The sequence below is a fragment of the Allofournierella massiliensis genome (genome assembly GCF_004345265.1).
Taxonomy (GTDB): Bacteria; Bacillota; Clostridia; order Oscillospirales; family Ruminococcaceae; genus Allofournierella; species Allofournierella massiliensis.
Window position 1 is genome coordinate 1 of sequence record NZ_SLUM01000008.1, and the last position, 115343, is coordinate 115343.

The following is a 115343-nucleotide window of genomic DNA, read 5'->3' on the forward strand; positions in this document are numbered from 1 at the left end:
GTTTTTCGCTGCATAAAAAGTGGCCAGCAACCTACTGGCTGCTGGCCGGGAAAACTTTATATTTTTTCACTGTCCTCTTGACGGGTAGCAGTTCATTTGCCGAGGCAGGCTTTTTTCATGCGCAAACGTAAAACCGCTCATCAGGCGGATGGCCGTCTTTAACGGCGGTTTTCCAGCGGAATGTATTCCCGGCGGGGCTGCACCGCCATGTAGGCCGGGCGGATGATCTTGCCCATGTTGATCAGCTCCTCCATGCGGTGGGCGCTCCAGCCCGCCACACGGCCCATGGCAAACAGCGGGGTGAACAGCTCGGTGGGCAGGCCCAGCATCCGGTACACAAAGCCGCTGTAAAAGTCCACGTTGGCGGAAACGCCCTTGTAGATGCGGCGCTTCTCCGCAATGACCTGCGGCGCCAGCCGCTCCACGGCCGCATACAGCGCATATTCCCTGTGCAGGCCCTTTTCGTCGCTCAGCCGCTCCACAAAGCTGCGCAGAATCTGGGCGCGGGGATCGCTGACCGAATAGACCGCGTGCCCCATGCCGTAGATCAGGCCGCTTTTGTCGAACCGCTCGCCTGCCAGCAGACCGGCCAGATAGTCCTTGATGGCATCCTCGTCCTCCCAGTCGGTGAGGCTTGCCTCCATGTCCTCGAACATGCGCACCACCTTGATGTTTGCACCGCCGTGGCGGGGGCCCTTTAGGCTGGCCAGCGCCGCTGCCATGCAGCTGTAGGTATCGGTGCCGGAGCTGGTGACCACATGGGTGGTGAAGGTGGAGTTGTTGCCGCCACCGTGTTCGGCGTGCAGCACCAGGCACAGATCCAGAATCCGGGCCTCCAGCGGGGTGTACTGGCCGTCCGGCCGGAGAAGGGTGAGAATGTTCTCCGCGGTGGAAAGCTCGGGTCGGGGGGTATGGATGTAAAGGCTCTTGCCATTTAAATAGTAATTATAGGCCTGGTAGCCGTAGACCGCGATCAGCGGGAAGATGGCGATCATGTCGATGCACTGTCGGATCACGTTGGGCAGGCTGATGTCGTCCGGCCGCTCGTCGTAGCTGGCCATGGTGAGCACACAGCGGGCCAGGGTGTTCATCATGTCCGGGCTGGGGGCCTTCAGAATCACATCCCGCACAAAGTTGGTGGGCAGGCTGCGGTAAAAGGCCAGCTGGCGGTTGAACTGCTCCAGCTGGGCGGCGTCCGGCAGCTGGCCGAACATGAGCAGATAGGCAGTCTCCTCAAAGCCGAAGCGGCCGTCGGAAAGGAAGCCGTCGGTCAGCTCCTGGATGGAGTAGCCCCGGTAATACAGCTCGCCCGGGCAGGGCTGCTGTTCGCCATTCACCGTTTTGCTGCTGATGATCTCGCTGATCTCGGTGAGCCCGGCCAGCACGCCGGTACCGTCCAGATCGCGCAGGCCGCGCTTGACGTTGTAGCGGAGGTAGTCGTCCCGGTTGATCTGGCTGTTGGCCAGGCAGACCTGTGCCAGCCGTTCGATGGCGGGGGTAACCCGGGAGTATTCGGAAATTTCGGCCATTGTGGTATGCCTCCTTTGCGTGGGATGGGGGCCGCCGCCGGGGCGGGGGCAAAACCCTATTTATCTAGTATAGCATAAAAGTAGCGTGGTGAATAGACCGAAGCGGAAAGCTGAGGGAAGGGGAAAGCTGCGGGAAGGGGCTCGAAAAAAAGATAAAATTTTTTTCAAAAAGGGGTTGATTTTTCTGAAAACGCTTGGTATAATAATCAAGCACTCAGCGATGAGGCAAAACTGAATAACTGATATGTGGGAGTGTTCCCGAGCGGCCAATGGGGGCAGACTGTAAATCTGTTGCATTTTTGCTTCGGTGGTTCGAATCCACCCGCTCCCACCAACAAAAAGCCTTGCAGAATCTCGATTTTGCAAGGCTTTTTGCTTTCTGGACCACGTTTTGGACCACACTTCCGGTGGAATCCTTCATGGCGTCAGATAGCGCCCCAGAATCTGATCAACTTCATTTGCAATACGGGAGTCGTCATCGGTGAGTTTGTGCGCGTATACGCCGCGCGTGTCCATGCTGGCGGATTGACCGCACAATCGGCGCAGATCACCCTCACGAAGGTTTTGCGCCAGGGGAATGAAGGTGTGGCGCATTTCATAGCAGCTGATGGCTGTAATGCCGTTTGAACGTGCGTAGGACTTCCATTGATGATAGCGGCCCTGTTGATTCAAAGCGGGAAATAGAGGGCTGTCAGGCGTTGTGGGCATGCCCAGGGAATGGAGCAGGGACAGTTGCTGATCGATGAGGATTCGGGCGAATGTATTGAGACCAAAGGTGCGGCGCGCATTCTGATTTTTGCCCTTTGTCTTTTCTCCGTAGCGATTGATGGCCCGCTGAATATGAAGCTTATCGCCGTCGATATCGCCGATATGAAGGCCCATCAGTTCGCCGGGGCGCAGCCCGGTGACCACTGCAGACCGATAGGCATAAATCTGGTCATCAAAAACACTCTCACCACGCACAAGACGTGTATCCACACGAAAAAGGGTTTGAAGCTCTTCCGGTTGAAGAATTTCCTTTTCCTGCTTCTCAGCGCAGGTACGTACCTCCAGACCTTCCAGAACCAGATCGGTAAAGTCGTTGATACGGCACCACTTGACGAACTGCTGCTCGGTATTGCGAAGTCCTCGGAGCGTTTTCAGACTGAGTGGACCCTTGGGCGGGCGTGTGGGATGTGGCTGTAAACATCCTTTTTGTGCGGAGAGATTCAGGACCCGCTGCAGATGTCCTTCGTTCAGACGAGAAATTTTCAGGTTCCCGCAGACAGGAAGGATATAGTTTCTGCCGAACTTTCGGGTTTGCTCCAGTGTACTGGTGCCAACACGTTTTTCTTCCTGCAGGTACAAAAGGAAACTGTCCCACAATTCCGCTACCAGGGGATCACAATTTTCATAGGAAAGGCCGGCGCTTCGTTTTCAGCTGTCAGCTTTCCGTTCGGCTTCCTTTTTTCCTCGCAAGCCGGGAACGGTACTGTAGAAGGTTTTTCGTTCCCCATTCCGCTGTGCGTTTACCCGCCAGCGCTTTCGGCACGGTTCCCACCGGACCTCTACTTTTTTCGTTTGCATTGCAGTACTCCTCATTTGGAACAGGCACGGCCAGGAGTGCGGCTGGGATAGTTCTCCTGGGCAAAGAAGTACCGGTAGTAGTCCGATTCCTGAATGCTCAGGCGAGCGGCCATTCGATTGATTTCATTCACACGGAAGAAGCTGCGCCCGGCCATTCGATCTGTCATGGTGGCATCCGCAATACCGGCAATTTCAGCCAGTTCCTCTGGTTGATGTTCTCCCGGATCATCCGGCACCGCAATTCGGCAAAAGTTTTCTGCGTACGCATGATTGAATTTCCTTTCATTATCAAAAAAGTTAATTAAAATGTAGAGCATAATTAACGAAAAAGATAATGTCAATAGGGAGAGATTCACTTGAATGTTAATTTTCTGTTGCGGAATGGGGCAATATGCAATAGAATAGAAGAGAGACAACGAGAGAAGGGGGATAAGACGTGAACATTGGAGAAAAAATACGCAGGATTCGCTCTTTTCGCGGAATGACACAAAAAGAATTGGGTATTGCCCTGGGACTAAAAGGCGATCCTCAGACGCGAATTGCGCAATATGAGACAGGTTATCGGGTTCCCAAGCGGGATCTGATTCTGCGGATGGCAGAGGTGCTGGATGTTTGCGTGTATGCCCTGGATTCAGAGAACGAAGGCAGTTCGACGGTGATGATTGAAATGCTTTTCTGGGCAGACGTGGAGTCGCCGTCGATCTTAACGCTGGCAACGGCCAAGCGGAATGACAAAAAATATAATTCCGTGATGGGATATGAGATTGAATACACAGATAATGATGACTGGATGCCCCGAGAACCCACCATGCTGTGGTTCAATCATATCATTGTGAATGATGCGCTCAGGGAGTGGGCGATCCGTCAGCAGGAATTGCGGGATAAGATCATTACGCGGGACGAGTATTTTGAATGGAAGCTCCAGTGGCCCTATTCCTGCGATGACTGTGGCCGCGTGGAGCCGGTGAAGAAGTGGAGAGGAACAACGGGTCGGTTGTGGAGAAATAGTGATTCGATGAGATGAACATATAAAGTTAATATATTTTAGCTGGCACAGCTACTAGCTATAGTTCGCTATATGTGGATAATAGCATGGGATGATCAGAGTTGTGTATGCTGCTTTCTAGGAAAAATCCGAACTGTTTCTTTACAGAAATCAGTTCGGATTTTTATTTTAGCGAAAATTAAAGTGATGCGTTGTTTCAAAAAGTAACCTTCTGAATGTCACGGATTTGACATTTTTGACCTTTTTGTTGTTTATTCTGTTTAAAAATTTGGTTATGATGATATGCACATAAGGTGCGATGAAAAAGGTTAAAGAAGAAAGACCGGTATTGTCGCAGCAGCCAAACTAAAAACAATAAACAAACAAGGAGGAATGGCTTTGCAACGTCCATGTTTTATTGATGAAGATGCCAGCTTTGTAATGGAGTGCCCGGAGGAAATCAGTCAGCTATATTTTCCGTTGGCATCGGAGACCGGTCTGAAAAGTTGTGTGTCGCCAGATTTGGGCGGTGATGCAAAGCTGTGCCAGGAAACTTTTTTACTGGAACCGGTTAGCGTCGAAAATCTGCATAATAACCGTTCCACACGGAATTTTTGGATGGTTGATTCCGACGGTGTTGCGGTTTCTCTGACAGGAGCTTCAGCAATGCAGCAGGCAACTCGGTTTACGCCGAATCAGGATAGCAGCCGACTGACGGCAGGTCTGATGTGGCATACGCTGGAGCGTACGGTATGTAGTATAGGCGTTCATGCAAAGATGACCAGCTTTGTGCCGGTACAGGATAATGTGGAGATCCTGTCGGTGACGGTAAAGAACTATACGGAGAAGACTCGCCGGTATGTTCCGTATGCTGCGATCCCATTGTATGGGCGCAGTGCGGACAATCTTCGGGACCACAGGAATGTGACGTCGATGCTTCATCGAATCCACACAACAGAGCATGGTGTTCTGGTTTGCCCGACGATGTCGTTTGATGAACGGGGCCACAGACCGAATCATAAGGTCTATTATGTGTTGGGATATCAGGAGAATGGTCAGAAGCCGGAAGCGTTCTATCCCACGGTTGAGGAATTCATCGGAGAAGGTGGAACTTTTACCCGTCCCCGTGCTGTATGCGAGGCCTATCTGGGCGTTCCCGCGGGCACTTCCCGTGCAGGACGCGAGGCGATGGGCGCTTTCCGCTTCCCTGCAATCGAGCTGGCTCCTGGGGAAAGCTGCCGGTTTGTGCTGCTTCTTGGGGTAGAAGATAGTAGTGCAGATGTTGATGCGATTTTCACCCGGTATAATTCCGTTGCAAAAATCGATCAAGTGCTTGAGCAGACGAAGCGCTACTGGAAGCAAAAGGTTAATGTGGCCTTTTCTACCAATAATGCTGACAGAGACCGGCTGATGAAGTGGATCTGTTTCCAGCCCTATCTGCGGCGGCTATTTGGCTGTTCGTTTTTGCCGCATCACGATTATGGCCGCGGCGGCCGGGGCTGGCGCGACCTGTGGCAGGACTGTTTGTCACTTTTGCTGATGGAACCCGGTCAGGTAGGGCAGATGATCGAAGCCAATTACGGTGGTGTTCGTGTGGATGGTACGAATGCTACGATCATCGGTGCGGGCGATGGTAATTTTATTGCAGACCGCAACGGTATTGCCCGAGTATGGATGGACCATGCGCTGTGGCCTCAGATGACCACAAAGTTGTATATTGACCAAACCGGCGACAGCGGGATACTGGAACGTGTGGCCCCCTATTTCAAGGACCCTCAGGCAATGCGCGGGAATGGAATCGATGATACATGGACCCCGGATGAGGGCAATTGGCAACGTACAGCAGCGGGCGAGATCTACCAAGGGACAATTCTGGAGCATCTGCTGGTGGAGCAACTGACCGCGTTTTATGATGTGGGCGAGCATAATCTGTACCGTTTGCGCGGTGCGGACTGGAACGACGCACTGGATATGGCGGCGGAACGGGGCGAGAGCGTTGCGTTTACCTGTGCGTATGCGGGGAATCTGCGCGAGCTGGCGGAAATGATTCAGACAATGGATAAAGCATGCCCTGGGCGTGAGATTGAATTGCTGGAGGAGCTGGCGATCCTGCTGGGCGGAGAGAAGCAGGATTATGACGATATTCAGAGCAAGCAGGAGCGGCTGAAAGATTATCTGGATCGCTGCCGTTTCACAGTGAGCGGACAGAGAATGCGGGTCAAGCTATCCGATCTGGCGGAAGATCTGCAGCAGCGTGCAGATTGGCTGACGGAGCATTTACGCCGGCAGGAATGGATCGATCATGGAGAAGAGGGCTGGTTTAACAGCTACTATGATAACGACGGACAGGCTGTGGAGGGGATCTTCCCTTCGGGGGTCCGCATGATGTTCACTGGTCAGGTGTTTGCGATCATGGGAAAGGTTGCAGACGACGAGCAGATCAAGCAGATCACCCGGAGTGCAGATCATTACCTCTATCGTCCTGAGATCGGCGGATACCGGCTGAACACAGATTTTAACGAGTTGAAATTCAATTTGGGGCGTATGTTTGGATTTGCGTATGGCGAGAAGGAGAACGGGGCTGTTTTTTCGCATATGGCAGTTATGTATGCGAATGCGCTTTATCGCCGCGGTTTTGCGAAAGAGGGCTGGAAGGTTCTCAAAGCTCTGGCGGATGCAGCACTTCACTTTGAAAGCAGCCGGATTTACCCGGGCATTCCCGAATATTTTTCTGCAGATGGCCGGGGAATGTACAACTATCTGACCGGTGCGGCCAGCTGGTTCATGCTGACGATGATCACCCAGGTGTTTGGCGTAAGAGGCCAGGAGGGCAATCTGCTTCTGGAGCCGAGACTGACCGCCGAGCAGTTTGACCAGAACGGTACAGCGCAGGTGAGCCTGCAGTTCGCAGGATGCCCCTTGACGATTCGTTATCACAATGCGGAGGGCAAGGAATACGGCGAGTATGGGATCGCTTCGGCGTGCTGCGGCGAACAGATGTTGACGCAGGATATGCAGGGAAGGATCGTGGTGCCCCGGGAACAGTTCGAACGGCTTGGAGCAGCAGGCGGCGTGATCGATGTGAAACTTGTTTAAAAACGAAGGATGGGATTTCAGATGAAGTATGGATATTTTGATGATTTGCAGCGGGAATATGTAGTGCAGCGGCCGGATACGCCTGCGCCCTGGGTAAACTACCTTGGATCTCCGGAATACGGTGCGATCGTTTCCAATAATGCGGGTGGCTACAGCTTTGCAAAATCCGGCGCAAACGGGCGGATCCTGCGGTATGTGTTCAACCAGTTTGATCAGCCGGGCCGTTATCTCTATCTGCGAGATAATGCCAGCGGGGATTTCTGGTCTGCTTCGTGGCAGCCTGTGGGCAAAGACCTGAAGGAATACCGCTGCGAGTGCCGCCATGGCATGGGCTACACCCGGATGCTGGCCGAATACAGCGGGATTCAGTCAGAGGCGGTGTACTATGTGCCGAAGGACAGCGCGCATGAGGTGTGGGAGCTGACGGTGACCAATCGCTCGGCGGAACGGCGGGAGCTGACGCTGACCGGCTATGCGGAGTTCACCAACCACAGCAATTATGAACAGGATCAGGTTAACCTGCAGTACTCGCTGTTTATCAGCCGGACCTTGTTTGACACCGATCGGATCATGCAGCAGATTCATGGCAATCTGGATGCACAGGCGGCCGATGAGATGGTGGACGGAAAGACCGTTACCGAACGCTTTTTTGGCTTGGCGGGCGCTCAGGTTGCTTCCTACTGTGGAGATAAGGATGCGTTCCTTGGGCGTTATCACACATATGGAAACCCGAAGGGGGTTGCATCCGGAGACCTTGGAAATGTGCTCAGCTACAATGAAAATTCCTGTGGGGCGCTTTCCTGCGTTGTGGAACTGGAGCCTGGCGAAAGCCGCACGGTCGCCTTCCTGCTGGGGATGAAGCCCTCCGCAAAGGCGGCAGAGCTGCTGCAGGGTTACCGGAATGCCGCGGATCGCTGCGAGAAAGAGCTGAAAGAGCTGAAGGAGGAATGGTATGGTCGCCTGGACCATCTTCGGGTCGATACACCGGACCCGGCCTTCAACACGATGATCAACACATGGAATGCCTATAACTGCTTTATTACATTTGTGTGGTCTCGCGCGGCTTCCTTCATTTACTGCGGCCTGCGCAATGGTTACGGATATCGAGACACTGTGCAGGATATTCAGGGGATTATTCATCTGGAACCGGAGATGGCACGCGAGAAGATCCGCTTCATGCTGTCTGCCCAGGTGGATAACGGCGGCGGGCTGCCGCTGGTGAAGTTTACCCATAATCCTGGACATGAAGATACCCCGGACGATGCTTCGTATGTGGCAGAGACCGGGCATCCTGCCTATCGTGCGGACGACGCGCTGTGGCTGTTCCCCACGGTATACAAGTATGTGGCGGAAACTGGCGACAAGGAATTTCTGGATCAGGTGATCCCTTTTGCAAATCGAGATGAAGGCACCGTGTACGAGCATCTGAAGCGTGCGGTTCAGTTTTCCCTGGCTCATCTGGGGCCTCACGGTCTGCCGGCCGGATTGTATGCGGACTGGAACGATTGCTTGCGATTGGGAGCAAACGGTGAATCCACCTTTGTGGCGCTGCAGTTTTACTACGCACTGCGCATCCTGAAATACTTTGCGGAGGATCGTGGTCAGCAAGAGGATTGCCGTTGGCTGGAAAATGAACTGGAGGAAGCGGGCAAAAAAATTCAGGCGCTGTGCTGGGATGGTGACCGCTTCATTCGTGGCTTTACAGAAGAAGGTGAACGCATCGGTGCTGCTCAGGACCCGGAGGCGAACCTGTGGCTGAACCCCCAGAGCTGGGCGGTAATCAGTGGGCTGGCTAGTGAGGAACAGGCGGATGAAGCAATGCGTAAGGTGTTCGATCGACTGAATACTCCATACGGAGCGGTTCTGATGGATCCGCCTTATCATGCACATGCTTTTGATGGTGCGTTGGCGGTCATTTATAACCCTGGAACAAAAGAGAACGCGGGCATCTTCTCGCAGTCGCAGGGCTGGCTGATCTTGGCGGAGGCTCTGCTCGGGCACGGAGAACGTGCGTTCCGTTATTTCACGGAAAATGCGCCGGCGGCGCAAAATGACCGGGCAGAGATCCGTCGCTTGGAGCCTTATTGCTATGGTCAGTTTACGGAAGGGCCTGCCAGCAAGCATTTCGGACGTTCGCAAGTGCATTGGCTGACGGGTACCGCTTCCACGGTGATGGTTGGCTGTGTGGAAGGAATTCTGGGCCTTCGGCCGGATCTGAATGGCCTGCGCCTGGCACCTGCGGTGCCGAAGCAGTGGAAGTCGTTTACAATGGAGAAGGACTTCCGCGGTCGGAAGCTGCATATCCGTGTGGAAAATCCGAATGGGAAAGAATCCGGCTTTGCCGCTTTGCGTGTCAACGGGCAGGAGCTTGATTCCAATTACATTCCGGAGAAGCTGCTGACTGCAGAGAATGAGATCCTGCTGGTTCTTTAAGCGGATAGGATAAAAAATCCCGCCGGGCGGTCAGCCCGGCGGGATTTTTGCAGTTATCAAAAGTGTTAATCCTCCCAGGGGTTCAAGCGGCTTACATCCCGATATTTTTTGGGAGTCATTCCGGTAACTTCGCGGAATTGCTGGATAAAATGGCTTTGGGAGGAAAACGCCAGCTGGTTGGCAATGTCGATCATGGAGCTGTCGCTGAAGCGCAGCAGATTTTTGGCCATGTTGATTTTCTGTTGGCGAATATATCCGCTGACGGAAGTTCCGGTTTCTTTTTTAAAAAGGCGGGAAAGATAGCTGGGAGAAACCCCCAGTTCGTCGGCCAGGTCTTCAATGGTGATGCGCTCTTTGATGTGAGCGTAAATGTATTCTTTGCCCGCGTTGATATGCTTGGAATTGGTGTCGTTGCGCAGATGCTTACGCATCTTTTTGGTGAAATCCATCACCATATCATCGTGCAGCTGACAAACCGCATTCACGGAGTGAAGATCGTCCAGCTTTTGAATATAGAAATCGCTGAGTCGAAAAGCCTGCTCCAGCTCCATGCCGCTTTGAACACAAAGCCGGGTGATCATAGCGGTGGTTATGACAAGGTGATATTTCAGGTTGAGTACGGGATCGCGAGACAGCTGCCCTACCCCTTCCTCCTGGCTGAAACGGCCCGATTCGCAGTTGCGGCGCACATAATCTACATTGCCGCTGGCAACGGCATGATAAAACTGATATTCCTCACTGGGGTTTCGGTGTTCCATTTCATCGATCTCGTCAGTGGCTTCCAAAAGAAGCCACTCCTTCTGATAGCTCATAATTGCCCCCTTTTTGTGCTGGGAGGATGGTTAAATCTGTCCGGTGCAGAAAACTAGGTCGGAAGTTAATACAGAATATTTTATTTTATTATACTATGAAACTAGAGTGGTAGCAATGAAATCAGAGTGGCTGAAGCAGAGGAAGAAAAGTGGGAGATAAGATTTGAAAATGCATAATGGACAAAATCTAGTCATGAATTTGATATTATTTGTTTGATTATAATATATTGGATAAGAGCAGGACGGTATAATAATAGTACGATAACGGATTCGGTACTCCACGCAGGGGTATCAAAAAAATAGGAGGTTTTTAGCATGAACAAAAGAGTAGTTTCTCTGCTGGCAGCAACTGTGGTTGGTGCCAGTGTGCTGACCGGTTGCGGCGCCGGAGCAGGTGCATCCGGCAGTACTGTAAGCGACGGTACTTCGGCGGAAGGTGCGGTCATCAATATCTATAGCTGGAACGATGAATTCCGTACCCGTTTGGAGGCCATCTACCCGGAAGTAGAAAGCACTTCTTCTGATGGTACTGTTACCAAGCTCAAGGATGGAACGGAGATCCACTGGATCATCAATCCCAATCAGGATGGCGTATATCAGCAGAAGCTGGACGAGGCACTGCTGAATCAGGCATCGGCTGCAAACGATGATAAGGTGGATATTTTCCTTTCTGAAACCGATTATGTGTTCAAATACACCGATGCGGATGCAGATGTAGCTATGCCTCTGGAGGATCTGGGCATTGATCCTGCAACTGATTTGGCTGACCAGTATGAGTTTACCAAGACCACTGCTTCGGACCAGAATGGCGTACAGCGCGGTTCCACCTGGCAGTGCTGCCCGGGCCTGCTGGTGTATCGCCGTGATATTGCCAAGGATGTTTTCGGTACTGATGATCCCGTAGCAGTAGGCGAAAAGGTTAAGGACTGGGATACTTTGAAGGGAACTGCAGAAGAACTGAAGGCGAAGGGTTACTTTACGTTTGCCTCCTATGCGGATACCTTCCGACTGTATGGCAACAGCATCTCCGCTCCCTGGGTGGCTGCCGGTGAGACTGTGGTTAAGGTAGATCCGCAGATCATGAACTGGATCAATGATTCCAAGGAATGGCTGGATGCGGGATATTTCGATAAGACGGTTAAAGGGCAGTGGAATGATGACTGGAATAAGTCCATGAGCTCCTCCTCCAAGGTGTTTGCTTTCCTGCTGCCTGCATGGGGTATTGACTTTACTCTGAATCCCAACTGGGATGGCGAAAGCGGAATGTGGGGCGTGACCAATCCCCCGCAGGAATACAACTGGGGCGGTTCCTACATCCACGCAGCCACCGGCACTGACAACCCGGAGCATGTAAAGGACATCATTTTGGCTCTGACTGCCGATAAGGATAACCTGCTCAAGATCTCCCGCGATTACATGGACTTCACCAACACGGTCAGCGGCATGCAGGAGGCTGCCACGGATGCATCCTTTGCTTCTGAGTTCCTGGGTGGCCAGAACCCCTATGAGTACTTCGCTCCTGTGGCGGAGAACATCAAGATCGCGCCGCTCTCTTCCTACGATCAGGGCTGCGTTGAGCTGATCCAGAATGCGTTCAGCGATTACTTCCAGGATAATGTGGACTACGACCAGGCAAAAGCAAACTTTGAGACTGCGATCCGGGAGCGCTATCCTGACGTCACCGAGATCCAGTGGGCGGAGTAATATCCGCCGCGGATGACCCCGAATGAAAATAGCTGCCGCACCGGACGATGCCGTGCGGCAGCCTTTTCCAAAAAAGGAACGGTGAACTATGAAAAAGAAAAATAATCATCTCAGCTATGCCAAATGGGGCTATTTGTTTATCCTTCCGTTCTTTGCTGCGTTTTTCATCTTCTCGTTAATTCCGCTGGTGGATACAGTTCGCTACAGCTTTTATGAGTATTATCGTTCCGGCATCAAAGAGGTAGGCCCCACGTTTGTTGGGCTGGAGAATTATACTGCACTGCTTCAATCCGATATGATAGGCTATGCCGGAAATACCCTGATTCTGTGGCTCATTGGTTTTGTGCCTCAGATTGTCATTGCGTTGTTGCTGGCGAACTGGTTTACAGATATCCGCATTAAGATTCGCGGAATGCAGGTGTTTAAAATTATTATTTATCTGCCGAATCTGATTATGGCGTCGGCATTTGCCATGCTTTTCTTTGCGCTGTTTTCCACCAATGGCCCCATCAATTCGATTTTGCTGTCTATGGGAATGGTTTCTGAACCGATCGATTTTATGGGCACTGCGTTCGGTACCCGTTCGCTGATCGGCTTGATGAACTTCCTCATGTGGTTTGGCAACACGACCATTATGCTGATGGCTGCCATAATGAGCATCAGCCCGGACATTTTTGAGGCTTGCGAGTTGGATGGCTGCGGCAGTGTAAAGCGCTTTTTCTATATCACCTTGCCGCTGATCCGCCCGATTCTGGCGTACACACTGATTACCTCCATCATCGGTGGATTGCAGATGTTCGATGTGCCGCAGATTCTTACTAATGGTCAGGGCAATCCGAACCGCACCTCCATGACACTGATCATGTTCCTGAACAGCCATTTGAAGAGCCGTAACTATGGTATGGCTGGTGCGCTTTCGGTCTATCTGTTTATCGTCAGCGGCGTTCTGTGCTTCTTTGTCTATCGCATGACGAACGGCAAGGATAAAACAGGCACGGCGCGGGCCGCCAAGAAAGCAAAAGGAGGCAGCAAAGCATGAAACATAAAAAAGGTAATTTGGGCGAAACGATCCTCGCTTACTTTATTTTGATCGTGCTGTCCTTTCTGTGCCTGTTCTTCTTTTACATCTTAATCGTCAACGCCACTCGCTCTCATGCAGATTTGCAGAAAGGGTTCAGCTGGCTGCCCGGCAACTATTTTCTGGAAAATTTGAAAAGTGTGGCGAATGACGGGAGCTTCCCCATGTTCCGGGGAATCCTGAACAGCCTGATCGTCTCCACCTGTACGGCGGCATTGTGTACTTATTTTTCGGCGCTTACTGCTTATGGACTGTATGCCTATCAGTTTAAGCTGAAAAAAGTTGCGTTTACATTTATTATGGCGATTCTGGTAATGCCCACACAGGTCACAGCCATGGGCTTCTTGCGCTTGATGACAAACATTGGGCTGTATGATTCGCTGCTGCCGCTCATCCTGCCTTCGGTGGCGTCTCCGGCTGTGTTCTATTTTATGTACAGCTACCTGGAATCCTCACTGCCGCTTTCGTTGGTGGAAGCGGCGCGGATCGATGGTTCCGGCGAATTTATGACCTTCAACCGCATTGTGCTGCCGATTATGAAACCTGCGGTAGCGGTGCAGGCTATCTTTACCTTTGTGGGCTCCTGGAATAACTACTTTGTTCCTGCCCTGATTATTCAGTCGAAGGACAAGATGACCGTTCCCATCCTGATTGCCACATTGCGCGGCGCTGACTATATGAATTTTGACATGGGCAAGATTTATATGATGATTATGGTGGCGATCGTTCCGATCATTGTGGTTTATCTGCTGCTGTCCAAATACATTATCGCCGGCATCACGCTGGGCGGCGTGAAAGAATAATCCCCGGCAAAAAGACCGTCATAGTATACAACACTATGGCGGCCTTTTGTGTATTCATATTTGAGAGGAAGTTTGTTTTATGGTAATAACGCATAATTTTAGCGGCAGCCGGGATGCGGCTCCTGCTGCGCGAGAAATTTGTCACGCCGCACTGGCGAGAAAAGCAGCAGCATCTGGGATCGTACTGCTGAAAAATAATGGGATCTTGCCACTGGCGGCAACGGCGCCAATTGCGCTGTTCGGAAACGGTGCAGGGCATACGGTAAAGGGCGGAATCGGCTCCGGAGATGTGAACAATCGGGAGAATATCTCGATTTATGAGGGCCTTAAGGCGGTTGGAGTGCCTCTGACCAGTGAATCATGGATAGAAGACTATGAGAAACGGTATATGACGGCGCGCTTTCAGTGGAGAGACAAAATTCTGGAAGATGCAAAAAAGGTGGAAAATCCATTCGATGCCTATGCAGACAACCCTTTTGTGCTTCCGCAGGGGCGAGACATTGAACCGGAAGACTGGCGGGGGGCCGCTGCTGCGGTGTATGTGATCAGTCGCATTTCGGGAGAAGGAAAGGATCGAACCGCACAGGAAGGCGATTATCGGCTGAGCGAACAGGAGCGGGAAGACCTTCGCAGGTTAGATGCGGCAGAACTTCCGGTGATCCTGCTGATCAATGCGGGAGGTCCGGTGGAGCTGACCGACCTGATGGAGCAGATGCACCATCTGGCGGCGATTCTGCAGATTTCTCAGCTGGGTCAGCAGGGAGGAGCTGCCGTTGCAGATGTTCTGCTTGGGAAAGTGGTCCCGGAGGGGAAACTTACTGCCACCTGGGCACGTCGTTATACGGATTACCCCAGTGCAGATACATTCGGGGCGTGCAATGGCGATTTGGAGAAAGAAATTTACACAGAGGGAATCTATGTGGGCTATCGCTACTTTGATAGTTTTGATATACAGCCCTTATTCCCGTTTGGGTACGGACTGTCCTACACCGAGTTTTCAGTAGAGTTTGAAGGGCTGGAGGCTGATGCGCATGCTGTTCGGGTGGCAGTTAAGGTGAGCAATACCGGCAAACTTTATGCGGGGCGTGAAGTGGTTCAGGTTTATGCAGCTTGCCCGCAAAACGGGGGCGCAAAGGAATACCGGCGTTTGGTGGGCTTTGCAAAGACGCAGCAACTTGGACCGGGGGAGACTCAGTGTGTAACGATTGCGGTGAATGCGAAGCAGCTGGCTGCCTTTTCTCAGGAAAAGCAGGCGTGGATCCTGGAACAAGGCGTGTATACTCTTTTTGCAGGCAATAGCAGTGTGAACTGTAAGCCCTGCGCCCACCTGAAGGTGGAGACAGAAAAGGTGCTGGAGCGCACACATCCGATCTGCCCGGTGCAGCATCCCTTTGAAGAACTGAAATGTGCTGCGCCTGCAATGGAGAAGGCGGCGCTGGCCACACAGATGAAACTGCCGTGCGTTCGGTTCAACCCTGAACCGGAGGAGAAGGCGCAGGCCGCAATAGTCCCGCTGGCAGACGGCCCGGTGGAGGAGTTGATCCCTCTGCTTTACGGCAATATCACAAAAGGCGCCAGTACCTTGGGTTCCGCGGGAATCCGCGTGCCTGGTTCTGCGGGCGAGACGTCCGAGGCGCTGGAGACATCCCGTGGGGTTCGGTCGCTGATTATGGCGGATGGCCCTGCCGGTCTCCGGCTGCGCCAGAGCTATCAGGTTGATCGGGATACGGGTGAGGTGATTCCCACCGGAGTATTGGGGTCCTTGGACAACGGATTCCTGGATGAGCCGAAGCATCATGACAATGCGGACACCTACTATCAATTCTGTACGGCATTTCCGGTGGGCACGGCGCTGGCTCAAAGCTGGGATCTTGAACTTATGGATGAATTCGGGCGGGCGATTGCCGCGGAAATGGAGGAATTCCATATCGATCTGTGGTTGGCCCCGGGACTGAATATTCACCGGAATCCACTCTGCGGACGTAATTTTGAATATTATGCGGAGGACCCGCTGCTGTCCGGCATGATTGCGGCGGCGGTGACCCGCGGCGTGCAGCATGACGGCAGCCGAGGGGTGACCATCAAGCATTTTGCGTGCAACAACCAGGAGGATCACCGAATGGGCGTGGATGTGCGTGTTTCGGAACGAGCGTTGCGAGAGATTTATCTGCGAGGATTTGAAATTGTAGTCAAGGCGGCAGCTCCGGCAGCAATCATGACTTCGTATAATCGTATCAATGGTGTGCAGGCGGCGAACAGCAGAGATCTGTGTACGGTGGTAGCTCGTAAGGAGTGGGGATTCGACGGACTGATTATGTCTGATTGGAACACCACCGTTCCCGCAGATGGCAGTATTCCCTGGCAGTGTGCGGCAGCAGGGAATGATGTGATCATGCCAGGAAATCCGCAGGATGATGCAGATATCCGGAAAGCTTTGAGGGAAGGCGTCCTGAAAGAGGAAGAGGTGCGTGCTTGTGCAGGCCGTTTGATTGAGCTGTCCCAGCGGTTGAGTCAGGGAAGATAAATGGGAATCAATGCAGCAGAATATAGTGAATGCTCATAGCAGATAAGAGGGGTTATAGAGTATTATGCACCACAGTCCAAACCTGCTGCATGATCGCGGAAACCTGCTGAATTTGCGGATCATCCAGTCGACCGGTTGCATTGGCCAGACGGGTGATCTGGTTCAGATTGTTCCCGATGACGGACAGCTCTCTGGAAAGTTCCCGGTAGCTTTCCGCGGGGCGTGGTTTGATGGAACAGCCGGAAATCAACTGGCGTACAATGGCACTCTTGGATAGGCCGCTCACGGTTTGCAGGTGCTCCAGGTGCTGTGCCTCTTCTTTCGAGAGAAATGTTTCAAAGCGGATGGGTCTGTTTCGCATGATGCAGAATCCTTTCAGATGGAATGGGGTATCAGGGGTTTTCCCCTGACAAGTGGCGTTTGTGTGGACAAATGCCGTGCTTGCTGGAAGTTTACCGGCTGAATAGAGCGGTGTGCCGAAGAAGGCAGCGCAATGGGCTGCGGGAAGAAGCGCCGAGCTTTCGAGCCTGGAATTTTAAAATGAAAAGAAGGTGCTTTCCTCTTTTCAGATAGTAGGTTCCATATTTGGTTCTTTCTATATTTACTCTCTTCTATACTTGGTTGCATCGGAATCTCCGTATTTGGAAAATCCGATCATGGAAAAGCCGATTTCGGGCCAGGGATCGAATCAGGAAAAGGGCTGTTCAAAGATCTGATAATCGTAGTCGATGATATGGCCCTGTGCATCGCGCACCTTTTCGCGCTTTAAGTAATGGTGAGCTTCCAGTTCCTTCAGCCCGGTGCGGACGCTGTCCAGACCATCCCGGTTTTGGCTGGCAAGACCACGAATGCTGTAGTCCCAGTCATCTGGATTGGAGAGCATATAGGAGAGCAGTCCTTTGGCTTTCAGTGAAAGATTGGGATCCCGCAGATGGACATTGCTCATAACGGTGTAGTTGTTCCGTTTCGGAACACGAAAAACAGGCATGGATAAGCTCCTTTCAGTTTTGTGCAGCGATTTCGGACCCCGTTTTTTGGACCACACTTCATTGAAACGGGGCGAAATCAATGGTATTATGGAAAACAGAATCCGCAGAATTTAAGGAAAAAACCAGGGCAGGAAGCGGGGGAAAGAAGAAACGGGAGGTCTCCGGCCGTTCGAATCCACCCGCTCCCACCAAAAATCCCGGATGTGAAAACATCCGGGATTTTTCTTTTGCAAAATTCACGGCTCTGCAAAAATCAGAGCCCGGGCAAAAGAAAAAAATACGGATTTTGGCGGGGATGCAAAAGAGAAAGAAACACGGGAACTGAAAGAATTCTGAAATTCCTGCAAGACAAATGGAACGCAAAACGAAATCTCGGCAGAATGGTACAAGGGGCCGGGGCCGGTTTGGTGATTTTTGTCGATTGTTAAGGCGGCGACAGGCTGGTATGATGGCACTGTGAGAAAGACAACTGTGGCCACGGTTGCTCGAAGCTGTTTCAGCACGCAAAAGAGAAATCAATGAACCGGAGGAATTACAGATGAGTTATCCCGCCATAGTGGGATTTGTGATGATGATCCTCATCACAGTACTCCTGCTGAAAAAGACTGTCAGCCCGATTTTCGCCTTTACGGTGATCCCCATCGTGGGCGCGTTTCTGGTTGGTTCCAGCGTAGCCGAGGTTTGCAGCTATGTGGAGACCGGCTTGGGCAAAACGATGGAGCTGATGTTTATTATCTTCTTCTCGCTGCCCTATTTCGCCCTGATGAACGATGCGGGCCTGTTTAACCGGCTGGTGGAGATCCTGCTGAAAAAGACCAAGCTCAGCGTGGTTACCGTTTGTGTGATCACAGTGCTGGTCTCCCTGATCACCGAGATCGACGGCAGCGTGACCAGCACCTATCTGGTTACCGTGCCCATGATGCTGCCCCTCTACAAAAAGCTGAAGATTGACCCCAAGGTACTGCTGTTCCTGTGCTCGGCCACCATGTGCGCACTGTTCGTGCTGCCCTGGAACGCCCGCAACCTGCGTGCAGCCACCCTGCTGGAGGGCATCGATTCGCCCAACAACTACATCTTCTCCAAGATGCTGCCCCTGATGCTCATCTACATTGCCATGTGCATTGTGGCCGCCGTTCTGATGGCCAAATGGCAGATGAAGAAGGGCGCCGGTGTGGTGGACGGCGAAAGCACCAGCGAAGTGCACATGGAATACAGCGAGCTGGCCCGCCCCAAGCTGTTCTGGTTCAACCTGCTGCTCACCGTTGCCCTGATCGTGGGCCTGACTGTGGTACCCTGCCCGGATTACTTCATCTTTGCGGTGGGCCTGGTGATCGCCATGGCGGTGAACTACCCTGACCAGAAGCTCCAGGGCGAGCTGATGAAGAGCTACGGCAAGCAGATGTACTCCACCGCCTGTGCCATCTTCCTGTCCGGCGTGGTGGTCGGCGTGCTGAGCGAGAGCCCCATGATGGACGCCATGGTCGACTTCCTGATCGGCCTGATCCCCACTGCCATGGGCCCCTGGATGTACCTGATCATTGCGGTGTTCAGCTTCCCGCTGATGCTCATCTTTACCAACGATATCTGGCAGTTCTCCATCGTGCCCATCGTGGCTGCTCTGAGCACCCAGTACGGTGTGGCCAACGAGGTGGTTGTGATGGCTCTGCTGATGAACATGGGCGCCATGATCTCGCCTGTGGCGCAGCCTCAGCTGTATCTGGCCTGCGACCTGGGCGACAAGACCGAACTTGCGGATTATGTGAAGTTCAGCTTCAAGCCCCTGTGGGTGATGAACATCCTCTGGCTGGTATTCGGCTGGGCGCTGGGCATCTTCCGCTGAGTGTGCGGCGTGCGCTGTGCAATGGATTCTGTATGCGGCTCCGGCATTCTGCCGGGGCCGTTTTTTGTGGAACAAGGAAAGGAGCCGCTGACAATGGAAAAAAAGCTGTTTTACGCGCCGGTGGAGCATCCCTGGAAATACGCGGTGCCCGCCTACCGGGCGGCACCCCATGTGTGGCAGGTGGGCGGTCAGGACGACGTGTGCGCCTATCTGCTGGACTGCGGCGAGGAGCTGATGCTCATCGACACCGGTTACCGGGCCTCCTTTTATCTGATGCTGGATCGGATCTGGCAGCTGGGCTACGACCCGCGCAGGATCCGGAAGATCCTGCTCAGCCACTGGCACTGGGACCATGTGAACGGCGCGCGCTATCTGCAGGAACTGTCCGGGGCAGAGGTGTGGATTTCGGCCATTGACGAGGAACAGCACCAGCTGTGGAAGGAGCGCACCGACCCGTTGCCCATGGTGGATTACCGGGCAGACCACTTCTATGATGACTGTGCCACCATTGACCTGGGCCGCTTTTCGGTGCACACCCGCCTGACCCCCGGGCACACCCCCGGGGCCACCTCTTTCTGGTTTGACGACACCGACGAGACCACCGGCGAGACCTTCCGCTGCGCCATGCACGGCGGACTGGGCGTTGCCATGATGGCGCCGGAATATCTGGAGCGATACGATCTGCCCCGGCAGCTGCCCCGTGTTTTTGTGGAGGACTGCCTGGAGCTGGCCGACCGCTGGAAGGTGGACATCTGCCTGCCCAGCCACCTGAACCAGGGCAATGTGAAGCCCAATATCCCCGCGGATCGGACCGACTACCGGGTATGGATCGACCGGGCCCAGTGGGGCGAGACCATGCGGGGCCGGGCCGCGGCGGTGCGGGCCATGTATCCGAAGGGCCTTGGCACGGGTGATGAAACAATTTGAAATACAGATGAAAAGATTGCAACGGGTGAATGAAATCCCGTGCGAAGCGCACAATGTGCCCGCGGGATTTTAGGCGGCATTGCAGATTGCCGCCGCCGCCCGCCGCTGGTATGCTTATACCAGACGAAAGACCGAGCGCCGGGCGGCTGTTTGCGGCCCGCCCGATTCCGAACAATGCAAAGGAGCATCAATTATGAAAACACCCGTGATCACCAAGATGGAAGTGTACCCCGTTGCCGGGCGGGACTGCATGGAGCTGAACCTCTCCGGCGCGCATGCCCCCTACTTCACCCGCAACATCGTCATCCTCACCGACTCCACCGGCACCGAAGGTGTGGGCGAGGTGCCCGGCGGCCAGAAGATCACCAGCGCGCTGGAAAGCGTGAAGGATCTGGTGGTCGGCACCGCCATCGGCGATTACAAGGCCACCCTGAACAAGGTGCGCGCCTGGCTGGATGCCAACATCAAGGACGATGTGCGCGGCCAGCAGACCTTCGATCTGCGCACCGGCGTGCATGTGGTCACCGCCATTGAGGCCCCGCTGCTGGACCTGCTGGGCAAGTATCTGGATGTGCCCGCCGCCGCGCTGATGGGCGACGGTGTGCAGCGGGAGCGGGTGCGTTTCCTGAGCTACCTGTTCTATGTGGGCGACCGCAAAAAGACCGATCTGCCCTACGCTTCGGAGCCGGATTCCGACTGCGAATGGTACCGCCTGCGCCACGAGGAGGCCATGACCCCCGAAGCCATTGTGGCTCTGGCCAAGGCCACCCACGACAAATACGGCTTTGAGGACTTCAAGCTGAAGGGCGGCGTGCTGGAACCCAGGGAGGAGCTGAAGGCGGTGCAGGCCATCAAGGAGGCCTTCCCCAACGCCCGTGTGGATCTGGACCCCAACGGCTGCTGGAGCCTAGCCGAGGCGCTGGAAATCGCCCCCGAGCTGAAGAAGGTGCTGGCTTACTGCGAGGATCCCTGCGGCGCCGAGAACGGCTTCTCCGGCCGCGAGGTGATGGCCGAGTTCCGCAAGGCTACCATGATGCCCACCGCCACCAACATGATCAACACCGACTGGCGGCAGATGTGCCACTGCATCGCGCTGCAGAGCGTGGACATTCCTCTGGCCGATCCCCATTTCTGGACCATGAACGGCTCGGTTCGCGTGGGTCAGCTGTGCAATGACTTCGGCCTGATGTGGGGTTGCCATTCCAACAACCATTTCGACATCAGTCTGGCCATGGTGGTGCAGTGCGCCGCCGCCATTCCCGGTAAGATGAACGGCATCGACACCCACTGGATCTGGCAGGAGGGCCTGGAGCGGCTGACCAAGGAGCCGATGCAGATCGTGGACGGCTGCATCGACCTGCCCAAAAAGCCGGGCCTCGGCATCGAGGTGGATCGGGAGCAGGTGATGAAGGCACACCAGCTGTATGTGGACAACTGCCTGGGCGCCCGCGACGACGCCAAGGGCATGCAGTACCTGATCCCCGGCTGGAAGTTCGATCCCAAGCGCCCCTGCATGGTGCGCTGAGCCGCAAAAGCGATGTTTTTTCAGGGCGGGCCGGCAAGGCCCGCCCTTTTCCGCCTGCCGCTGGTGCGGCGGGGCGAAAGCTGGTATAATTGATTTCAGAATCCTTGCAAATTGATTGCAGGTGTATCACGCGGGCAGCGCCGCTGCCGGAAAGGGGCTGTTATGAGCCACATTGCGATTCTTCTGCCCAAGGACGATCTGGTCCTTCAGGCCAGAGAGCTGGCCAAGGGGCATTACTCCATTGCCGAGATCCGCCAGATCGAGACCGAGAACGCGGTGGAGGAGGCCCGCACCTCCATTCAGAACGGGGCGGGAATCCTGATCTGCCGTGGCCTGCAGGCGCTGCGCATCCGGGAAAATCTGAACGTGCCGGTGGTGAGCGTAAAGCTCACGGCGCAGGGCATCGGCCTGTTGCTGTGCAAGGCGAAGCGGCTCACGGTGGAGCCCCGGCCCCGGGTGGCGCTGGTGGCCGTGTGCGACATGCTGTGTGACACCAGCTGCTGCAGTATGCTGTTCGGGGTGGATCTGCAGATTTTTGCTTACCGCACCGAAGAGGAATACGAGGAGATGAACCGCAAGGCGCTGGCCAGCAAGCCGGACGTGATCATCGGCGGTGATCTGACCATGGACATGGCCCGGCAGGCGGGCTGCGCCAGCCTGTTTCTGGATTTCAGCGACGATTCCTTCAACGATGCCATCCAGAACGCCGAGACCGCCCTCATGGCCAACGAGATGAACCAGCGGGCCAACGCCCAGATCGACGCGCTTTTGAACAACACCACCAACGGCTACATTCAGGTGAACCGCACCGGCCGGGTGACCAAGAGCAACGACATCATGCTGGAAGCGCTGGAATGCAGCCGGGATGCCCTTGTCGGCCGCCCGCTGCAGGAGGTGATCCCCGGCCTGGAGAAGGACGTGATCGACAACGTGCTGGCCGGCGGCAACAGCTACTCCACCTTTCTGCACATCCGGTATCAGGCCATGGTGGCCATTCTGGCCCCCATCCGGCTGGAGGACGGCCAGGTGGACGGGGCAATCCTTTCCTGCCACAAGGTGCACCGTTCCATCCAGCTGGACCCCCGCGCCGAGGACGGCGAACTGCTGCAGGGCAACCTGACCCAGCGCACCTTCGACAATGTGCACCACCGCTCGGCCGCCATGGCAAAGGCGGTGGATCAGGCCCGGCTGTTCAGCCAGTCCAACGCGCCCATTCTGCTGGCGGGGCCCCAGGGGCTGGAGGTGAGCCTGCTGGCCCAGTGCATCCACAACAACAGCACCAACCGCACCGGCCCCTTCGTGCAGCTGAACTGCGCCAGTCTGGAGCCGGAGGATCAGATGACCGCCCTGTTCGGCACCGGCTACAAGAACAAGGACGGCGAGGTGGATCTGGGCGTATTGGGCATGGCGGAGAACGGCACCCTGCTGCTGCAGGAGGTGGACAAGCTCTCCCATACCGTGCAGTCCAACATCTATCAGGCGGTGCGTTACCACCGGGTAATCCAGCGCAATCTGGAGCGGCCGGTGCACGTGAATACCCGCATCATCGTTACCTCCGAGGGCGATCTGTACGCGCTGGCCTGCGAGGGCGCGTTCCGGATGGATCTGTACTATCTGCTGGCGGGGCTGCGCATCGATCTGCCTCCGCTGAAAAAGCGGCCGGAGGATCTGGAGGACATGCTGCAGGCCACCTTCCAGCGGCTGTGCGAGAACCTGCGCCGCTATCATGTGATCACAAACGGCGGCATGGAGCTGCTGAAAAGCCTGGACTGGCCGGGCAACATCATCCAGATCAACGCCTTTCTGGAGCGGCTGGTGCTCACCGCCCGCCACCGCAGCATCGACGAAACCGCCATCCGCAGCCTGTACGATGAGATGTTCCCCCCGCTGGCCCGCGAGGCAGGCCAGCCCGCCGCACCCCGGCAGAGCCGGGAAGGCCAGCGGATTCTGGAGGCGCTGGAGCGCAACGACGGAAACCGGGCCGTCACCGCGCAGGAGCTGGGCATCAGCACCACCACCCTGTGGCGCAAGATCAAAAAGCTGGGCATTGAGATCTGAAAAAAGCACCGCATTCCATTCACGGAGTGCGGTGCTTTTTGCTGGGAAAATGCAGGTTTCTGTTTCAGCATGAAAGAAAAATGAAACGCTTTTCGCACGCTTTTGAAAGACTGGCAAATTGCAATGAAATGCACCCCGGGGCTTTGGCTTATCCGTCAATTGTTTTGCCGGGGCGTTTTTTTATAATGGGAAGTGTCGAGAACGAAGGCGGCGCACAGGCGACGCCCATGTGTGAAAGAAAGGATGATAGACCGTGGCTTTTGTGCCCTATGGGATCACACCCCCCATTATCACCCCTTTCCGTGAGGACGGATCGGTGGATTACGAAACCCTGGCCATGATGAGCAAGCGGCTGGTGGAAAACGGCGTGCACGGGCTGTTCCCCATGGGAACCACCGGTGAATTTTATGCAGTGAACGACGAGGAGTTCGTAAAGATCCTGACCACCGTGAAGGATGCGGTGGCCGGCATGACCACCCGCAAGGGCCGGCCGATCCAGCTGTTCGCCGGCTGCAACCACATTACCACCCGTGGTGTGATCCATCTGATCCACCTGGTGGAGCAGGTGGGCGGTTACGACGCGGTGAGCGTGCTCACCCCCATGTTCATCAGCCAGACCCAGGATGAGCTGTACACCTACTACAAGACCATTGCCGACAGCACCGACATGCCGGTGATCCTCTACAACAACAAGCCCAAGACCAACGTGACCATTGCCCCTGAAACGGTGGCCCAGCTGGCCCGGGACTGCGCCAACATCGTGGCGGTGAAGGATTCCACCGGCGACATGACCAACAGCGAGGAGTACCTGCGCCTGACCCGTGACCAGCGGGATCACTTCAACGTGCTCATGGGCCGCGACACCCTGATCTTCGCCGCTCTGATGTACGGCGCCACCGGCGCCATTGCCAGCTGCGCCAACGTGGCGCCCCGCATCACCGCCGACATCTACGACAAGTGGGAGGATGGCGATCTGGCGGGCGCGCTGGAGGCCCAGTACAAGCTGGCCCCCCTGCGCATCGCCACCAACATGGGCACCTTCCCCCAGACCATCAAGGAGGCGCTGGTGATGCAGGGCCTGCCGGTGGGCAAGTGCCTGGATCCCATTCAGGAGCTGAATGCAGACCAGAAGGCGAAGCTGCGCAAGGTGCTGGAGGACATGGACCTGCTGTAATTTGGAAAGGAGCGAGGACCGATGGAATACCGCCGCTTTCAAAACAAGGTTTTTGTGCGCATCGACCGGGGCGAGGAGATTCTGGAGCAGCTGAAAAAGCTGTGCGAAGCCGAGAAGATCACTCTGGCTGAGGTGAAGGCGCTGGGTGCGCTGAGCGAGTTCACCGTGGGCCTGTTCAACCCCGATACCAAACAATACGACAGCCACACTTACCACGAGCTGACCGAGATCACCAGCCTGTGGGGCACCGTGACCACCAGGGAGGGTAAGCACTATGCCCACCTGCATCTGAGCGCCGCCGGGCTGGACAACCGGGCGCTGGGCGGCCACATGAGCCGCGCAGTGGTGGGCGGCACCTGCGAGATGGTGCTGGACGTGGTGGACGGCACCGTGGAACGCCAGATAAGCGATGAGATCGGGCTGAACCTGTTCAAATTCTTATGATTTCCCCTGAACATTCAGAGAAACACTATACAAAAGAAACGAGGTAATTTATCATGAAAATTGGTTTGATCGGACTGGGCATCATGGGCAAGCCCATGGCAAAGAATCTTTTGAAGGCCGGCTACGAGCTGGTTGTGAACGACCGCAACCAGGCCAGCATTGACGAGGTGGTCGCCGCCGGCGCCAGCTACGCCACCCAGGCTGAGATCGGTGAGAGCTGCGACGTTGTGCTGACCATGCTGCCCAACTCCCCCCAGGTGAAGGAAGTCATGCTGGGCGACGACGGTGTGGCTGCCCACATGAAGGCCGGTTCCACCTTCATCGACATGAGCTCCATCAACCCGGTTGCCAGCAAGGAGATTGCCGCCGTGCTGGAGGCCAAGGGCATCGATATGCTGGACGCTCCCGTTTCCGGCGGTGAGCCCAAGGCCATCGACGGCACCCTGTCCTTCATGGTGGGCGGCAAGCAGGAAGTGTTCGACAAGTTCAAGGATCTGCTGGGCGCCATGGGTGCTTCCGTTGTGCGCTGCGGCGACGTGGGCGCCGGCAACACCACCAAGCTGGCCAACCAGATCATTGTTGCCTGCAACATTCAGGCTCTGGCCGAGGCTCTGACCCTGGCCCAGAAGGCCGGCGTGGATCCCGAGCTGGTGTTCCAGGCCATACGCGGCGGTCTGGCCGGCAGCACCGTCATGGAAGCCAAGGCTCCCATGATGATCGCCGGCAACGACAAGCCCGGCTTCAAGATCGACCTGCACATCAAGGACCTGAACAACGCGCTGGACTGCGCCCACACCGTTGGCTCTCCGCTGCCCATGACTGCCGCTGTGCAGGAAGTGATGCAGTGGCTGCACAACAACGGCTGCGGCCAGAACGATCACAGCGCCATTGCCAAGTATTATGAGAAGCTGACCGGCATTCAGATCGGCCGCTGATCCCATCCAGACAAAAAGTGAGGAATGTGCCATGAACAGCAGCCTGCGCAGCGATGCGAATACCATCATTGAACGGTCCATTCAGGCCGTTCTGCCGGACGAGGCGGTGCGCCGCGCCCTGAGCGGCCGGAAGTTTTCCGGCCGGGTGCTGCTGGTGGCGGCGGGCAAGGCGGCCTGGCAGATGGCCAGCGCCGCTGCCGCCCAGCTGGGCGACGGGCTTTCCGCCGGCGTGGTGGTGACCAAATACGACCATGTGAAAGGGGACATTCCCCATTGCACCTGCTATGAAGCGGGCCATCCGGTGCCGGACGAAAACTCCTTCGCCGCCACCCAGGCCGCGCTGGATCTGGTCAAAGATGCGGGCGAGGGCGACACCGTGCTGTTCCTGCTTTCCGGCGGAGGCAGCGCCCTGTTTGAAAAACCGCTGGTGAGCGGCGAGGAGCTGCAGAACATCACCGGCCAGCTGCTGGCCTGCGGGGCGGACATCGTGGAGATGAACACCCTGCGCAAGCGGCTGAGTGCGGTGAAGGGCGGGCGCTTTGCTCAGCTGTGCGCCCCGGCGAAGGTGTTCGCGGTGGTGCTCAGCGACATTCTGGGCGACCCGCTGGACATGATCGCCTCCGGCCCGGCCTGCCCGGATTCCTCCACCTGCGCTCAGGCGCTGGCGGTGGTGGAAAAATATCATCTGACCCTGAGCGACGCTGCCATGGAGTGCCTGAAGCAGGAAACCCCCAAGCAGCTGGACAATGTGGAAACCCAGATCACCGGCAGCGTGCGCCAGCTGTGCGCCGCTGCGGCCCAGGTCTGCCGCCAGCTGGGCTATGAGCCGGTGATCCTCACCGACCAGCTGTGCTGTCAGGCAAAGGAGGCGGGGAGCTTTCTTGCCTCCATCGCAAAAACCCATGCCCGTCCGGAGCATCCCATGGCCTTTATCGCCGGGGGTGAAACGGTGGTGCAGCTTACCGGCAAAGGCAGGGGCGGCCGCAATCAGGAGCTTGCCCTGGCCGCCGCCGAGGGCATTGCCGGCATGGATAACGCCGCCGTGTTCAGTGTGGGCAGCGACGGCACCGACGGCCCCACCGATGCCGCCGGCGGCTATGTGGACGGAAGCACCCGGGCCGCACTGCTGGCCGCGGGGCTCACCGTGCACGGGGTACTGGCGGAGAACGACGCCTACCATGCCCTGCAAAAAACCGACGGACTGATTGTAACCGGCCCCACCGGCACCAATGTGAACGATGTGGCGCTGGCGCTGGTGCGCTGAGCCGGGCAGACAAACCCAAACTGTTACCGAACCTCTCATTTTAATATTCTCCTTATAAAGCAGACACCGCCCGAACGCTGGATCATGTCCCCTCAGCGCCGGGCGGTGTTTGCTTTGTGTGAAAAAATGAACGATGACGCACGCCCGGTGAAAGGAAGATGAAACGAATCTGAACGGTTTGCCAAAGCGCACAGCCCGATGGGGCATATCCCGGAAGGTTTGCCGCTTGTGGTCGAACGGGGCGTGGAACTACAATAAAGGCAGAAAGAGAACGCGGCACAACAGCCGCGCAACCAGTAAGAAACCGGAGGAAAACAAAATGAACGCAACATCACCCATCATCACCAAAATGCAGGTGATCCCGGTGGCGGGCTACGACAGCATGCTCATGACCCTGAGCGGAGCGCACGCCCCCTGCTTCACTCGAAATCTGGTCATCCTGACCGACAACGCCGGCCACACCGGCATCGGCGAGATCCACGGCGGCGACTACACCTGCGAATGCCTGAACGCGGTGAAGCCTCTGGTGGAGGGCCAGCCCGTGGCCTGCTACCGTCAGGTGCTGCAGCGCATCCACAAGCTGGCCCAGCGGGCCGAAGGCGACGACGGCGAGGGCATCCAGACGCTGGACATCTCCAAGCTGAAGTTTGTGGTCAAGAGCGAGTGGGCCATCGAGTGCGCCATGATGGATCTGATGGGCCAGTTCCTGGGCGTGCCCATGTGCCAGCTGCTGGGCGAGGGCCAACAGCGCACCGAGGTGGAGATGCTGGGCTACATGTTCTATGTGTCCGACAAGAACAAGTACACCGCCCCCGGCATTCAGTATCTGGACGAGAGCAACAGCAGCGACCCCTGGTTCCGCCTGCGCCGGGAGGAGATCCTGACCCCCGAGCGGATGGTGGAGGAAGCCCAGGTGCTGCACGAGAAGTACGGCTTCAACAACTTCAAGCTCAAGGGCGGCGTGCTGCGGGGCGAAGAGGAGATGGAGGCGCTGCGGGCCATCAAGAAGGCATTCCCGGAAGCCCGCATCAACATTGACCCCAACGGCGCCTGGAGCCTGGAGGAGGCCATCCGCCTGTGCAAGGACATGCACGATGTGATCACCTATGTGGAGGATCCCTGCGGCCCCGAGGCCGGTTACTCCGGCCGCGAGATCATGCGGGAATTCAAGAACGCCACCCAGTTCCAGGTGGCCACCAACATGATCGCCACCGACTGGCGGCAGTTCTACCACACCATCAGCCTGAACGCCTGCGACATCATTCTGGCCGACCCCCACTTCTGGGGCTTCGACGGCACCATCCGCATGGCCTAGCTGCTGGAGAAGTGGGGCCTGACCTGGGGCGTGCACTCCAACAACCATTTCGACATCACGCTGGCGGCCTTCGCTCAGGTGGGTGCGGCAGCGCCCGGCGAGCCCGCCCCGCTGGACACCCACTGGATCTGGCAGGATGGCCAGAACCTGCTGCTGGATACCCCGCAGATCGTGAACGGCAAGCTGCAGGTGCCGGATGCCCCGGGCCTGGGCGTGCACCTGAACATGGAGCGGGTGATGCAGGCCAACGCGCTGTACAACAGCCTGCCCAGCCACGACCGGGACGACGCCATGGCCATGCAGTACCTGATTCCGAACTGGAAGTACGACCACAAGAAACCCTGCCTGGTGCGCTGAAGCAGCAGACGGATTTTTCCTCTTTTCTCTCGAAATGCAAAGAACGCCCCGGCTCAAAGCCGGGGCGTTCTTTGGTTTGTACACGCTTTTGCCGGAGGGTGTGAGAAAGAGAAACCGGCGCAGCGCAAAAGAGAAAAGAGGAATGCTTATTTGAGATGACGGTCGAAGAAGTCGATCATCAGCTGTTTGACCGAGGGCTGGAAGAACTCGCGGGAGCCATGGCCGGCGTGATGCAGCACATACAGCTCGGCTTTTTCCTCCAGACCGGCGTCACAGATGGCCTGATAGAAGGGCTCGCTGCTCAGCCCCAGCGGAACAATGGGGTCGTTGTCGCCGTGAAGGATCTGGATGGGGCACATGCCCGGATTGATCTTGCCGGTCACGCTGGCGGCCACCGCACGCTGCTTCATGGTGGCGGGATCACCGCCCAGCAGTGCGCCGCCGTGGGTATCCTCCACCCGGTGCCAGCGGAAGGAAGGATCGGAAAAACGTTTTTCTTCGCTTTCCATCAGCGCCAGCACATCCACCGGGCCGAACATGTCGCAGCAGGCCTGCACTCTGGAGGACTGGTCCAGATGTTCCCCCACGTCGTCGCCATCCAGATTCATGGCGGCCATGGCAGCCAGGTGGCCGCCCGCCGACCGGCCGAACACGCCAATGTGTTCGGGGTCGATCTCAAATTTCGCGGCGTTGGCCCGAAGGAAGCGGATGGCTTCCTTCACATCCCGGATCTGATCCGGGTAATGGCCCTGAGCGCTGCTGCGGTAGTAGATGGACGCCACCACATAGCCTGCGTTGGCAAACTCGGTCATCTCGCCCAGCATCAGGTTTTTGTCTGCGCCGCGCCAGCCGCCGCCGGGAATCCACACCAGAGCGGGCTTTGGGGAATGATCCTCCCGGGGATCGTCTTCGCCGATGGCGAGCTTTTGTTCGCTGTTGCCGTTTTGCAGCAGCACCGAGAGCTTCAGCTCCAGAGGGTTGCCCTCCAGATCGGTGCGGGTGGCATAGACCACGTTGTCGATGAGATTCAGGGCCTTGCGCTTATGGCCCGGGTCGATGTACTGTTTCATGTTGTTGCCTCGTATGTTTGATAAGGTTTAATTGTAGATAGGGAAGAAGAGATTCACGCCGATAATCAGCGAGATCATGAGCAGCAATACCAGAGGCAGGGTGAATTTCATCACCTTGAAGGCATTGTGATTACCAATGCCAAAGGCCATCATGGCACCGGCACAGCCGGTGGGCATTGCAATGGCGAACCAGCTGGAAACAGCCGCCACCAGAACCACGGCCTTCACATTCATGCCACCAGCCTGTGCTGTGGCTGCGGCGATGGGGCACATGAGGGCCATGGTGCCCATGTTGGAAAGGAAGTTGGTGAGGATGGTGGTGACCACACAGAACACGATAGACACAAACAAGCCACTGGGATTGGAGCCCAGAATGTTCAGTACGGTGTTGCCGATCAAATCGCCCACGCCGGTGCTGCCCAGAACCGAGGACATCACAGTCATGCCGGCGATCATCCAGACCATGTCGCTGGTGAGGGTGGAAACGGCTTCCTTAACGCTGAGAACCTTGGTGAGGATCAGGATCAGTACGCCGGCGGCGGGCAGAACATTGGTGACATCGCTGCCCAGCTGATTGGAGAACATGAAACCACCCATAACAAGGAAGAATACCAAGAAGGTGATGATTTCATCCCGTCGACTGAGGGCTTCGGTTTCCTTCACGTCCTTTACCTGGGAGTTGTCGATCTTGCCACTGGGAATCAGTTTATAGCACAGGATGCAGTAAAGGGTGCCGACAATGGCGGGCAGAATGCCAGCTTTGAAGTAATCGGTGATAGCCAGCAGATCCTCAGGACCTACCATGCCCTGATAGAAAGAGTTGATGGTGCCGGGCATGGTGGCGCCCATGCCGATGGGAATTTTGGAAGTCCAGATGGTGTTGATGCAAGCTACCGCAAACAGCATGCGGGCGGGGGAGATGGAGCTCTTTTCGTCCAGCGTCTGCACAAACAGCAGCATGATGGACAGGCAGGCGATCTGGCCCATCAGCTGGGATAGGGCGATGGTGATCACATACAGCGCAACCACCAGGAAAATGCCCTGCTTGCCCTGCAGATTGGTCATCACACCGCGCAGGCGGTGTACCAGGCTGGTCTTGCCCAGGGCAGTTGCCACCACGATCATGGTTGCCACCATGATTGTGGTGCTGTTGGAAAGACCGGAAAAGGCAGTGGAAAGGTCGCAAACACCGGTAAGCACAAAGGCCACGCAGCAGATCATTGCGGTCACACCGTAAGGGATGATGCGGGTCAGCAGCATGACGACCATGAACGCAAGAATGGCCAGAACAATAATCATTTCTATGGTCATGATGATCCTCCTGATTGTTTGGTTGAAAAACAACAGGAAAAAATCGACGATTCCCCTGGGGTGCGGCCGCAAAATTGTGCGAAATGCCTGTTGTTTTTTCTCTATATCACTATATTACAGAGAAAATGACGGACACACAATCCAGCGAAGGCTATACAAATTATAAGCAAAAACTATGGATGTTCTTGCGCCTGACCATTCGCAGCGATACAATAAAGTCAGAACGGAAAACGGGAGGAAACGGGCGTGAACGTGCGAAGCATGGAGTATCTGCTGGCCATCGAAAAAACAGGCAGCCTTTCCGCCGCGGGTCGGCTGCTGAAGGTTTCGCAGCCGACCCTTACGGTGTTTGTGCAGGGGCTGGAGCAGCAGCTGGGCGCGGCGCTGTTCCGGCGGGAGGGTCGCTGCCTTGTGCCCACCGCGCAGGGCCGGGTGCTGCTGAATGCCGCCCGGGAGATCGTGGCGGTGAAGGAGCAGACCTATCAGACCATCCACCGGCTGACCCATCGTCAGAGCAGCCGCATTGTGATTGGCGCCACTCCGCTGCGGGGCTCGCTGATGGTGGCGCAGGTGTTCCCGGCCTTCAACCGGCGGTTCCCGGATGTGGAGCTGGTGATCCGGGAGGGCTACACCCGGGACATCAAGGACTGGGTGCGCCGGGGTCAGGTGGACTGTGCCCTGTCCAGCTACATCAGCGGCGAGGAAGGGTTCGAGATCATTGCAACCATGAAGGAGGAGATCGTGGCGGCGGTGCCCGGCTTTCATCCCATGGCGGCCATGGCCCGGGAGCGGGGCGACGCGCTGCCCTGTGTGGATATCCGCTGTTTTGCGGATTCGCCTTTTGTGCTCATGGCGGAAGGAAATACCGCCCGCGCGGTGTACGACCGGATCATGGAAAAGGAGGGGCTGCGGCCCACCGAGGTGTTCGAGACCAACAATCTGCTGGTGCTCTGCCGCATGGTGGGGCAGGGAATGGGCGTGGCGCTGATTCCCGCCAGCTCCATGCAGAAAAACAGGGAGGACACGGTGTATTTTTCCATCTATCCCCGGTACTACATGCACCTGGGCATGCTGCTGCCCCCCGGCCGCAACGAGCTGAGCGAAGCTGAGCGGTATCTGGCCTATCTGGTGATCCGCGGCGATATGGAGAATCCCGCCTATCAGCGGAGTCTGAATGTGAGAGCCCAGCAGATTTTAAATGAATTCGAGGGGGAGGATACGCCGTGAGCCTGCAAAGCATGGAATATGTGATTGCCATTTCCGAGGAAAAGAGCCTTTCCCGGGCGGCGGAGCGGCTGCTGATCAGCCAGGCCGCCCTGAGCCAGCATGTGAAAAAGCTGGAAACCGAGCTGGACGCCAGGCTGTTCCAGCGCCAGCACGGTCATCTGGTGCTCACCGATGCGGGCCGTGTGTATGTGAACGGGGCGCGCAGGGTGCTGGATATTTACAACCGGGCCCTGTATCAAATCTACCACATGTGAGGAAAACAAGCAAAGAGCCTGTGCGGTGCACAGGCTCTTTTTGCGTGCCGAATCAGTTCAGGCTCTGCAGGTATTCATCCATGGCGGCCGCCACGGTTTTGGAATACTTCACCGCTTCCACCACGGTGCGGGCGCCCAGCACCACGTCGCCGCTGGCAAAAATGCCCGGGCGGCTGGTGTGACCGGTCTCGTCGGTGGCCAGAAGGCCCCGTTCGGTGGTATTCAGGCCGGTGGTGGTGTTCACGATTTTGTCCTTGGGGCCCTGGCTCACTGCAATGATCACGCTGTCCGCCGGAAAGAGCGCCGGTTCGCTCAGCTGGGTTACCTGACCGTTTTCATCGAAGGATGCCTGCCGGTACTCCACGCCCTGATCGGTGATGCGCTCGCTGTGGATGCCGTAAAGAAATTCCACTCCGTCGGCCAGCGCGTAGTCCACCTCCCGCACGCTGGCGGCGGCCCTGTCGGACCGGCAGAGGATGGTCACATGTTTTGCCCCCTTGCGCAGGGCGGTGCGGGCCACGTCCATGGCCGAGTTGCCTGCGCCGATCACCGCCACATCATTGCCCAGATCATACACATCCGGATCCACCAGATAATCGATGGCAAAGTGCACGTGGCCCAGGCTCTCGCCGGGAATGCCCAGCTTTCTGGGCCGCCACACGCCGGTGCCGATGAAGATGGCCTGATAGCCGTCCCGCTGCAGATCGTCCACCGTGAGTGCCCCGCCGATGGAGGTGTTGGGCCGGATTTTCACCCCCAGCTTCACCAGCTGATCCTTGTACCGGTCCAGCACCGACTTGGGCAGCCGGAAGGCGGGAATGCCGTAACGCAGCACGCCGCCGATCTTTTCCCGGCTTTCAAACAGGGTCACATCGTAGCCCTTCTGGGCCAGCAGCACCGAGATGGTGATGCCCGCGGGCCCGCTGCCGATGATGGCGACCCGCTTGCCCCGGTTGCCTTCGCGCCGGATCTGCATCCGGTCCAGATAGGTGTCCGAGATGTAGTTCTCGATGCTGGAAATGTGCACCGGGGCGCTTTTGCGGCCCAGCACACAGTGCCCCTCGCACTGCTTTTCGTGGTCGCACACCAGCGAACAGACCACGCTCAGGGGGTTGTTCTCAAACAGCATCTCGCCGGCGGCGTCCAGCTGGCTGTTCAGAAACAGCTGGATTATGTCCGGAATGGGGGTGTTGATGGGGCAGCCGGTGCGACACTGGGGCACCTTGCAGTGCAAACAGCGCCGGGCTTCGTTTACCACATGAATGGCCATATTGCGTCTCCTCCTTGTTGATGATGAAAAACGGGCGGAAAAAGAACCCCGGCGGGCAGCCGGGGTGGGTGAGGGTTACACGATGTCCAGCGGGGTGCGGCGGGTGGGGGCCGGGAAGGCGGCATCCAGTGCGGCCAGCTCCTCGGCGCTCAGGCGCAGTTCCAGCGCGGCGGCGTTGTCCAGCGTGTGCTCGGCCCGGCTGCTGCGGGGAATGGGGTACACCCCCGGCCGGGTGAGCAGAAAGGCCAGCAACACCTGCCAGAGCGAAACTCCGTGTGCTGCGGCGGCGTTCTGCACCGCGGCGCAGCCCGCCAGATCCCGGCGCAGGCTGCCCGCCTGTGCCAGCGGGCAGTAGGCCATCATGGGCATGCCCTGCTTTTGCATCCAGGGCAGCAGATCAAATTCCACGCCCCGGCTGCCCAGATGATACAGCACCTGATCGGTGGAGCACCGGCTACCGCCGGTCACTTCCAGCAGCTCGTCCATGTCCAGCGCGTCAAAGTTGGAAACGCCCCAGGCCCGGATGCGCCCCTTTGCCTTCAGCTGCTCCATGCACTCCACCGTCTCGGCCAGAGGCACCGCGCCCCGCCAGTGCAGCAGATACAGATCCAGATAATCGGTGCCCAGCCGCCGCAAAGAGTTTTCGCAGCTCAGAAAAATGCTGCGCCGATCCGCGTGGAAGGGGTACACCTTGGACACCAGATACAGCGAGGCCCGATCCATGCCCCGGATGGCGCTGCCGATCAGATGCTCGGATGCGCCCTCGCCGTACATTTCGGCGGTGTCGATCAGGTTCATGCCTGCCTCCACGCCTGCCTGCAGCGCCTTGCGCTCCCGGGCGGCGGTGGCGGCATTCTCGCCCAGATACCAGGTGCCCTGACCGATGCGGCCCACCGCCCGGCCGTTTTCCGTAATAAATTCCATGTTTGTTGTCCTTTCGTGCAGTGAAAATAGGCTGCTTTCATTGTAGCCGCCGCCGGTTGGGGTGGGCAATGGATAAACTGCACATCCGGGCGGCGCAAAGTTGTGGAAGCTGCACAATCGTTTTGAAACCTTGCATCGGGTGTGGAAGATCCTGCAATGGGCTGAAAGAAGGCTGCGAAAGGGGTGAAACCGGTTGCAATTGCGGGGCGGATCCGCAGAAGGTGCACGGTTTTCGACAGATTGTGAATGAAATGTGGAAAAGTACTCCGTGTTTTGTATAATAAAGCCGGAAAACAGCCTGCAAAAGGAGGAAACACGGATGAAACAACGAATTGCCGCGCTGCTCTGTGCCTGCGGCCTGCTGCTGACCGGCTGCGGGGCACAGCAGGAGCAGCCTGCCCCCACAGCCCAGCCCTCGCCCACGGCCCAGCCCGTGATTCAGGATTATCCCTGGGAGTTTGCCTGGCAGGAGGGGGATATTGAAGCCCTCAAGACCCCCTGTGAGCGGCAGGGCACGGTGGTGACGGTGGAATACGACACTCCGGCCTATGCGGTGAACGACCTGCTGGGGAAGGACGAAACGCTGCACAAGCGGCTGCGGGTCTATCTGCCCTACGGCTACGACGAGAGCCGCCAGTACAACGTGCTGTATCTGCTCCACGGCACCAAGTATCCGGGCGACGGGGAGATGGAGGAGTACTGGCTGGACCAGTGGGGCGAGCAGACCCTGCCAGTGCTGGACAACATGATCGATCAGGGCCTGTGCGAGCCGGTGATCGTGGTCACGCCCACCTACTATTCCCGGGTGGAGGGCTGCCCGCTGGGCAGTGAGCAGGTGGAGAAGCTGGCCCGGCGGCTGGATGACCGGTACATCTCCGGCCAGGGCAAGGGCGACGACCGGGAGCAGAACATCTGGCCCCAGTATTTTGGTCAGGAGCTGCGGAACAACATCATCCCGGCGGTGGAGGGCAAATTCAGCACCTACGCCGGCGGTGACACCGGCGAGGAAAGCCTGATCGCCTCCCGGGAGCACCGGGCCTTCGCGGGCCTGTCCCGCGGGTCGATGACCGTCTGCCGCTCCGGCCTGACCCAGAACGCGGACATCATTGCCTGGTTCGGCTCCTATTCCGGGGCATGGCAGGAGTTCGATGCCATGAAGGAGGCGCTGGAGGGGGAGTTTGCCGCGTATCCCATCCGCTTCTGGTATAACGGCAACGGCGTGGGAGACTTTGCGCTGCCCAACCACGAGGAATTCCGGGACCTGACGCTGGAGCAGATGGGCGACCGCTTTGTGGACGGGGAGAACTACGCCTTTGTGACCCTCACCGACGGCGCCCACCGGTACGAGAGCTGGATTGCGGATCTGTATAACTCGCTGCTGGTCTTTTTCCGGTGAGGGGAGAATCTGTGGTATAATACAGAAAAACGGGCCCTGCCACACCGGCGAAAAGGAGCCCTTCGGAAAGGACGGGAGAGCCATGTATCCGGGACGGGTGGAGCTGCATCTTCACATGGACGGTGCGCTGACCGAGGCCTTCGCGCGGGAGTGCCTGAAACAGCAGGGAATCAAAGAGCCGGAGGATCTGGCCGCGGCGCTGGCCGCCCAGCCGCTGTGCGAAAATCTGGTGGATTATTTAAAATGCTTCGACATTCCGCTGCGCATTCTGCAATACGCCGAAACGCTGGAGCGCTGCGCCTTTGATCTGGTCTGCCGGCTGGCCGGGCAGGGCTATGTGTACGCCGAGCTGCGGTTTGCCCCCGCCAGCCACTGCGCAAAAAGCCTGACCCAGCAGCAGGCGGTGGAAGCGGTGCTGCGGGGAATCCGGGCCGCAAGGGTTCAGTACCCGGAAATCGGCATCGGGCTGCTGCTCTGCTTTATGGTGGGCGGTGACGCCGACCACGAGGCTACCCTGAACGCCGCCCGGCAGTATCTGGGGCAGGGCGTTGTGGGCGTGGACATGGCCGGGGCCGAGGGCATGGTGCCCATGGAGCATTACCGGCCCCTGTTTGCCCGGGCAAAGGCGGAGGGCATCCCCTTCACCATCCACGCCGGAGAGTGCGGCAGCTGGGAGAACATCCTCACCGCCCTTTCCTTCGGGGCAAGGCGCATCGGCCACAGCACCGCGGCCATCCGCTCGCCGCAGTGCATGGAACGGCTGCGGGAGAGCGGCGCGGCGCTGGAATGCTGCTTCACCAGCAATTTGCAGACCCGGGCGGTGGCCACCCCGGCGGAGCATCCCATCCGGGCATTCCAGCAGGCGGGGCTGCGGGTGACCGTGAACACCGACAACCCCACCGTCTCGGCCACCACGCTGGCCAACGAACACCGGGTGCTGGCGGATCAGTTCGGCTTTTCCGACGAGGAGTTTTACCGGATGGACCGCACTGCGCTGGAAGCCGCCTTTGTGGGCGAGGGGGAGAGGAAGGCCCTGCTGGCCCGGCTGGAAACACTGTGGGCTGAGGGGCAGAGCTGAGAAAAGAAAAAAAGGGGTGCGGGTCACAAGCGACCCGCACCCCTTTGTGCGTTTTGAAAACGATGCCGTTACCAGAAATTTTTCCGGCGGAAGTACCAGATGCTGCCCAGCAGAATTCCGGCGCTGACCAGAATCACCGCCGGATAGCCGTAGGCCCATTGCAGCTCCGGCATGTGGGCGAAGTTCATGCCGTACCAGCCGGCAATCAGCGAAAGGGGCAGGCAGAGGGTGGTCACCACCGTGAGCACCTTCATGATCCGGTTCTGCCCGATGTCGATCTGGGCCTGGTATTCGCTGGCGATCTGGCTTGCGTATTCCCGCAGCATCTGGCTTTCCGCCCGCAGGCTCTCCACCCGGCGGCCGAAGTGGCCCATGCGCTGGGCGCTTTCCGGCCCCAGAAGATCCCCGGCGTTTTCCAAGAGGGTGTCCGCCAGATCGTTCAGCTGAGCGTAGAACCGGTTGCACCGGTTCAGCTCCTTGCGCAGCGCGCTCATCCGGTGGATGAATCGGTCGGTGCGGCCGGCCAGAATTTCCTGCTCCAGCTGAGCGGCCCGTTCCTCCAGCTGCTGGATGTAGGGCAGGCCGTCCTGAATCAGGGCGGTGAGCAGATCCACCAGAAAATCCCCCGCGCCGCCCTGATCGTGGGGGCGCATGGCCAGCACCTGCGCCAGCAGGGCTGCGCCGGTTTCCTGCGGGGCAACAAGCAGCACGTTGGAGCCCTGCCACACAAAGGCAAGGCTTTTGGCCGGCTGTTTGGCCCGGGCGGGAATGTGCAGTGCGCCCAGAATGCGCCCGGCGTCAAATTCCACCCGGCAGTAGTGCAGCTGATCCGGCCGGGCCAGATGGGCAGGGGGCTTCAGTGCGTCGGGTATGGCTTCGGCGGCGGCTTCGTCCGGCGTGAGCACCGCCAGCACCCGGTCCCACGCGGCGGGCGGCGCGGGCAGAAGGGTCAGCGGGGCGGACAGTTGATAATAAGGCATAACACAGCGCCTCCTTTGCCGCCTATTATAGCACAGCGCGCCCGGCAGGGCAAAGAGCGGCGTTGACAGCGGCCCGCCCGGTGATTATCATGGAGATAATGATCCAATGGCGGCAAACGCACCGCCGCACAGGCAAGGAGGAAAAAACCATGGAAGAGGTTTGGAAGGCCCGCCGGGAGCGGGTGCTGGGCGCGATGGAAGCCCAGGGACTGGAGCAGATGATTGTGAGTGACCCCAAGAGCGTCTGGTATCTGACCGGGGTGGACGTGGAGCCCTTTGAGCGGCTGTTCGCGCTGTATCTGCGCAAGGAGGGCAGCGTGCTGTTTTTGAACCGGCTGTTCCATGTGCCGAATCCCCCCTGCGAGGCGGTGTGGATGACCGACACCGACGACGGCGTGGGCATGATCGCCGCCCGGGTGGACAAAACAAAGCCCCTGGGCATTGACAAGGAATGGCCCGCCCGGTTCCTGCTGCCCCTGATGGCCGCCTGCCCGGGCATGGAGTGCCGCCTTGCCTCGGACTGCGTGGACGACGCCCGCGCCCGCAAGGACGAGGCCGAGCGGGAGCTGATGCGGATGAACTCCCGCCTGAACGACGAGGTGATGCGCCGCACCGTGGCCTTTTTGAAGGAGGGCATGACCGAAAAGGAGGGCGAAGCCTTCGTTCTGGCCCAGTATAAGGAGCTGGGCTGTGAGGACGTGTCCTTTGCACCCATCGTCTCCTTCGGGGCCAACGCGGCGGACCCCCACCACATGCCGGACGACACCCGCCTGAAGGCCGGGGACTGCATTGTGATCGACATCGGCGGCCGCAAGCAGCGCTACTGCTCGGACATGACCCGCACTTACTTCTGCAAGCAGGCGGACCCGAAGTATGCCGCCATCCATGATCTGGTGCGCCGGGCAAACGAAGCCGCCGAGGCGCTGGTGAAGCCGGGCGTAAAGCTGAGCGAGCTGGACGCCGCCGCCCGCAACCTGATCGCCGCCGAAGGCTACGGCGAATACTTCACCCACCGGCTGGGCCATTTCATCGGCCAGACCGACCACGAGCAGGGCGACGTGAGCAGCGCAAGCCCGCTGGTGGCCGAGGAGGGGATGATCTTCTCCATCGAGCCGGGCGTCTACCTGCCGGGCGAATTCGGCGTGCGGGTGGAGGATCTGGTGCTGGTGACCGCCGACGGCTGCGAGGTGCTCAACCAGGTGGACAAGCACTGGAGCCTGATCGGCTGACCCTGAACCGGAACGGAACGCGAAAAAATCCCGGCGGCGCGCAAATTTCAAATTGACGCGCCGCCGGGATTTTGCTATAATAGACGATGCAAATCCAATCTGGAGAGTTGTCCGAGTGGTCGAAGGTGCGAAACTCGAAATCATGTTTTCACTTTGGAAGTCCGAACTGCCGAAAAGCCAGTAACCATGCGGGTTTGCGGGCAAGTTCAAATCGTGAATTGGGGTCTGTTCTATCCTGTTGTTCTTCCCGATTTCCACGGCTTGAATTTTGCGGGAAAATGGCTATAATGAGAGCAGCCATCTGACGGCCACTTTGAGAGGTGTGTTTTGGGGTTCCGTAGTTACCGCTATCGTCCCTGATTTACCGTCATCATCCAAGTTGGTGTAATGATTCGAAATCAGGTTTCCTATGCGGAGTGCCAAACGGCTGAAACCCTTGGAACCATGCGGGTTCCAGCCGAGTTCAAATTGAATAATGTTGCTTGTTCTATCCTGTTGTTCTTCCCGATTTCCACCGGCTGAATTGGTCGGCGGGGCGGGATCAGGGATATGACATAAATTTGGAGATGTACCCAAGCGGTTGAAGGGTCCGCACTCGAAATGCGGTAGGTCGGCTCAAAACCGGCGCGAGAGTTCGAATCTCTCCATCTCCGCCATGAGGTCTGCCAGCGAAAAGCTGGTAGACCTCTTTCCTTTTTATGGAGAAACCGCCGATAGGTTTTGTAGCATGGGCGCCACAATGTCCTGCTCAATGGCTGCGGCGGATTGTTTTTTCGTGGCATATTGCAGATGCCCGTAAATATCCACCGTTGTTGAGATCTCACTGTGTCCCAGCCACTCCTTTACCTGTTCCATCGGAACACCGTTGGCCAGCAAAAGCGAGGCACAGGTATGGCGAAGATCGTGGAACCGAATGTGCCGTAAATTGTTCTTGGCAAGCAACTTTCCAAAGGTCGAGGACACATAGTTGGGTTTAATAAGATTGCCGATCACATCGACACAGACATATCCCAGATATTCTTTGTTGTAGGAGCGCCCGCACAGCTTGCGATTTTCTTCCTGCTGTTTCTTGGTCTCCAACAACCGCTCTTTCAAAAAAGGAATCAATGGATAAGTCCGTAGACTGGATTTGTTTTTTGCCTTGTCCTTCCTGATCGTGACCCGTTCTCCCTTTACATTGCAAGTTGTTACCGTATGCCGAATGGAGAAGCAGTTATGGTTGAAATCAAAGGCACTCCATTTCAGACCGATAACCTCACTGCGGCGCAGGCCGTAAAAAGCAGTCAGAAGAACTACCAGTTCGATCTTATGCCCCTTGATGACTTCAAACAGATTCAGGACTTCCGAATCCAGGTAGTAGTCACCCTTGAAGGGTTCAGGCTTGGAAATGATAATCCGGTCAGCCGGATTGCTTGGGATCAGATTTTTGTCAACCGCATAATTCAACGCCCCATGAATCAGAGCGTGGTAATGTTTAACGGTGGTCGGCTTGACCCGTTCCAATTCTTTCTCGTAAAAAGCGAGAATATCTTGTTTGGTAAGGTCACAAAGGGCGACAGGATGCTCTCGGAAATACGGGGCGATGGGGCTGTTGAGCTGCTGTTCGTATCCCGAATAGGTCGAGAGTTCGATTGGCTTGCTGTCCATCACCCGTCCGGTAGCAGACTTATACTTGTACTCAAGCCACTGATACAGGAAATCCACAAAAGAAATCTTTGCGGATGACGGGTCAGACGGAGAAGCCGACTGCTGTGAGGCCATAGCCTCCTGAAGCAGCTTTTCCGTCCATTCCTTTCGGATGGTGGGAAGCATATTGTTTGCCCAGGTCTTGTTGCCCTTGGCTTTCTTGTGGGTGGGAATCCATTTGGGCTTTCTCTTGCCGTTCTCATCGGTAAGGTTCAGAACCCAATAGAGATAACCTTTTTTCTCGGCCACATGGCCGGAGATTAGTTTGCTGTTTCCTTGCAGGTGTACCGCTGGCATACTGATCTGTTCCTCCTTTTGCGGTATTGAGTTCACCTACCAATGACACCTTTATTGTATCATCGGACAGAACAAAACTCCAGGTAAATCCGCGTCAGAATTGTTAACTTTCTGCGTCTATCCGGTGAAGATCGACACCATATCCTGCTACTCCGCCAAAGTGGAGCAGGTGATTTTCAAATAGCGAAGAATGTGGGCTTTGGGAATACGGTAAGCCCGTCCAATTTTCAGGTACTCGATTTTTCCATCTTTAAGCAGCTTATACCCGGTTTTTGTGCTGACGCCAAGCGCCTCACACATTTGGCCAATGTCCATCACATCCGGGTAGTCTTTTAACATCAATCGGTAGGCATCTCTGGGAGAGAGTAGGCCGCCGTCATTTTCATACATTGTGAGTTCTCCTTTCGTTGGGGTATCCTATGCCGATGCTGATTGCTAGGGCTGCATCTACCTCCAGCATTTTTTCTTTGCTGATACGCCCAATGTAACCACGGAGCCGCTTCCGGTCTATTGTCCGCAGTTGTTCCAACAGAAGCAGAGAGGTAGGCGTAAGCCCCGGCACATTCTCCAGAAGAATATGGGTGGGCAGACTGTTCTTTGCTTTTCTGCTGGTGATGGCTGCCGCGACAACGGTAGGACTAAAGTGATTTCCTACATCATTTTGGATAACAAGGACAGGACGGATGCCGCCTTGCTCGGAGCCGACCACCGGGTTCAGATCTGCATAGAACAGATCACCACGCCGGATAGCCTTTCGCATAAGCTGACCTCCTGAATATTAAGTAAGCCAGAAACAGGGCAGGCCTTATGGCCTGCCCTGTTTCTGGCGAAATACAATATCCGATTTGTTTTCTTGTTATGTGCTATTTGTCCTTGACACCCCGCACATATTGGGAAGTCATCAGCGGCCAGTAGCGAACTGGCCCACGGGAATCTCACCCCTCCGAGGATCTCTCCGAGCTGCCCCCATTGCGTGATCCTGCAACCAGATGGTTTCCAAATGTATAGACTTCTCTGATCTTAAGCAGGGCTGTGGCTGGACAGGAGTACCATTGTACCCCTTGCCGGTCATGGCCGCGCCGGGTGCCACCCGGTTTGTACAGGCTGCCGTTACTCGCTCGTACAGGACATGATTGAATGCTAGACCAGTTAGTAATCAGGCGGGATCTGCTCATCGTGTCCGTACATCATGGCGCGGCCCCTGAATCGGCTTTTGCTTATCGCACTGACAAGGGGGAAGTTACTGATGAATGAGTATGCGGTTGTCAAGGAACAGGTGAAAGGAGAACATTTGTAAGAATGCCTTTCACCTATCGTCCTAAAACTACAGGGGTGTCAACCCTGTGCCGCAAAAAATTTTCTCAATTTTTTCAAGGCTAAGTTTATAGATTTTGCAACAGCTTGATGACTTATCCCTTCCATTTGACTGATCTTTCGAGTAGAACAACCATGAAAGGTATGAAGTATAAATCTTCGTTTTTGAACTTGTGTTATCCCTCCCACAGTAAAAAGTTGTTCCAATGCTTTCCATGCGAATTTGCGTTCTTCTACTTCAATAATTCGCTCCTCCCACTCTTCATCTAAGGGTTGTGTAGCACAATATATAGTATCTTCGAATCCGCAGATCGAAACATTTTTGCGAGTCTGAGCGCTTTCTGCTCGATCTTGCTCATAGTAGATTTGATCAGATAACCGCTTCAGTTGTACAAAATCATCGATTGTTTTATCAGGGTTTTCTTTTAAGTAATCATCTAGTGTAATTTCTATTATCTCGTTATGATAACAGTAAACAATGTTTGGACTATTTTTGTTTATCGCATAATCGCTTTTATTATAGTTATACAACTCTATTACCTCCGATTTGTTTTGTGAAAACAAATCGGAGATTGAGCTGCTTATATCTGAATCGCTGAATTAGAGAAACCCTATTTCGCAGCGAAATAAAAACGCGGGAGCTGAAAAAAGTGCTTAATGGGGCCAGCTAATTCTAATGCTAGGTTAGTTATGTGTGATATCGAGTTATGTAAAAAATAAGCAATGAAAACAGGCGGCTCATAGAATGAGCCGCCTGTTACAAGCAGTGTCGAATTTTAATACTTTTATGCAGCTAACCTTTATCTAGTATTCCTTTCTAGGATAGTCTTCTGGATATTAAAAATTCGGAGGCTATCTATGAAGCATTTACTGAGGAATGCTGCTCATAGTAGCTTCAGGATCATACCCAATCTGAAGGTCAGGGTTACCATCTACGGTTTTTGACAACATCTTTCCGTTTTTGAGGTCGTTCAGGTTCTGCTCATAAATCTTCATTTGAGCGTCTACATCCTCCTGGGACCAAACATATTCTCCACGACTGTCTGAGCATTTCTCGCCAATCATGTCTTCCATATTCCGCTTTTCATCTTCCATCCACAGCTTATATTCGTCATAAGTCCACCATTCAATGTCAGGTGTGTTGAACAGTTCAGCTTCCTCTTCCTCAGACAAAGCTACATAAGATTTCCCATTATCAAAAGTATAGAGAGTGTTCCCACTTTCCTTATCGTAATAGGAAGCCATCATGGTGGGGGAGGTCTGCTCCGGTGTGTTATCGGCGGAAGCATGCGAGGCCGATGTGGCGAACACAACGGTCATGGACAACACAAAAGCTACCGCAACAATAGCAGTAAAGGTGGATAACTTCTTGATCTTCATAATAGCTTCAATCCTTTCTTGCAACGAATTTTTGTTAAAATAGTTTGATAGTAGATAAGACGGACACTTCTGAGTTTCGAGCCTAAGCAAGGTTAGCGCATATGCTGATTGATTACAAGCTGAACTAGAAATCGAGAAATTTTTTACAACTATTTCATCACAATATAGTTCGATATCTTGTGTCGCTAAAAAATACATGATCCAAACAAATGGATTAAACCAGTAGATGCTTACAACAATAGCTAATATTATTTTCTTTATAGCATCACGGTGATGGATATGAGTTGACTCATGCGCAAGGATATAATGCAATGCCTCCTCGTCTTTTATATTCAAATCTATAGGAAGTAAGATAGTTGGATGAAAGACCCCGTATGTTAAAGGCGTTTTGACGTATTCATTTAGATAGATTCGAGGTTTTTTCTGGCAAGCGTAGCTGTTTAGCCAATTAGAAATAAATTCTGAATCAATAGGGATAGATTGATTGAACCTTCGCTTCCACCTGATGTATGCCATAATGAAATACATACCCAGACAGAAAACGCCCAAGAGCCATATTATATGAGCCAAAGATATGCTGCTAAAAATAGTATTGTGGGATGTTGATTGTTGCTCCAATAAATTTCTGGCCACCCCAAAAGTATTTGTGGATTTTATAGAAAGTGGCACTTCTGCTTGCTCGCTCTGTAAAATATGCTCTAATAATGTATAAATGCTGAAATGTGAAGGAATTCTAATGGGGAGCAGAAGCCTGAATACAATAACACCCCAGAAGAAAACAAACACCCTTTTAGGTAATTTGTATAGAGTGATTGACCTAATAACAATCACAACTAGAATTAGGATGCTTGCGGATATACTAACTTGAAGTATACTCATCATGTCTCACCGTCTGTTTCCTCTAGTTTGTTGATCAATTCTTTCAGATATTGGATATCTTTTTCTGAGAGTTCTCCCCCCCCTAAAAGAGAAGCAAAAAGTAAATTCTTTGATCCGTCAAATACTTTGTCTATTAGGTCTGAGATTTCTTGCTGTTGAACTTCTTCTTTAGAAACTAAAGGGTGGCACATAAAATGTGGCTCGTGTCTCTCAATAAATCCTTTTTGGATGCACCGCTTAATGAGAGTATAAGTTGTGTTCATATTCCAGCCAATTTCTTCTTTAAGAATATTTGATACTGCCTTTGCGGTAAGATCACCCTCTTTCCATAATACGGACATGACCTTTAATTCTGCATTTTGAAGTTTGTACTCCATAACGAACCCTCTCTTCCTGCAAACTACATTTGTAGTCTGAACATATAATAGCATACTGACTGGCTTTTGTCAACACTACACGAGTAGTTTGTCTCCGCTGCTTACAGGAAAGCTGGAATCAGGAGATCATTGCTCACCGTATAGACGATTTAGCAAAATGATTTTATCAGCAATTATCTCCTCTAGAATATTTGGGGTAATATTATATTGATGTTTGTAAAGACCTTCTGCGATAGTGAAAAAGACAGTGCTGGCTTGTAGATTTATTTCTATATCATATTTTTCATATTCCATTTCAATAATGAACAAGATATCGCTACGGATGTGCGCGTACAATTTATTTGTAAAAAAGGTATCTATATCTTTTTGGGGAACACAATAAAATTGGTGTGCAATATCATTTGTTTTGGGAGTAAGACAAATAGCCTCCAGGTCATATTTGTGCTTTAATACTTTGATGATTCTGGGTATGTGTTGTATTATTCTTTTGCTGGAAATTTTTATTATTAAAGGGCGTTCTGACTCATAAATGGGTGAACTGGAATATGAGGAATCACAATGAGGATATTTGTTTATCTTCATCAAAATACGAATAATGTCTGATGCGCTTAATGAAGAAAATTGAAAATAGCTGTTGATTATCTCCGCTGCAATGACTGGTACAGCAAAGCTGTTTGATGGAAGTGTGTCAACTCCTGTTAGTCTTGCTAACTCGCTTCTATTATAAGAAACAGAAAAATTAGTTCCTAAAAAATCCCTAGTGCAGACAGTGATGGGAGCATCATTGTTGTGGCGATATCTCACTGCAATTACGTTTTCAAATGAAGCTGGAAATGTAAACACGTTATCGTTGCTGGTAGCGGCTATAATTATTGTACCATCGCTTATTAAAGCTTCACACAATGGATATAAAAGTGAAGCATCCGATGGCATAGTTGATCCTATACTCATGATTACAATGTGTGGTCTTAAAATGGCGCATTCTCGAAGGGCTTTCAAAAGTGTATCAACGTCGAAACAGTGCTGATCGTTGAGAGCAACGATATAGTTGGTAATTGAGTAATGTATGAGTGGGTTTGTATAGGCTTGTAATATTTTGGTTACAACTGTTGAATGACTAATATGATTATTACAGTATCGGTCAGGAAAGTGATTAGTGGCAATGGAAACCTTTTCTACACGGCATCCCAGGCCAACAATATCAGACGCTATCTCATCATCTATAACTGCGATCCTTAATGAATTTTTAGTGTCCATCATATGTTGTCGTTTCATAGTTGTTTAGTGACTTCTTTCTGTATGGTATTAAAAGGGCATCTCCTATTATTTAAGATAGGACAATAGTAGGGAATGAAAACATCCTCTTGTTTTAGAAAGAGGCGGCCACTCAAATGAGTGGCCGCCTGGCGCAAAAGAGTAATTACTCAGTCAGATAGCCTTAGCGCTTGAACACGTTCGAATACGCCTCGGTGTCCCGGTTGTAAGCGTTGCTGTGGTTGCTGGCGCGCTTACGAGAATCGTTCTGGCAGGAGCAGTTACACTTGGGGCTGCAGAAGCAAGCAACGCGGAAGCTAAACTTCTCAACAGTGGAGCTGTTGTTAGCAAACTGCTTGTTAAGCTTTTTCACAAAATTACCTCCTTCCATCTAAAGTTATATATAATCATTGGCGCCGGCACCAACGACTATAACATAATGAAACTACAAGTCGAGAATTAACTCGCTTATTCTTTGAAGAGTGAATTCATTCGCACTCAGGCTTTTGAATATGTTGTGTACAGGGATGCCGGTTGAATCTTCGAAGTTGGAAAAAACATATAGAAAGCAGACTAAATCAATTGCCAGTCTATCACTTAAAAGGTTCTCTGTTATAGAGTCTACTTTCACATTCGAAATATGGTATATTTCTTTTTGCAATAGACGGATAATCTGATCTTGATTCATCATTATCTTTACACCTTAACAGATAGGATTGACGTTTGATTCAAGGACTTCTACAAGCTTTTGAAATGCCTTTTTTCTTCCTATGTGATCTGAATTGTAAAAAACATTATAAATGTTCTCTTGGCCAAATCCAGGCAGGGCTTCGACAAATTCGTTGCTAAGAAAATATGTATCATAGCCATCGCCCGTATCATTCTCTTGAATTTTGTTGTTGGATATACAGAAGGCGAAAATTTCGGTATCAAAGCGGTATCTACACAGCATTTTTAACTGAGAGAAGTAATCTTCGTTAATTACATCTAACAATCCACTGGTCAGTATGCTGAAGTCTGGATGAACTGCATTGCAGACTATGGAAGCAAACTCTCCAAAACTATTATGGATTTTTTGATTATAGGGGATGATCCCATCAGGAATTCCAATAATAATTACATCCGGTTGCTCATCCTTTACAAGTTTGTGTACATAATGGTTAAAACCGTATGTTTTCTTTGCTAATGAATGATCGGAAAACATAAAATCAGGGTAGATATGCATTCCCAAAAATTTTCCGAGAGAGTTAGATGAGATTACAGTGGCTTTATATCCTGCGTCCGAAAATGTTTTTCTCAATTCAACTTGAACATCGAATTTGCTTGAATTAGGCGCCAAGCCCATCACCGCAATTACGGGGACATTGATGGGATAAACTTTTGGCAACTGTTCGCCAAGACAAAACTCATCCAGGGAAATGGTGGAAATTTTAGATTGTGGAGGGAACCCATCAAGTAAACCGGATTGATGCAGTTGCGTGTACAAATATGGTGCAATCTCCACACTTAAGCCATGTTTAACCCCGTCATATATAACTTTTTGGAAAGCACCTAATGGATTGTTCAGAAGGTTATCGCAGACGATGATACTGTCAATACCGCGTTTCTCGAAAGTGGGCATATCAAAAGTGATTCCATCAACTTTTGGAGAAACGCTGTGCAGATCTTCTTTGAAGCAAAGAACGGAGTCAATATAGATTAGACTATCATCTCTGTTTTCAAAGAGGGTAATTGCGTCCGCTGTGTATGGAAAAATCGTTGCCTTCCTCATTATTCTTCCTCCAATGGGAGTTCAAAGCCGTTTTCACTAAGTGCAGTAATGTCAAAGAGATTTGATAATGCCACTTTCTTTCTTACGCCGCATCCGGACAACTTACTTTGACAGTCAATCGTACAATCATGGCACTCAATGTCATTAAGGCAGCTTGAGCATAACCGTAATGCCCAGCAGGATTTGCATTCCTTTTCAGATAGACGGCCGATATTCATGATTTGTTTAATTCTCTCGATATCGAAGCCATTGCTGATATTCCCAATACAAGCATAAGCAAGCTCGGGAACTCTTTCGCAAGGGAAAAACTCGCCGTTGACATTTACGAAGAGCCGCGCTATGCCAGGGATACAAGGGCCTTGCGGGTGCATGACATTAGCAATCGGTGCATGCAATCGCAACTCCTTGTAAAGGTCGTAATATGAGCGCTTGGAATCTATTACAAGGCGACTAACATAGCTCTCGTCTAGTTTTCCTGACATGGATATGAACAGTTTTAGAAATTCAAATTTCCGTTTGATTCGGTAATTTTCGCTAAACGAAACGAGAGAATCTTCCTTGACATTGGATGAAGCGACTTCGTTGAACATGATGTGCGTGTCTTGGAATACAGCCGAAACAGAGAAGAATTCATCAAAACATGATGGGTTTGTTTTGGGGTTTATTACTGTATTGAATTGCACTCGTTCTGCAACATATGAGGGATGCCTTGCTTTGAAGTTACGCACATTTTGCATTATAAGATCAAAAGAGCCTTTGCCAGATTTGAATACACGATTAGCATCATGAGATTCTCTATCGCCATCTAGGCTAATAAGAAGTTGAAAATTATTTTCTACAAGAAAATCCATGATTTCACTAGTAAATAATGTTCCGTTAGTTGTCATGTTAAAATGGAGTTCTTTTCCTTGTATGTTCTCTTTAGCATATGCGACACATTTTTTTATAAGGTCAAAGGCCAGAAGTGGTTCACCACCATAGAAGCTAACGACAAAATTCGAGGATTCCTGGCTGCGTTCCATGCCAAAATCTATTGCTTTTTTAGCGAGCTCAAAATCCATGGTCTTAGGACTATGGGTGCGATTTTTATAATTGCCCCCATATACACAGTACCCACACCGTAAGTTGCAATTTTGCGTTACTTGCAGAATCACATCACTAATTCTGTGCTGCAGCAGGTGACTTAAGAATGGGGTCGAGGGATGAAGAATATCTTCTACTTCACCGGGCAGGCAAATTCCTTTTTCTTGCAGTTCGTTAATGACATGATTGCTGGATGGATCTGCTAATCCAGCTTCGATTTTTACCAGTTCATCATATTGCTCTGTATTCACACGAATAACAGAGTTGGAATATCTATCATAAAGATAGCAACCTTTTGGTGTTTGAAAACATTTGAAAATAATTTGGTTATCCATACTCTAACTCCGATCCTGTTTGATTACTGTTAATTGCCCATTTTCCAATCTAAGTATCTTATCATAACGAGAAAGCTCTTCGTGATCGTGAGTAACAACAAATACAATATCAAAATCTATGGAGTTCAAAACTAGTTCCAGCATTTTCTGGTGGGATGCGGAATCCAAATTTGATGCAGCCTCATCTAATAGCAATATTTTGCGTTTGTGGCATAAAGCACGGGTGAGCGCAATTTTTTGCTTTTCGCCACCCGATAAAAAACTGCCTTCCGAGCCAGTTGTGTCATGCAAACGATTGATAATATTAGGCCCTAGCATATCGCTGTATCTGCCAATTGCTTTTGCTGGATCTTCTGGTTCTTCATCTTTATTGACAAATACATTTTCGATTATGGTAGTGTTAAACATATTGACTTTTTGCGACACAACACTAAATACTGAACGATAATCGTCAATATCATATTCTCGGATATTGTTTCCATTGAGACAGAGTTCTCCGCTGGAGAAATCTTGCATTCTCAGAAGAAGATTAATCAAAGTTGACTTTCCGCTGCCATTGTCGCCAATAATGGCTACTTTCTCTCCTTTGAAAATTTCAAATGAAATGTCTTTTAAGATTACACTATCATCAATTTGAAAGTTAAGGTTAGTTGCAGAAATTGACTTGACATCATCAGGCATGTGAGTGATGCCATCGCGATTTTCTCGCTCTAAAGAAAAGAACTGTCTTAAACTAGTAATAGATGGACGAATCTCGCTGATAGATAGCCTTAGCCCTAGAACAATATCTAAAGGAGAAACTATGTAGCTTGAATATGATATAAAGGCCATTAACCCTCCAAGGGTTAAATTTTGCGAGAGCATCATCAATACGCCAGTAAGGTAGAGTGCACAGGTAACCAAGTGATCCAATATTTGTGAACAGCTATTATTAGCTTGTTTGACAAGCAAAGATTTCCGAAGGAACCGATGTATTTCCGCCTCATACTGGATTCCTTCAAGTTCTTTTTTCTTCTTAAGATTCCATATTTTAATATCAGGAATGCAAAGAACAGTATTGTTGAACCAATGTGTGTATTTTTTGTGGGTTTCTAGAAGCGATTCACTCTGATGTGCCACTCTTTTTTTGGCAATATTATTTAATAGGATCTTCACTGGAATAAAACATAGTACGACTAATGTCAACTTCCAGCTAATAAGAAGTAAAGCGATAATCGCTCCGACAGCCTTTATGGCAATTCCTCCGATAATAAGGAAATTGTTTTCTACAATTTCCAAAACGTTATCGACGTCATATAAAGCGTCAGAGAGTATCTTTAAGAAACCATCTTTCTGATATTGAGAAGGCTTTAGTTGAAATGCGTGTTCAAAAATTTTCTGCTTTAGTTTGATTCCTACATCAGTCTGGATCTTATTCTGAATGCTCAGTTCTAAAAACTCTATTCCCTTACTGATTGAGATAACCAACAGAAAAAGCACACTGAATCTCAGGACTACATTTGTATCAAGCTTAATAAGGCCGTCATCAATGAGCTGCTGTTCAAGAAGTGGTACTATAACGCCTAAAGCTGTGCTTGCTGCGAAAAGCAAAACTAGCACTACTATTCTCAAAGTGTGTGATTTTAGATTAAAAATGTCATGTAAACTTCTTTTTTGTGGCATATCATCAAGCCTTTCCGCTAGCAAAGTGTTGTGGCCCTGAAGATCATTACCGCAATACTCTATATCTCGATAAAGGCAAAATACGCATATTGTATGTAGCAGTATAATACACTTGTAGTCTAACACAAGTATATTCGACTTGTTCAAGGAAGTCAATTCTGTTTAAAAAGTTACTATCAATGTGTAGTTTATTTGTGACATATTGCCAGTCTGTGCGCTTTTTGCCTTGATGATCTTTCGTTTTGTTTTCTATTTGTAGTCTGAGCGAAGCTGGTTGCGGTTAGCTGATTAACCTCACGCGCGTTTTCCTGAATTGTCATCAAACGGTTATATGTGATATAATAAGATAGTAAGAGAAAAGTTGAAGTCATGTGATACTGTTCTTTCGCTATTATCAACTATCATTTGAATTGATCATTGATATGCTGCAGAAAAAAAACGCCGGATTGAAATCCGGCGTCCGTTATTGTTAACTAGTAAAAACGAAATTTAATCTTTATAAAATTACACTAAAACACTCGAAAGGAATATAAAAATGTCGCAACGACAATCGTCATCAGAATTGAGAATCTTAGAAATATTATGGGAACATGGTGAAATGCCTGCAAAAGAAATTGCTAATATTCTCACAGAAGAAATAGGGTGGAATAAAAACACCACATATACTTTGATAAAGCGCTGTGTTAAAAAAGGGCTGATCCAAAGAAATGAACCAAACTTTGTTTGTTCCGCCCTAATTTCTAAAGATGAGGTAGTCCGCAATGAAACAACTGGACTAGCGGATCGCATATTTGGAGGCAATTTGAACCTTTTATTCGCCTCATTATTATCCCAAAAGGGATTAACTAAAGATGAGATTGACGCACTTATAGTGTTAATTAATCGTCATGAAGATGATGATAAAGATAAGGAAAAGTGATTATTTATTTGCTGGCTCATATTGAATAATATCTTCAACAGAACATTGCAAGACGTGTAACACACGAGCTAAGACATCTAGGTCTAGTCTGTAAATGTTTCCCGTGTATAAGCGATTGGCCACCTCAAAACGAATTCCCGCTAATCTCGCTAACATATTTCTGTTGATTCCCTTTTTGTCCATTATTTCCTTGACATTCAAAAGCACTCTTCCATAGTCTTTCTCTTCAATAACCGTATCATATATGTGTTCCATAGGATTCACCTTGTTACCCTTTCGTTACTTTTATTTAATTTTAATAAATCAGTAGCAAAAAATGTATATCTGTTTTAATAGTATTCGATTGTGCGTTACTTAAATTCGATTACCTAATAAAAATTACTATCTATATGTAGTTTTAGCTTGCGACATTCTCATCAAGATTGTTATTGTAATCGCATCCACCTCTTTCATTCTCTCCCGATAATAGACAATAAAACAAGAAGTCAACGGTAGCTATCAGATATTTCTCTTCCATTCCGGTTGGAACTTGATTTTTTTGCAGCGAGAAATCAATGTAGTGCCATTTCTTTCGTAATCATTGAGATGTTCGCAATGGCGCACTACCTATTTCTATTTTCATTCGTAAGTATCTGTTCACCTGTACGGTTCAAGGGGGTATAAAAATGGACTGCCCCCCAGTCCACATACGAATCGGGCGGCAATTCTGCCGCCCGATTTTTGTTTCAAAGCCATCTGCAAAGGAGTAGGAATCCGCTGTCGGCAAAGTGGCAGACTGCTCCCCAGGTGTGGGATCAGAGGCATTACAGGCATCCGCAGGGGCGCTTTCCGGCTGCACTGCCGGGGATTCATCAGACGCATCATCTTCCAGCACAGGGGCGTTTTCCGGCTCGTCAGGGCAGGGTAAGTCAGAGCATAAAGTATAGAGGTTGCTGGTCTGGCCGCCGTTCTTACGCTCGTCAAACCGGGCCTGTTTGACGATATATCCCGCCTTCACCAGCTCATCCAGCGCTCGCTTTACGGTGGACACCCCATAGCCACACTTGGCGGCTATGGTCTTGATAGAGGGGAAGCACTCGCCCTCTTTGTTGCAATGCAGAACCAGGACTTGCAGCACAAGCCGTGCTCTGGGCTTCAGTTCAGAAGAAAATGCCCGCTGCATATACTCAAACTTTGCCATATTCCAATCCTCCCAATCATGTCATACTGTTACAGGCGCTTTTCTCCTGCAATATACTTCTCCACAAGCGGCCGGTAGATCTGCCCATTGACCCGTTTCGCAAACAGGTCGTGGGATGCCGCCGCAATCTGCACATTTTCCCCAAAGAGTTCCATACAGTATTCCTGAATTTCCTGCGGCACACAGATCGCTACCGGGCGCACCTCCAATGAGCCGCACTCGGACAATGCCTTGTGGAACACCGGAATCTCATAGGGCAGGACACTCCCGCACAGGAGCCGGTGATCCGCGTCACGGAAAATAGAGGTGGGCGTCTGCATCACGCCGCAATCATAGATGATAAACTGATACGCCTTATCCGGCTCGTTGGTCAGGTAGCAGTCGATCCCATCAATGGTGTAATGCTCCCCATCCGGCGCCGCCTCGTAGATGTTCAGCAGGAGTTGCAGGTGGCGGTTCTGATTGACTTCGATATACGCCACCTCCGCACCTCTGGCCGCCAACCAGGACGCCAGGTTAAAGGCTGTCACCGTCACGCCGCTCCTGCGCTGCGAACCGGCCACGGCAATACGGATATTCCGGGCGTTCCAGCGGTACGGAATAATCTCATCCGGCTCCGGGGCTTTCTCACGCCGGGTAGCTGGCTGTTCGTAGACAGGGGCCTTTACCACATACCGCTGCATCCCATCTTCGGAAAGGGCCTCTGTCAGCTCGTCCAGGGCATCCTCCATCGTTTCTCCCGTAACCAGATTCACAACGCCGATGGACAGTAGCCGCTGTACCTCGCCGTTTACATCCTCGCAGCCGGAGAGGATGACGATGATCCGGGCGGAGAACATCATCTGAAAGGATTGCAGGGCAAGGGTGAAATCATTGCCGCTTTCCTCGATACACGCTGCATCCACCACAAAGAATTTGGCGTTGGCATAATTGCGCATATCTTTGGTCACGAAACTTTTCAGGCTGAACCGGCCGACCAGCTTCTTGGCGGGCAGAGTCATATTCCGCACAGCGGGGTCGATCAGGTTGCTTTTCTGGTTACTCGTCAAGTACAACAGCATAGGATTCACCTCCCATATTTTCAGCACTGGTTTTGTCATCCGCCCCACCGGTCAGCAAGAGGACGATGCCCACCACTACGATCACGATGTAGATAAACAGTTCAATCAGCTTGTTTCGGTTATTCATATCGCACCCCTTTAGTAGATCGCCCACAGGGGACCGCCTGCTGCGGCGCCCTTTCTGGCCTCATCCAGAATGATTGATATATCCCATTCCTGTTCGCTTCGTTTTTTACTGGCGGGATCGGCCACCAGGATTTTTCCTTCAGAGGTCACTCCACGCAGCACCATAAAGTGACCGCTGGATGTGAAGTGGCCTTTTGACATGAGTGCCACAATCAATTTCCCGGATGCCAAAGCATCCACCACAGCTTGCGGGTCATCGGTGCTGATGCTTTCCCATTGAAGCCCAAAGCCCTCCGCAGCCCCCGGTATCAACGAGTGATAGGACCCGTTGCCGGAACACCAATAGCCGTTCTGATACGCCCATTCTGCCATTGTGGGGGGATCAACGGTCTGGTCTGTCAGGCTGGATACCACAATCGCCATAGAGGTCGGGCCACATCCATAACCGCCGATATTATCGGTTCCATACGGAAGATCGGCCCAACGCTCATCCAACTGATTGTAGTAGACAACTTCGGTTGCCCCATCTGTAAAGATGACGCCCTCATAGCTCTGACCACTACCGTCTATATAGTCTTTCTCATAAATGCCGAGCTGCTGGTTGTAACCATATTGCTTCTGAAAATCCTCTACCACGTTTACCTCATCACCAATCAACCATTGGGACAGCACAGAAAAGGGGCTGGTAATGAGGTACAGGATGAAGGCAATCAAAAGCAAAAGCCCTATAACCGGGGCCAGGATCATAAACAGGATTCTTTTCCGGCTCTCGGAGTCGGTAGCCGCCTGCACAGCTACCTTTGCCAGAATTTTTGCAGTCAACGGATCAACAGCCAAAAAATCACCTCCATAATCAGTCCGGTTCCATACCGGGGGCTTCCATCATCTGCTCCATTTGCAGATTGAACGCCTCCCGCCGTTTACCGGCGCTGTCGTCGATTTCAAACACCTTTTCTCCTTTGTCATTTTCCCGGACAGATACCATGTAGTCCCCGTTAGCAATGAAGCAGGCCGTAAAGAGCGCCCGAATCGCCGGGGCAGGCATCCGCGAAATCTCAAAAGGAGTAGCAGCACACTTGCTGTTCCAGGAAAAGAGGTTGCGGGCGGCATCCGCCGTAATCTTCATCCAGTCATATTCAAACTCCTCTTTCCGCATCATCTTTGTAAAGTCGATTCCCTCCGGGCAGAGGTAGCGATCCATCTTCTGAAAAAGGGTCGGATGGGAAGCCATCAGGAAAAGGGCGGCATAGTAGGAAGCATCCAAATCACTGCCCCTCCAACGTATGGCAGCCATCTTGTTGACCAGGTATTCGTATCGTTCCGCATGATTCATCTGAAAACCTCCTGTGTGGAATAAGTAAGGCGACCGGGATTGCTCCCGGCCGCCACCGAATTACCGGCCGCCAGCTTTGCCCATATAGGAAAACTTGTAAGCCGGAATCTCAAAGTTTACATGAAGCCGCTTGGACCCAATGATAAAGAGCGCGTGTCCGCGCCGCTTGCTCTCCAACAATTCCTGCTCCGCGTCCGTCAGGTTGTAGAGGTCTTTGGTTTCCTGAAGGTTTTTGCCGTCGCAGCCCATCAGGATTTTATAGCACGGAATATCCAAAAGGGCCTGCCCGTACATTTTGACCTCCGGGGCCAGGAAATCCACCACGGAATGAGAAATGATTGCCAGTCCAGCTTCATACTTTCTTGCCCGCTTCTCCACATTGCGCAGAAACACCAGGGATTGCGGGACCTGCGGGTCGATCATCAGATATGCCTCGTCACATACCAGCAGGCAACGCTCATTCCGGTCGCGGCTCATTTCCTCCCAGCACCAGCTCAACAGGTTCAGATACTGCGTGCGCTTGACATTATCCGACGCATTTTGCAGGTCGTGGGTATCCAGGCAAATAAACCGGGAATTGGCCTCCAGCGTGGTGTGGCCGTTCCACAGAAAGCTGTCGCTGCCAGCTGCGGCGTCGTACAGCAGCATTGCCAGATCACGATATACCGGATTCTCCTTGTTGGCCTCTGCTTTCTTTTCAAGCAGGGCGTGAAGGTCGGACAGAATGGGAAAATCCGTGGCCTTGAGCTGCCGAATATCCGTTTCCCAGAAGATGCCGAACTGATTGTAGAGTTCAATGATCGTCTGCTTGAGGATCGCTTTCTGCATATCCGTCAGGCTGGGCAGATACAGGGAAAATTCAATCTCCAGCGTTTTCATGTGCAGCGCCATATCAGACATACCGTTTCCTTCATCGGTATAGAGTTTGTCAGTTTCATCGTCATCGTCACGGGGCGCCGGTCTGATCTGTAAAAGGTTGGAGCGGCCGTTTTTTCCGCCGCCAGCATTGAGCCAGCTTCCGTTCAGGTTCCGGCACATATCCTTATATTCGGATTCCGGGTCGATGCACAGGATTTTCGTCCCCTTCATGTATTCCGAAAGCATGATGTGCTTCACAACGGTACTCTTGCCGATACCGGCTACACCCATAATCACGAAGCTACTATTGGTGCGGTCGTTTCCGCGCTCCCAGGTATCCAGAATCACCAGGCCGCCGTTGCTGTCTTTTGCAAAATAATAGCCCCGGCCATCGTTGTAACCGGAGCTGGCAAACGGGAATCCGCCCACAAAGGTACTCATGGGAATAATGCGGGACACAATGCTGTCCACCGTGGAGTTGGCCGGATAGGTGGGAGAAATGCTCTGGAACCCTTCCTTTTGGAGATTGGCGAGGGTGCGCACCTTGCACTTCTGGATGTTGAAGGCGCTCTCCACACGGCGGCAGACCTTTGTGAAGTTGACCTCATCCTGTGCAATCGGCATCACGGTCAGCGACATCATGGCAACCGTTTCGCCCTCTTGGTCGATCCGCTGCATGATTTTCTCGCCGTCCTCGGCGGCTTTCTCGGCGCGCTGCCGGGTCAGCGGGTCTTTGGCACTGTCAGCGGCGCCGCGCTGTTGGACAATGCTTTTGGAGATTGCGGAAATGAGCGAACCATTGTCAATGGGGGTAATCCCCACCGAAACAATAGTGCTGGGGATGTTGGTGATCTTGGAAAGCCACCCCATATCCACCTTCTGCGGATAGCGGACGGCGCCGTACACCTTACCCAGATTTTCACCGATGACCAAACTGTTTCGCTTGATTTCCAGCCCCATCGGGGTAATGACATTTAACAGCGCTTCATTGACGGGAAACGCTTCTTCTTTTTTCTTAGAACCTAACAATGATCCACCTCCAACTGTTGATTGCGGTAAGGCACCCCAATGTAGTCCAGCACAGCGCCGCACCCCAATTTATTGATGCAGTAATCATACTGTTGGGGATGCGTCACCTGCATAAGCTGAAATCGGTTCGGCTCATGCTCCAGATGAACGCCGTACATACAATACATACACCCCGATCTGGAAACACCGGTGGTTTTCAGAATCGGGGTGCCGTTCTTCTTGCGGCTTTCAACAATGTCCCCATAGATGGGGGCATAGGGAATGCCGGTCATTTTCAGATACCGCAAAATATCTTCTTCCAGCCAGAACGCAAGGGGCTGGCTGAGAGGCCGCTGGCGCTCGAAGCCGTTGCAGCCAAACTTCATCCAGGATTGCTCCCGCAGTTTGCTTTCGCAGGCCAGGATGCCCGTAATCGGGTGTCGTCCTGACTGCCTTTCAAATTTGTTCAATGGCGCTTTTTTCATGTGGTAACAACACCTTGCCGAAATCTTGAAGGGAGCGTCCAGAAGATATTTGTAATTCTCGCAGTTGTAGATCGACTTCTTTCCGTTCTTGTCCAGCAGTTCTCCATTGAGTCGTGCCAGGCGGTAAGGTTGTCCCTTTCTTGCGCCGTTGATAACATCCGAAACCTCTTTGGAGATGATCGGATAGCCGTATTTCTCAATAATCTGAGTGAACGGATAGCGCGGGCGAAGCCAAATAACATTGTCCTTCGTTTTTACGAAATCGCGCAGTTCGGGGTATTCCAACCCCGTGTCAACATACACAGCAGGAATATCAGGGTAGACCCGCCGTGCCAGATCAAGCAGCACGGTGGAGTCTTTACCGCCCGAAAAGCTGATAAAGACCTGCCCATCGTACCGCATATACCATTCCATGATTCTCGTCTGCGTAACTCTGATTTTTCTTTCGAGGCTCCAACCCTGCATAATTTTCAAATCCTGCCGGGTGTGCTTCATACTTAGACAACACCTACACTTTCCAAAATCGGGATCGCAGCATTGATGCCGGAATCCTCCAAATGCACATAGGCGGGGTTGTTGACCAGGTTGCACAGCCGGACAATATCCTGCTGTTGCAGAATCTCGGTCTGAATGCCGCTGTCCGAAAAATATCCGCCGAGCAGTTTGAGCTTCTGAAGCAGATCGCGCTCAACGCCATCGCTTATCCTATCCCAAATCTTGATGTAGAATTGCCGTTCCACAACCTCGCCGGAAAGAGCAAAGGCCCCCATTTCCACGATTTCCTGCTTCAGCAGTTCCTTTTGCTTCACATCGGAAGAAGAAGTGAGTGTGGCAGACAGCTCCGACAACAGCGGAGAAATATCTACCGGTCGGGATACGGCAAGAAGCTGAAACGGGTACTGTGCGCTGGACAGGCTTACCGTAAGCTGCTTGGCAATCAGCCGCTTTTCGTTTTTGCTGAACAGTTCTGTGCTGATCGGGTAGATCTTCAGATACGCCAGAGCCAGATTGTCACGGGTATAGAGGAAGTTCCCCCGAATATCTTTCACATTCACAAACTCATTGGCGGTGATCTGGGCCAGTTCTTCCTTGTCCTTGTTCTTCGATTTTTTGTGTTTGGCCGACAACTTCAGAAAAATCAGCGTCCCACCGCCCAGCAGCGCACAGACGCAGATCATAATAATCGGCAAAAGCAATTTATCGACCTCGCTTTCTTTGCCATAAAAATAGGCCCTGCTTTTCAGCAGAGCCGTGTCTTATAGTTCCAAATCTTCTTCATCTTCGCTTTCTTCACCGTACCCAAAATCCAACTCGTCCGATTCAAAAGAAAAGCTGTGGTCTGAGATGCAGTCCAGGGCATCGCTGGCGTCCAGCTCGTCAAAATGCTCTCGGAAGAAAGCCAAATCCTCCTCGTCAGCCTGCACGGTTTCGCCATTTCCATAGAGATAGGTCTGAATTTTCGCTTCGATGGTATCTCCCAGGGGCCATTCGGCAAGAACCTCGGAGATTTCATCGCAGTCCAGCAGTTCATCCAGCCCATCAGGGCTACCGGGGACAAAATGCTCTGTCATCAGAGAGTGGGGGGCATCCAGAGTCACCACCGAAAACATTTTGCTCATCGGCCTGCCTCCATATCCTCTCCGGCTCCGGTGTCCATGTCCCATCCCTTGCCGAACATGAGGTTCATAAACTCTTTCAAGTCGGCGGCGGACCGTACTTCAAAGGATACCGCTGCGGGGACCGGCTGCGGAAAATACTCCTGATACATGGCAATCTGTTCATCGGTCAAAGAAACGCCCCGTCCTTCCGGGGTATCGCCATAGAGGAAAAAAGTTCCGTGAAGGGTATCCGGCCCGTACTGTCGGTTCTCCGGCAGACCTGTCAGTTTCCCGGACGCATTGCAGCAGAGAACCGTTTCACAGGGCAGAGGAATACACTCAATATCCCCGCCCACAAGTTCCTGCCGGTGTTCCAGAGAATCCTCCAGCATGGTCGTATAAGGCGCCCGTCCAGGTTCAAACACCATAATCCGAATCGTTCTGTTGTCGTTCATATCCATTCTCCTTTTTCTTACGGATTGCCCGGTGCGATATGCCAATCATCATAGAGGGAGCCGCTGATCGTTACATCATCGGTGAGATTCATGGCGAGCATCCCCGCAGGCGTCCAAATATCCATCACATGGGTATTGACGGTGTAGCTTCCGTCCGGGAACCAAACCGGCGAAAAATGCACCCGCTGGTTATAGGTGCTGTAAATGTTTTTGGCAAACTGGAACCGCGCCGTTGTTCCGCTGGTGAGCCGCTCCAACAGCCGCCAGTAGGTTCCATAGCCAAACTCCGGGAAGTAGGATACGGCTGTCTGCCCGTAGGTATAGTGCGACAGCGGGGCAGAGGTGCTGACGGTTGCCGTTACAGTGTTTGTTACGCCATAGCCTGATTTCATCAAATCGCCCGAAGCGGTGGGAACCTTTTCGTCCGGCTCAATTCGGGTAGTAGCTGTCATACTGGCCGAGTAATTGTTCCTAAAGAAATCATACCACCCTTCATCGCGCCAGAATCCCCGACCGTTTTTTCGGCTGTGCCAAACCCAATGTGGATGCCATTTGGCCCACCAGACACTCCAAGCGGCATAGGTCTTGGTTTCTCGGCTGGGAACGCTGCTGGCCAACCAGCTTCCCATTGTATCGGTGGCTTTCGGGTCGGGCGGGTCGTTGCCGGAGAGATCTACCACCTTTGCCCGAATGGTGCTTTGGCTCAATGAGCCTTTGTTCGTGCTGACATAGATGGTAATGTCCTGTGGCTTTGATGGTGTATGCCACTTTACCCAGGCAATCTGACTATCTCCCGATGGAATCACAATATTGTTCATCCGGTAGGTGCTACCGTTGATACTAAAGGATACCGTAGCTGGGCTATCTGGATTGATTTCTGAACCAGTATAGAGCGTTATAGGTGTAATAACATCCGTATCCACACGATACTCGTAGTCATAGTCCGTTGGCTCCGGCTGTTCGGGTGGTTCAGTGAACCATACGATACCCATACCCAGGTAGGTGATAATGGTATCGTTGGCGCATTTCTGGTCGGTTGCACCTGTATAGGCTGGGAATCCCATGTCCGCATATTCTAGGAACATAGCCAGTGGCAGGTTTTTATGGGTCAAACTTCCCATCGTTTTCCGCAGATTACCACTGCTTTGGTTATCGTAGAGCGCGGCTTCATGGGCAGTCATCGCCATCATAATACCGTTGTGCTTGAAATAGGCGATTGGCTCCAGAAACAGCTTATACTGTCCGCCAATCAGTTCCTCGTATATGATTCCGGTCTGCTGCGCCACCAATTTTACTGCATACTCGGAGCAGAAGTATTTCTTGATTGCTTCAATATTGGCGCTATAACTGCCGGTGCTTATGATACGAGGCAACGCAATATCCGGCTTCTTACAGGTATAGCCACTTGTGCTTGGTGAAATGCTGGCGCCGTTGGCATACTGAATTTTACTGACCTTACCAAAGTGAATCTTGATGGATGGTGTATTGCTGGACAGGTCAAATGGTGTAGACACCGGTTGGCCGGACTCCGCATCTACGACGGTAATCCGCACACCCTCCATACCAGGAGTCCAGGAGTTCTGCGAAGTTCCTTGCCCCATACCGCCGCCACCGCCATCCACGTTTCCGCTGCCTCCGGTATCTGCCAGGGCGCTCATAGGGCAGATACCCAGCAGCAGCACAACTGTGAGCAACATTACAAATATCCGCTTCAAAAACGCACCTCCAATCAAATTAGTTGAGGACAAAAAAAGAGTACGGTATCGCTACCGTACTCTCTGGGGTTGTTATCAGCCCATGTTGCCGACCTGTTTGTTTATATCTCCATCGGAATGAACATTCTCCTGCACAGTGCCGCCGCCCTCATCGGTGATCCAGCCAAAGCCCTCCAGATAGATGGAACCGCCCTGTGTGTCGCCGGTCTGGGGCTGGTTGCTGTCCGGCTCATGTACAATCGGCTCATCCTTTTCGCTGGCCGCCTGCTGTTCCTCTTGAGAAGGCGCCGGGGGCGGAGTGGTTTCGGGTTTCTTTTCGCTGTCGGTCAGGTTGACATCCACCTGATCTTCTTCCTCCACATTCAAAACGGCGTCTGTCTGGTTCTGGCTGTCAGTGGCTTCGGGCTTCGAGGCATCCGGCACCACCACCAGCGGTTCACTGGAGCTGCCGTCTGGGGTATTGCTGCTATCCACATCCTCGGTAGATACATCCGAGGGGGTGGATGCCGGATCAACGGTCGTGGTTTGCCCACCCTTGCCCAGCAGCACTGCGGCGATCACAATTACCACAACAGCGGCTACACCGAGAGCGGCCAGCAGCTTTTTGTTTTTAGAACTCATTTGCAAACCTCCTTGTACGGTAAATTTATATCAAAACAGCGGTAATATTTTCCGCCATCATTATACCATTTGCACAAATATGGCGTCCAGGTGTGATTCCTGCCAAATATTTTTTTGCGCTATGGAAAAGAGACAGGGCGAAATACACAAAATTAAAACCTGGGAACATATTTGGCGTTGAGTTTCATGGTGATCTGCATGGGCGGCAGATGCCCAAACCCAAAGGAAAGCGGCACATCAACAGTGATTGTTCCTGTGACATTGAGCTGCGTAATGCCATCCGGCACAGACGGCGCCAGTGGAGCGTTTTCCACTTCCAGGTGCAGGTCGTACAGTCGATACTCCAAATCCTCGCCGCTGTACTTTACATACTGTCCGTCCTTGTATTCAACGCCCAAAACATTTTGCAGGCGGGCATACACATTGCCGCTGGTAACATTCTGCGACCAGGACGAACCGGCAAGCTGGTAGCCACCAGAGTACCCCTCCCGTAAACCGGCATAGGCTTCATCCCAGTTCTCGGTAGCCACATCCACAATGGCGGACTGGACAGAATCGCGCACCCCCTGTGCAACAATCATCAGCCGCATATACTCAAAGGTCACACAGGCCAGAATCAGGCAGCAGAGGACAACCGCCAAAATCATCGGTACACCTTGACCGGATTTGCTTTTCAGGACTTCTCGAATCTTTTTCACTTCCAATACACCTCCGAAGTCCCGCTGGCCTTTGCTGTCAGAGTCACAGGAAAAGATGCAAACTCACCGAACAGTCCGATGTTGACGGTGGTTGTGAGGGTCACTTCCACCTCGTTGCCAAGCTGAATTTTCCCGGTGTCACTCCATGAGATATTGGGGTCGAGTCCGGTTTGCTCCCGTAAATCCGCCGCTTTTGCGCTGGTAGCAGAGCCAACCTGCCCATTGATTTCCGCTGTCCGAACCAATTCGTCCGCAAAAACATCAAGGTTCTGCTTTGCCACAAACACCGGCGCAATGCGAACCACCAAAGCCAGAACCATTGCAATCGCCAGGACCAGGACACACACATCCACAAAGCCCTCGCCCCGTTTGTCCTTCAGAAGTCGTTTCACGGTTTCACCACCTCCTTTAGAACAGATCGCCAAAGGCTTCCAACACCACATAGCCCAGGACACCCAGATACATCAGCAGGAAACAGCCCAGCAGCATGAAGGAATACTTACGCATTTTCCCCGGCTGCTTCATGGCCTCCAGTTTCAGTTTTTGAAGTTCCAACTGCTTGAAGGTCATAGAAAGCATCTGGAAATACATAATTCCGTTATCGCCGCGCTTGACCGAGATTAAGCCGCGCACCACATCGGACAGCATGGTACTTCCAATCCGGCTCTCCATTCGGGTAAGTGCGTTTTCCTCGTTGCCGGATGCCATATCTGCAATCGTGATTTCCAGTTCCCGCTTCATGGCATGACCGGCATTTCTCTGGTAGGATTTCAGGATGTTCAGCACATCACGAGATGCGCGTAGTTCCTGTTCAATGGTGTTTACAAATCTGGGCAGCTCGGCCTCGATTTCTTCCCGGCGCTGCTGAACGATCTCGTCCGCTCGTTTCTGCTCTTTGAAGTAAACTGCCACCGCCAGAAACACAATGACCGGCGCAAGGATCGGGAAAATCAGAAGGGCCGGGATAATCAGCAGAGCAATCAGCCCAGCCTTTACCCAAGCCGCCGCAATATAGGTTTCCGGGGACATTTTAATTTCAGCGGATTTTAACTGCGCCTCCAGTTTCTTCCGCTTATAGCTATCCAGATGTACCAGCGGAGAGAGCCGTGCCGCCATATCGAACAGGATAGCGTTGATGCTGCCTTTCTGTGACTTTCCACGGCTCGTTACGGTCAGAACCGCCTTAGTGCTTGCGGAAGTCGGCAGCCGGAGCAACCCGGCCAATAAAAAGAACGCTCCCAGGCCAAAGAGCGTCCCAAAGCATAGTAAAATGAGATACAAAACTCGCGTCACCTCAATTCTTTGTAATAGAGCCGTTTGGGGCCGGTGTTGCGGCTGTCGGTTCTGGGGCGCCCCGGCACATTCCAGTTCCCGCCGCCTCGCAGTCCCGGCGCACATTGCCAGCCGGAAGCCCGCAGGCTGGCTCCGTTTTCGCTTGCCAGGGTGTAGGTGATGATTTTCTGATAGCCCATCAGTTTTGCAATCCGGGCGCACCGGCTGTAAAGAAAGCTGCACCCATTGGCAATGCCATCGGTGCAAAGCCGGGTCACTTCCGCTGTTTTGCCATCATCCAGTCGGCGTGCAACGGGGCGCCCCACAATCGCAACTCCATGAACGGCCTCCAAATCATCTACGACAGCCACACAGAATTTACAGCCGCGCACCTGACCACTGTGCCGGTGATGCGCCAGAACAAACGCATTGGCGTCCCGCAGGGAGATCGGTAGCACTCTCGATGGTAACACCTCCTGACGGGATCAACGCTTGTATTCGACGGGCTTGGTGAGCCGGATCACCGCCGCAAACGAGATCAGGAGCACCAGCAGACACACCGCCAGAATTCCTTTGCCAAAGCCCGTATTCACAAGCACATCGTACCAGTCTTTATTCAGAAAGTATAACAATGGGATGTTGCCAATGAGCAGGAACGCCATTGTGATAAATTCCTTGAAAGGCTCATAAAGCAGGTAGTCCAGTTCCGCCGCAACAATCCGCATATCCGAGAGTTTACCGATGATCGGGGTGAGCGTGCTTTTTAGACTCTTATCGTCCTGACAGGCGATAGCTGCGTCCACCCATTCCCGAAACACATAGTTGTCCAGCTTGGGCTTCATGTTGGAGAGTGCCTGTTTCACATCGGCACTTATCATATTGGTTTCGGCCAAAAAGCCCCGGAACACATCTGCCACAGGCGGGTTCAGGTAATGGATGTTTTCTTCCACAGCGGTTATCATGCTCTCGCTGCGCAGATAGGAACTTGTGATGATGGACAGCCCGGTTTCGATCTCGTTGTTCATCAACTTTTTATAGCTGTGAGAGGTAAACAGGACATACCAAAACGGGAGCAATCCCATTCCGGCGGTCAAAACTGGCAGCATAAAGTAGTTCTGAATCACAATGCAGATCACAGCTCCCATTGCCGCCAAAAACAGCGAGAAAGCACAGACAGCAGCAAACTTCCCACCCTTTCCGGTGAGAATCAACATCTCCCGTGCTTCCTGCACGGTTTTACGGATGCCCTTCGGCTCTTTGGGGTGGTTGACCTGCTGGATTCGTTTGGAAATCGGCTGTCGCCGCCCGGAAAGCGGTTTGGTCAGTTCCTCCGCAAAGGTAAAGGGCGTCATGCCCAGAATCAAGAAGATGCCCGTCATCATACCGGCAAAGGCCAGCAAAATCAATACAATCATGCAGTTTCCTCCTTTCCAGTATCCGGTTTTACACCGCCTCCAGCGATACGCTCCAGCAGGCGGGGCGGCATACCGTTTTCCAAAAGCCGCTTTTGCAGGCTGGCCGAGATCGAGGATACCTTTTGAAACTCACCATGCACCTTTACCTTGCCATCTTCGATAGAGGTTTCCGACACATGATAGCGGTACAGGGTGTGAAGCTGCCTGGTGCCATCCTCCAGAATCTCACATTCGGTAATTTCCATGACACGGCGGCTGTTGTCCTCCAGCTTCTTCACAAACAGAACGATAGGAAACGCCTCTGTCACCAGGTTATACAGGGTTTTGTCGCCCATGTCATATTTCTGGGTACACAGCGTCACCATACGGTAATAGGTTGCTTTGCAGCTATTGGCATGGGTGGTAGTGATAACCGCATGGCCGGTACGGGCTGCCTCCTGTGCGGCGAAAGCCTCGGCTGATTTCATCTCACCGACACACACAATGTCCGGGTTACAGGTCAGGGCAAATTCCAAAAGGCGCTCTTGATCGTAGTTCTGCTTGGGATCGTCAGAAAAACGGGTAACGGTATGGACCACATTGTTGATGACATTTCCTTCAGCGTCCTCTTTCACAAGGTCAAATTCGCGGCACCCGTTTTCAATGGTGAAGATTCTCTTTTCATTGGGAATGGTAGAGAGAATCCAGCTCATCAGTGTGGTTTTTCCGCTGCCGGTGGAGCCGGTCACGCAGATGGACAAACCGAACCGGAGAACTTCGGTCAAAAAGTCCAGCATCTCGGCGGTAGCCGTCCCATAGCTGATAAAATCATCCCGGCTCAACTTCTTAGGATTCACGATACGAATGGATGCAGCCACACCTTTTTCTTTGTCCGTAAGCGGATTTCCCAGAACCGTGATACGGATTTTATTGGAGAGATGGCCCACCACTCCAGGCTGACTGTTATCCAAGATCATGCCGGACTTATGAAGGAGTCTGCGGATTACATCGACAGCGTGCTGTGGGGTCTGGAACCGATCTTTGGTGGGAACCACACGCCCGTCTGCATAAGTGATTTTCACATCTTTCCACGAATTGATGTTAATTTCCTCCACATCATTTGCGAAAAGATAGGGCGTCAAGAAGGAGAACTCGGCCATTTCCGTATAGAGTTTGTCGATCAGTTCCTCATGGCTCATACCCTCAACGCCCAGACTGTAATCGTTGAGATACTTTGCGATGTATGCGGTGATCTGCTGGTGCTGCTCCTCCGGGTTATCGGTAATCAGGGTCGAATACTTGCTGGCGAGATATTCCTGAATCTCTGCCAGCACTTCGGGAAATGTCCGCTTGTTCCTGCTGGTATTGAAGAACAGGTCAATATTACTTGCCATCTCCGAACACCTCCCCGGCAATAGCGGCAATGACCGGCTCATAGGTCTTGGCCTCTTTACCGGAAAGCGGTTCCAGCAGTTTCAGCGTCGCCGCCTGTTCCTCCAACGAAGGAAGATACGGCAGCCGGTATTTCACACCGCCAAAGGAGTTCTCGTATTCGCTGCCACCCTGATAAGGGCGCGTGTTGGACAGCACCTTGATGTGCTGTTCCGGTTTGAACTTTCTGTCAGCAACCAGCGACAGATAGGACGAGAAGTAGGAGATGGCCTTCAGGTCACAGCTGCACACCCGCAGCACATCATCCGCCACCTCCAGTGCGGTGGTCGCCAGCACATTGCCGGTCAAAAGGCTGGTGCAGTCCACAATCACATAGTCTGCGATGTGCCGCAGCAGAACCAGCATATCCACCGCCTTTTCCTTGCTGTACTCCGCATGGGTAAAGTCATTTTCACCGGCCTTGTAGCCCAGAAAGCTGATATAGGGATTTTTCTCACAGGGAACACAGGTCTTGAGAACCTGTTCCTGCGTCATTCCGGGAGCCGCCAGCAGTTCGCCTACGGACACATCCGGCAGTTTCTTCTCGCTGACCACAGCCGGAAGCGTGGGCGCCGTCACATCGGTAAACACCAGCACCACATTTTTCTTCCGCTTGGACAATTCCAGGGCCAGTTTGACCGCAGTTACGGTTTTCCCGCCCCCAGGGCTGCCCCACACAGCAAGCATCTGTTTCTGCTTATTCGCCATCGGTATTCTCAACCTCCTGTTCCTCTGCAGGTTTATTGCCGGCCACATTGTTATCATTGGATACCTCACCCTGTTTGCCATCCTGAACTGCGGTATCTTCCTCCGGCGCCACAAAGAACTGATCCTGAGCTGCCAGGAACTTCACGGCGTTCTCACGGGTTCCACGGTACACAAACGCCAGGTGCAGACTGTTGGATTCCTCCAAGTGTGCAAGGAGCTGTGCCTGCTCGGTGTTTACCAGCAAAGTAATGGTGGATGGAAGAGTTTCTTCCGGTTTTTCTTCCTTTTTATTCTGGGGTGCCTGATATTCCTTGTCGACGCCGGAACTCTGGGTTACAGCTAGGACCTCTACATACTTAAGTTCCGGGGGCTGGGTGGTTTCTCCGGTGTCTTTATCGGTTGCAAAGAGCATGATGATGTCGCCCGCTTCCACCTTGCCGGAACCACCTTTGGCAAAGGTGGGAATGGTAACGGAGATCGCCACTTTGGAACCGTCCAGTTTGGTCAGGTATTCGTACTGAGTCAGCGGTTCGGAAAAAAGCCAGCCGGTGTTTACATCCGTGTTTTTGCGAAGTTCTACATCGGTATATCGACCTACTACCTCGTCAAGCGATGTGGCAATGGCGTCAGACATACCAGACGCGCCTCTGGTGTAGACCTCGACCATATCCGCTGTGATATAGGTGCCACGGGGAATCACCCCGACTTTCACCCGTACCGCTTCGGTCTGGGCCTTCAAACCCGCATTGAAAAGGGGCGTGATGCCAAAGCAAACCAGGACGGCGAGCAGGATACAAACCGCACCGATGATAGTCCGGTTCCTGAAAATATTCTTGTTCAAGTTGATACCTCCATTTGTTCAGATTATAGCGGCCGCAGCCGCCAGCCAATAAGCAGTTACGCCGCCAATGCAGAAGAACGGGGCAAGTGGCAGTCGGATGGCAGAAAAGTCCTGTCTGCGTACTCCAAACAACATCACTCCTGTAAGCACGGCCAGGATCAGAGATAAAATGCTGTGCAGCAAACCAGGCCACACTCCCAGAACAAAGCCACAAGCCCCCATCAGCTTAATGTCCCCACCGCCAATGGCAAGGGGTTTCCCATGTGTCAGTAATGCAGCCAACAGGTACGGACCTCCCGTAACAAGAAGCCCCGCCACAGAAGCGGCGGGGCGCAGCTCTATCAAGCCACAAACTAAAATCATGGCCGGAATCAGATTGGGAATCTCTCGTTCTTTCATATCCCAGAGCGCAGCACAAGCCAACAGCAGCCCAAATACCACGCCTTTTACAATTAGAGGATTCATATTTCCATATCTCCAATCTGCTCGTCAATCATGCAAGTTGTTGATGCAACATGGCGATGGCGGTCATTACGACCGCCATGCCAATGATAATGGACCACGGGTTCCAATTTTTCTGAAGCATCTTATTCTCCATGTTCCAATGCCTTCTGTGCGGCAAGAATTTGTTTCCCAATGGCGTAGATTACAGGAACTGTCACGGAATTACCGGCCTGCCGGTATAGCTGATTGTCACTGTTGACTACCCGTGCCTTATCAAACATCTCGTCCGTAAAGCCTTGCAGCCGCCAGCACTCACGGGGCGTTAGCCTGCGGATCAGGCCGCACCCGGCAAAAGCCGTACCTTGATTGCAAGAGGTTTCCAGCGTCATGGCAAGGTCTTTACCAACTCGTCCGCGCCGCGTCTTGCTCTCCGGGAAAGAAAGGTTGATGCTGTCGCCGCAGCGGGCAACATCATATCCTTTCTTTGTCGCTTCTCGAATCCGCATACCGTAGGGACACTCATCGCAGTCTTGAAATAGCACTCCATGCCGATCCTGCGCCGTAATAGTGAAAGACGGCTCCCCACAGTTCTTGATTCTCCGTCCGTTTTGCCGTTTTTCTTCCCGATCTGGGGTCACGACAGCACGGCAACCATAGAACACCCCGGAACTGCCGCCCCAATTACTGATGGTGCGATTATAGGCGGAGAGGATGCAGCGGGATTCTCTGGTAAGTTTTGCTTTCCCAGTGCAAATGTCCACAAAGGACAGAACCGCCTCCTTGTCCATCCCTGCGGGAGAGATCAGAACGCCGGAATTGTCCCCACCGCGGTTGGTAATGCCGCTGTTATACTTGGCCTTGATGCAGCGGGCGTGATCGGTCAGCTTGGGATTACCATTGCAAAGGTCAACGAAATACAGGCCGGTCTTTCCTCCCCAACCACCAGACTGTGCAGCCATTGTTACGCTGATGCCTGCCGGGTCATAGACGCGCTGCCCCTGCATACCACCTATGAGTTGGATAAGAGCTTTGCCACTGCCTGCGGGGACAGGAAATATTTTGGGTCCGCATCCGGCTCCAGGATGTCGGCAAGCGACAATGAACACTCGCTCTCGATTTTGAGGGGGGCCGAAATACTTTGTATTGAGCAGTCCGTATTCGATATGGTAGCCGAGTGAGGCCAGCGTATCGAGAACGGTCGCAAAGTCCCATCCTCCATGAATGGATAGGAGATTCTTAACATTTTCAAGGACAATCCATGTGGGTCGATTTTCAGGACTTTGGCCTTTGACGAGTTGAGCAAGTGTAAAAAAGAGTCCACTTCTTGCTCCGTCAAGCCCTCGCTGGCGGCCAGCGACCGAAATATCCTGACACGGGAATCCTCCTGCCCACAGGTCTGCTCTGGGGAGATCTGCGGGGGCGACTTTTGTGATGTCGGCTGCATACCATTCATCCTCCTTTACATCGTGAATGGCTCTGTAACTGCGGTCGGCATACTTATCAATCTCACAATGCCCCACACAGCGCATCCCGCATAGCTCAAAGCCCTTGCGGAAACCGCCGATGCCTGCGAAGAAATCCAGAAATGTCATCTGCTCCATCGGCAGCCTCACAGTTCTGCCGTCATATCCTCGTCAAGCTCATCCTGCTCGATTTCATTCATGTAGTTGGTTTCTTCCTGTTCGTCCTCAAGCTCCATCAGCTTCACAAAGACGGCGTTAACAACGCACGGATCAATCTCCGTGACATATCGGGTGGTCGGGTCTACCCGATGTGCCTCCCTCGGCTCTCTTGTGTCAGGGAAGTCCGTTTTGCCCGCTCGGTCAAGCACAGCCTGATCGAACCGTGCGTCCCAATCGGAAAACTGGATAGTACGGGACAGCACATACATCGCCCGTTCTGTTCCATAACAGCGCACCAATTCTTCGATAAAGGCGTCCAGTTCACGGGTATTGAAGGCAGTCATGGCCTTATCCTGAATGAAGTTGCGGCAGGACATATTGATGTTGTAGCTGTCACACCAGAGAGCCGCTTCATCCTTTCGGGCGGCTTCCTCCAGCGAGGGGTAGTAGACCGGAATGGTTGCGTACATTATTCAAGCCCCCATTCATCCCCGTAACGATACGGGTAGATTTTCTGTCCGCGCAAAAAGCGAATCAGGTTTTGCACCTGATCTACCACGGACAAATTGCTCTGGTCTTTGGTGGTCATCATCACAGAGCCAAAGATACCGGCCAGGGCCAGGATAACGGTGGTTGTCACATTCCCGGTAAAGAGCCAGGCCAGCGCCGCTATGCCGCCCATCACCAGGGACCCCACAATGGATTGAAAAAGCTGTTTTTTCCCAAAGCCAGTAAACAGTTCGGCCTCCGGCTTCACGCCCAGAGGGATGTAGAGTTTCAAATCTTCGTCCATTTGCACCTCCTGTCAGGAATAGTAGTACAGAATCAGATCTTTGATTTGCCAGATGGATTCTGCAATGATGTAGAAGATCACTGTGTTACGGGCGCGCTTTTTATACTGCGCCGCCTGTTCCTCGGCTGCGGTCAAGCGCACCAGGCAGTAGACGAAACGGGCTACCGCACCAACGCGCACAAGCAGGATGATGGCATTTGAAATATCGTCCATTGTCACCATCAGCCATCACCTCACTTCCCCATGCCCTTGACCATCTGCACCAGCCGTACAGAATGGTATGCGTTGTTGACAATGGCGCCGCCGCCACCGCCACCGGTCGTAATGAGGAAGTCCTGAAGGAACTTCGGTGTCCGCACCGCAAGAATCATACAGGCCACGCCCCAGAAAATGTGCATATTCATCATCAGGCCAACCCCCAATTTCGCAAGAGAAACCTGAATTACCACAGAGAGCGCAGACTGGAAGAACTTACTCATGTAGGGCTTGAACACGCCTTTGTCATTGTCAATCAGACCTACGCAGGCCAACGGAATACCTACTCGCAAAATCAGGATTTCAAGCCCGCGCATCAGGAATTGGAAATATAGGATGAAATAGACGATGACAAATACCAAGCCAAAGATGGCTGTCACAAGCCCCATTGATGAAATGCCGGATACCCAGCCCGCCCAATCGTAAGCGGTGGCAAGGCCGATGGCCTCCAGCATTTTATTGCTCATTTCTTCTACAATCGTGGCAAGCCAGTCATACATGGTGGGAAAGCAGATTGCCACAGCCATAGCCTTGAAAAAGTTTGTGAGAATGGCAATAGGCTCCTCGTCGGCGTCCCCGTCTGACCACAGAACATAGGTTTCAAAGCCTTTTTTCAGGAACTTCAGCACAATCAGGGATACGCCAAAGCCGAATACAATGTCGAACAAGGACTGAAACAAATCGACCCCGGCCAAGGTGGACATATACTGCTCTGCGTACAGGGTAAGAGGGATAATCCCTTCCATCAGCCCATCAATATAGGCGATTGCTCCATTCAGCAGGGCCACGATCAGCAGCACTAAGATATATTCCAATCAGCAACCACCTCCTTTCTGGGGGCGGCGCTCGGCCGCCCCCGATAGGGATTGGAATATGGCGGGCGATCAGGACACGGCAGCTTCTTCGTTCTGTACGGCGGCCTCATACGCTTCCAGTACAGCGGCGGAGAGCTTTGCCCGCAGTTCCTTCGTCATGGGGAAGCAATGCTCCACCCACTCGCCCTTGACATTCCGGCGGCTGGGCAGGGACACAAACAGCCCCTTTTCGCCCTCAACGACCCGCACATTCTTCACCAGAAAGCAGTCGTCCAGGACCACGCTGCACACCGCCCGCAGCTTGTCGGGACCGGTAAAAGTCTTTTTGATTTCCGCTTTGAACTCCATTGAAAAACCTCCTGTTAAAAATTAGGGCGGAGCCGGTGGGCCCGCCGCTTCTTGTTTTGATCAGCCGCGATAGTTAAACATATCCTTGATGCGCTGGGTGATGGTGGGCAGCACGGTGTCATTCACGATCAAATACAGACCGGCCAGGATCAGGGCACCCAAGACGATGGAGATCAGCACGGTGATAGCCACATCCAGCGTACCCTGACCAGTGCGGTCGGTCAGCGCCGCCGCCATACGGTCAGCCAGCTCATGGGCTTTCTGCTTGGCAGCCCAGATAGAAGTCATAGTCTTAACCTGAGTGTTACGGATGAAGTTAGCCATAGTTTTTTCCTCCTGTTAATAAAATGATTTATTTAGTAAGGCGCGGAAATCGCCTGTACTACGGAATGTATCCCGGCTTACTGGTAGTAGCCGAGAATCAGGTTCAGGGTGGCGGAACCGAGTACGGCGCCAATGCAGGACACCACCGCCACCACAATGCGGTTGTTCCACTTTTTCTGATCCATCTCGTCAGCCATGCCGCGCCGGATGCAGAAATAGATGATAAGCAGACCGGCTACCACCGGCGCCAGCACCATCAGCCAGGTTGTCACATCACCGACCAGTTTCTCGGTTCCCTTGACAATCTGACTGTCCTGCACACCAGTGGCATAAGCCGGTGCGGACATAAAAAAAGAGGCGGTAAGTGTGGCAATACCAACACCCACCGCCCGGACAGTCTGTTTCAGCCTGCCCGCCGTCTGGTTGATTTTCTCTTTCATTCAAAACCTCCTATGAGTTAATCATCATCAAGGCCACCGCCCATAGCGCCCTTTTGCTGCGAAAGGCGGCGCATGATGTCCTTCTGGTAGTAAATCCAGATGTTCCACAATGCGATTTCTTGCTTCGTGTCGGTGATGATTGGCCGTTTCTGTTCTCGTTCTTCCCGCAGCCTGCGGTTATGCTCCATATCTCCCAACCCCAACATCTTGTTGAACATCCACTGAGAAAGGTCGGGCGCATACATCATAGCGGGGTGGTCGCGGCTGGTGATGATTTGATGGGGACGCTTGACGCGCCGGACCTCATCCGTATTGAGCAACTTTCTCTCGGTCAGGCTGACGCTCTGGGAGTTAGACGGGGTTGTGTATTTTCCGTTGCTGGCCGAAAGCTGGTAACTGGATGTGGTATAGCTGCCGAGTTTATCGGACATCTCCCGCAGCGTTTCCGGGTCATCGCTTTGCAGGTACGCCCAAACCTGACAGTTGCCCTTGATCGTGTTGGCGATATTGTCGCTGTACTTTTCTTTCAGTTGGTCAAAGCCCTGCACAAACAGGGCATATCGCATCCCACGGCCAGCCGCCACGGTCAGTTTGTTTGTCATGTCGCTGATGGGAGTAAAGTTGCCATACTCGTCAAGGATGAAGTTGACACGGCGTTCCAGACGCCCGCCGCGCCGGTCTGCCGCCTCTGCCAAAAGTTCGTATTGCTGCGACACAATGAGAGAAGCAATGGGATAAAAGGTGGTTTTCTCGTCGGGCAGGATTACAAACAACGCCTGCTTTTTACTGCCCATATCTGCAAGGGTAAAATCGCTGGTATGGGTGATAGCGTAGATGGACTTCGAGGTGAACAGCCGCAAGGTGGTCAGGGCAGAGGTGTAGAAGCTGCCTCTGGTACGGGACGGCGCCACATCGGAAATGGACAGAAGCGCCCGTGCCGGGTGGGATGGAGAGAGCTTCTTGACATATTCCAACAGCGGCATCTTATTTCCGATGGTACGGCACATTTCCGAAATGAACCAATACACATTGGTCATGTTCTGAAATTCCGGTCGTTTTTGGTTGTCGCACACCACGCAAAGAATGGCAGCCGCTATGATGGAACATTCACCGTTCGTCCAAATCTTTTCGCCCTCCGGCTTACCAACCAGATTGTTCGTCAAGTCCCAGGCCAGCATTTCTGCACGGTCGGTGTCTCCCTCACTGATGGCGTCAATGATGGGCTGGAGCAGATTGTAGCGCATACTCTTTTCGGGGTTCTTGAAGTCCAGCACCAAAACCTCATAACCCAACTTTTTCAGGAAATCAGCGGTGTAGTGGAACAATTCGGCTTTGGGGTCGGAGCAGAAGATGGATTCTCCGGCGAGTCCCAAAAGACAGATACTTTCCAGAACCAGACATCTTGATTTACCGGAACGAGTGGCGCCAACGCAGAGCAGGTGGCAGTCATCACCGACAAAATAGATTTTTTCTTTATCACCCTCCTTTCGCATACCTACCACCACGCCGCCTTTTTTCAGCGGAGTATCTGCTCCCAAAGGGTCCTGCTTGGGAATACCTTTGGGGTGAAGGTTCAACTTCAATTTGTCGCCTCCTTATTTTTCTTTGAGAAAATCCAAACCATCGTATCCGGTTTCTAAGAGCTGCCGGATCGCTGGGTCGTGCGGGTCAAGAATGTAGCTGTCAAATGCTTTGTCCTTCTCGGAATCGGTCATCCAGCGGGCCGAACCGTGCTGGTATTGGCCCACAGCTCTGGGTGTCTGAATCTCCGGGGTGATCGTGTCCAAGTCTGATTCATACGGCCTCATATTGGTCAGGAAGAACATAACCGCCAATACACTTACAAACCCTTGCAGGCACAGATACAACATCATGTGCTGGCGGTTGGAAAATAGGCTGGCAAGGCAGTCCCCGATGGGGAGAAGTGAAAGCCGGGTGATCTCTCTTGTCAGCAGACCGTGAACCGCTGTTGAGAAAAACAGGTTGAGAATCGCGCCGGAAACGAAGATCAACGCACAAACCATCAATTTAGGCTTTGTTTTCATAATGCCATATCATCCTCAACAGCAAAATCATCCAGAAACGCTTCATTGTCTTGATCCTCGGTCAGCTTGATTGCCTGCGGCTCCGTTTCGCCCATCTGCATGGGAACCAGGACCGGCAATAGATGCTTTTGCAAAAAGTCCTGATCCTCACAGCGGTCAATGAATGTCCCGAAGGTGTTCAAAAACGGGGTATCCAACGGAGTACAAATCATCAGGTCGCCGCGCTCTTTCCCCATCTTCACAATAAAAGATGCAAGATTGACCGGATCGGGGTCCAGGCAGAACGCTTCATACAGACCGCCCTCCGCAGGGGCATACCCGATTAGAAAAGGATAGTCGCAAGCAGTATGGTTTTGCTTGGCTGCGCTAATAAGTTCAGGGGTGACAAACTTGGTGAGTTCTTCGACAGCCTCATTCCTGACCGGCTTATCCAGAAGCCATTCTTTCAAACTTTCCGGCTTGACGATGCCACAGAAGTCATGTCGTTCCCAATGAATGTATTTGCCGGTCAACAGGCTTTCTGCATACACGGCCTGACCTCTGGCTCCATAAATACATCCAAAACCGTTACGGGCATACCAGATGGAGTCGTCGGCAGTCATGTCCTTGCCCTTGCTGCTCACCCCAGGTTTGAGAACCAGAAATTGATTTTCGTAGTTGTACTGGCTACTGTCGGGGATGCAGTCATTGATGTCCAGAGGGCGATCAGACTGGCGGATCATTTTCTGATTCTTCACCATATCATCGGATACATAGAGAATCGGAAGTTGCAGAAAAGTAGCCAGGCCAATTTCGTCCTTCATACCCTGAGAGATAGTGTCGCCCATTACCCAGAGTTCATCGCAGCGCTCCAGCAGTTCGTGACCCATTCGTAAGCCCTGTTCCCGCTGCTCCGGCACTGCGTCATGCAGATATTGCGTAAAAATCGTGTGCGGCGCCAAGGGAATCACGCCGCAGGATGCTGCATAAGCACAGTAGTCTTTTGCCTTTTCCATGTTCTTTTCCATATTTCCCCGCAAGGGGGAAGAAATATAGACCAGCCTCAAAGTAACACCTACCTTTCCAAGTCCAGACCATCTATCTCATAGTCTGAAACAGGCGGTTCAAAGGCCGTATCATAGGCCACATCATCAAGCTGCCGGATTGCGTCCAGACGGGCCGCTGCCTGCGGATCAGTAACAAGTTCCTGTTCCAGCAGGGCGTCCGCAACGATGGCGTTGGAAACCGGATCGGTAAAACAAAGGTTCTCACCGTCCTGTGCAGCCTGTTCCGTCACAGATTCCGGCAGGATTTCTTCGGCAAGGGGCTTTGGCACTTCCAGCCCACGTTTCTTTGTGCCGACGATCTCGTAAATGCCCACGGCGATCTCCCCGCAGGTGATGATGTTTCCCCAAATATCAGGATTCGGGCGTCCATCACGCATACTTTGTCCCTCCATCTTCCTCATAAGGCATATAGGCTATGACGGTGAGGTAATCCGTACCAAGGCGCCGCAAAAGAGCATCCTGATGTTCCATGACCTGATCGACGATATGCTCCGGGCAGTATTTCATCAGGTCAGCTACATATTGCCCCACATCCAAGCCAATAGGATGCGCCAGGTATTCTTCATCTGTCATGCCCTCAAGCTGCTGGTTCAGCCCGTGTTTATACATCAGGAAACGGGCGATAGCGATGGTCTGATTTCTCTTGCTGCTCATTCTTGCTATCCTCCGATCTCCATTTCTTCCTGCTGGCCGAACTCCATATCAAAGTTAAACTCCATTTCCTGCTCCCGCAGCTCCGGGATAATGTCCTCGATTTTGTCAAGAATCCGTTCCACAGATTCACGGGCCTCGTTGGAAACATCCTGATCGAGTATGCTCATCTTGACCAAGCCCGCATGAAGGACCCGGAGTTCTTCTTCGGTGAACAGCGCACGTTCATCAACCAAACCGCTTCGTTTGGCGAAATCCTGTCCTGCAAATTCCTTGTTGTAAAAAATCTGGCGGGCCATCATTTCGCCGGAATCCGGGGCGGTGCGGTAGGTGGAGAACACATAGCCAAACAGATGATGTTCCTTGCAGGCGAGAGTCACGCCATTGTATTCTGCCAGCTTATAAGAGCCATTGGGAAGTTTCTCATTGGCGTCAGTATAAGGACAGTCGCGGCAGATACCCGCTTTGTTCGCTGTGTCCTGGGCCGTATCGTTGATAAGGCGAATGAGTTTGTCCTTGACTGTGACAAAGGGGTTCTGGATCACCGTATCGGCTTTGGAGAAATAGGCCACAAGCTGGTTCTTGAAATAAATATCAGCGATGTAATCGGAAGATTGGGACCGCTTCACATCAAAGCCGCGCCGGGCAAGCTGTTCAAAGAACAGCCTGTAAAAATCGGTTTTACTTCGCAATCGGTTTCCTCCTTTCCTGATAACCTTTTCGCTTCATTACATCTTTGAGAACTTCAACGAAAGCAAAAATGCGCTCTGCCGCCGCCTGATTTTTGGGGTAAACCGCAGGCAGCGGAGGGCGCCGCTGTTTTTTCAGATCGTACCATAGACAGCCGCCGTCCCTTCGTTCAGGGAACATACAGGACGGGACAGAGGTGCGCAGGGTATAAGGGCAGTTATGGCAGGGGTGTCCTTTGGGGTATTCATATTGGTGAACCGTCAGAGGGGCAATGCCATACGAACCGCTCGGAATCGACACCGGCACACCATTTTGCTTATAGGAAGTGTTCGCTTCTATCATCCTTTCTCCTTTCTGGAACCGGGCGGCCGGTCACTTTTTGCTTTTCAAAATCATTTGAAAACAGAAAAAGCAGCCCCGCAGGACTGCTTTCTGTATGGCAATATCAATTTTTTCAAGGGACTTTTCCGATAAACCTTCATCAGTTTTGCGGTTACAAACCGCAAAACTACTTAAAATTGTCTTTAGCTGCGGATTACTATGGTTCCAATCCCTTGTCCTTATGTCGCAGATACCACTCTTTTCGGGCTGCCTTTGACAGATCGGTACTCATGGCCTTTTGCCGGTCGTCATACTCCATGTCAAAACTCATAGCAGTCTGCTCCAGCGCCATTAAAATTTCGCAAATCATCTGTTCGGTGAAGTAGGCTTTGCGGGCCTCTGTATATTCAAAAGACTGGACCTCACGGTCTTTGCACAGCATGGTGCGGATCACATCGAGAATTTTATTGGCAATCAGCTTATCGGCCTCCGCCACAGCCTTTTCCTGCTGTTCTTTGATGTGCGCCGGGTCGGTGTCATAGAGCATGGCAAGACGGGTCTTGCTCTCTGCATAGTCCTGTACCAAATTGCGGATGTACTCGTTGTTTTCCTTCAAGAAGGCAACAAAGGCATCTAATTCGGCCTTCACATCCTCTGGAAGCAATTTGTAATACAGCCGCCCCTTTTTCGGCATTTTCTCCTTCAGCGCGAACAGGCGTGAGATAAAGGGGGCAATCTTCATTGCACCAACAACGCTATCCAAGGGGGAAGTCCCCAGCTCATCATCCGTGATATGCCCAAACGCTTCACGCAGGCGGCGATATTCCTGCGGGTGAAGATGCTCCATGTACTTCTCAAACTCGTCAATCATTTCGTCTGTGATGGCCGACAGGTGTTCCTTTGCCCGCTGTTTGGCCTCGCAATACTCTTTGATACGCTCGGCAAAGGTATCTCGAATGAGTTGTTTTCGGATTTTATCCGGGATGCTTGGATGGACAAAAGGGACCATTGTTCGCTGATGTTTATTCCAGAACACCACATGGATGTGGGGATGACCTTTTTCGTTATGGTGGGCAGCCACCCATTGCAAGTCCTGCACCCGGATTCCATTGAACTTTGCCAGGGTCAAAATGTGGCGGTCGATATAGTCCTCCCACGCTTTGTGATCGGACAGCCCCAATTCGGCGGCCGTTTCAGGTGAAAAAGAGATAATACCACGATACATATTGACCCGACGATAGGAAAGCTCCCGAACCAGGCGGGCGGCCTCCTGCCAAGTGTCAAACTCTTTGACCGCCGCCCCTGGCTCCAGCTTGCCAAACAGTCCGTGGCGCATCCCCTCATTCTTCACGGCACCGGGACGAGTTGCAATGTAACCGATATGTGCATAGTTGCCTTTTGGAGTTTTCTTATAGTTGGGGTGCCGGTGGCGCTGCTTATAAATCAAAATCGACACGGGAACCTCCTTGTACGGCATGGATGGCTTTCTGCATTTCCTCGTCATCCATGAAAGTACGCAGCGCATCCGCGTTTTTTTGATTGGCAAATGCCAATGCTCGCTTTCGGGCCGCCGACTCTATTTTTTCAAAAGACGAATAGCGGTCTTGGTCAATAAGGTCTGCGATAATGGCAATGTTGGCATAATAGCCCGCAGCCGATATGATCGTCAGGCGATTTATCAGTCCGGCCAACCGGTTTCCCAGGGCTTTGAGCTGCCCGCTGAGTTCCTGCCGGATGACCCCGTTTATCATGTCAATATTTTCGGCGGTGGTTTCCAAATCCAGATATTCGTCAATCGCCCTGCGCACTTCTTTGGAAAAGTCCGTCCCATTCTTGGCTGCCAGTTTATTGAGCGCCCGAACTGTATCTTCCGGCAGATGGAGCGTCTTGCGCTCTGTTTTAATGGGCGATTCCTTCAAATCAACCCTCCTTTCAAACAGAAAAGGCGCCGGATCATCCAGCGCCCTTCTCGTTGATTACGGCAATTTATACTTGGTGTTTTTTCCTTGACCTGTCTGCACAATCAGATTCTTTTGGATCATCTTGCTCAACAGACGGCCAGCGGCAGTTTGCTTCATATCCACAGCGGCCTCCGCTTCTTTACGGGTGATAGAACCATTTTTCTGAATGAACTCCAACACCAGTTGCTCGGCTTCGTTGTCTGCACCTGCCATGGTCGAAGAACTGTTGCCCTCGTTCAAATTGGGCAATACAATCTTAAACGCATTGTCTGTTGCTTCAATGACTGGCTTTTTATCGCTGTTTTCATAAGCACCCATGATTTTTTTCATGCCAGTTCCATACGCTTCAATCAGTTCCAGACGGTAGAACACATTCGCCAATTTGGGATTACGGCAGACTGACAGCCCAATCATAATATCGTTCAACGAAACCCCCGCAGGCAGGCCGCCAATCGAAGTAAACTCGATTCGGTCATCATACACACTGATAAGTGTACTTGCGCTGAAAGAATAGTCCCGATGTACCAGAGAATTGAGCAGAGCTTCACGAATTGCAACTTCTGGATAATCCCGTGTGTCAATCCTTCGCAGCTTATCAAAGGTGGAGCGCACCTGATTTCGACGGTCGATATACTCGTAGACCTCGTTCATCTGCTGAAGGAGAGAACCAGTAAACTCTTGACGATCCCGGAAGATACTTTGGTCGGTTCCTTCAAACACAGCCGCTTTCACGGTATGGGTACATTGCTCCGATAAGAGCAGTCCTAAATTGGTATAGATGCCATCTGTGTTGAGAACCCCAAGAGTTTTCATCTGGGGCGCCTCAAATGCAATGTTCCGCGCTTCAAACTCCTTTGTTGTCGCCTGAAAGGTCAAATTCTGTTCCAGAGAACGCATGGCTTCAAAACTGTCACCATCTGTATCTTTTATCATCCGGCGGATTGCCGTGGTCGTTGCAGGGACAGATGAAGTTCCTTGCCGCACATATACACCCTCCGGCCGCAGTCCCTTTTTCGCCAGATAGTACGGCCGCTCGGTGCCGCGCTGAATCTCAACGGCGACAATTTGTTTCCCATCCACAACCTTTATGTCATAGCGGATAAACATTGTGACATCCGGCTTGATGCTGTCACGCACCATGTTGGAAATCTGCTGTGTTACTGTATCAGGATTATCAACGCCCACAACTCTACCATTATCAGCAACTCCCACATACAGCGTTCCGCCCGCACTGTTCGCAAAGGCTATGATTTCCTTCTTTATATCCTCCACAACAATTTCTTTCAATTCAAGGGTTTCGCTTTCCTGAAAAGTCATATTATCATCTCCTTGAAATCATTCTACCCACATTCTAACGCTTCTAACCATTCTTGTCAACGCAAATGGTTAGAAACGACAAGAACCGAGAAGAACGGAGAGGATATGACTTTCAGTTTGAAGTATGACAAAAATCACACCAGAATCAAAAAATCATACCCTTTGAAATCCTCAAAACCCCGTTGAAAGCACGGCTTTCAAGCTGTCAGCCCGCCGTCAGGTATGACGGCTATTCCTGCCTTAACCGAGAACCGCAGGGCGTGGCCTGCGGATTCCGGTTGCGGGGCGCCCCCGCAGGGGGGCGGTCAGGTACAGATGAAAAGAAAAGTGCGGGATGTCACAGTTCAAAGTCATCTTCCAGATCTTCTTGGGCGGGCGCCCACTCGGTAAAAATCTCCGCCATGATTTCGTCCTTTGTTCCTCGGACAGAGCAGCCCTCATTGGCGTAGTCCTCCAGATTGGAGAGCCGTTCAGGGATACGGTAGAACGCAAACTGCCGTCCCGGTGTCTGAATGAACAGCCGCATTTCATACCCGTCCTTCGGGTTCATTGCGTCCATCAGTTCATCCAGGGTTCCAACCCGTTCGCAGGCTTCGTGTAGGATGGAGTGCAGCATATCTTTGGGGATCTCCGCAGACCAGAGAGAGTAATCGTCTTTCCCGTGACAGGTGATGGTCTGGACTTTTGCAAAGGCAATCCGGTCGATCTTCTCCAGCGCAGAGTTCAAAATTGCCTCGGCCTCCGGCGGATGGTGGCCGCAGAGTTCCATATCCACCACAGTCCCCACGGCTTCCGCCTCTTGTTCGGTCAGAACGATGTCCACTTTTTTCTGTTCATAGGTATTTCCACGGCCATTGAGCATCAGGGAACATTCGGCAGCAATGCGGAACATCCTGTAATAGTCGTCCGCAGTTTCTCCCAATGTCTTGCCGGTAGCAAAGTTTTGAAAATAGCGCTTGCCATCTTTGTCGCGGCAGGCCAGGGAAATGTCCAGATAGATACCTTCGCTGGCCCCAAAATTGGGAATACAGAGCGCCTGATCAAATTCAGGCAGCTCGCCCGTCAGTTCATCGGAGAACAGGAAATACTCATCCGGGAGCAGAGCTTTCAGTTCCAGGTGCGTTTGCAGTCTGTCAAAGGTTTCTTTTGCGTCGGCCATGCCGATGTGCCGGACACGCTGCTTTTCATCCGGCTCACTCCAGCGATCCAATTCAAAGGTTTTGATTTTTGCCAATTTTACACCTCCATACCTTGTTCCGGTTCTTCCTCGGCGCTCTGTTCAAATGCGGTTTCCAGCTCCGCCATACGCTGACGGTCTAAATCCTCCACAGAACGCCCCTTCCGCATTTCCACCAGGTCGGTGTTAAAGTCATTCAAATGTGGCACATGAACCGCGCAGGCATATCCCTTTTCGGTGTATGCCTTCATCCATTTTGCCGCTGTAAGCTGCCCCCAATTTCGCAGTTGCCCATTCTTGTCACGGGACAGATAGTCATTGTCCACTGCAAACACCAGCCGCTTGATCTGCGGATGGCCTTCCAGATAACGGTCAATGGCTCCATTCCAAAGGCAACCGGTAGAGATACGGTGATCTTGCATCCAGTCACGCCCATAAAAGTCAGCGGCAATAGAAGCATGGCTCATCAGGTCGATGGGCGCCTCGGTGACAATCAGCAGATCGGTTTTGCCCTCGTGGAAGAAGGGGTAGCTTTTATCTGAGCCGGTCGCATCCATTTTGAAGGAGCTGTTATCTCTGGCCGCCCGCATGGAGCAGTACCGGGCGGTTCCTTCCGCATCGTAGCCTACAAACACGCAGTTGCCATACTTCTTTTCCTGATAAATCATCTTCCGATTCATAAAGTGGCTTACGATTTTGGGGCTGATACCTCGGACAGAAACCAGATACCAATAGGCCCGCTTCATGTTGTCTGCCTTTTCGGGCAGCACCAGCGGCTCCCGTTCTTTTTTCTCATAGGGAACCACCTGCTTTACGGATGGAGAGAACTCCTTGCCGATCAGCTTGCCCACCGCTTCGGGGAAGGACAGGTTTTCTTCCCGCATGACAAAATCAATGGCGCCGCCTTTGACTCCATCATCAGGACCCGTCCATTGGAAAAAGCGATTGTTTTCGGGGAAGATGTAAAGCCCGCCGCTGTGCTTCATGTGGACAGCTTTGCGGCCTGCCTTTTCCGGCTCATATCCATAGCCACGGGCCAGGGACAGAATATCCACGCTGTTTGCTTTCCGAATCTCATCCTCGGTAAATTTCTGATACGCAGCGGCGCTTCTGCTCATATCATATCACCTCACAATTCCAAATCAGGCTCCTGTTCTTCGCTGCTCTCAATCACAGGCTCCTGAGTCATATCCTGATGAAAATGGTCAACGCCCGGAATAAGCGCCAGCGAAGAACCATTCTCCCAATGGCAATGAATTTGCCCCAGATCGTCAACGGAATCTACGATGCCGGTCAGTCCCGCAGGCATTTCACGGTAGGGATCTTCCATCTTTTCATCCAGCACAACCTTGGTTCCGGGCTGGTAGTTCTGCCGGATGAGCTTTGCCTGCTCGTACTGATATTCCGGCGATCTGGTGGGCGCTTTCTTTTCTCCCGGTTGGATCGGGATGCCCTCTGCATCGTAACAGGCAGGATCGGCAGCAGGAACATTCCAGCCAAACATGGAACCGGCCAACATAGCTGCCGCCTGTGCCTTTGAAATGCCCTCATGGGCATTGAAGTAATTTGCCAGAACCTTGTTATACTCACGGTCGCTGGTGGAGTAGGCACAGGGATAGTAGCCCTTTTCGCCGCGCCTGACCTCTATGAGCTGCCCGGAACCGGGAAGAACTGCATAGCAATGTTCCGGCAGAGCAGAAGAATTAAAGTTCTTCGCCATAGTCAGCCTCCACTTCATACTCCGCAGAGTCCGCCGCTTCGACCTCATAGAACTCATCCAGGTCAAATCCGGCTTTTCCGATTTCCTCGTTGCTCATGCCGAGTTCATCTCTCAAATGGCGGTATAAGTCCCATCCGGCATAGTTCTGTGCCGCCCATGACAGCGCCTTATCCAGAATCAAACGGGTGCGATCTTCGCCCAGGCTCTCCAGAGAACCATTGCGGATGGCATTGAACTCATGGTCGGACAGGTTCAGCAGCCGATATGCTTTCTCAAACTGCGGCTCCTTTGCACAGTCCGGGAGCATCAGATTTTCCGTCTGCTCCACAAAGCCATAGTCCAGATTGCTATACTGAACATCACCGGCACGGCAGGCCGCCCGGAACTGTTCAAAGCCCTTCATATTGCTGAAGCCCCGGTAGTCCATTGTGCCGCCGAGGATTTGGGCGCCGATGATGGTATGCAGCATTTCTTCATCCGTAGTGGCGGCCACGATTCGCATGGAACTTCGCTCCTTGCTCAAGGTGCAGCCATACAGGATGAAAACATTCACTGTGTTATCCAGGCTCACAGTCTAATCCCTCCGTTTCTTCCTGCAATCGCTCCAAATACTCGTCGATGTCCAGTTCCTCATACTGAAATTGGAGCGATTCAACGATTGCCGGATTGCAGTCCTCCGGCAGATACTCCTTTACAGCATCCTGAACATCCCGGATTTCCCCCAGGAATCCCCAGCAGCTATCCACCTCCACATCTTCCTTGAAAAGCTGGAATCCATAGCACTGGTTGGTCAGGTAGTAATCGTACTCCTTGACTTCAGCTTCCAGGGTTTGACGAACCTTCTCCAATATTTCAGGGGTGATTTTCCCGTGTTCCTGCTCGATCATCGCTTTATCTGCGTAGATCCAGCCAACCTGACCGGAATCCCACGGGCAAGAAAAGCCGCAGGTGTTCATGGTGATGCCGCTGTGATCGTACAGGTAAAGCGGAAGAATCACCATGCCATCCATTTGTTCTACCAGCGAAAACAGTTCGCCGGTAGTGAGGGCAGAAAGGCAATCATCCAAAAACCAGTCCGGGACTTCATCTTTCAACGAGGCCGCATAGCTGGAGGACACATACCAATCGCTGTCTGAACTCCAGTGCTGATTCTCCCGCAATTCCCACTCCCGCGTGGAGCGGTTGTATTCCAATCGGGCATCTTTGGCCTTGCCAGATTTGAGAAATGCAAAAACCGGATTGTTCCGGTCATGGCCGCTGGAGTATTCAGAAAACAGCAGGTTCCGCAGGAAATCGCTTGGCTCATCATAATCGTGCTTCTCGCCCAGGCTGTATCTGCTATGCCAGCAGACCATTTTTCCCAGGCAGTCGTGATCCTCACGAGGGTTCAGAGGGGTATCATCATCCAGTATGAAAAGGGTGTAGGGCGCCATTGTCGCTGTCATCGGCATATCGCTTCACCTCCCTCCAGACAGGTCGATTCGCTTAGTTGGCGCCGTGGCGGTTGCGATACCAGCCAAAATAGAAAAGGCCGCCAATCATGGCGGCGGCAGCGGATACGCTCAAAATTGCTTTTTTCATATTGGCTCCTTTCAAAAACCAGATTTACAGTTCCATATCCTGTTCTTCCTCACAGTCCAATACAGGGCTGTCCGGCGGGGACGCCCCATGTTCTTCAAACTGCTGTCGGGTCTGAATCGCAGCGGACAGTTTGGAAAGCAGGTCAAACATTTTGGTGCTGTTCCGGCTGCCTTTGAAATAGCGGTAGTTCCATTCTCCAATTTGGGGGTCGTACCGGATACTGTGAAGCGAATTGATGATCCAGCCCTGTGTTTTGAGAGGAACAGGAATTTCATGCTCACGAAAGAGCTGCATAATGAGAGATTTGCCGTTGATCTCCCGGTTTATCACCTCCTTTCCCGCCATAATATTTCCTTCGGCCTCACGGATGGCGGAATCGTAACGGGCCTGTCGTTCTTGTGCCAACTGCTGTTCACGGGCGTCTTGCTGCGCCCACCTTTCATTAGCTTGCCGCTGCCGTTCCGCAGCAATGGGGGCATTGTGGGCTTTTGCTTCCTCATACCGTCCAAGCAGATTGGCAAATCCCAGATCAGCCCACCGGTCCGGGCCTTCCATACTCTGATTGAAAACCCTCTCGATCTCACCCCGGATGCCATGCTCCAGCGTGGGCAGCCATTTCAGGACTTCCTCAAGCCGGTGCCGCTGGTCAATGCCCACCATAAACCCGTCACATGGAATATAAACTGTTTGGAAGAACTCCCGTTTCTTCTCCATTGTGTAGAGTTCAATGCCGTTTTCGTTGTAGAAGCGGTAGTAGTAGTGCTTGTTGCCCATCAGGTCTTTGGCAAAGACCCGGTTCTCGTCTTTTTCCTTGGGCGGAAAGATGTCCTTTTTCTTTTCATCCGGTCGGGTATAGCGTGGAGAAAGACCGGTGCGCTCCAAACTGTCTGCAATCAGCTTTTGGACTTTTTCAATACCGCCATGCTTCTCAACGAAACCGGCCAAGTCCTCCGCCTGCTGGAGAGAACAGAATTGCAGTCCGGTTTTTCCTTCATAAACGGAGCCTCTATGCTGAAACAGGTCCAGGCCAAACTCATTGCGGACCGGCTTTGTTTCTTGGGCTGGCAAAAAAGCACCTTCTCGAAAGAGATAGCCGACAGCCGAATGTTTCTCGCCCATATATCACCACCTCACATCACTGCTCCAGCTCATGCTCGTTGTCATCGTCCAGGCGCAGAGCAAGGAACTCTTTGATACAGTGTTCTGCCGCCTCGTCGGTGGGGTACAGCAGTTCCAGCGTCAGGTCGTCCAAGTTCTGATCTTCCAGACGGGGATAGCCCGCCAGAGTGTTTTTGATATACGCCGTGAGAAGATCGTGGGGGCTGAATGCCTCCAGCAGCATGATCTTATACTTCGGCAGAAGCGCAGGCAGGAACTCTTTCAGAATCCCAATCTTCCTCGCCATCAGATCGTTGTCCGTTTTCATCCAAAATCACCTCGCTTTCCTGTAATGATTCAAACTCCAACTTAGTGTTGATTTCCGTGAGTTGGGCAACCTTTTCCGACAATTCTTCCTCATAAAGAAACGGCTGTCCAACCTGCTGTTGGGCAACCGCCAGTTGTTTTTGTGTTTCTTTCAATTCGCGCCGTGCATCTTCAAGATAGTTGGGAATCCGTTCAGCAAGATTCTCGATACGGGTAATCGTTCCCTGACCGGAATTGCCTATATCCGTCCCATACAGCAAAGCGCCCCGCAGAATAATATCCCTTTCAAACGGATTGAAGTTCACGAAAAGAGAAAAGCCACGATACGAACCAATTTCAAACTCATATTCATCTTTTCCACGGCCTTCACTTATCATCCGATAAAGAAGGGCAAATGCTTCGCCCGCTGCCGGTCGCTCCGTATAATGCTTTCCATCCAGCACGATGGAGAAATCCTTGCCTTCGGTCTGACCCAACAGAGAAATGTCCTGCGTGACTCGCTCAATTTTCTGCTCATATTCCCGGATGCGGGATGGATATGTCAAGTTAACCTTGTGTTCCAAAGCAAGCTGTTCATTGCTCCACGCACCACGCAGAATTTTCAATTCCGTGACCCGGTTTTCCAATTCCATCTTCTGTGCGACCATCGGATTGTCAGTAGCTGCCGCCTTGAACTGTGCGGCAGACAGGACGGTTTCATCCACATCCTCACAAGAGCGGGCAATGTGTTTTCCGGTGAGAATCTGCGTGATATAGCGCAATTTCTGCTCCTGAATCTGCCAGAGATACGCATCAAATGTTCCTTTGGCTACGAATTGCTTTATCATAATTTCCGGGTTTTCGTTGCCCTGCCGTACCCCACGTCCATTTCGCTGTGTAATATCAGAGGGCTTCCACGGACAGTCCAGATGGTCAATGGAGATTACCTTATTCTGAACATTCACGCCGGTTCCCAGTTTGCTGGTGCTGCCGATTAAGATACGGACTTTTCCTTGGCGGGTACGCTCGAACAGTTCCTGCCGCTGTGCTTCAGAAGTGGCGTCGTGAACAAAGGCTATCTCCGATTCCGGCACACCCTTTGCCAGCAGCACATTTCTTATTTCATCATATACATTGAATTTCCCGGCTTTGGGAGTGCCAACATCACAAAAGACAAGCTGTGTGGAAGCAGAGGCGGCGGTGTCCTTCCAAACCTGATAAACATCCTCAATGCAGACACTCAACTTACTTCCTGTACCATCCGCATCCGGTCGAATCAGGCGCGGGTCAATCGCCATCAGGCGGGCTTCACCGGTCAGCTTCAGCATATTATCTTCTTCCGGCTTCACTCGGCCGGTTCGGATTGCTTCCGCCCTCAGAATAAAATCGGCCATGATCGCCTGCTGTGCGGGTGTGGCTTCCACCGAAACAATCTCCGCTTTACCAGTGCGAACAGCCGGGAGTCCGGGAATATCCAACATATCCGCTGTTTTGATGTCAGCGACCTCACGAAAGACAGCCATCAGTTCAGGGAGATTGTAGAAACGGACGAAGCGATCACGCATCCGATAGCCGCCGCCCTCCGGCTTCAATTCCAGCACAGAGGCTTTCTTTGCAAAATGGGCGATCCAGGTATCGAAGTAGGACCAGCCGAAGCGTTCCAACTCCTGCGGCTGCAAATACCGCTGCATGACGAACAGTTCGGAAATCGAGTTACTGATTGGCGTTCCGGTCGCAAATACTACGCCGCGCCCCTGATTCGTTTCCTGTAAATACTGGCATTTGAGCAGCATATCAAAAGCGCGTTGACTGCTTGAGGTTGTAATACCAGCCACATTCCGCAGCTTTGTAAAGACAAAGCAGTTTTTGAAAAAGTGCGCCTCGTCCACCATCATCATATCTACGCCGAGCTGCTCAAAGGTCAGCAGATCGTCTTTCTTTTCCTCGGCAGACAGCTTTTTCAGCCGCTCATCCAGATTTTTGCGGAAAATGACCATCTGCTTGACAGACCAATTCTCGCCGTTTTCGCTCTTGATCTCATGGATTGCATTTTCAATATCGTTGATCTGCCGTTCCAGCATAGCGATCTGCCGCTCTGTGGAGATTGGGATTTTCTCAAATTGGCTGTGCGCCAGAATCACTGCGTCATATTCTCCGGTGGCGATTTTAGAAATGTAGCGGTTGCGGTTTTTGGGAGTAAAATCCTCTGCGGTGGATACCAAAAGGTTTGCGTTGGGGAAAAAGCGGTAGAACTCTGTTGCCCACTGGCCCACCAGAGGATTGGGAACCACAAACACCGCCTTGTGGATCGCTCCCAGGTTCTTGAGGTACATCCCGGCGGCAATTAAAGCAGCGGTCTTTCCGGCGCCTACCTCATGTGCGGCAAGCCCCGTCCCGGTATAGATGACACGGGCAGCAAAATCAAGCTGGTGCTTCCGCAGCTTCATCTCCGTGTTCATGCCGGGAAATACGAGATGGCCCCCATCAAACTCACGGGGGCGAACTGTGTTGAAGGTTTCATTGTAGATACGCAGAAGCCTATCCCGGCGCTCCGGTTCTTTCCAAACCCAGGACGCAAATGCTTCCTGAATCTGTTGCTGCTTGGCACGGGCAATCATGGTTTCCTGTGCGTTGACTACATATTTAACCGACTTGTTGCCCTTTTCATTGATGTATTCCTGCCGGTCACGGACAGTAGTGGACTGCATATTAAGGCAATCCTCAAAAATCTCATAAGCATTTTTCCGCTTGGTTCCGAAAGTCTGGTTGACCATTACGGAATCCGGTTCCGCATTTTTATTGGTGACACGCCAGGTCGTGGTATAGGAGAAATACTCAATGTCAATGCGGTGCCGGTTGTCGCCGCCCTCGATGACCTTTTCATATCCGCTGGTCTGGAAGGTTTCATACATGAATTGGCGGTAATACTCAATGGGAACCCAGATGGCACCCATATTCACTTCGATGTCGGCAGGAGTCAGCGGCTCCGGCTGTACTTCCTCCAAAGCCTCTACATTCCGGGCAAAGAGTTCCGGTTCTTCCGCTGCCTTCTGACGTGCGTAGAGTAGTTTATCCCGCACATGACCACTGAGATATTCTTCTGCAAGTTCCCATCCTTCCAGCGGATTACCGTAGTATTTCTGGGGATTGAGATAGATGCGAGTATCCAGCTCTTGCACCAACTCCTGTGGGGCTTTTCCTGTCAGGAAGGACATATAGGGCAGATCCACCCGCAGCTTGTGATTCAGGCAGATTTGAAGGGCGTCCTCGGCGGTGTCTGCATGGTTGACCTGACGGAAAGGACGGATGGTGGCTTTGGTGAAGATCGCTGATTTATCCCAACCGGTCTTGTCTTTCCGCTCATCCTCGATAGAGCGCAGCAAGGGGAATTGGTCATCATCAGAAAAAGCGAGGATGTTTCCTTTGCTGTTGATGGCTCCATACTTTGCAACGAAGCGGTCATATACCTGATTGAGTGTGTCCTGTACTTTCTGGAGATCAACCGGGTCATACTCATGGGACTGGATGTTGATAACCTCCAGCAGCGCAGTACGGATTTCGCACAATCCCTTGATTCTTTCGGCCTTCATGCCGGTGTAAGGCTGCGGGATCAGCTTATCTTTTTCACAGAAGAAGATCTCGCCATCCCGCACAACATAGGTGAAGTTTTTGGTTCCGGCCGGAGCGTCCTCATACTCTGTATTGCTTTCTTCCGGTTCGTCTGCCTCAATTTCTTCATCCGGCTCTGCGGTAAAACGGGCGTACAGGGAGTCAACCGCTTGGGTAAGATGCTGGTTCAGGTCAAAATCTTCCGGGGCAACACAGGCCGTCCCATCTTCGTTGCCGTACATATTCCGGCTGCTCACCATCTCGCCCATGAGCATTTCGGGATTATCTTTGAAATAGCGGTTATAGGCGATCCATTTACTGCGGTCCAGGTCAGTTTCAATCCAGGACGGAAGATTCGCGCGATCAAGTTCTATGGGCTGCGCTCTCTTTTTCAAGAAAACAACATCCGCTGTTACATCGGTTCCCGCCAAAGCCTTGAACGCTGTGTTGGGTAGGCGAATGGCGCCGATGAACTCTGCCCGCCGTGCGATATATTCCCGAAGGCTCTCGTCCTTGCGATCCATAATTCCTTTGCTGGTGATAAAGGCAATGATGCCGCCCGGTTTCGCAAGGTCCAGGGACTTGATGAAGAAATAGTCATGGATGTACGGGTTCAGGTCATTGTAGCGCCGGTCATAGATTTTCACGGAGTTGAACGGGATATTGCCCAGAATCACATCAAAGCTGTTGTCCTCAAATTTGGTGGCTTCATATCCCATGATGGAAATATCCGCATCAGGATAAAGCTGCTTTGCGATTCTGCCGGTGATGGAATCCAACTCTACGCCAAACAGCTTGCTCCCTTGAAACTGCTCCGGCAGCACAGAGTAGAAGTTGCCGGTTCCCATACCGGGGTCCAGGATTTTTCGGTCAGGGTCGCCCTCGAAGCCAAACCGTTCCAGAGCGCGGTAAATGTGCCGGATCAGGTCAGGCTCGGTGTAGTAGGCTGTGATGGTGGAGTTCATGGCCGCCTTGTATTCCACATCAGTCAGCAGGGACTTCAATTCCTGATATTCGTTCTCCCAACCAGAGGCCGTACTGGAGAAAGCGTTGGCAAGCCCGCCCCATCCGACATAACGGGCAAGGATGATTTGTTCTTCCGGTGTCGCTGTCCGCTTTTCCAGTTCAATCTGCTTGAGCAGCTTGATCGCCATGACATTGTTTTTATATTTGGTCTTTGCTCCACTTGGATACAGGTCATAGTCCTCGGAAAAACGGAAGTTGTGTGCGGCGACCTGCGGCGCCGCAGGCGGCTCACGAAGGGGCGCCAGATCAGCGGGGGTGGCTTCATCCATAACAGCGGGCGCCTCTGCTGCTGTACCATCGCCCATTCGTACAAAGGCGCGAATGGGGCGCAGTTCTTCCAGCTCTTTTTCCAGCCGGTATTGCGTGTCCTCCAGATCGTCCATGTCGGCAGCTTCTTGGGGCGAGAGAATAGCCCCACCGTCCAGGCGCCGCACATAAGCGTCAAATTCCCGCGTAATATCTTCAAGGTCATTTTGTACCCGGAGATAGTCGGGATTGGGCTGTTCATCCACCACGGCTTGGTACAGGGCCGAGCCATCCTCGGTCAAATACCCCCATACAATTTCCTCATTGGGATATTGCCCTTGCAGATAGCGGAGCATCTGGGTTGCGATACCTTGGCGGCGGTAGTCCTCCAGAACTTCAATCATGCTGATATGGGGCCGCCCCTCAAAAATGCTGTACCGGATGGTTCCAACCGTCAGCTCACCTCGGACCGCCTGCATCAGCATATCAATCTGCCCATGATGGGCGTCCAGGGCTTCGTCCAAAATCTGCGTTTCCTCCTGCGAGGCTTCCGCAGTATTTTCTACCGGCTCCGGGACTGCCATGCGGCGGGCGTAGGCGTTGATTATATCCAGGGAAATCCAATCAGGTTTTTCCGGCAGTTGGGTATATAGTTCCCGCATTTTCTCAATCTGTGCATCCACACTGCCTGCCCACAAATGCTTTTCTGCCCGCTGTCCCGCCCCCAGAAAATACTCGCAGTCAGCACACAGACGGTCTAACAGACGGTATTGGTCACTGAAAGGCTGCACCTCATCCTGCTGTTCCGGCTGGCTGACAACAGGGGTTTCCAGATAGCGGCCTTCATCCACCAGGCGTTGCACGACACCGGCAGCCCGCGCCCAGGACAACTTTGTCTCCTGTGTTTCGCCCTGCTCATCCTGCCATTCGATAGTGACACCTTCACTATTGAACATGGCGTATTTCACACCCATTTCATCACCGGAGAACCCTTCATATCCATATAGCTTTTTTAGGAAAGTAGTAAATTCTGATCCGGTGGGGTGGGTCTGAGCAAATTCGTAGATTTGTTCTTTTTTCCCTGCGGTAAGGGGACCTCTTTGCATGACACGCTCAACAAGCAGATCTTCCGTACTCTTTTCCAAGGACAGAAGGGAGAGCTGTTCCGGCTGTTCTTCTTCCACGACCGGAACAGCTTCGACAGCCGGGCGCAAATCCACATCGACTTCTTCATCGTTGACCATCATAGAGGCCCGCACCGGCTCATAGCCTTGGCTGCGGATATTGTTCAGCCAGGTGGCAAAGAAACTGTTGAACCCGTTGATTGCTTTCTCGTATGCGGGGTCGTCGGGATCAGCCTCGTTATATACACCAATGCCGCTGTTCTCATAACTGAAAGCCCGAAGTGTCCCAGCCTCTTTGTCGATTTGGAAGTCCATATAAGGGTCATACATCCGGTCGCCGTTCTGCATATAGTAATGCTCCATGCAGTAATGGGAACCGTATTTATGGTGAATGACCAGAGGATAGTAGGCTTCTCCGGCCTCCAGCCGCAGATACTCATATTGACCGGACACGATCTCCGGGAACAACTCTTGAAAGCGGCGGAAATTCTTGTGTGCCGTCGTGTTTCCTTTGACGGGCGGCGGTGTAGGCTGCTCCGCTGTATCTGTGGGGAGAGCCGTTTCGGGGGCCTCCACAACAACAGGGGGATTTTCGTCAGGAACGGATGCAGGCTCGTCACCGGCTGCTGGTGTGTTGTTTTCCATTTGAACAATCGCCTGCGGCTTGACCGGTTCCACTACGGTTTCTCCGGCTTCATAGGCAACAGCATCCAGAACATAATCAAAATCCGCTTCTCCAATGGTCATTTGCCGGTGAGGACCGCCCATTTCATCAACTTCATCAGGGATGTTATAATCCCCGATGGGGTCAGGTTGCTCCTCTACAACAGGATTGGGATAGTCGCCATCCTCGATCATGGCATCCAGTAAAAACGCCAGCCCGTTCCAGGGAATGTAGGTATAGCCTTCATCAAAGAAAAATGAAATGCCATCTTCACCATGCAACCGGGTACGATAGAGAAAATCGCCCTGATATTCACGGTCGCCATAGGGAGTAAAGAGAGCCGCAATCTGCCGCCCTTTGTCTGACCAGTCAGGATTGAGCGGCGGTTCTGACAATACGCTGCGAACCGCGCTGTGCAGCTCTGGGGGGTATAGATTGGTGCTGGTCAGGATGTACTCATAATTGCGCCGGACTTCTGCATCGGTAAAATGGCGTGTCGGTTGTTCCGCAGGAACAGAAAAAGAGCCGTCCTTTTCAGACGGCTCTCCCACAGGTGCGGCGCTCGGCGCCACTTCTGTATTTGGCTGTTCTTCGGTCAGCGGGGAATCAGGACTACGCTCTGGAGTACGGTTTCCTCCGCCATCAGTTTCAGACTGTTCAGGTGTCGCGTCCGCTCCATGATGTCCTCGGTCTGCGGAAGCGGCTCCTGCTGGAGCATTTGCTGCGTCAGGGCTTCGATCTTCTTGGTCGCCTCGTCCTGTACCCGGTGCATGATCTCCATCAGACTGCCATCCATTTTCAAAGTCGTAAATCGCTCCGGGTGATTCTCTCTGAGGTATTCCAGGGCCATCCGGCCGTACCTGCCCAGAGGTTGATCTGCTTCGCTGCTGTTGGAGATTTGCAGATCGGGAAGCATCATCCCGTCCTGCTCCCTGTATTTCAGATTGATATTCGGTTTGCTCATGTTGTGCCATCCTTTCACGATTGATAATCTTGATGTTCCGTTCTACTTCTAACAGGATACCTTTGGAAAGGGCGGTTACTGCCGTACCCAGATGTGCAACCAGCGGGAGTGTATTAAAATGGCTGACCGTCGCCATGCCGTCACTCAACTGGATTTCTTCATCCGACAGGTGACACTTTTTGCCGATGAAATAAGAAATGCTGTCGGTCAAAAGCTGGATGTATTGGGCTTCAAAACCACCGGCCGGGATCTCGGTGAACAAATGGCCTTTGGTTTCCTGCTTGAGTTCCTGCAAAAAGTGGTTGTAATTCTCTGCGACAGATTCGCTTGCCATCGCATACAGCGCTTGGGGAAAATCCTGCTTGGGGAAACCGTGTGCATACGACAGGCGCTCGGTCAGGGCCTTTTTCATTTCATCGGAAAGCTGCCAGTCCGTAGGATGAATCTCTTTGCCAGTAGTTTGGCTTACATCAAAGAGATAGTCAAGAGTGAGTTTGGCATTCCGGTAGACGCAAACGGCTACGCCCTTTGCACGGGGAATCAAATTTCTGCCTATGGTGGCCCATTGCTTTCGTGTTGCCAGAATAGAAACATCCTCGTCCTGTGCGTACACAAGAAGTATGTTGTCAAAACTGTGCTTATGGAACTGCGATGCAAATGCCAGATAATCCCGCCAGTTGTGTTCATTTCGGACAATATAGGGAGCCATGACTTCATATATTGTCCGCAGGCGTTCATCATTTCTCAACGGTATCTGACCTCCTTCCTGTATTGGTGATTATGGCCGGTTATCCGGCCTCTTGCTCGGACTCCTGTCCTTTCTGAGCAAAGTAGAGGGCAAGCGCCTCGTCCACAATGCTGTCGAACTCTTTCTGGCTGATGCTGGCGGTAAAGTATTTCTTGTAAATCGCCGGTTTGACCTTGAACGCCGTAGCCGTGGATTTCTTGGGTTTCCGGTTAAACTCGCCGGACAAAATCTGTTCGGTACGCTCCGGGGTCAGCTTTCCGGTATATTCCCGCAGCAGGACAACCTTTCCCTCATTGACCTTGTACTCGCTTCCCAAAAGCACATCGTCAACCATCTGCTGTTCCTGTTCGGTCAGATAAGAGAGCTGCACAGCTACCACAATCGGGAACTCGGCATCATCAATTCTCCTTTTCAGCGGAGTAATCAACTCATTGATGCGGAGATAGTTTGCAACAGCACGGCCTTTCAGGTCATATTCTGCGCCCACAACATCACGGCTTTTCGACTTGTGGCACTCGATGCCACAAGTCCCGTTTTCCCTGATTTCATCAGGGTTTTCAAGCCGTTTCAACTCCTCGACAATATCGTTCCGGCGCCCCTGACAGATCATTTTGGAATAGCGCAGAGTCAGCACCGCCGCTTTTTCAGAGGGCAGCATTTCGGAGAAGGAGCGTTGCAGGACATTGGTTTCGATCACATAAATCCAAGCATCTTCATCGGAGAGATTTTCCTTGACGATACAGGGAAGTTCACGGTTTGCAATGGCTGCGGCGTTCTGCCGGTTATGACCGGCCAGCATTTCATACTCAAAGCCATCTTCATCCCGTTCAATCTTGCGGATGATGGCGGGATTCAGGACCCCATGTTCCGAAATGCTTTCTACCAGATCATTGAGCCGGTCGCCCTCATACAGTCGGAACGGATGGCCTCGGAAAGCACGAATGGCCTGCGGGGGAAGGGTGATGATGGTATTCTTGGTCGGCAAGGATACGGAAGGGGTAGGTTCAATAGGGCTTTCTTCTGCGGCATCCAAGCCCAGAAGATCGTCAATGGACTTGATGCGCGGATTGATTTTAGGCATTTGCCAGCACCTCCTTTGCAAGTTCCAGATAGGCAAGAGAGGCGGGGTTTGCCTGCTCCAGTTCCATGACGCTCATTCCGTAGCTGTTTGCGTCCCCCACCTTGACCGTGTAGGGAATCTGACAGTTGAAGATGGGGAGCGATTGGAACGCCTTTGTGACCTGACCGTATGTACGGCGATACAGGTTCGTCCGCTTGTTGCATTTGGTGAACAGGATACCGCCGATCTCAATGCTGGGATTTAATTTCCGCTTGATTTTCTTGATGGTGTCTACCAACGCCTGCAAACCGGTCAGAGCGAACAGTTCCGGGTCAATCGGGATGATTACCTCGTCGGCAGCCGTTAAAGCGTTGATGGTCAACGAGCCAAGAGAGGGGTTGGTGTCCACGATAATGTAATCGTAGGACAGCCGCAGAGGGTTCAGCAGAGCGGCCAGGTAGTCATTGCTGTCCGGCGTCATCAGCAGATTTGCCTCCGCAACGGTGAGAGATCGGCTGGAAGGGATCAAGTCCACAGAGCCGATTTTCTGGATGAACTCGTTGGTATCCGGCAGAGATTCGTCCAGAAGCAGATTGGTGATAAGAGTCCCGGTATTATAGGGCGCCTGGGTCGGCAGGACACCGAAACTGGTGGTGAGGTTATACTGGGGGTCAAAGTCAACTACCAAGACCTTCTTGCCCATCTCGGCCAGCGCGTAGGACAGATTTCGGACCGTGCTGGTCTTGGCTACCCCACCTTTCTGGTTGGCTACAACAATTATTTTCCCGCTTTCCATGATAGAAAACCTCCTATATTTTCGTGGAATTTTTGTGATTTCAAGCGTTTGTTCAAGTATGCGTCACTGGCCATAAAGTCGATCAGATTGACCTTCGGGATGATAAATGCCGGACCATGTGAAAGAGCTTTTAGCTTTTTCGTTCTGATCCATTTTGCGACCGTAGATGCCGTGGCGCCTGTTAATTCCGCGGCCTCTCTCGTGGAAACTATGTCGGGAATGTCCCGGAAACTCTCTATGTAGTATTTTCGCAGTTCCTCCGTTGTCACAGATTCGGGAAGCAGGGGCTTGACTGCGTATGTCCCGCTATATGAGCCGGGGGGAAGTTTGTATTTTTCGGGGTGGATTTCCCTGCGCTCAAGGTAGCGAACTATGTCTTTCATCTTTATGGTGTAATTCCGGGTCTTTTTCCCACTCTGTACACAGGGAACCAGACCGGATTGCAGCAGATAACGAGCTGTGCGTTTGCTGATATGACAGATAATGCGGAATTGCTCTTTTTGGACTGTTTCTGGGTACTGATTCAGCAAATAGCGATACTTGGATACCTGTGCCACATCACTCGCCTCCTTTTTCCTGCCACAGACGCTCAAATGTATCCATCAATTCCTTTTGGAGAGGGGTCTTTCGGCGGATACGGCGGTAATATGGGCTTATCAGAAAGTCCAGCATAAAATCCTTTGGGACGGTGTACTGCTTTCCAGGCTGGAAAGCCTTCAGAATCCCTGTGCTGATCCACCGCACGATTGCCGAGGACGAAAAGCCTGTGATCTGCTGAATATCCTTTACGGAAAGCAGGTCTGAGTAGGGAGAGAGGTGTTCGTCATAGAATGTTCTCATAGCACAGATATAGGGACTGTCTGCTTCCTGTCTGCACTCACGCCGATAGAGATAGGCAAGAATGTCCGTCAGCTTGATTTTGTGGCTACGGATCAGGTGGTTTTGCTCAATGGTGTAGGGAATCTCACCTTGTTGCTCCAAATTGTAGGCGGTCTTGGGACAGATGTGGCAGATCTCGCATAGTTCCCGTTTGGTTACATAGGCGGGATACTTTGCGGCGATGTCGGGGTAATACTTAGTCAAATCCATGTGCAGCACTCACTTTCTTGTTCATCTGTCATTGGTAGGTGAGGTACTTCACTGGCGTGTAAAATATTGGATTTTGAAGTGGGTTCAAATAAGATCAAGTTGTCTAATCAAAATGGTGATTTGCGTTTTCGTGAAATGGTATGGGTGTGAATACCCCCAATCTGGCGTCCAGTTCTATCCTTGTTCTATCCTCCGGTCATAATTCGGGGCAAAATGGGAAGAACTCGGAAAGCCCTGTGGGTTCAAATAAAAACGAAAAACGGAAGCCAAAATCCGCAGTATACCGCAGCTTTTGGGCTTCCGTTGTGTACTTCCATCTTCGCTTAATTTCCACCAAAAGTCACAAGGGGGAAATGACTCGAAATTTCGTGTCGGGTAAAACCGACCTAGGGTTCGAATCCCTAACTCTCCGCCAAAAAGCCCGCAGGAAGTTTCCTGCGGGCTTTTCCCTTTTTTATCGGAATTTTTAAAAATGGAACCGGCGGCGCACTTCGCTGCGCAGGCCGGGGCGCAGGCGCACCACCAGCAGCGGGGCGATCAGGGCGAGGCAGGCGCCGAAGGAAATCAACGACCAGAAGGGCCGGTAGCTGCCCGAGACGGTGAAGTCGATGAAGAATTCCAGCACCAGCAAAAACAGCCCGATGCACAGAATCACCGCCATGAAGGCGCTGAGCAGCGAGGGCTTTTTGCGGAACACCGCGCACAGGGCAAGCGAAAGGCCGCACAGCGCGGCAGTCACCGGCAGCGCAAGGCTCCAGTACCAGCCAAGGCCCCCGGTGAGCAGGGCAATCAGCAACAGATACAGCGCCAGCGCCGCCCCGTCGATGGCAAGCCGCGCCCACACCGGCAGGCGGCGGGCCAGCAGATGGGGCACGCTCCAGCACCAGAGCAGGGCAGCGGCCCCGGCCACATAGGCGGACCAGGGAATGCCCCGGCCCACCAGAATCAGGTTCAGCAGCACGCAGAACACCGAGGCGGACAAAAGCACCGCCGTCACCGCCACCGCCAGCTCTCGCCGGTCGATGGGGGCCACCTCCTGCCGGATGGCCGGGAAGGGCGGCGGACTGGTGCGATCCACCGGCTGGTTCGGGTTATATACAGGCGTGCCGCACAGGGGGCAGCGCCCGGCGGTGGAATCCAGCTCCACCCCGCATTGCACACAATAAGACATGGCTTGTTTACTCCTTTCGGTTGGAGATGACCTTCACATGGATGCCCTCCCGCACCAGATGGCGGAAGAACTCCCGCTCCATATCGGTATCCTTCACGATGCCCGCGAAGGTGATGGTCAATGTGTCGCCGTAGCTGATGCAGGCGCAGTTGGAGCGGGCGGTGTAGGACTGGCCCAGAATCATCTCCATGCGCTCGATGTGCTCCTCCATGGCGGCGGGCACCTTGAATACGCCGGGATTGGTGAGGGTGGTGGAATAGGGCCGGTTGCCGATGAGCCGGTAGCTCAAATCCAGCGCCAGATTCTTGATGGGCGAGGGTACCAGCTGAAGCAGCAGATTGTTCTGCAGCGCCACGTTGCCGGCGATGGTGGCCTGCATCTCCACCCGGTTGATGTGCAGCCGCATGTGGTGATGCACCTGAGAAACGATTTCCGGGAAGGTGTAGTCGCCCAGTTCCGGGTCGATGGCCGGGCGCACCGTGAGGATGAAGTTGCGCAACGTGGGCGAGGGGAAGTGGGGCCGCAGGTTGATGGGCACTGCCAGCGCCACCTGCTTTTCCTTGCGGCGGCCCTCCCGGCGCTGGCGGATCTGGATGGATTCCAGCAGCACCGCCGCCAGATACTCGGTGATGGAGGCCCCGTAGCCCTTGGCCACCGCCTTGAGCTGGGCCACCGACACAAGGCCCATGGTCACGTTCAGGGTGTAGAAGGGCTCCTTTTCCCCCAGGCAGGCGTAGGCGGGGGGCTCCCGCATGCCCAGGCACTTGCGGGCGTGGCCGTAGCGGGAATAGGCGTCCTCCTGCTCGGCCGCATCGGGCGGGGCGGTCACGTCCAGCACGCCTCCCTCGTTGGGGATGTTGTGCCCGCACAGCCGCAGATACACCGCCAGCAGGGTGCGGAAGAAGGTCAGCGCGCCGGAGCCGTCCGCCAGCGCGTGGAACACCTCCATGGAGATGCGCCGCTCGTAGTAGAAAAAGCGAATCAGCCAGTCCTCGCCTTTGCGAAAGCGCACCGGCTGGCAGGGGTTGGCGATGTCCGGCTGAACGAAGGGGCCGGGGGCGTGGTTGGGCTCGAAATAATACCAGAACACCCCCTGCTTGATGCGCACCGCAAAGCCGGGGAAACGGGGCAGGGTGGTGTCCACCGCCTGCTGCAGCAGCACCGGGTCCACCGGCTGGCGCATCAGGGCCGAAAACCGGTAGACGGCGGAATAGTCCTCCCGCTGCAGGGCGGAATACATCAGGGCGGCATTGTCCAGCCGGGACCAGCCGCCGGAAAGGGAAGGCATGGCATTCACCTCCGAAAAAACTGGAACGATTTCCCTTATTTTACCACGTTTTGGGCAAAGTGGCTGTAAAATTCTCAGAATGTCCATCAAAAGCTGCCGGGGTATGGTACAATAAAAAAAGGCCGGTAAAAACGATCCCGGCCGGAAAAGAGAACCTATGCTGAAAATCAATCGACCCGACGCGGAGCAGAGCGCTCTGTCGCTGGAAAAACGTTTTGAAACCACCCTGACCGCGGCCTTAAAGGCCATCCATTCCGCCACCTCGCCGGATTCCACCACCCCGGAGGATCTGGAGCGGCAGCGCAAGGGGCAGGAGCTGCTGGGCCGCATGGTCACCCCCATGCTGGGCATGCGCTGGGAGCCCTTTGAAATCGGCGGCATGCCCGCCGCATGGGTGCGCCCCGAGCAGGGGGAAAACCCCCGCAAAATCGTTCTGTACTGCCACGGCGGCGGCTACACCACCGGCAATCTGGGCTACGCCCGGCCGCTGGCGGCAAAGCTGGCCCAGGGCACCGGCTGCCCGGTGCTGGCCTTCGAGTACCGGCTGGCCCCGGAGCACCCCTACCCGGCGGCGCTGAAGGACGCGGAAAAGGCCTGGAACTACCTGATGCATCAGGGCTGGGGCGCGGCGGATGTGGTGCTGGCGGGCGATTCCGCCGGCGGCAACATGGCGCTGGAGCTGGTGATGCGGCTGCGGGCCGAGGGCCGCAGGCTGCCGGGCCAGCTGGTGCTGTTCTCCCCCTGGACGGACATGACCGCCACCAGCGAGACCTATGAAACCCGGGGCGAGACCGACCCCATGCTCACCAAAAACTACATCTGCGCGGTGCGGCAGGCCTACGCCCCCGGGGCGGACTGGTCCAAGTGGGAATATTCGCCTCTGTACGGCGATTTTACCGCCTTTCCGCCCACGCTGATTCAGGTGGGCGACAACGAAATCCTTCTGGAGGATTCGCTGGGCCTGCGCCGGGCCATGCAGGAGCAGGGCGTTCTGTGCCGGCTGGAGCAGTGGCCGGGCATGTGGCATGTATTTCAGATGTTCCCCATCAAGAAGGCGGCGGAAGCCATGGACAGCGCCTGCCGCTTCATCCGGGAAGGAAAATAAAATAACAGGCATACGAGGAGAGGGAAAGACCAATGGAAAAGATCACTGTTCTGGGCACCGGCTACGCCATGGCCCTGCGCTGCTACAACACCTGTTTCGCCCTGCATCAGGGCGACGACGTGCTGCTGGTGGACGCGGGCGGCGGCAACGGCATTCTGGTGCAGCTGCAAAAGGCGGGCATCGACCCGGCATCCATCCACAATCTGATTGTGACCCACGCCCACACCGACCACATTCTGGGCGTGGTGTGGGCGATCCGCAAGATCGCCACCCTGATGCTGGACGGCAAATATGAGGGCCAGTTCCACGTCTGGTGCCACAAGGGCCTGCCCGAGACCATCGAGACGCTGGTACGGCTGACGGTGCAGGGCAAATTTGCAAAGCTGATCGGTGACCGGATTCTGCTGCACGGTGTGGCGGACGGCGAGCAGGCGGAGCTTCTGGGCCACACCGTGACCTTCTTTGACATCCACTCCACCAAGATGGAGCAGTACGGCTTCACCGCCGAGAAGGACGGCAAAAAGCTCACCTGTCTGGGCGACGAGCCCTACAACCCCCTGTGCGAGGGTTATGTGAAGGGCAGCGACTGGCTGCTGTGCGAGGCGTTCTGCCTGTACGGCGACCGGGAGAAGTTCAAACCCTACGAAAAGCACCACAGCACCGTGAAGGAAGCCTGCGAGCTGGCCGCCCAGCTGGCGGTGCCCCATCTGGTGCTCTGGCACACCGAGGACAAAACCTACGAGGACCGCCAGCGGCTGTACACCGCCGAGGGCAAAGAGTACTATCAGGGCGATCTGCATGTGCCTTATGATCTGGACGTGATCGCGCTGTAACCGAAAAATGGCGCGAAGCAATAACGAAGCAAGCGAAAGGCAGGGATCGAGTATGAGCGATCTGGAACAGAAATTCTTGCAGGAGGTCACCAACAAGGCAGCCGAGGCCAAGCTGATCTGCGGCTGGGATGGGGCGCATTTTCTGGCGTTTCTGCAAAAGCGGGGCCCGGCGCGGGCCATGGCCGAGCAGGCACGCCGGGGCGCGGTGAGCGAAGCCTTCGACCGGCTGGCCGCCAAGGGACGCTTGGATCTGTCGCCGGAGGCGGTGGCGTCGAAAAACGACTACGCCGACCTGTTCGACGACGAAGCGGTGAACTTCTTTTTAGAGGTGCTCTGCGAAAAGGGCTACTTCACCGCCGGCTGATTTGATACAAGCAAAAAGGCTGCCTGCCTAGGCAGCCTTTTTTGTTTTGGCGTTATTCCTCCGGCCGCCAGCCCTTGCACACGTCCACCCAGCCGGATGCGCCGCTGGCTTTTTCCAGCTCGGCCAGATTCAGCTCTACCGCGCTGGCCGCGGTGCCCGCCGCCGGGTACACCACATCGAACCGGCGCAGGGATTCGTCCAGATACACGGTCACGCCGGGCTTTGTGCCGAAGGGGCACACGCCGCCCACCCCGTGGCCGATCAGCTCCTCCACCTGATCGGCGGGAATCATCTTTGCCTTGGTGTCGAACCGGGCCTTGTAGCGGGGGTTATCCACCTTGGCGTCCCCCGCTGCCAGAATCAGAATAGGCTTGTCCTCCACCAGAAAGGAAAGACTCTTGGCAATGCGGGCGGGCTCGCAGCCCACGGCAACCGCCGCCAGCTCCACCGTGGCGCTGGACACTGAAAATTCCCGGATGCGCCCTTCAAGCCCGAATTGTTCCAGATGCGCTCTGGCTGCTTCCATCGACATGTTCCCATCGCTCCTTTGCTTGCTTTTGCAGGTTAGTGAAATAAAGTATAGCACAAACGCAGCCAAAAGGCGAGAGGGTTCATGCGTTCAAAACAGAACAAAAGTGTGCTATACTTACAAAAGAGTTTTGAAACAAACGGGATGAGGAGAGGATCATACCATGCGATACGGGTTTGTGAAAACCGCCTGCGCCACGCCGGACATCCGGGTGGCGGACTGCACTTACAATGCCGCCCAGACCATCCATGCGGTGGAACAGGCCGCCGAACAGGGTGTGGAGGTACTGTGCCTGCCGGAGCTGGGCCTGACCGGCTACACCTGCGAGGATCTGTTTTTCCAGCCGGTACTCCAGCAGGGCGCGCTGGACGCGCTGGGCACCGTGCTGAAGGCCACCGCCCACACCTCGGTGGTGTTTGTGGCGGGCCTGCCGCTGGCGGTGCGGGGCAAGCTGTACAACTGCGCCGCCGTCTGCCAGAGCGGGCGGCTGCTGGGCCTTGTGCCCAAGACCCATCTGCCCAGCTACAATGAGTTCTACGAGGGCCGCCGGTTCACCGCCGCCCCCGCCGGCAATTTCACGCTGGAAGTGCTGGGCCAGACCGTGCCCTTCGGCACAAAGCTGCTGTTCTGCCACCCCAAGGCGGATTGCCTGAAAATCGCGGTGGAGATCTGCGAGGATGTGTGGGCGCCGCTGCCCCCCAGCGTGGGCCACGCCATGGCCGGGGCGACCCTGATCCTGAATCTGTCCGCCAGCGATGAGGTGGTGGGCAAGGCGGAATACCGCCGTCAGCTGATCGCGGGTCAGTCCGCCCGGCTGCTGTGCGGCTATCTGTACGCGGACGCGGGCCGGGGCGAATCCACCACCGATCTGGTGTTCGCCGGGCACGACCTGATCTGCGAGAACGGGGCCATTCTGGCCCAGACCGAGCTGTTCGGCAGCGGCATGATCGTCAGCGAGGTGGATCTGGAGAAGCTGGCGGGCGAGCGGCTGAAAAACACCAGCTTTGCGGCGGTGAACGACGAGGGCTACACCACCGTGCAGCTGGCGGACACCTGTGCTGACTGGCAGCCGGTGCGCCCGGTGGATCCGGCGCCCTTTGTGCCCGCGGGCGAGAGCGAACGCATGCGCCGCTGCGAGGCCATTCTGGAGATGCAGGCCCAGGGCCTGCGCAAGCGGATGGAGCACACCCGCGCCGCCACCGCGGTGATCGGCATCTCCGGCGGGCTGGACAGCACCCTTGCCCTGCTGGTGGTGACCCGTGCCTTCCGGCTGATGGACAAGCCCCTGAAGGATGTGGTGGCGGTGACCATGCCCTGCTTCGGCACCACCAAGCGCACCAAATCCAACGCGGAAAAACTGTGCGAGGCGCTGGGCGTGAGCCTGCGCCAGGTGAACATTGCCGACACGGTGCGCAGCAACTTTGCGGACATCGGCCATGACGAGTCGGTGCTGGATGTGACCTACGAAAACACCCAGGCCCGGGTGCGCACGCTGGTTTTGATGAATCTGGCCAACCGGCTGGGCGGCCTTGTGATCGGCACCGGCGATCTGAGCGAGCTGGCGCTGGGCTGGGCCACCTACAACGGCGACCACATGAGCATGTACGGCGTGAACGGCTCGGTGCCCAAAACGCTGGTGCGGCACATTGTGGCCACCGTGGCGGCCAACAGCGAGCCCGCCCTGCGGGAGGTCCTGCAGGACATTCTGGACACCCCGGTCAGCCCCGAGCTGCTGCCCGCCAGGGAAAACGGCGAAATTGCCCAGCAGACCGAGGCCATCGTGGGCCCCTACGAGCTGCACGACTTCTTTCTCTATTACGCCATCCGCTGGGGTTTTGCGCCCAAAAAGATCTTCTGGCTGGCCCGGCGGGCCTTTGCCGGGGTCTATGAGGACGCGGTGCTGGTGCAGTGGCTGCGCAACTTCTACCGGCGCTTCTTCGCCCAGCAGTTCAAGCGCAGCTGCCTGCCGGACGGCCCCAAGGTGGGCACCGTGACCCTGTCGCCCCGGGGCGACTGGCGGATGCCCAGCGACGCCTGCGCCACCCTCTGGCTGGCTCAGGTGGAGGAGCTGGAACAGAATCTGTAAGTAAATTCATCGGGAGGGAAAACAGGATGAACGATCAGGAATACATGCTGCAACAGGTGAAGGCGGTGCTGGCCATCGACAGCCCCAGCGGCTTCACCAAAAACGCGGTGGATTATCTGGTAAAGGAATACAAGGCGCTGGGCTATGAGCCGCAGGTTACCCGCAAGGGCGGCGTGCTGGTGCAGCTGAGCGCGGGCGACGGCTCCATGCCCGGCGACGGCATTTTGCAGGAGGCCCATCTGGACACGCTGGGCGCCATGGTGTGCGGTGTAAAGGGCAACGGCCGGCTGCGGCTGACCGCGCTGGGCGGCATGAACCCCAACAACGCCGAGGCCGAGAATGTGCGCATCTACACCCGGGAGGGCAAGGTCTACACCGGTGTGTGCCAGCTCACCGACGCTTCGGTGCATGTGAACGGCGACTACTCCAAGACCGAGCGCAGCTGGGATACCATGGAGGTGCTGCTGGACGAGATGGTCTTTTCCGAGGCCGAGGTTCACGCACTGGGCATCGAAAACGGCGATATTGTCTGCTTTGACCCCCGCACCACCGTCACCGAAAGCGGCTACATCAAGAGCCGCTTTCTGGACGACAAGCTGAGCGTGGCCATCCTGTTGGGCTATGCCCGGGCTTTGAAGGAAAGCGGCAAGACCACCCGGCGGGCGGTGTGGCAGCACATCACCGTGTTTGAGGAGGTGGGCCACGGCGGCTCCGCCTCGGTGCCGGAGGGTGTGGGCGAAGCCATCAGCGTGGACATGGGCTGTGTGGGCGAGGGCCTTGCCTGCAAGGAGCATCAGGTGTCCATCTGCGCCAAGGACAGCGGCGGCCCCTACCACTACGACGTGGTGAGCGGTCTGGTGGCGGCGGCGAAAAAGGCCGGTGTGGACTACGCGGTGGACGTGTACCCCCACTACGGCTCGGACGTGGAAGCCACCCTGCGGGCGGGCGCGGACGTGCGCCACGGCCTGATCGGTGCGGGCGTGTACGCCTCCCACGGCTACGAGCGCAGCCATGTGAAGGGCATGATGGCCACCTTCCAGCTGCTGAATGCCTACATCGAGTGATAAAGAAAACCGGATGCAAGAGATTTTCTTGCATCTGGTTTTTTTATTGTTCGAGATTTTCGCTGGGAAGAGAGGGGGGATTATCAGAATCAGCACCTAATAAAAGCTGGTCATTCCAGGCCCGGAGAATGTGCTTTTCAAAAAGTCTTTGAAGCTGATTTAGTCGATTTGAAACAGCATACAGGCTGTTTTTTATGTCGATTGGAATGAAAGAATCATGAATATGTGAATGAGATACAGCAAGAGAAACGTCGGAGACTGTGCCTGAACCGGAAAGCAAGTTCAGGAGATTTTGAGCAAGTTCCGGATTGTTACTTTGCACAAGTTCAAGAAGGTTGGGATAGGCGTCGATATACCCATAAAAAGGAGAGTAATAGTAGGTGATTTCTCCATCTTCCGGGCTGAGAAAAATATGGCAATAGAAGTCTATGTCGATGATGCATCCATGAATCGTTCCAGTTCCCCCGAATCGTTTTACATAATTCGAAATTTCTTCCTGAGCTTTTCGATAGGGGGAAAGAGCGTTCCAATATGAGCGGATCATATTGGAGAAATTCAGCTGAAAATATCGGATATCTGAGCTTTTGGAAATCTTTTTTAATCTTCCTCCAGCGCAAATACAAGTGCCGGATTTGCTGGTCAAGAAAAAGCCGTAGTATCCTTCTGATTTGATCATATAAAAATGTGAATTGCCTTGTTTTAATTGATACTCGACACGACCGTTTCCGGCAATTGGTTCGCACATATAGTTGTAAAAGGCCAAATAATCGGTGCTGGATACTTCATAACAGCCATCAGGGTAATCAGCGAACGGGTTTCGGTTACGATAAATACTTATCCGCTTTAAATGAAAATGTGTGCCGTGATAACCGATTTGATTATCTGCATAGCAATAAAAGTTTTGATTTGGCTCAGCTTGAAAAAAGTTCCTATGAGTGTGTCCGCTGAAATAGATGCAGTTGCTTAGAAAGGCAGGAGTTGCTTGCCAATCGAATATTGGATTATGAGTCAGTACGATAAGAAGTTTGTTTTGCGCTTTTGCGGATGCAAGCGCAGAAAGATAGGTGCTGTGCCATAGATTCGACTGTTCGATTTCTTCCTGACGCGATAATGCATTTTGATATATTCCGTTGATTGCATTGAACTTTGAATTACAACCTGCAAATCCGATTCCGCCAACAATCATGACGCTTTGAAAAATGTGAGAGTAATAGTGAAAATCATCGTCAATGGCAGAATCATTGTCGACAGCAGAGTCCTCGATGAGCAATTGTGGATGATGGGTATAGTCGTTGCAGAATATACCGTTGGTCTTGCCAAACCAAGCAATGTTATTATGCAGAAAACAGATTTCGAGTTTTTGAAACAGGTCTTGATAAGAGCGGATGCAGTCATCTAAATTATTGAAATCCCAAAGTTCATGGTTGCCTAAAATGGCATATACGAAGTGGAAGTGTTTTTTAAATGGAGAATTCCAATAGAGATCATCAGGCAATTGGGATCGGAGTGAGGAAGCTTGTTCTTTCAATGTGCTTAATGTGGAAGAAGCTTGACGTATTTCTGGGGGAACACTGTCATATTGATCCAAGGGTTTTGTGGCGCGTTTTGTCCAACCGTGATGAGAACTCCACTCGTTTACAGACTGTTCGAGTTCAGCTATCTGCGTCCACAGAGAATCAAGCTCTTGCTGTATGGGGATAAATTGTTTCCGTCTTGTTCTATGAAAATCTCGTTCCAGTTTATCCCACTGAGAAATGAACTTTGCGTAAAACAATTCAGCAAGCTTAAAAGAAGCACAAATGTCCCCGGCAAACAGAACAATAGGGCTGAGGTTGTGGGCGATATCCTCTAGAAATGCTTCCGGAAATAGATTGCGGACAATGGTCTGAAGATATCTTTCGACTTGCTTTTCTGTTGCTCCGTCTGGAAACTTGTTGGCGATTTGATGCTCAAGATGTAAATCGCTTATATAGTATACAGGAGAGCATTCTCTCAAAGCTGTTTCGTTGAATTCCAACAAAGAAGGTAATGTGGAAATGGGAGGCAATGAGGCAAGAGCATTAGTCTCATAATTTTGAAAAACAGCAGGGGGTGATGGGGCTTTTGCCAACCTTAAACACTCGTCGTATAACATTAAAAATGCCCTCCTTTCCCCAAAGTGTAGCACTTCAACATAATAAAATAAAGCTTTTAGGGTCAAAATACTTGACAAGCTGTGGAAAATAGAGTAATATGACAACTAAATTCATATCGCTGTGATAGAGGCGCGGTGTTCAAGAGTAGCACGCGGCATTCGGGGCAGACCCCCGCCGCTGCAAAAGGGAACATCGCCGAAGGAAGCGAACCCGGTCTGGGGGGCGCTTGCCTGGGCCGGCGGAGAAGATCCGCCGGACTGTCACGAATTTTTTCGTGAAGCGCTATCCAAGGGAAACCGAAGGGGCGGCCCGGCCGGGGCTGCCTGCAACGCGCCGCGTTCGTTCGCGGGGCGCACAGAGACTTCCGCGGGGCTGCTTTTCGAAAGGAAAGCAGCCCCGTTTTTTTGCGTGGCGGGCAGCGGTAAAAAAGAGGAGGAGCAACATGAAAAAAATCGCAAGCCTTATGTTGGCACTGCTGCTTTGCACCGGAATTTTGAGCGGTCTCACCGCCGTTTCGGCCGAGGGCAGCGTGCTGGACGACAACACCCTGACCGTGGCCATGGAGTGCGCCTACGCCCCCTACAACTGGACCCAGCCGGATTCTTCCAACGGCGCGGTGCCCATCAAGGACAGCGCCGACTACGCCAACGGCTACGACGTGATGATGGCCAAGAAGATCGCTGACGCTCTGGGCATGGAGCTGGAGATCGTGCGGCTGGACTGGGATTCGCTGGTGCCCGCCGTGCAGAGCGGCACCGTGGACTGCGTGATTGCGGGCCAGTCCATCACCAGCGAGCGGCTGGAGTCGGTGGATTTCACCGCCCCCTACTTCTACGCTTCCATCGTGGGCCTGACCCGCACCGACAGCCCCTATGCCCAGGCGCAGGGCCTGAGTGAGCTGGCGGGCGCCACCGCCACCAGCCAGCTGGGCACTATCTGGTACGACGGCTGCCTGCCCCAGATTCCGGACGCCACCATCCTCACCCCGCAGGAATCCGCCCCCGCCATGCTGATGGCGCTGGAGACCGGCCGGGTAAATCTGGTGGTCACCGACATTCCCACCGCCAAGGCGGCCCTGAATGCCTACAGCGACTTTGTGCTGCTGGACTTCAACGACAGCGAGGATAACTTCGTGGTCTCCAGCGAGGACGTGAACATCGGCATCTCGGTGCAGAAGGGCAACACCGAATTGAAGGACGCCATCAACGGCGTGCTGGCCACCATGACCGAGGACGACTACAATGCCATGATGGACGAGGCCATTTCCATCCAGCCGCTGAGCGACGGCCTGCCCGAAGGCTTCTTCGCCCAGATCGGCTATCTGCTGAAGAACTACGGCACCAGCTACCTGAAGGGTGCGGGCATCACCGTGGTGATCGCGGTGATCTGCACCGCCATCGGCTGCGTGATCGGCCTTGGCTGCGGCATCGTGCAGACCATCCCGGTGGAAAAGCGGGATGGCATGGGCAAGAAGATTCTGCTGGGCGCGGCCCGCGCCGTGCTGCGGGTGTATGTGGAGGTATTCCGCGGCACCCCCATGATTCTGCAGGCGGTGCTCATCTTCTACGGCGCGGCCTTCCTGTTCGGCTGGAATCTGGACATGTGGACCGCTGCGCTGGTGATCGTGTCGGTGAACACCGGCGCTTACATGGCGGAATCGGTGCGCGGCGGCATTCTGTCCATCCCGGTGGGCCAGACCGAGGGCGCCAAGGCCATCGGCCTGACCCATGTGCAGACCATGACCAGCATCATTCTGCCCCAGGCGCTGCGCAACATCATGCCCCAGATCGGCAACAACCTGATCATCAACATCAAGGATACCTCGGTGCTGTTCATCATCGGCGTGGCCGAGCTGTTCAGCATCCACAAGGGTGTGGTGGGCGCCACCTACGCCTACTTCCCCTCGGCGGTGATCGAGATGGCCATCTATCTGGTGATGACTCTGGTCTGCTCGGCCATTCTGCGCTGGGTGGAAAAGCGGATGGACGGCGAATCCAGCTACGAGCTGGTGAAGCAGACCGGCGGCCTGAACGCCCCTCCCTATGTGGAGCACGGCAAGCCGCGCACCGCCAATCTGGATCTGTGAGAAAAGGGGGACGAGCAAGATGAATACCACCCAGAACGGCGCCATCGTAGAGGTGCGCCACCTGAATAAATCCTTCGGCCCGCGGGAAATTCTGCGGGACATCAACTTCACTGTCTGCAAGGGCGACGTGACCACCATCATCGGCCCCTCCGGCAGCGGCAAGTCCACCCTTCTGCGCTGTTTGAACCTGCTGGAGACGCCCTCCGGCGGCGAGATTCTGTTCCACGGGCAGAACATCAGCGAAAACGGCAACATTCCCGCCTACCGCACCAAGGTGGGCATGGTGTTCCAGTCCTTCAACCTGTTCTCCAACCTGACCGTGCTGGAAAACTGCATGCTGGGCCAGCGCAAGGCCCTGAAGCGCAGCAGGGACGAGGCGGAGAAGAAGGCACTGTTCTATCTGGAAAAGGTGGGCATGGCCGAGTATGTGAACGCAAAGCCCAGCCAGCTTTCCGGCGGCCAGCAGCAGCGTGTGGCCATTGCCCGGGCGCTGGCCATGGAGCCGGAGCTGCTGCTCTTCGACGAGCCCACCAGCGCCCTTGACCCGGAGATGGTGGGCGAGGTGCTGAACGTGATGCAGAAGCTGGCCGCCGAGGGCATGACCATGATCGTGGTCACCCACGAGATGGCCTTCGCCCGGGACGTGAGCAACCATGTGGTGTTCATGGCCGACGGCGTGATCTGCGAGGAGGGCGAGCCGCACCAGCTGTTCGAGAACCCCAAAAGCGAGCGCACTGCGGAATTTCTGGCCCGCTTCCGGCAGGGCTGAGCCTCAAGCAGAAAACAAAACAAAAAGGCATCGGGAAAATTCCCGATGCCTTTTTGTTTTGTCTTGCAAAGGAAGCAATCAGACCTTCACGATCCAGCCCTTTTCGTCGGGCAGAACACCCCACTGGATGCCGGTGAGGGTGTCGTACAGGCGCTGGGTTACCTGACCGATGTTGCCGTCGTTCACGGTTACCTCGTCGCCCTCGTAGTACAGCTTGCCCACCGGGCTGACCACCGCGGCGGTGCCGGTGCCGAACACCTCTTCCAGCTTGCCGGCGTGGGCGGCCTCCATGACCTCCTGAATGGACAGGCGGCTGTCGCAGTCCACAGTGTAGCCCCAGTCACGCAGCAGCTCAATGCAGCTCATGCGGGTGATGCCGGGCAGCACGGTGCCAACGGTGGGGGCGGTGCGGATCACGCCGTCGATCTTGAAGAAGCAGTTCATGCTGCCCACTTCCTCCACATACTTGCGCTCCACGCCGTCCAGCCACAGAACCTGGCTGTAGCCCAGCTCGTGGGCCTTCATCTGGCCCGCCAGGCTGGCCGCGTAGTTGCCGCCGCACTTGATGAAGCCGGTGCCGCCGGGGGTGGCGCGCACATACTCGTCCTCCACATAGATCTTCACCGGATCCAGACCCTCGGCGTAGTAGGCGCCGGAGGGGGAGGCGATGACGATGAATTCATAGGTGGCGCTGGGCTTTACACCCAGATGAGGCTCGGTGGCGATGGTGAAGGGCCGCAGATACAGGCTGGTGCCGGGGGCGCTGGGCACCCAGTCACGGTCCATATCCACCAGAGCCTTCACGGCCTGCACAAAATCCTCCACCGGAATGGTGGGGATGCACAGACGCTCATGGGTGCTCTGCAGGCGCTCGGCGTTCTTCTCCGGGCGGAACAGCTGCACCTGACCCTCGGCGGTGCGGTAGGCCTTCATGCCTTCAAAGCTCTCCTGCGCGTAGTGGAACACCATGGCGGCAGGATCCAGCGAAATGGGCTGATAGGGCTCGATGCGGGGCGAATGCCAGCCCTGGCCCTCGGTGTAGTCCATGCGGAACATGTGGTCGGTGTAATGGGTGCCGAAGCCCAGATTGTTCTGATCGGGCTTTTCCTTGGGGGTGGTGGTTTTGGTTACTTTGATCTCCAACATGAAACAGGTCCTCCCTTTTGCGGCCGGTGGATATGCGCCGCCGTCTGTGATTGGCTTTTATAATGTGACCATTATAGAACCTGTTTGGTACTTCCGTCAAGGCTTTTTTGCTTTAAAAGGGTGATTCGATAGCATAAAACAGCGGAACGTGCCGCCAACGGCCCATATATATAAGGAAAGCACTGCCTTTTCCGGGTCTGGCCGGTTTGAAGGCGGTGAAATTGCTCACAAACATAAACTTAACATTCCCCCGGATGGAAAGGGCGTGGATTGGTGGTTTTGTAAAATTTCTTTACAAAAAATTGGGCGGTTTAACAAAAGCCTAACCGAACCATGCGGGCGGATTTTGCAAAGCGGGCGGTATAATGATACCAGTTTCGCGGGAAAGCGAAGCGCAAACGAGACCGAAACTCCGCTTACAGGAGCGGGGAGACCGGATGAGATTCATTGGAATGAATTGAGAAGAAGAGGGAGTAAGACAAAATGAAAATGAAGCGTTTTATGGCAATGGCTATTGCATGTGTTATGGCTGCCGGTCTGGTAGCCTGCGGTGGCTCTGAGAGCACCGCTACCACCAGCACCACCGACAGCACCGCTGCCACCAGCACCACCGCCAGCACTGCCGAAGAGACCACCGCCGATCTGAGCG

The 115343-nt window shown here is 53.3% G+C and carries 109 protein-coding genes, 2 tRNA genes, 1 pseudogene and 1 riboswitch (1 of these 113 running past the window's edge); of the genes and pseudogenes, 33 read left to right on the plus strand and 79 right to left on the minus strand.

Annotation, left to right across the window (positions count from 1 at the left end; all coding sequences use genetic code 11):
• Positions 1–158: 158 nt before the first annotated feature.
• Positions 159–1529, minus strand: coding sequence for a citrate/2-methylcitrate synthase (locus EDD77_RS05790; protein ID WP_058963908.1), 1371 nt, complete (start codon positions 1527–1529; stop codon positions 159–161).
• A gap of 248 nt (positions 1530–1777) precedes the next feature.
• Here EDD77_RS05790 and EDD77_RS05795 point away from each other — a divergent pair.
• Positions 1778–1863: transfer RNA gene (locus tag EDD77_RS05795), tRNA-Tyr, on the plus strand.
• A gap of 83 nt (positions 1864–1946) precedes the next feature.
• On the opposite strand, the gene EDD77_RS05800 is transcribed toward EDD77_RS05795, so the two are convergent.
• Both EDD77_RS05800 and EDD77_RS05805 read right to left on the minus strand, forming a co-directional pair.
• On the minus strand, positions 1947–2876 hold the full coding sequence (locus EDD77_RS05800) for a hypothetical protein (RefSeq protein ID WP_132587338.1): 930 nt from the start codon (positions 2874–2876) through the stop codon (positions 1947–1949).
• A 230-nt stretch (positions 2877–3106) separates the two neighbouring features.
• The gene (locus tag EDD77_RS05805) at positions 3107–3451 is read right to left on the minus strand and encodes a hypothetical protein (protein WP_132587339.1); all 345 of its coding nucleotides are present in this window, start codon (positions 3449–3451) and stop codon (positions 3107–3109) included.
• Between the two features lie 80 nt (positions 3452–3531).
• On the opposite strand from EDD77_RS05805, the gene EDD77_RS05810 reads away from it, so the two are divergent.
• From EDD77_RS05810 to EDD77_RS05820, 3 genes are all read left to right on the plus strand, one after another.
• A complete protein-coding gene (locus EDD77_RS05810) occupies positions 3532–4119 on the plus strand; it encodes a helix-turn-helix domain-containing protein (RefSeq protein WP_058963911.1) in 588 nt (195 codons plus the stop codon).
• Positions 4120–4473: 354 nt separating this feature from the next.
• Complete coding sequence (locus tag EDD77_RS05815; protein WP_082669567.1) at positions 4474–7176, plus strand: GH36-type glycosyl hydrolase domain-containing protein; 2703 nt, start codon at positions 4474–4476, stop codon at positions 7174–7176.
• Between the two features lie 21 nt (positions 7177–7197).
• A complete protein-coding gene (locus EDD77_RS05820) occupies positions 7198–9609 on the plus strand; it encodes a GH36-type glycosyl hydrolase domain-containing protein (RefSeq protein WP_058963913.1) in 2412 nt (803 codons plus the stop codon).
• Between the two features lie 65 nt (positions 9610–9674).
• Here the strand turns inward: EDD77_RS05820 and EDD77_RS05825 are convergent, their stop codons facing one another.
• Positions 9675–10421 carry an AraC family transcriptional regulator gene (locus EDD77_RS05825; protein ID WP_058963914.1) on the minus strand — a complete coding sequence of 249 codons (747 nt, stop codon included), beginning with the start codon at positions 10419–10421 and terminating at the stop codon, positions 9675–9677.
• 315 nt (positions 10422–10736) lie between these two features.
• Here EDD77_RS05825 and EDD77_RS05830 point away from each other — a divergent pair, with 315 nt between their 5' ends.
• The 4 genes from EDD77_RS05830 to EDD77_RS05845 all read left to right on the plus strand — a co-directional run bounded on the left by EDD77_RS05830 (position 10737) and on the right by EDD77_RS05845 (position 16530).
• The gene (locus tag EDD77_RS05830; protein WP_058963915.1) at positions 10737–12125 is read left to right on the plus strand and encodes an ABC transporter substrate-binding protein; all 1389 of its coding nucleotides are present in this window, start codon (positions 10737–10739) and stop codon (positions 12123–12125) included.
• An 88-nt stretch (positions 12126–12213) separates the two neighbouring features.
• Positions 12214–13164: a carbohydrate ABC transporter permease gene (locus tag EDD77_RS05835; protein ID WP_058963916.1), complete on the plus strand. Its 951-nt coding sequence runs from the start codon at positions 12214–12216 to the stop codon at positions 13162–13164.
• A complete protein-coding gene (locus EDD77_RS05840) occupies positions 13161–14006 on the plus strand; it encodes a carbohydrate ABC transporter permease (protein ID WP_058963917.1) in 846 nt (281 codons plus the stop codon). The genes EDD77_RS05835 and EDD77_RS05840 overlap by 4 nt, the downstream gene beginning before the upstream one ends.
• A gap of 79 nt (positions 14007–14085) precedes the next feature.
• The gene (locus tag EDD77_RS05845) at positions 14086–16530 is read left to right on the plus strand and encodes a glycoside hydrolase family 3 protein (protein ID WP_058963918.1); all 2445 of its coding nucleotides are present in this window, start codon (positions 14086–14088) and stop codon (positions 16528–16530) included.
• 52 nt (positions 16531–16582) lie between these two features.
• Here the strand turns inward: EDD77_RS05845 and EDD77_RS05850 are convergent, their stop codons facing one another.
• Positions 16583–16891 carry a MobC family plasmid mobilization relaxosome protein gene (locus EDD77_RS05850; RefSeq protein WP_058963919.1) on the minus strand — a complete coding sequence of 103 codons (309 nt, stop codon included), beginning with the start codon at positions 16889–16891 and terminating at the stop codon, positions 16583–16585.
• A 327-nt stretch (positions 16892–17218) separates the two neighbouring features.
• Complete coding sequence (locus EDD77_RS05855) at positions 17219–17518, minus strand: helix-turn-helix domain-containing protein (RefSeq protein ID WP_058963920.1); 300 nt, start codon at positions 17516–17518, stop codon at positions 17219–17221.
• Positions 17519–17598: 80 nt separating this feature from the next.
• On the opposite strand from EDD77_RS05855, the gene EDD77_RS05860 reads away from it, so the two are divergent.
• The 10 genes and pseudogenes from EDD77_RS05860 to EDD77_RS05905 all read left to right on the plus strand — a co-directional run bounded on the left by EDD77_RS05860 (position 17599) and on the right by EDD77_RS05905 (position 29358).
• Positions 17599–17844, plus strand: coding sequence for a hypothetical protein (locus EDD77_RS05860; protein ID WP_058963921.1), 246 nt, complete (start codon positions 17599–17601; stop codon positions 17842–17844).
• A 213-nt stretch (positions 17845–18057) separates the two neighbouring features.
• The gene (locus EDD77_RS05865) at positions 18058–19359 is read left to right on the plus strand and encodes an SLC13 family permease (RefSeq protein ID WP_058963922.1); all 1302 of its coding nucleotides are present in this window, start codon (positions 18058–18060) and stop codon (positions 19357–19359) included.
• Between the two features lie 93 nt (positions 19360–19452).
• The gene (locus EDD77_RS05870; RefSeq protein WP_058963923.1) at positions 19453–20286 is read left to right on the plus strand and encodes an MBL fold metallo-hydrolase; all 834 of its coding nucleotides are present in this window, start codon (positions 19453–19455) and stop codon (positions 20284–20286) included.
• A 193-nt stretch (positions 20287–20479) separates the two neighbouring features.
• A complete protein-coding gene (locus EDD77_RS05875; RefSeq protein ID WP_058963924.1) occupies positions 20480–21811 on the plus strand; it encodes an enolase C-terminal domain-like protein in 1332 nt (443 codons plus the stop codon).
• A 162-nt stretch (positions 21812–21973) separates the two neighbouring features.
• Positions 21974–23869 carry a sigma 54-interacting transcriptional regulator gene (locus tag EDD77_RS05880; RefSeq protein ID WP_132587340.1) on the plus strand — a complete coding sequence of 632 codons (1896 nt, stop codon included), beginning with the start codon at positions 21974–21976 and terminating at the stop codon, positions 23867–23869.
• A gap of 253 nt (positions 23870–24122) precedes the next feature.
• The gene (locus EDD77_RS05885; RefSeq protein ID WP_058963926.1) at positions 24123–25043 is read left to right on the plus strand and encodes a dihydrodipicolinate synthase family protein; all 921 of its coding nucleotides are present in this window, start codon (positions 24123–24125) and stop codon (positions 25041–25043) included.
• A gap of 21 nt (positions 25044–25064) precedes the next feature.
• Positions 25065–25487: a PPC domain-containing DNA-binding protein gene (locus EDD77_RS05890; RefSeq protein ID WP_058963927.1), complete on the plus strand. Its 423-nt coding sequence runs from the start codon at positions 25065–25067 to the stop codon at positions 25485–25487.
• A gap of 53 nt (positions 25488–25540) precedes the next feature.
• Entirely contained in the window at positions 25541–26422 is an 882-nt protein-coding gene (gene garR / locus EDD77_RS05895; RefSeq protein WP_058963928.1) for a 2-hydroxy-3-oxopropionate reductase, read from the plus strand.
• A gap of 31 nt (positions 26423–26453) precedes the next feature.
• On the plus strand, positions 26454–27686 hold the full coding sequence (locus tag EDD77_RS05900; protein ID WP_058963929.1) for a glycerate kinase type-2 family protein: 1233 nt from the start codon (positions 26454–26456) through the stop codon (positions 27684–27686).
• Positions 27687–28404: 718 nt separating this feature from the next.
• Positions 28405–29358 (plus strand): annotated as a pseudogene (locus tag EDD77_RS05905) (enolase C-terminal domain-like protein).
• 146 nt (positions 29359–29504) lie between these two features.
• Here EDD77_RS05905 and EDD77_RS05910 read toward each other — a convergent pair.
• On the minus strand, positions 29505–30428 hold the full coding sequence (locus tag EDD77_RS05910; RefSeq protein ID WP_058963930.1) for an alpha/beta hydrolase: 924 nt from the start codon (positions 30426–30428) through the stop codon (positions 29505–29507).
• Between the two features lie 27 nt (positions 30429–30455).
• Positions 30456–31739, minus strand: coding sequence for an SLC13 family permease (locus tag EDD77_RS05915; protein ID WP_058963931.1), 1284 nt, complete (start codon positions 31737–31739; stop codon positions 30456–30458).
• 246 nt (positions 31740–31985) lie between these two features.
• Between EDD77_RS05915 and EDD77_RS05920 the strand changes: the two genes are divergently transcribed.
• Both EDD77_RS05920 and EDD77_RS05925 read left to right on the plus strand, forming a co-directional pair.
• Positions 31986–32966 carry a LysR family transcriptional regulator gene (locus EDD77_RS05920; protein WP_058963932.1) on the plus strand — a complete coding sequence of 327 codons (981 nt, stop codon included), beginning with the start codon at positions 31986–31988 and terminating at the stop codon, positions 32964–32966.
• Complete coding sequence (locus EDD77_RS05925) at positions 32963–33220, plus strand: LysR family transcriptional regulator (protein ID WP_058963933.1); 258 nt, start codon at positions 32963–32965, stop codon at positions 33218–33220. Before EDD77_RS05920 ends, EDD77_RS05925 begins: the two co-directional genes overlap by 4 nt.
• 52 nt (positions 33221–33272) lie before the next feature.
• Here the strand turns inward: EDD77_RS05925 and EDD77_RS05930 are convergent, their stop codons facing one another.
• Both EDD77_RS05930 and EDD77_RS05935 read right to left on the minus strand, forming a co-directional pair.
• Positions 33273–34490, minus strand: coding sequence for an NAD(P)-dependent oxidoreductase (locus EDD77_RS05930; RefSeq protein ID WP_058963934.1), 1218 nt, complete (start codon positions 34488–34490; stop codon positions 33273–33275).
• 75 nt (positions 34491–34565) lie between these two features.
• Positions 34566–35414 carry an aldo/keto reductase gene (locus EDD77_RS05935; RefSeq protein WP_058963935.1) on the minus strand — a complete coding sequence of 283 codons (849 nt, stop codon included), beginning with the start codon at positions 35412–35414 and terminating at the stop codon, positions 34566–34568.
• Positions 35415–35733: 319 nt separating this feature from the next.
• Here EDD77_RS05935 and EDD77_RS05940 point away from each other — a divergent pair, with 319 nt between their 5' ends.
• Together EDD77_RS05940 and add are read left to right on the plus strand one after the other, a co-directional pair.
• A complete protein-coding gene (locus tag EDD77_RS05940; RefSeq protein ID WP_058963936.1) occupies positions 35734–36810 on the plus strand; it encodes an alpha/beta hydrolase in 1077 nt (358 codons plus the stop codon).
• Positions 36811–36892: 82 nt separating this feature from the next.
• Positions 36893–37888: an adenosine deaminase gene (gene add, locus EDD77_RS05945; RefSeq protein WP_058963937.1), complete on the plus strand. Its 996-nt coding sequence runs from the start codon at positions 36893–36895 to the stop codon at positions 37886–37888.
• 68 nt (positions 37889–37956) lie between these two features.
• Here the strand turns inward: add and EDD77_RS05950 are convergent, their stop codons facing one another.
• The gene (locus EDD77_RS05950; protein WP_058963938.1) at positions 37957–38868 is read right to left on the minus strand and encodes a magnesium transporter CorA family protein; all 912 of its coding nucleotides are present in this window, start codon (positions 38866–38868) and stop codon (positions 37957–37959) included.
• Between the two features lie 149 nt (positions 38869–39017).
• Here EDD77_RS05950 and EDD77_RS05955 point away from each other — a divergent pair, with 149 nt between their 5' ends.
• Together EDD77_RS05955 and EDD77_RS05960 are read left to right on the plus strand one after the other, a co-directional pair.
• The gene (locus EDD77_RS05955) at positions 39018–40097 is read left to right on the plus strand and encodes a M24 family metallopeptidase (RefSeq protein WP_058964232.1); all 1080 of its coding nucleotides are present in this window, start codon (positions 39018–39020) and stop codon (positions 40095–40097) included.
• A gap of 562 nt (positions 40098–40659) precedes the next feature.
• Positions 40660–40753: transfer RNA gene (locus EDD77_RS05960), tRNA-Ser, on the plus strand.
• A gap of 40 nt (positions 40754–40793) precedes the next feature.
• Here EDD77_RS05960 and EDD77_RS05965 read toward each other — a convergent pair.
• The 11 genes from EDD77_RS05965 to EDD77_RS06015 all read right to left on the minus strand — a co-directional run bounded on the left by EDD77_RS05965 (position 40794) and on the right by EDD77_RS06015 (position 52135).
• Entirely contained in the window at positions 40794–42080 is a 1287-nt protein-coding gene (locus tag EDD77_RS05965; RefSeq protein ID WP_077138530.1) for a tyrosine-type recombinase/integrase, read from the minus strand.
• A 147-nt stretch (positions 42081–42227) separates the two neighbouring features.
• On the minus strand, positions 42228–42470 hold the full coding sequence (locus tag EDD77_RS05970) for a helix-turn-helix domain-containing protein (protein WP_058963940.1): 243 nt from the start codon (positions 42468–42470) through the stop codon (positions 42228–42230).
• Positions 42463–42840, minus strand: a complete 378-nt coding sequence (locus tag EDD77_RS05975) for a type II toxin-antitoxin system PemK/MazF family toxin (protein WP_058963941.1) — start codon at positions 42838–42840, stop codon at positions 42463–42465. The genes EDD77_RS05970 and EDD77_RS05975 overlap by 8 nt, the downstream gene beginning before the upstream one ends.
• 575 nt (positions 42841–43415) lie before the next feature.
• Positions 43416–43925 carry a sigma-70 RNA polymerase sigma factor region 4 domain-containing protein gene (locus tag EDD77_RS05980; RefSeq protein ID WP_077138544.1) on the minus strand — a complete coding sequence of 170 codons (510 nt, stop codon included), beginning with the start codon at positions 43923–43925 and terminating at the stop codon, positions 43416–43418.
• Positions 43926–44261: 336 nt separating this feature from the next.
• Positions 44262–45656 (minus strand): M56 family metallopeptidase, encoded by a 1395-nt coding sequence (locus EDD77_RS05985; protein ID WP_058963943.1) that lies wholly within the window; start codon positions 45654–45656, stop codon positions 44262–44264.
• Positions 45653–46030, minus strand: coding sequence for a BlaI/MecI/CopY family transcriptional regulator (locus tag EDD77_RS05990; protein WP_058963944.1), 378 nt, complete (start codon positions 46028–46030; stop codon positions 45653–45655). The genes EDD77_RS05985 and EDD77_RS05990 overlap by 4 nt, the downstream gene beginning before the upstream one ends.
• A 126-nt stretch (positions 46031–46156) precedes the next feature.
• Positions 46157–47305 (minus strand): S8/S53 family peptidase, encoded by a 1149-nt coding sequence (locus EDD77_RS05995; RefSeq protein ID WP_132587341.1) that lies wholly within the window; start codon positions 47303–47305, stop codon positions 46157–46159.
• A gap of 163 nt (positions 47306–47468) precedes the next feature.
• On the minus strand, positions 47469–47657 hold the full coding sequence (locus EDD77_RS06000) for a hypothetical protein (RefSeq protein ID WP_058963946.1): 189 nt from the start codon (positions 47655–47657) through the stop codon (positions 47469–47471).
• Between the two features lie 330 nt (positions 47658–47987).
• Positions 47988–49055: a P-loop NTPase family protein gene (locus tag EDD77_RS06005; RefSeq protein ID WP_058963948.1), complete on the minus strand. Its 1068-nt coding sequence runs from the start codon at positions 49053–49055 to the stop codon at positions 47988–47990.
• Positions 49055–50473: a Cys-rich peptide radical SAM maturase CcpM gene (gene ccpM / locus EDD77_RS06010; protein WP_077138531.1), complete on the minus strand. Its 1419-nt coding sequence runs from the start codon at positions 50471–50473 to the stop codon at positions 49055–49057. Before ccpM ends, EDD77_RS06005 begins: the two co-directional genes overlap by 1 nt.
• 3 nt (positions 50474–50476) lie before the next feature.
• On the minus strand, positions 50477–52135 hold the full coding sequence (locus EDD77_RS06015) for an ABC transporter ATP-binding protein (protein ID WP_132587342.1): 1659 nt from the start codon (positions 52133–52135) through the stop codon (positions 50477–50479).
• Positions 52136–52670: 535 nt separating this feature from the next.
• Here EDD77_RS06015 and EDD77_RS06020 point away from each other — a divergent pair.
• Entirely contained in the window at positions 52671–53054 is a 384-nt protein-coding gene (locus tag EDD77_RS06020) for a BlaI/MecI/CopY family transcriptional regulator (protein ID WP_058963952.1), read from the plus strand.
• On the opposite strand, the gene EDD77_RS06025 is transcribed toward EDD77_RS06020, so the two are convergent.
• The 54 genes from EDD77_RS06025 to EDD77_RS06295 all read right to left on the minus strand — a co-directional run bounded on the left by EDD77_RS06025 (position 53055) and on the right by EDD77_RS06295 (position 102577).
• A complete protein-coding gene (locus EDD77_RS06025) occupies positions 53055–53309 on the minus strand; it encodes a helix-turn-helix domain-containing protein (protein ID WP_058963953.1) in 255 nt (84 codons plus the stop codon).
• Between the two features lie 394 nt (positions 53310–53703).
• A complete protein-coding gene (locus tag EDD77_RS06030) occupies positions 53704–54234 on the minus strand; it encodes a helix-turn-helix domain-containing protein (RefSeq protein ID WP_058963954.1) in 531 nt (176 codons plus the stop codon).
• Between the two features lie 29 nt (positions 54235–54263).
• Positions 54264–55295, minus strand: a complete 1032-nt coding sequence (locus tag EDD77_RS06035) for a hypothetical protein (RefSeq protein WP_058963955.1) — start codon at positions 55293–55295, stop codon at positions 54264–54266.
• On the minus strand, positions 55273–55422 hold the full coding sequence (locus EDD77_RS18010) for a hypothetical protein (protein ID WP_006354152.1): 150 nt from the start codon (positions 55420–55422) through the stop codon (positions 55273–55275). Before EDD77_RS18010 ends, EDD77_RS06035 begins: the two co-directional genes overlap by 23 nt.
• An 11-nt stretch (positions 55423–55433) precedes the next feature.
• Positions 55434–56258, minus strand: a complete 825-nt coding sequence (locus EDD77_RS06040) for a C39 family peptidase (protein WP_058963956.1) — start codon at positions 56256–56258, stop codon at positions 55434–55436.
• A 16-nt stretch (positions 56259–56274) separates the two neighbouring features.
• Complete coding sequence (locus tag EDD77_RS06045; protein ID WP_058963957.1) at positions 56275–56754, minus strand: hypothetical protein; 480 nt, start codon at positions 56752–56754, stop codon at positions 56275–56277.
• Between the two features lie 60 nt (positions 56755–56814).
• Entirely contained in the window at positions 56815–58641 is a 1827-nt protein-coding gene (locus EDD77_RS06050; protein ID WP_025543800.1) for a VirB4 family type IV secretion system protein, read from the minus strand.
• Complete coding sequence (locus tag EDD77_RS06055) at positions 58635–59600, minus strand: phosphoadenosine phosphosulfate reductase family protein (RefSeq protein ID WP_058963958.1); 966 nt, start codon at positions 59598–59600, stop codon at positions 58635–58637. The genes EDD77_RS06050 and EDD77_RS06055 overlap by 7 nt, the downstream gene beginning before the upstream one ends.
• A gap of 2 nt (positions 59601–59602) precedes the next feature.
• Complete coding sequence (locus EDD77_RS06060; protein ID WP_341439601.1) at positions 59603–60301, minus strand: hypothetical protein; 699 nt, start codon at positions 60299–60301, stop codon at positions 59603–59605.
• 60 nt (positions 60302–60361) lie between these two features.
• Positions 60362–60724 (minus strand): hypothetical protein, encoded by a 363-nt coding sequence (locus EDD77_RS06065; RefSeq protein ID WP_058963960.1) that lies wholly within the window; start codon positions 60722–60724, stop codon positions 60362–60364.
• On the minus strand, positions 60721–61158 hold the full coding sequence (locus EDD77_RS06070) for a DUF3846 domain-containing protein (protein ID WP_242868347.1): 438 nt from the start codon (positions 61156–61158) through the stop codon (positions 60721–60723). Before EDD77_RS06070 ends, EDD77_RS06065 begins: the two co-directional genes overlap by 4 nt.
• 17 nt (positions 61159–61175) lie before the next feature.
• The gene (locus EDD77_RS06075; protein WP_242868364.1) at positions 61176–62855 is read right to left on the minus strand and encodes a hypothetical protein; all 1680 of its coding nucleotides are present in this window, start codon (positions 62853–62855) and stop codon (positions 61176–61178) included.
• Positions 62856–62948: 93 nt separating this feature from the next.
• On the minus strand, positions 62949–63494 hold the full coding sequence (locus EDD77_RS06080; RefSeq protein ID WP_058963963.1) for a DUF6550 family protein: 546 nt from the start codon (positions 63492–63494) through the stop codon (positions 62949–62951).
• 152 nt (positions 63495–63646) lie between these two features.
• Positions 63647–64192, minus strand: a complete 546-nt coding sequence (locus EDD77_RS06085; RefSeq protein WP_006354141.1) for a hypothetical protein — start codon at positions 64190–64192, stop codon at positions 63647–63649.
• Complete coding sequence (locus tag EDD77_RS06090) at positions 64189–64584, minus strand: DUF4320 family protein (protein ID WP_006354140.1); 396 nt, start codon at positions 64582–64584, stop codon at positions 64189–64191. The genes EDD77_RS06085 and EDD77_RS06090 overlap by 4 nt, the downstream gene beginning before the upstream one ends.
• 16 nt (positions 64585–64600) lie before the next feature.
• On the minus strand, positions 64601–65473 hold the full coding sequence (locus tag EDD77_RS06095; protein WP_058963964.1) for a type II secretion system F family protein: 873 nt from the start codon (positions 65471–65473) through the stop codon (positions 64601–64603).
• Positions 65474–65481: 8 nt separating this feature from the next.
• Positions 65482–65922 carry an XF1762 family protein gene (locus EDD77_RS06100; protein WP_058963965.1) on the minus strand — a complete coding sequence of 147 codons (441 nt, stop codon included), beginning with the start codon at positions 65920–65922 and terminating at the stop codon, positions 65482–65484.
• A 27-nt stretch (positions 65923–65949) separates the two neighbouring features.
• The gene (locus EDD77_RS06105; RefSeq protein WP_058963966.1) at positions 65950–66879 is read right to left on the minus strand and encodes a type II secretion system F family protein; all 930 of its coding nucleotides are present in this window, start codon (positions 66877–66879) and stop codon (positions 65950–65952) included.
• The gene (locus tag EDD77_RS06110; RefSeq protein ID WP_132587343.1) at positions 66876–68252 is read right to left on the minus strand and encodes a CpaF/VirB11 family protein; all 1377 of its coding nucleotides are present in this window, start codon (positions 68250–68252) and stop codon (positions 66876–66878) included. The genes EDD77_RS06105 and EDD77_RS06110 overlap by 4 nt, the downstream gene beginning before the upstream one ends.
• Positions 68242–68997, minus strand: coding sequence for an AAA family ATPase (locus EDD77_RS06115; RefSeq protein ID WP_058963968.1), 756 nt, complete (start codon positions 68995–68997; stop codon positions 68242–68244). Before EDD77_RS06115 ends, EDD77_RS06110 begins: the two co-directional genes overlap by 11 nt.
• Entirely contained in the window at positions 68987–69838 is an 852-nt protein-coding gene (gene cpaB, locus EDD77_RS06120) for a Flp pilus assembly protein CpaB (RefSeq protein WP_058963969.1), read from the minus strand. Before cpaB ends, EDD77_RS06115 begins: the two co-directional genes overlap by 11 nt.
• An 18-nt stretch (positions 69839–69856) precedes the next feature.
• Positions 69857–70303, minus strand: a complete 447-nt coding sequence (locus EDD77_RS06125) for a prepilin peptidase (RefSeq protein ID WP_058963970.1) — start codon at positions 70301–70303, stop codon at positions 69857–69859.
• A gap of 122 nt (positions 70304–70425) precedes the next feature.
• Positions 70426–71883: a DNA (cytosine-5-)-methyltransferase gene (dcm, locus tag EDD77_RS06130; RefSeq protein WP_058963971.1), complete on the minus strand. Its 1458-nt coding sequence runs from the start codon at positions 71881–71883 to the stop codon at positions 70426–70428.
• A gap of 8 nt (positions 71884–71891) precedes the next feature.
• Entirely contained in the window at positions 71892–72374 is a 483-nt protein-coding gene (locus EDD77_RS06135; RefSeq protein ID WP_058963972.1) for a DUF3849 domain-containing protein, read from the minus strand.
• The gene (locus EDD77_RS06140) at positions 72374–72697 is read right to left on the minus strand and encodes a hypothetical protein (protein ID WP_006354129.1); all 324 of its coding nucleotides are present in this window, start codon (positions 72695–72697) and stop codon (positions 72374–72376) included. Before EDD77_RS06140 ends, EDD77_RS06135 begins: the two co-directional genes overlap by 1 nt.
• A gap of 12 nt (positions 72698–72709) precedes the next feature.
• Positions 72710–72919, minus strand: a complete 210-nt coding sequence (locus tag EDD77_RS06145) for a hypothetical protein (RefSeq protein ID WP_025544402.1) — start codon at positions 72917–72919, stop codon at positions 72710–72712.
• Between the two features lie 11 nt (positions 72920–72930).
• Positions 72931–73767: a conjugal transfer protein TrbL family protein gene (locus EDD77_RS06150; RefSeq protein ID WP_025544403.1), complete on the minus strand. Its 837-nt coding sequence runs from the start codon at positions 73765–73767 to the stop codon at positions 72931–72933.
• 69 nt (positions 73768–73836) lie between these two features.
• A complete protein-coding gene (locus tag EDD77_RS06155) occupies positions 73837–74115 on the minus strand; it encodes a SpoVG family protein (RefSeq protein ID WP_055180693.1) in 279 nt (92 codons plus the stop codon).
• 60 nt (positions 74116–74175) lie between these two features.
• Entirely contained in the window at positions 74176–74439 is a 264-nt protein-coding gene (locus tag EDD77_RS06160) for a DUF6133 family protein (RefSeq protein ID WP_058963973.1), read from the minus strand.
• A 77-nt stretch (positions 74440–74516) separates the two neighbouring features.
• Entirely contained in the window at positions 74517–74879 is a 363-nt protein-coding gene (locus EDD77_RS06165) for an Mbov_0395 family pilin-like conjugal transfer protein (RefSeq protein ID WP_058963974.1), read from the minus strand.
• A 17-nt stretch (positions 74880–74896) separates the two neighbouring features.
• Entirely contained in the window at positions 74897–76462 is a 1566-nt protein-coding gene (locus EDD77_RS06170; protein ID WP_058963975.1) for a VirD4-like conjugal transfer protein, CD1115 family, read from the minus strand.
• Between the two features lie 12 nt (positions 76463–76474).
• Positions 76475–76924, minus strand: a complete 450-nt coding sequence (locus tag EDD77_RS06175) for a hypothetical protein (protein ID WP_058963976.1) — start codon at positions 76922–76924, stop codon at positions 76475–76477.
• Positions 76921–77970: a DUF7768 domain-containing protein gene (locus EDD77_RS06180; RefSeq protein ID WP_058963977.1), complete on the minus strand. Its 1050-nt coding sequence runs from the start codon at positions 77968–77970 to the stop codon at positions 76921–76923. Before EDD77_RS06180 ends, EDD77_RS06175 begins: the two co-directional genes overlap by 4 nt.
• An 8-nt stretch (positions 77971–77978) precedes the next feature.
• Positions 77979–78347, minus strand: a complete 369-nt coding sequence (locus tag EDD77_RS06185; RefSeq protein WP_058963978.1) for a hypothetical protein — start codon at positions 78345–78347, stop codon at positions 77979–77981.
• Positions 78340–78624: an aldo-keto reductase family protein gene (locus tag EDD77_RS06190; protein ID WP_006354118.1), complete on the minus strand. Its 285-nt coding sequence runs from the start codon at positions 78622–78624 to the stop codon at positions 78340–78342. The genes EDD77_RS06185 and EDD77_RS06190 overlap by 8 nt, the downstream gene beginning before the upstream one ends.
• 5 nt (positions 78625–78629) lie before the next feature.
• Positions 78630–79313, minus strand: a complete 684-nt coding sequence (locus tag EDD77_RS06195; RefSeq protein ID WP_058963979.1) for a hypothetical protein — start codon at positions 79311–79313, stop codon at positions 78630–78632.
• Entirely contained in the window at positions 79303–79653 is a 351-nt protein-coding gene (locus EDD77_RS06200) for a hypothetical protein (protein WP_058963980.1), read from the minus strand. The genes EDD77_RS06195 and EDD77_RS06200 overlap by 11 nt, the downstream gene beginning before the upstream one ends.
• 196 nt (positions 79654–79849) lie before the next feature.
• Positions 79850–81088: a MobP3 family relaxase gene (gene mobP3 / locus EDD77_RS06205; protein WP_058963981.1), complete on the minus strand. Its 1239-nt coding sequence runs from the start codon at positions 81086–81088 to the stop codon at positions 79850–79852.
• Positions 81069–81551 (minus strand): ribbon-helix-helix domain-containing protein, encoded by a 483-nt coding sequence (locus EDD77_RS06210; protein ID WP_058963982.1) that lies wholly within the window; start codon positions 81549–81551, stop codon positions 81069–81071. The genes mobP3 and EDD77_RS06210 overlap by 20 nt, the downstream gene beginning before the upstream one ends.
• A 57-nt stretch (positions 81552–81608) precedes the next feature.
• Positions 81609–82910 carry an RNA-binding domain-containing protein gene (locus tag EDD77_RS06215; RefSeq protein ID WP_058963983.1) on the minus strand — a complete coding sequence of 434 codons (1302 nt, stop codon included), beginning with the start codon at positions 82908–82910 and terminating at the stop codon, positions 81609–81611.
• Positions 82911–83247: 337 nt separating this feature from the next.
• Complete coding sequence (locus EDD77_RS06220; RefSeq protein WP_058963984.1) at positions 83248–84144, minus strand: hypothetical protein; 897 nt, start codon at positions 84142–84144, stop codon at positions 83248–83250.
• A gap of 2 nt (positions 84145–84146) precedes the next feature.
• The gene (locus EDD77_RS06225) at positions 84147–85205 is read right to left on the minus strand and encodes a DUF3991 domain-containing protein (RefSeq protein WP_058963985.1); all 1059 of its coding nucleotides are present in this window, start codon (positions 85203–85205) and stop codon (positions 84147–84149) included.
• An 11-nt stretch (positions 85206–85216) separates the two neighbouring features.
• The gene (locus tag EDD77_RS18440) at positions 85217–85807 is read right to left on the minus strand and encodes a DUF4314 domain-containing protein (RefSeq protein ID WP_058963986.1); all 591 of its coding nucleotides are present in this window, start codon (positions 85805–85807) and stop codon (positions 85217–85219) included.
• Complete coding sequence (locus EDD77_RS06235; RefSeq protein ID WP_206671698.1) at positions 85791–86378, minus strand: hypothetical protein; 588 nt, start codon at positions 86376–86378, stop codon at positions 85791–85793. Before EDD77_RS06235 ends, EDD77_RS18440 begins: the two co-directional genes overlap by 17 nt.
• Entirely contained in the window at positions 86365–87258 is an 894-nt protein-coding gene (locus EDD77_RS06240; RefSeq protein ID WP_058963987.1) for a hypothetical protein, read from the minus strand. Before EDD77_RS06240 ends, EDD77_RS06235 begins: the two co-directional genes overlap by 14 nt.
• 154 nt (positions 87259–87412) lie before the next feature.
• Positions 87413–88507, minus strand: coding sequence for a hypothetical protein (locus EDD77_RS06245; protein ID WP_058963988.1), 1095 nt, complete (start codon positions 88505–88507; stop codon positions 87413–87415).
• Positions 88508–88523: 16 nt separating this feature from the next.
• Entirely contained in the window at positions 88524–88814 is a 291-nt protein-coding gene (locus tag EDD77_RS06250; RefSeq protein ID WP_132587345.1) for a hypothetical protein, read from the minus strand.
• Positions 88735–97173 carry a GNAT family N-acetyltransferase gene (locus tag EDD77_RS06255; RefSeq protein ID WP_455577859.1) on the minus strand — a complete coding sequence of 2813 codons (8439 nt, stop codon included), beginning with the start codon at positions 97171–97173 and terminating at the stop codon, positions 88735–88737. The genes EDD77_RS06250 and EDD77_RS06255 overlap by 80 nt, the downstream gene beginning before the upstream one ends.
• A 40-nt stretch (positions 97174–97213) precedes the next feature.
• A complete protein-coding gene (locus EDD77_RS06270) occupies positions 97214–98254 on the minus strand; it encodes a ParB N-terminal domain-containing protein (RefSeq protein ID WP_058963992.1) in 1041 nt (346 codons plus the stop codon).
• Positions 98247–99029, minus strand: a complete 783-nt coding sequence (locus EDD77_RS06275) for a ParA family protein (RefSeq protein ID WP_055180661.1) — start codon at positions 99027–99029, stop codon at positions 98247–98249. The genes EDD77_RS06270 and EDD77_RS06275 overlap by 8 nt, the downstream gene beginning before the upstream one ends.
• A complete protein-coding gene (locus EDD77_RS06280) occupies positions 99011–99586 on the minus strand; it encodes a helix-turn-helix domain-containing protein (protein ID WP_006354099.1) in 576 nt (191 codons plus the stop codon). Before EDD77_RS06280 ends, EDD77_RS06275 begins: the two co-directional genes overlap by 19 nt.
• Position 99587: 1 nt before the next feature.
• Positions 99588–100118 carry a helix-turn-helix domain-containing protein gene (locus EDD77_RS06285; protein WP_058963993.1) on the minus strand — a complete coding sequence of 177 codons (531 nt, stop codon included), beginning with the start codon at positions 100116–100118 and terminating at the stop codon, positions 99588–99590.
• Positions 100119–100584: 466 nt separating this feature from the next.
• Complete coding sequence (locus tag EDD77_RS06290; protein ID WP_058963994.1) at positions 100585–101289, minus strand: DUF6320 domain-containing protein; 705 nt, start codon at positions 101287–101289, stop codon at positions 100585–100587.
• A gap of 7 nt (positions 101290–101296) precedes the next feature.
• A complete protein-coding gene (locus tag EDD77_RS06295) occupies positions 101297–102577 on the minus strand; it encodes a hypothetical protein (protein ID WP_058963995.1) in 1281 nt (426 codons plus the stop codon).
• Positions 102578–102734: 157 nt separating this feature from the next.
• Here EDD77_RS06295 and EDD77_RS06300 point away from each other — a divergent pair, with 157 nt between their 5' ends.
• From EDD77_RS06300 to EDD77_RS06310, 3 genes are read left to right on the plus strand one after another with little or no spacing between them, the layout of a single operon-like run.
• Entirely contained in the window at positions 102735–103682 is a 948-nt protein-coding gene (locus EDD77_RS06300; RefSeq protein WP_058963996.1) for an alpha/beta hydrolase, read from the plus strand.
• Between the two features lie 32 nt (positions 103683–103714).
• Complete coding sequence (locus tag EDD77_RS06305; protein WP_058963997.1) at positions 103715–104515, plus strand: MBL fold metallo-hydrolase; 801 nt, start codon at positions 103715–103717, stop codon at positions 104513–104515.
• 52 nt (positions 104516–104567) lie between these two features.
• A complete protein-coding gene (locus tag EDD77_RS06310) occupies positions 104568–104879 on the plus strand; it encodes a hypothetical protein (protein WP_058963998.1) in 312 nt (103 codons plus the stop codon).
• A 52-nt stretch (positions 104880–104931) separates the two neighbouring features.
• On the opposite strand, the gene EDD77_RS06315 is transcribed toward EDD77_RS06310, so the two are convergent.
• Positions 104932–105411, minus strand: a complete 480-nt coding sequence (locus EDD77_RS06315) for a YbaK/EbsC family protein (RefSeq protein WP_058963999.1) — start codon at positions 105409–105411, stop codon at positions 104932–104934.
• Between the two features lie 160 nt (positions 105412–105571).
• Here EDD77_RS06315 and EDD77_RS06320 point away from each other — a divergent pair, with 160 nt between their 5' ends.
• Entirely contained in the window at positions 105572–107494 is a 1923-nt protein-coding gene (locus EDD77_RS06320) for an NAD(+) synthase (protein WP_058964000.1), read from the plus strand.
• Positions 107495–107520: 26 nt separating this feature from the next.
• Positions 107521–108558: a M42 family metallopeptidase gene (locus tag EDD77_RS06325; protein WP_058964001.1), complete on the plus strand. Its 1038-nt coding sequence runs from the start codon at positions 107521–107523 to the stop codon at positions 108556–108558.
• 43 nt (positions 108559–108601) lie between these two features.
• Here the strand turns inward: EDD77_RS06325 and EDD77_RS06330 are convergent, their stop codons facing one another.
• Positions 108602–110692 (minus strand): metallophosphoesterase, encoded by a 2091-nt coding sequence (locus EDD77_RS06330; protein WP_058964002.1) that lies wholly within the window; start codon positions 110690–110692, stop codon positions 108602–108604.
• A 117-nt stretch (positions 110693–110809) separates the two neighbouring features.
• A riboswitch (Lysine riboswitch) is annotated at positions 110810–110986 on the plus strand.
• Positions 110987–111135: 149 nt separating this feature from the next.
• Here EDD77_RS06330 and EDD77_RS18740 point away from each other — a divergent pair.
• Both EDD77_RS18740 and EDD77_RS06340 read left to right on the plus strand, forming a co-directional pair.
• On the plus strand, positions 111136–112779 hold the full coding sequence (locus EDD77_RS18740; RefSeq protein WP_058964003.1) for an ABC transporter substrate-binding protein/permease: 1644 nt from the start codon (positions 111136–111138) through the stop codon (positions 112777–112779).
• A gap of 19 nt (positions 112780–112798) precedes the next feature.
• The gene (locus EDD77_RS06340) at positions 112799–113548 is read left to right on the plus strand and encodes an amino acid ABC transporter ATP-binding protein (protein WP_058964004.1); all 750 of its coding nucleotides are present in this window, start codon (positions 112799–112801) and stop codon (positions 113546–113548) included.
• A gap of 78 nt (positions 113549–113626) precedes the next feature.
• Here the strand turns inward: EDD77_RS06340 and EDD77_RS06345 are convergent, their stop codons facing one another.
• The gene (locus EDD77_RS06345; RefSeq protein ID WP_058964005.1) at positions 113627–114694 is read right to left on the minus strand and encodes a branched-chain amino acid aminotransferase; all 1068 of its coding nucleotides are present in this window, start codon (positions 114692–114694) and stop codon (positions 113627–113629) included.
• Between the two features lie 489 nt (positions 114695–115183).
• Between EDD77_RS06345 and EDD77_RS06350 the strand changes: the two genes are divergently transcribed.
• Positions 115184–115343: the beginning of a phosphate ABC transporter substrate-binding protein gene (locus tag EDD77_RS06350; RefSeq protein ID WP_058964234.1), read on the plus strand. The gene runs 728 nt beyond the window's last position; 160 of the gene's 888 nt are visible here — the first part of the coding sequence; its start codon is at positions 115184–115186; the stop codon falls past the right edge of the window.

Coding starts and splice junctions, on each gene's coding strand:
- EDD77_RS06275 (WP_055180661.1), bottom strand. CDS start 99,029: ATGGAAAGCGGGAAAATAATTGTTGTAGCCAACCAGAAAGGTGGGGTA.
- EDD77_RS06155 (WP_055180693.1), bottom strand. CDS start 74,115: ATGGAGTTCAAAGCGGAAATCAAAAAGACTTTTACCGGTCCCGACAAG.
- EDD77_RS06165 (WP_058963974.1), bottom strand. CDS start 74,879: ATGAAAGAGAAAATCAACCAGACGGCGGGCAGGCTGAAACAGACTGTC.
- EDD77_RS06270 (WP_058963992.1), bottom strand. CDS start 98,254: ATGCCTAAAATCAATCCGCGCATCAAGTCCATTGACGATCTTCTGGGC.
- EDD77_RS06140 (WP_006354129.1), bottom strand. CDS start 72,697: ATGGACGAAGATTTGAAACTCTACATCCCTCTGGGCGTGAAGCCGGAG.
- EDD77_RS06285 (WP_058963993.1), bottom strand. CDS start 100,118: ATGGATTTGACTAAGTATTACCCCGACATCGCCGCAAAGTATCCCGCC.
- EDD77_RS06055 (WP_058963958.1), bottom strand. CDS start 59,600: ATGAAGCACACCCGGCAGGATTTGAAAATTATGCAGGGTTGGAGCCTC.
- EDD77_RS06225 (WP_058963985.1), bottom strand. CDS start 85,205: ATGAGCAGAAGCGCCGCTGCGTATCAGAAATTTACCGAGGATGAGATT.
- EDD77_RS18740 (WP_058964003.1), top strand. CDS start 111,136: ATGAAAAAAATCGCAAGCCTTATGTTGGCACTGCTGCTTTGCACCGGA.
- EDD77_RS05875 (WP_058963924.1), top strand. CDS start 20,480: ATGAAAACACCCGTGATCACCAAGATGGAAGTGTACCCCGTTGCCGGG.
- EDD77_RS05840 (WP_058963917.1), top strand. CDS start 13,161: ATGAAACATAAAAAAGGTAATTTGGGCGAAACGATCCTCGCTTACTTT.
- EDD77_RS05820 (WP_058963913.1), top strand. CDS start 7,198: ATGAAGTATGGATATTTTGATGATTTGCAGCGGGAATATGTAGTGCAG.
- EDD77_RS06125 (WP_058963970.1), bottom strand. CDS start 70,303: ATGAATCCTCTAATTGTAAAAGGCGTGGTATTTGGGCTGCTGTTGGCT.
- EDD77_RS05850 (WP_058963919.1), bottom strand. CDS start 16,891: ATGCGAAACAGACCCATCCGCTTTGAAACATTTCTCTCGAAAGAAGAG.
- EDD77_RS05815 (WP_082669567.1), top strand. CDS start 4,474: ATGGCTTTGCAACGTCCATGTTTTATTGATGAAGATGCCAGCTTTGTA.
- EDD77_RS06015 (WP_132587342.1), bottom strand. CDS start 52,135: ATGCCACAAAAAAGAAGTTTACATGACATTTTTAATCTAAAATCACAC.
- EDD77_RS05955 (WP_058964232.1), top strand. CDS start 39,018: ATGGAAGAGGTTTGGAAGGCCCGCCGGGAGCGGGTGCTGGGCGCGATG.
- EDD77_RS05915 (WP_058963931.1), bottom strand. CDS start 31,739: ATGACCATAGAAATGATTATTGTTCTGGCCATTCTTGCGTTCATGGTC.
- EDD77_RS05835 (WP_058963916.1), top strand. CDS start 12,214: ATGAAAAAGAAAAATAATCATCTCAGCTATGCCAAATGGGGCTATTTG.
- EDD77_RS06145 (WP_025544402.1), bottom strand. CDS start 72,919: ATGGTGACAATGGACGATATTTCAAATGCCATCATCCTGCTTGTGCGC.
- EDD77_RS05995 (WP_132587341.1), bottom strand. CDS start 47,305: ATGAAACGACAACATATGATGGACACTAAAAATTCATTAAGGATCGCA.
- EDD77_RS06020 (WP_058963952.1), top strand. CDS start 52,671: ATGTCGCAACGACAATCGTCATCAGAATTGAGAATCTTAGAAATATTA.
- EDD77_RS06345 (WP_058964005.1), bottom strand. CDS start 114,694: ATGTTGGAGATCAAAGTAACCAAAACCACCACCCCCAAGGAAAAGCCC.
- EDD77_RS06315 (WP_058963999.1), bottom strand. CDS start 105,411: ATGTCGATGGAAGCAGCCAGAGCGCATCTGGAACAATTCGGGCTTGAA.
- EDD77_RS06025 (WP_058963953.1), bottom strand. CDS start 53,309: ATGGAACACATATATGATACGGTTATTGAAGAGAAAGACTATGGAAGA.
- EDD77_RS06135 (WP_058963972.1), bottom strand. CDS start 72,374: ATGTACGCAACCATTCCGGTCTACTACCCCTCGCTGGAGGAAGCCGCC.
- ccpM (WP_077138531.1), bottom strand. CDS start 50,473: ATGGATAACCAAATTATTTTCAAATGTTTTCAAACACCAAAAGGTTGC.
- EDD77_RS06110 (WP_132587343.1), bottom strand. CDS start 68,252: ATGGCAAGTAATATTGACCTGTTCTTCAATACCAGCAGGAACAAGCGG.
- add (WP_058963937.1), top strand. CDS start 36,893: ATGTATCCGGGACGGGTGGAGCTGCATCTTCACATGGACGGTGCGCTG.
- EDD77_RS06330 (WP_058964002.1), bottom strand. CDS start 110,692: ATGTTATACGACGAGTGTTTAAGGTTGGCAAAAGCCCCATCACCCCCT.
- EDD77_RS05880 (WP_132587340.1), top strand. CDS start 21,974: ATGAGCCACATTGCGATTCTTCTGCCCAAGGACGATCTGGTCCTTCAG.
- EDD77_RS06310 (WP_058963998.1), top strand. CDS start 104,568: ATGAGCGATCTGGAACAGAAATTCTTGCAGGAGGTCACCAACAAGGCA.
- EDD77_RS06045 (WP_058963957.1), bottom strand. CDS start 56,754: ATGAATCATGCGGAACGATACGAATACCTGGTCAACAAGATGGCTGCC.
- EDD77_RS05965 (WP_077138530.1), bottom strand. CDS start 42,080: ATGCCAGCGGTACACCTGCAAGGAAACAGCAAACTAATCTCCGGCCAT.
- EDD77_RS06065 (WP_058963960.1), bottom strand. CDS start 60,724: ATGAGCAAAATGTTTTCGGTGGTGACTCTGGATGCCCCCCACTCTCTG.
- EDD77_RS06240 (WP_058963987.1), bottom strand. CDS start 87,258: ATGCCGATGACAGCGACAATGGCGCCCTACACCCTTTTCATACTGGAT.
- EDD77_RS06185 (WP_058963978.1), bottom strand. CDS start 78,347: ATGCGTGATGGACGCCCGAATCCTGATATTTGGGGAAACATCATCACC.
- garR (WP_058963928.1), top strand. CDS start 25,541: ATGAAAATTGGTTTGATCGGACTGGGCATCATGGGCAAGCCCATGGCA.
- EDD77_RS06070 (WP_242868347.1), bottom strand. CDS start 61,158: ATGAACGACAACAGAACGATTCGGATTATGGTGTTTGAACCTGGACGG.
- EDD77_RS06300 (WP_058963996.1), top strand. CDS start 102,735: ATGCTGAAAATCAATCGACCCGACGCGGAGCAGAGCGCTCTGTCGCTG.
- EDD77_RS06005 (WP_058963948.1), bottom strand. CDS start 49,055: ATGAGGAAGGCAACGATTTTTCCATACACAGCGGACGCAATTACCCTC.
- EDD77_RS05830 (WP_058963915.1), top strand. CDS start 10,737: ATGAACAAAAGAGTAGTTTCTCTGCTGGCAGCAACTGTGGTTGGTGCC.
- EDD77_RS06320 (WP_058964000.1), top strand. CDS start 105,572: ATGCGATACGGGTTTGTGAAAACCGCCTGCGCCACGCCGGACATCCGG.
- EDD77_RS18010 (WP_006354152.1), bottom strand. CDS start 55,422: ATGAATAACCGAAACAAGCTGATTGAACTGTTTATCTACATCGTGATC.
- EDD77_RS05900 (WP_058963929.1), top strand. CDS start 26,454: ATGAACAGCAGCCTGCGCAGCGATGCGAATACCATCATTGAACGGTCC.
- dcm (WP_058963971.1), bottom strand. CDS start 71,883: ATGGAGCAGATGACATTTCTGGATTTCTTCGCAGGCATCGGCGGTTTC.
- EDD77_RS06305 (WP_058963997.1), top strand. CDS start 103,715: ATGGAAAAGATCACTGTTCTGGGCACCGGCTACGCCATGGCCCTGCGC.
- EDD77_RS05910 (WP_058963930.1), bottom strand. CDS start 30,428: ATGAAACAGTACATCGACCCGGGCCATAAGCGCAAGGCCCTGAATCTC.
- EDD77_RS18440 (WP_058963986.1), bottom strand. CDS start 85,807: ATGGCGAAGAACTTTAATTCTTCTGCTCTGCCGGAACATTGCTATGCA.
- EDD77_RS05975 (WP_058963941.1), bottom strand. CDS start 42,840: ATGCGAAAGGCTATCCGGCGTGGTGATCTGTTCTATGCAGATCTGAAC.
- EDD77_RS06340 (WP_058964004.1), top strand. CDS start 112,799: ATGAATACCACCCAGAACGGCGCCATCGTAGAGGTGCGCCACCTGAAT.
- EDD77_RS06175 (WP_058963976.1), bottom strand. CDS start 76,924: ATGAAAACAAAGCCTAAATTGATGGTTTGTGCGTTGATCTTCGTTTCC.
- EDD77_RS06105 (WP_058963966.1), bottom strand. CDS start 66,879: ATGATTGTATTGATTTTGCTGGCCTTTGCCGGTATGATGACGGGCATC.
- EDD77_RS05940 (WP_058963936.1), top strand. CDS start 35,734: ATGAAACAACGAATTGCCGCGCTGCTCTGTGCCTGCGGCCTGCTGCTG.
- EDD77_RS05930 (WP_058963934.1), bottom strand. CDS start 34,490: ATGGCCATTCATGTGGTAAACGAAGCCCGGCGCTGTTTGCACTGCAAG.
- EDD77_RS06115 (WP_058963968.1), bottom strand. CDS start 68,997: ATGGCGAATAAGCAGAAACAGATGCTTGCTGTGTGGGGCAGCCCTGGG.
- EDD77_RS06190 (WP_006354118.1), bottom strand. CDS start 78,624: ATGAGCAGCAAGAGAAATCAGACCATCGCTATCGCCCGTTTCCTGATG.
- EDD77_RS06075 (WP_242868364.1), bottom strand. CDS start 62,855: ATGTTGCTCACAGTTGTGCTGCTGCTGGGTATCTGCCCTATGAGCGCC.
- EDD77_RS06290 (WP_058963994.1), bottom strand. CDS start 101,289: ATGTCTTATTGTGTGCAATGCGGGGTGGAGCTGGATTCCACCGCCGGG.
- EDD77_RS05865 (WP_058963922.1), top strand. CDS start 18,058: ATGAGTTATCCCGCCATAGTGGGATTTGTGATGATGATCCTCATCACA.
- EDD77_RS05860 (WP_058963921.1), top strand. CDS start 17,599: ATGGTATTATGGAAAACAGAATCCGCAGAATTTAAGGAAAAAACCAGG.
- EDD77_RS05855 (WP_058963920.1), bottom strand. CDS start 17,518: ATGCCTGTTTTTCGTGTTCCGAAACGGAACAACTACACCGTTATGAGC.
- EDD77_RS06215 (WP_058963983.1), bottom strand. CDS start 82,910: ATGACTTTTCAGGAAAGCGAAACCCTTGAATTGAAAGAAATTGTTGTG.
- EDD77_RS05935 (WP_058963935.1), bottom strand. CDS start 35,414: ATGGAATTTATTACGGAAAACGGCCGGGCGGTGGGCCGCATCGGTCAG.
- EDD77_RS05970 (WP_058963940.1), bottom strand. CDS start 42,470: ATGTATGAAAATGACGGCGGCCTACTCTCTCCCAGAGATGCCTACCGA.
- EDD77_RS06035 (WP_058963955.1), bottom strand. CDS start 55,295: ATGCTGTTGTACTTGACGAGTAACCAGAAAAGCAACCTGATCGACCCC.
- EDD77_RS06030 (WP_058963954.1), bottom strand. CDS start 54,234: ATGGCAAAGTTTGAGTATATGCAGCGGGCATTTTCTTCTGAACTGAAG.
- EDD77_RS05825 (WP_058963914.1), bottom strand. CDS start 10,421: ATGAGCTATCAGAAGGAGTGGCTTCTTTTGGAAGCCACTGACGAGATC.
- EDD77_RS05890 (WP_058963927.1), top strand. CDS start 25,065: ATGGAATACCGCCGCTTTCAAAACAAGGTTTTTGTGCGCATCGACCGG.
- EDD77_RS05870 (WP_058963923.1), top strand. CDS start 19,453: ATGGAAAAAAAGCTGTTTTACGCGCCGGTGGAGCATCCCTGGAAATAC.
- EDD77_RS05990 (WP_058963944.1), bottom strand. CDS start 46,030: ATGGAGTACAAACTTCAAAATGCAGAATTAAAGGTCATGTCCGTATTA.
- EDD77_RS05950 (WP_058963938.1), bottom strand. CDS start 38,868: ATGCCTTATTATCAACTGTCCGCCCCGCTGACCCTTCTGCCCGCGCCG.
- EDD77_RS06160 (WP_058963973.1), bottom strand. CDS start 74,439: ATGGCTAACTTCATCCGTAACACTCAGGTTAAGACTATGACTTCTATC.
- EDD77_RS06325 (WP_058964001.1), top strand. CDS start 107,521: ATGAACGATCAGGAATACATGCTGCAACAGGTGAAGGCGGTGCTGGCC.
- EDD77_RS05790 (WP_058963908.1), bottom strand. CDS start 1,529: ATGGCCGAAATTTCCGAATACTCCCGGGTTACCCCCGCCATCGAACGG.
- EDD77_RS06295 (WP_058963995.1), bottom strand. CDS start 102,577: ATGCCTTCCCTTTCCGGCGGCTGGTCCCGGCTGGACAATGCCGCCCTG.
- EDD77_RS06245 (WP_058963988.1), bottom strand. CDS start 88,507: ATGGGCGAGAAACATTCGGCTGTCGGCTATCTCTTTCGAGAAGGTGCT.
- EDD77_RS05845 (WP_058963918.1), top strand. CDS start 14,086: ATGGTAATAACGCATAATTTTAGCGGCAGCCGGGATGCGGCTCCTGCT.
- EDD77_RS06080 (WP_058963963.1), bottom strand. CDS start 63,494: ATGAGTTCTAAAAACAAAAAGCTGCTGGCCGCTCTCGGTGTAGCCGCT.
- EDD77_RS06200 (WP_058963980.1), bottom strand. CDS start 79,653: ATGATAGAAGCGAACACTTCCTATAAGCAAAATGGTGTGCCGGTGTCG.
- EDD77_RS06250 (WP_132587345.1), bottom strand. CDS start 88,814: ATGAAAACGGACAACGATCTGATGGCGAGGAAGATTGGGATTCTGAAA.
- EDD77_RS05985 (WP_058963943.1), bottom strand. CDS start 45,656: ATGATGAGTATACTTCAAGTTAGTATATCCGCAAGCATCCTAATTCTA.